The following is a 115343-nucleotide window of genomic DNA, read 5'->3' on the forward strand; positions in this document are numbered from 1 at the left end:
ATGGTAAATCCAGATTTTGTAGCCATTGCAAAAGGCTATCACATCGATGCTAAAAAAGTATCCGAAAGAAAAGATTTAAAAGCTGCTGTAAAAGAAATGATTGATTGTAAAGGCCCATATTTCTTAGAGGTTAGAGTAGAAAAGGAAGACAATGTTTTCCCTATGATTCCAACAGGTGCAAGTGTTTCAGATATAAGACTAGAGTAGTTATGGAAAACGAAAACAAACAATTTACCGTTTCAATTTATACCGAAAATAATATAGGATTGTTGAACAGGATTTCTGCAATATTCCAAAGAAGACACATGAATATTGAAAGTCTTAACACATCACCTTCTGAGATTGAAGGCGTATCAAGATTCACACTTGTGGTCAATATTACTGAGTCACAAATGAAAAAAGTCATAGGTCAGATTGAAAAGCAAGTCGAAGTAATTAAAGCATACTATCATACTGAAGACGAAATCATTTATCAAGAATCATGTTTATTTAAAATTAAGTCTGATTTGTTATTTGACGAACGTCAGATTCAGAATATAATCAAGGAAAGTAATGCCAGAATTGTAACAGTAAACAAAGCCTTTTTTGTTCTTGAAAAATCTGGTAGAAAAGAAGAAATCGATTTACTATATAGAGAACTAAACGTCTTTGGAATCATGCAGTTCACACGTTCAGGACGTGTAGCAGTTACCAAGGATGAAATGAAAATATCAACAATGCTCCAAGCATTTCAACATTAATACAAATTATAGACAAATATTTAGTTTAAAAAACAATTAGAAACAATGTCAAATTATTTTAACACATTACCATTAAGATTACAATTAGAGCAATTAGGAAAATGCCGCTTTATGGATGCTTCAGAATTTGAAGATGGTGTAAACGCATTAAAAGGAAAGAAAATCGTGATAGTAGGTTGTGGTGCGCAAGGGCTTAACCAAGGATTAAATATGCGCGATTCTGGACTAGATATTTCTTATACTTTAAGACAAGTCGCAATCGATCAGAAACGTGATTCTTATAAAAACGCAACGTCTAACGGATTTACTGTTGGTACTTATGAAGAGTTAATACCTACAGCAGATTTGGTGTTAAACTTAACACCAGATAAGCAACATACTAATGTGGTAAAAGCAGTTATGCCTTTAATGAAAAAAGGAGCAACTCTAAGTTATTCTCATGGTTTCAATATTGTTGAAGAAGGCACAAAGATCCGTGAAGATTTAACCGTAATTATGGTTGCACCAAAATGTCCAGGTACAGAAGTTAGAGAAGAATATAAACGAGGCTTTGGAGTACCAACATTAACTGCTGTACATCCAGAAAATGACCCTGAAGGTAAAGGTTGGGCACAAGCAAAAGCCTATGCTGCAGCAACTGGTGGGCATCGCGCTGGTGTCTTAGAATCGTCTTTTATTGCTGAAGTAAAATCTGATTTAATGGGAGAACAAACGATTCTTTGTGGCCTATTACAAACTGGAGCAATTTTATCTTTTGATAAAATGGTTGAAGAAGGTATAGAACCTGGTTATGCAGCTAAATTAATTCAGTTTGGCTGGGAGACTATTACCGAAGCACTTAAGCATGGCGGAATTACCAATATGATGGATCGTTTATCCAATCCTGCTAAAATTAAAGCTTACGAATTATCAGAAGAATTAAAAGGAATCATGCGCCCATTGTTTGAAAAACATATGGATGATATTATTTCTGGTCACTTCTCAAAAACCATGATGGAAGATTGGGCTAATGACGATATTAATTTATTAAAATGGAGAGCGGAAACTGGAGAAACTGCTTTTGAAAAAACTACTTTAACTTCAGATCATATTTCTGAACAAGAGTATTTTGACAACGGTGTTTTACTAGTTGCTTTTGTAAAATCTGGAGTCGAATTAGCTTTTGAAACTATGGTAGCAGCAGGAATAATAGAAGATTCTGCGTATTACGAATCGTTACACGAATTACCGTTAATTGCAAATACAATAGCAAGGAAGAAGCTGTTTGAAATGAATCGTGTGATTTCTGATACTGCTGAATACGGTTGTTATTTATTTGACCATGCTTGTAAACCATTATTAACTGATTTTATGAAAACTGTTGACACATCTATCATTGGAAAACCTTTTTCAAAATCAAGTGGTGTTGATAACATAGAATTAATTGCGGTGAATGATGCGATAAGAAATCATCCTATAGAAGCTGTTGGTCAACGTTTACGTGCTGCAATGACAGCAATGAAAGTTATAAAGTCTGATGTTCAAACTCAAGATTCTGTTTTAGCTTAAGTACAAAAAGTATTTATAGAAATGGAAGAAACCAAGACGACATATAGACCAACGCTAAAAGCCATTGAAGCTGCTGCTGATAAATTAAAAGGTATAGCCTCAGTGACACCTTTAACCAAAAACGCGCGTTATTCTAAATATTTTGGTGCCAATATTTACTTTAAAAGAGAAGATTTACAAGAAGTACGTTCGTATAAAATTAGAGGAGCTTACAATAAAATTTCATCTTTAAATGCCTCTCAAATTGAAAACGAAATTGTATGTGCAAGTGCAGGTAATCATGCACAAGGTGTAGCTATTTCATGTAAACTTTTAAAAATAAAAGGTACCATTTTCATGCCTTCACCAACACCTAATCAAAAAATTGAACAGGTAAAAATGTTTGGTGAAGACTACATAGACGTCGTATTAGTTGGTGACACTTTTGATGATGCATATCATGCAGCAAAACTACAAAGCGAAGAAATGAACAAGACTTTTGTTCATCCTTTCAATGACGAAAAAGTCATAGAAGGACAAGCAACTGTTGGTTTGGAAATTATAGATCAGGCAAAAACACATCCTATTCACTATGTTTTTGTACCAGTTGGAGGTGGTGGACTCGCAGCAGGATTATCATCAGTTTTTAAAATTTTATCACCTCAAACAAAAATTATTAGTGTAGAACCAAAAGGTGCTGCAGCAATGTTAACCTCTATTAGGGCAAACAAAAATACAGAGCTAAGATCCATAGATAATTTTGTTGATGGTGCTGCAGTAAAACGGGTTGGTGATTTAAATTTCGCGATTTGTAAGGAGACATTACATCGCGTTGTCGAAGTAGATGAAGGTAAAATTTGTCAAACTATATTAGACCTTTATAATAAAGATGCTATCGTCGCAGAACCTGCAGGAGTACTGAGTCTTTCAGCTTTAGAGCAATTTAAAGATGAAATCAAAGGTAAAAATGTTGTCTGTGTTATTAGCGGAAGCAACAATGACATTACGCGTACTGCAGAAATTAAAGAACGTGCACTACTCTATGCTAACTTAAAACATTATTTTATAATAAAATTTCCACAGAGAGCAGGTGCATTAAGAGAATTCGTTGCAGAGATTTTAGGACCTACAGATGATATTACACATTTTGAATATACAAAAAAGGCAAATCGAGAAAATGATGTTGCTGTAGTTGGCTTAGAGTTAAAACATCCAAACGACTTAGAACCTTTAATTACCAAAATGAAGCTTCATAATTTTTATGGAGATTATCTTAACGATAAACCTGATTTATTTCAATTCTTAGTCTAAACTAAAAAACTTTATGAATATCCCTCAACAATACCAAATCAAAGACACTATTAACCAAGACACCTATTTAGTAGAAGGAGCATTGATAACTTGGAGAGGTGAAACTTCGGAAATTTATTCTACAATTTCTTCTACAATAGATTATAGGCCTACACTTCTTGGAACCATACCGACTTTAGGAAAAAAAGAAGCCTTAAAGGCATTAGATTCTGCTGTTTCTGCATACAATAAAGGACAAGGTTTATGGCCTACGATGAAAGTTGTGGACAGAATCGCTTGTATGGAAAAGTTTGTAGAGCAAATGAAAACTAAACGTGAAGAAGTTGTAAAATTATTAATGTGGGAAATCGGTAAAAATCTACCAGATTCAGAAAAAGAGTTTGACAGAACTGTAGAATATATATATGATACCATTGAAGACTACAAACAAATGGATCGTAATAGTGCCAAGTTTGAAAAAAATTCGGGTGTCAATGCACATATCAGAAGAGGTCCATTAGGAGTTGTACTCTGTTTAGGGCCATATAATTATCCTTTAAATGAAACATTTGCACTCTTGATTCCAGCATTAATCATGGGAAATACAGCTATTTTCAAACCAGCAAAGCATGGTGTTTTATTGATTTCGCCATTACTAGAAGCTTTTAGAGATAGTTTTCCTAAAGGTGTTGTTAATATAATTTATGGTCGTGGAAGAACTGTTGCAGCACCAATTATGCAATCTGGCAAAGTTGATGTTTTAGCTTTGATAGGTAATAGTAAATCTGCAAACGCCTTACAAAATCAGCACCCAAAAAGTAATAGATTGCGTTTAGTTTTAGGTCTTGAAGCAAAAAACCCAGCAATTGTATTACCAGATGCGGATTTAGATTTAGCCATAAGTGAGTGTATTGCAGGCACAACTTCTTTTAATGGTCAACGATGTACTGCACTAAAAGTATTGTATGTTCATGAAGCCATAGTGGAAGAGTTCAATACCCGTTTTTCTGAAAAAGTAGATGCATTAAAATTTGCAAATCCTTGGGAAGATGGTGTAAAATTAACACCATTACCCGAACCCGATAAACCAGCTTATATTCAAGATTTAATTGATGATGCTATAGATAAAGGAGCAAAAATTATAAATAAAAAAGGTGGACACACTACTGAGAATTATATTTTTCCAGCAGTGTTATATCCTGTCTCAAAGAACATGCGTGTTTACGAAGAAGAGCAATTTGGTCCAGTTATACCAGTTATCCCTTTTTCAGATATTGAAGAACCTTTAGAGGATATGGCAGCTTCAAATTATGGACAACAAGTAAGTTTGTTTGGTAAAGATGTGAAAACACTAGCACCTTTAATTGATACTTTGGTGAATTTGGTATGTCGTGTGAATTTAAATAGCTCTTGTCAACGTGGACCAGACGTATATCCATTTACAGGTCGAAAAGATTCAGCTGTTGCAACATTAAGTGTACATGATGCCTTACGCTCATTTTCAATTAGAACCTTTGTAGCATCAAAAGATAATGATTATAACAACGCTATTTTAAAGGATTTAATGGATTCTAAAGCTTCGAATTTTGTGAGTACAGACTATATTCTTTAAACAAAAGAGGTTATGCATGAGATATTTATAATTTGAAAGTCATTTAATTCGAAATTCATAAATTTTGGACGAAACACAATCTTATCGTTTGATATTAGAAATTTAATATGTAGATTAGCATTATGATTACACTATCACATAAATATAGAACACCCAGACCATTTCGCCGTCGCTAATTCTTCAATCTAGCAACAAACTCTATATTCATTTTTATTTTTTTATCGTGTACATCTCAAATTTTAAATATCATTTTCAATCTTTAATTATCTCAACAGATAATCATAGAATTGTACGCCGCTTTTTTCCTCGTCGCCCTTAGGGTGTATTTCTATTTATTGAACTTAGGTGAGTCCGGTTCAGCTTTCAAAAAACAAAATCATATTATTTAATTAAAACTCAATTGCAATGAAAATTGTTATTGCTAACAAATCACATACAGTTTATGCAGACATCATCTGCAAAACCATAGAAGAAGCTGCACAAGTCAGAGGCACAGGTATCGCAAAGCGAAAACCAGAATACATCATTACCAAAATGGAAAATGGTAACGCTGTAATCGCTTTAGAAGGAGATGAATTCGCTGGCTTTTGTTACATCGAATCTTGGGGGCATGGAAAATTTGTTGCCAATTCTGGATTAATTGTACACCCAAATTTTAGAAATCAAGGTCTAGCAAAGAAAATCAAAAAAGTAATTTTTGAACACTCAAGAGCAAAATTTCCAAATTCAAAAGTCTTTAGTATAACGACTGGATTAGCGGTCATGAAAATGAATAGCGATTTAGGTTATAAACCTGTCACATTTTCAGAACTAACAGATGACCAATCCTTTTGGAAAGGCTGCCAAACCTGTAAAAACTTTGATGTTTTAACTAGAACCGAACAGAAAATGTGCTTGTGTACAGGCATGCTATTCGATCCTAATAAAATGGACACCGAAAAAGCAGAAGAGAAAAATATTGACAAAAAAGTATGGACAAGATTGAAAAACATTAAACAATCTATGTTCCTAAAGAAAGAAAAAAAATGAAAAAATTAGTTATAGCGTATAGCGGAGGATTAGACACTTCTTATTGTGCAGTAAGCTTAAGCAAAGCTGGTTATGATGTTCACGCAGTTAGTGTCAATACAGGTGGTTTTACTTCAACAGAAATTAAAACTATTGAGGATAACGCCTATAAAATGGGTGTTTCAACTTATAAAAATATTGATGCCATCGAATCGTATTACGATAAAGTGATTAAGTATTTAATATTTGGAAATGTACTAAAAAATAACACCTACCCTTTGTCTGTGAGTGCAGAACGAATTATTCAAGCAATTGAGATTGTTGAATATGCAAAAAGTATTGATGCAAAATATATCGCTCACGGAAGTACAGGTGCAGGAAACGACCAAGTACGTTTCGATATGATTTTTCAAACTTTAGCTCCAGAAATAGAAATAATCACACCTATTAGAGATGGTAAACTAACAAGACAGCAAGAAATAGATTACCTCGTAGAAAACGGAATTGATATATCTTGGAACAAAGCCAAATACTCAGTTAACAAAGGCCTTTGGGGAACAAGTGTTGGTGGAGAAGAAACATTGACTTCAGAAAAACCATTACCAGAATCAGCGTATCCTTCGCAATTAATAAAAGATGGAGAAGAAAAAATTACTTTGACTTTAAAAAAAGGTGAGCTTGTTGCTTTAAACGGAAAAACTGATTCTTCTGAGAAGAATATAGAACTGCTTAACGACTTAGCCTCAGCTTATGGAATAGGTAGAGATATTCATGTAGGAGACACTATTGTTGGCATAAAAGGCAGAGTTGGATTTGAAGCAGCAGCAGCTTTAATCATTATCAAAGCGCATCATTTATTAGAGAAACACACTTTAACCAAATGGCAATTGCAACATAAAGATTACTTGTCTAATTTTTACGGAATGCATTTACACGAAGGCCAATATTTAGATCCTGTCATGCGAGATATGGAGGCTTACTTTGAAAGTAGTCAGGATAAAGTTTCAGGTGATGTTTTTATAACTCTAAAACCATATCATTTCAATTTAGACGGTATTTCTTCTAAACACGATTTAATGAATGCCAAATTCGGGAGTTATGGAGAAGAAAACAAAGGCTGGACAGCAGATGAGGCTAAAGGCTTTATTAAAATTAATGGTAATCAAAATAAAATCTATCAACAAGTAAATTCAGGATTATGATTAAAGCAGGAATTATTGGAGGAGCTGGTTATACAGCTGGAGAGTTGATTAGATTATTAATCAATCATAAAGAGGTTACTATTTACTTTGTTTTCAGCACATCAAATGCTGGTAATAAGGTTTACAAAGTACATCAGGATTTAATTGGTTCTACCGAAATGGAATTCACAAGTGAAATTAATACTAATGTCGATGTGTTATTTCTGTGTTTGGGTCATGGAAATTCTAAAGCATTTTTAAAACAGAATACTTTTTCTGATCAAACAAAAATCATTGATTTAAGTAACGATTTCAGACTTAAAGCCGACAAACTATATAATAAAAAAGAGTTTGTTTATGGTTTACCAGAATTACAAAAAGAAGCTATTAAAGGTGCAAATTATATTGCCAATCCAGGTTGTTTTGCTACAGCAATTCAATTGGCATTGTTACCATTGGCAGATGCTAAATTAGTCAAAGATGATATTCATGTCAATGCCGTCACTGGTGCAACTGGAGCAGGTACATCATTGTCTAAGACCACTCATTTTACCTGGAGAGATAATAATTTTTCACATTACAAGGCATTTACACATCAGCATTTAGGTGAAATCAATCAAACTGTAAATCAGTTGCAAACTGACTTTAATACTGAGATACATTTCATGCCAAATCGTGGTAATTTTTCAAGAGGGATTTTTGCAACGGCTTACACAGAGTTTGAAGGTACACTAGAAGATGCTAAATCTCTCTATAAAAGGTATTACAAAGACGCTGCCTTCACCTTTATTTCAGATGAAGACATTCATTTAAAGCAAGTGGTTAACACTAATAAATGTATCATTCATTTACATAAACACAACAACAAATTATTAGTTACAAGCATTATTGATAACCTCTTGAAAGGTGCTTCAGGTCAAGCCATTCAAAATATGAATCTAGCATTTGGTTTTGAAGAAACTGAAGGGTTAAACTTAAAAGCTAACTTTTTTTAAAGAATCGTCATTGCGAGGAACGAAGCAATCTGTTTAATGAGATTACTTCAGTCATTCTTCCTTCGTAATGACACAAAAAGACATACATATGAAAATCGCAATCATAGGAACAGGAAACTTAGGAAAGTCAATCGCAAAAGGATTGATTACCAATAATGCTATAACCACACTGTATTTAACAAAGAGGAATCTAAATGATATTCAAGAGTTTAAAGGTTATAATAATGTGGTTCTGACTTCTGATAATATTGAAGCTGTTAAACAATCGGATATTTTAATTTTCGCTGTACAACCTTCGCATTTCGAACAGATTTTAAATGATATTAAACCATATTTGACTGAAAACCATGTGCTGATTTCAACAATAACAGGTTACTTAATTCCAAAAATTGAATCTCAAGTTGGTAGCGACCAGTTTATCATTAGGGCGATGCCAAATACTGCTATTGCCGTGGGTAAATCAATGACCTGTTTATGTAGTAATGAAAAAGGCAAAAAGCGCATTAAAATTGCCGAAGCTATTTTCAATAGATTAGGACACACTTTAGCAATTCCAGAATCTCAAATGCAAGCTGCAACGGTAGTTTGCGCAAGCGGAATTGCATTTTGGATGCGATTAATTAGGGCAACAACACAAGCCGCAATTCAATTAGGGTTTGACGCTAAAGAAGCACAAGAGTTAGCGATGCACACTTCAGAAGGTGCTGCAAATTTATTGATTACAAATGGAGACCATCCTGAAGAAGAAATAGACAGAGTAACGACACCTAAAGGTTGTACTATCACTGGTTTAAATCATATGGAACATAAAGGACTAAGCTCATCATTAATACAAGGTATGGTCGCTTCATTCAATAAAATTAATAACATTAAAGAAGAACAGATATGAGCTTATTCAATGTTTATCCTTTATATGACGTCACACCTGTAAGTGCAAAAGACATCTACGTTTACGATGATAAAGGCATAGAATATTTGGATCTATATGGAGGACATGCAGTGATTTCTATAGGACATTCACATCCAAAATATGTGTCAGCTATTACGAATCAAATTGAAAAACTCGGGTTTTATAGTAATGCGATAAAGAATCCGTTGCAAACGCAACTGGCTGATAAATTAGAAGATCTATCAGGTTGCAAAGCATATCAATTGTTTTTGTGCAACTCTGGAGCAGAAGCCAATGAAAATGCATTAAAGCTTGCTTCTTTTCATAATGGGAAACACAAAATATTGGCTTTTAAAAATTCGTTTCATGGACGAACTTCAGCTGCAGTCGCTGCAACCGATAACCCAAAAGTGGTTGCGCCATTAAACGCACAGCAAGAAGTCGATTTTGTTGAACTTGGCGATTTAGAATCTGTTAAGTCCATTTTAAAAGCAAACAAAACTTGTGCAGTAATTATAGAGTGTATTCAAGGCGTTGGTGGATTAGATCAAAGCACAACTGAGTTTTATCAAGGTTTAGAAAAACTATGTAAACAATACGATACGGTTTTAATAGCAGACGAAGTACAATCTGGCTTTGGAAGAACAGGTGACTTTTTTGCTTTTCAAAAACATAATATTACTCCAGATATTATCTCAATTGCTAAAGGTATGGGAAATGGGTTTCCGGTTGGAGGTATTTTAATTCATCCATCAATAAAAGCGTCTTTTGGTCTGTTAGGCACTACATTTGGAGGAAATCACTTGGCATGTGCGGCAACACTTTCTGTATTAGATGTTATTGAGGAAGAAAACCTAATGCAAAATGCCACTGCCATTTCTGAATACTTCGTTGAAAAAGCAAAAGAATTGCCAAATCTAAAAACTATTAAAGGAAGAGGATTAATGCTTGGGTTAGAGTTTAATTTTCCCATTTCGGAATTGAGAAAAGCACTCATATTTAAGCATCATATTTTTACAGGAGGTGCAAAAAACCCTAATTTAATTAGAATTCTTCCGCCTTTAACTATTAGGAAAAAACACATCGATAGCTTATTTGATGCGTTGCAAAAAGAATTGAACTAAGATGAAAAATTACTCAACAATAAAAGACATTTCCAACCTTTCTGAAACGATTAAGGAGGCCATTTTATTAAAAATGAATCCTTTTGAGTATTCAACACTGGGACAACACAAAACCTTAGTGATGTTATTTTTTAATTCGAGTTTACGCACACGTTTGAGCACTGAAAAAGCGGCAAAAAACTTAGGCATGGATGTGATGATTCTTAATGTAAATGATGCATGGAATTTAGAGTTTGAAGATGGTACGATAATGAACATCGACAAATCCGAACACATTAAGGAAGCTGCACAAGTGATTTCGCAATATGCAGACATAATTGCAGTTAGAGCCTTTCCAACACTGAAAGACAAAGCAAAAGATGAATCGGAATTAGTTTTAAATAGTTTTAAAACATACGCAACGGTTCCTATTGTAAATATGGAAAGTGCCACAGCTCATCCATTGCAAGCTTTGGCTGATGCGATTACAATATCTGAATTAACAGAAAAAAAGAAACCAAAGGTCGTATTATCTTGGGCACCTCATCCCAAAGCATTACCACAAGCCGTTGCCAATTCATTTGTTGAAATGATGCAGAATTTAGATGTAGATTTAACCATTACACATCCTGAAGGTTATGAATTGAACCCACAAATCACAAAAAACTCAACAATCAACTACAATCAAGAAGCGGCTTTAAAAGATGCTGACTTTGTCTATGTAAAAAATTGGAGTAGTTATTCTGATTATGGTCAAATTCTCAATGAAGATGAGAATTGGATGATGACTAAAGAGAAATTAGGCAAAGCAAAATTTATGCATTGTTTGCCAGTAAGACGAAATGTTGTTGTTGAAGATGCTGTTTTAGATAGTCATCAATCTATTGTGATTCAACAAGCTAATAATAGAATTTATGCTGCACAAGTTGTGTTGAAGCAAATTTTAGAAAACCTATAAAATGAAAACACTAAAAATCATAAAAATAGGCGGAAATATTATTGATGACAGTCAAGCTTTAGGGTCATTTCTAAGTGAGTTTTCTAAGCTTGAAGGCTCAAAAGTATTAGTTCATGGAGGTGGGAAATTGGCAACACAATTAGCTCACAAAATGAATGTTCCTGTAAAAATGAATGAAGGCAGACGCATTACAGATAGTGACACTTTAGATATTATTACGATGGTTTATGCAGGTAAAATCAATAAAAATATAGTAGCTCAACTGCAAGTAAATGATTGCAACGCTATTGGGTTTTCTGGAGCTGATGGAAATACTATAGTTTCAGAAAAAAGACCAACGCAACCAATTGATTATGGGTTTGTAGGTGATGTAAAACAAGTCAACACAAAAACATTAGAAGTGCTTTTAAATCATAATATCACACCAGTATTCTGTGCCATTACTCATGATGAAAATGGACAACTACTAAACACCAATGCAGATACCATTGCTTCAGAATTAGCCATTGGATTTGCAAAACATTATAAAACAGAGCTCTATTATTGTTTTGAGAAAAATGGTGTTTTAAAAGATATTAATGATGATGATTCAGTAGTTGAAAACATTAACACCAAAACCTATCAAAACTTAATTAATGAAGGAATCATTGCTGATGGTATGTTACCAAAACTGAATAATTGCTTTTATGCTATAAACAATGATGTAAACAAAGTTTGTATCGGAAAACCAAGCATGCTTTTTGAAACCAATTCACTTTATACAACCATTGAAAAATGATAGAAAAACTCACAACAGAAGCTATTGCTTTATTGAAACAGCTTATAGAAACACAGTCGTTTTCTTCTGAAGAAGATCAAACGGCTTTGCTTATTGAGAATTGGTTTACAACACATCAAATCCCTTTTAAGCGCAACAAAAACAACGTTTGGGCAGCCAATAAACATTATGATGAGAAGAAGCCTACACTATTATTAAACTCGCATCATGATACTGTAAAACCAAATAACGGTTACACCAAAGACCCATTTAAAGCCATTGTTGAAGACGGAAAATTATACGGTCTAGGAAGTAATGACGCTGGTGGTTGTTTAGTATCGTTGATAGCTACATTCATCTACTTCTATGAAAAGAAAGACCTCAACTATAATCTAGTAATTGTTGCTTCTGCTGAAGAAGAAAGTAGTGGTCCAAATGGATTAAACAGTATGTTAAGTATTATTCCAAAAATCGATGTTGCGATTGTTGGTGAACCGACTTTAATGAATTTAGCTATTGCCGAAAAAGGACTAGTTGTTTTTGATGCCAAAGTAAAAGGAACAGCTAGTCATGCAGCACATCCAAATACGGACAATGCCATTTACAATACTATTAATGTATTACAATGGTTTCAGGATTATAAGTTCGAAAAGAAATCACCAGTTCTTGGTGATGTAAAAATGACTGTGACACAGATTAACGCTGGTCAGCAGCATAATGCTGTACCTTCTGAAGTTGAATTAGTGATTGATGTTCGTGTGAACGATAAATACACAAATCAGGAAATAGCTGATATCTTAACTAAAAAATCACCATGTTCAACTATTGAAGCTCGTAGTTTACGATTAAATTCATCATCTATTCCTATGCATCACGATTTGGTTAAAGCTGGAATAGAATTGGGTAGAGAAACTTATGGTTCGCCGACCTTATCGGACCAAGCAGCACTAAGTTGTCCGTCTTTAAAATTGGGACCAGGTGATAGTACACGATCACATACAGCAGATGAATTTATTTATTTAGCTGAAATTGAAGAAGGAATAAAAATATATGTTGAATTGTTAGAAAAAGTATTATAGCATTACACCCCTAAAGTCCCCTCAAGGGGACACTAGTACTAAAGTTTATTTGAGGATTGTCCCCTTGAGGGGACTTTAGGGGTGTTTTAATAAAAAAAGAATAAAATTATTAACTAAAAAATGAAGGCAGAGATTCCTGCCTTCGCAGGAATGATTATGAAACTTTGGGACAAAGGCTTTTCAATAGATAAAAAAATAGAACACTTCACTGTTGGTAACGACAGAGAAATTGATATGCATATTGCTAAACACGATGTACAAGCATCATTAGCGCATGCCATAATGTTAGAGTCTATAGGAATTATAACTTCGGAAGAATTACAACAACTCAAAACGGGTTTAAAATCCTTATCAGAATCTATTGAAGATGGAAGTTTTGTAATAGAAGACACCTTTGAAGATGTGCATTCGAAAATTGAACATGAACTCACCAAAACTTTAGGCGAAGTTGGAAAAAAAATCCATACAGCACGCTCTAGAAACGATCAGGTTTTAGTCGCACTTCAATTGTATTATAAAGACAATTTAAGCCTGATTAATGATAAAACTAAAGTATTCTTTAATACACTACTAGATTTAGCCGAAACACATAAGAATAAATTACTACCAGGATATACGCATTTACAAGTCGCAATGCCTTCCTCTTTTGGATTATGGTTTTCAGCCTATGCCGAATTATTGATTGATGACGTTTATATTCTAAATGCTGTTTCAAAAATTGTTGACCAGAATCCATTGGGTTCTGCAGCTGGTTACGGAAGTTCATTTCCAATTGACAGAGACATCACGACTGCAGCATTAGGCTTTTCTACTTTAAAATATAATGTAGTTGCGGCACAATTAAGTAGAGGAAAAAGTGAGCGTTCTATCGCAAGTGCTTTAGGCGGTTTGTGTAATACGATGTCGCGATTTGCTATGGATATTTGTCTGTATATGAGTCAGAATTTTGGGTTTATCAGTTTTCCAGATGAATTAACTACAGGAAGTAGTATTATGCCACACAAAAAGAATCCTGATGTGTTTGAACTGATTAGAGGAAAGTGTAATAAAATTCAGGCCTTACATACTGAAATGTTATTAATCACTAATAATTTACCAAGTGGTTACCACAGAGATTTTCAGTTATTAAAAGAAAATATTATAAACGCTTTTGAAGATGTTAAAGACATTTTAGACATCTTTAATTATGCTATTCAGCAAATTATTGTGAAAGATGTAGATCTTAATGATGACAAATACAAATACCTGTTTACGGTTGATAGTATTAATAATTTAGTGGTTGAAGGCATGAGCTTTAGAGAAGCTTATCAGAAAATTGGAAGTCAGGTTCAAAACGATACATATCAGCCAGATTTAGGTAAGGAACATTCTCATATTGGGAGTATTCATAATTTGTGTTTGGAGGATATTCGGGCTAAGTTTCCTAACAAATAATGAAAATTTATTTATTACTTAAAAGAGTATATGTAAAGTATACTCTTTTTTGTTTGCCTTTGTTGAAGCAATTTTCTAACCGTCACAACAACATTGAAAGCTTAAAAATTTTTCGTAATTATTTATAATTCAGATGATTATAGTGACAATATGGCATATTTTATGAATTCATTAACAATGGTACAATGTTGGTGTGTAAAAGTTTATAACAACAATCTTAAAATATAAAGAATGAAATTGTTAGATTTTTTTAAAAAACCATTAGAAAGTGCTTCAGATGAAATAACTTCTAAGTTCAAAACTCCATTTTTCTCAACTTTTTTAATCGTTTGGGTGATAACGAATAATAAATTCATCTATGATTTATTCTTTAATTCAACTATTAAAGATAAAACAGATATTTTATCAACTCAATTCAATTTAGGTGAATTGAGTTTTTACGGTAGAAGTTTATTATTGATAGGAATTACATTGCTAATAATGCTTATTTATTATATTATCATTAATATATCTAGGACCATCACAATGATTTCAGAAGAGAGGATAAAGGTTAACCTATTGTCTTCATTAAAAAGTAAAACAATAGGCACTATGGATGATGTTGACTTTTGGAAGACAAGAGCTGACAGTTTTAAAGAGAAAACTCGTGAACTGGAAACTGAGCTTTCTTCCTTAAGATTGGATAGAGATAATTACAAAAACAAGTTGTTAAAGGCTGATGAAGAAATTGATAAAGTAATCAAAAGCGGTAAATCTCATGTAGAAAGGACTAGGTCAATTTTAAGCAGCAATCTTTACACTTTTATGGTGAACCCAAGTAAAAATCTAACTGAAAATAAAATTAAAGATTTAAAGAGTAAAATGGATAGTGAATTCAAACTTTATAATGATGAATTAAAGCCAAAAACTCCGTCTTTCTTGATTGCATAAAATTATTAAGAATCTAAAGTAAAACAAAAAAAAAGCATCTGTTTCCAGATGCTTTTAAATTCTACCCTAACAATAGACTTACCCTTAAAATGTTATAGCAGTAGGAAATTCCATTTTAGAGTCCTACCAAATCTCCATCAGCATTTTTAGTTGCTAAATCAGATTTACCCATTAAATAAATATCTACTTGACGTGCTGCTTCTCTACCTTCAGAAATTGCCCATACAATTAAAGATTGTCCACGTCTCATATCACCTGCAGCGAATATGTTTGGAATATTAGTTTGATACTTTCCGTAGCTTGCTTTATAGTTAGAACGGACATCTTTCTCTAATCCTAACTTATCAGCTAATGTTGATTCAGGACCAGTAAAACCAAGTGCTAATAAAGCTAAATCACAAGGCCATGTTTTTTCTGTACCAGCAATTTCTATTAATTTAGGTCGTTCACCAGGAACCATTTCCCATTCTACATTTACCGTTTTTAAAGCGGTTAGCTTTCCTTTTTTGTCAGTAATAAACTCTTTAGTGTTTATTAACCAATTACGTTCCACACCTTCCTTATGTGAAGAGGATGTCTTCAATTGTAATGGCCAATATGGCCAAGGTGTTGCAGGTGATCTGTGTCCAGGCGGTTTTGGCATAATTTCAAAATTCACCACCGATTTTGCTCCTTGACGGTTGGATGTTCCAATACAATCTGATCCTGTATCTCCACCTCCAATTACAATAACGTTCTTATCAGTTGCTAATACTTGATCTTTTATGTCTTGTCCAAAAACCACTTTAGTTTGTTGGGTTAGAAAATCCATAGCTTGCACGACTCCATCTGCATCAATGCCTGGTGTTGGCAGACTTCGTCTTTCTGTTGCTCCTCCACAGAGTACAACAGCATCAAAAGCTTTTAGGTCTTCAACATCGTAATTTACTCCAACATTTACGTTGGTTTTAAACACAATGCCTTCTGCTTCTAAAATAGCTAAGCGACGGTCTATAATCTCCTTTTCCATTTTAAAATTCGGAATGCCATAACGCAGTAACCCGCCAATAGCATCATCGCGTTCAAAAACAGTAACTGTATGTCCTGCTCTATTTAATTGTTGCGCTGCGGCCAAACCTGCTGGTCCAGAACCTACAATTGCAATCTCTTTACCTGTCCTTGTTTTTGGAGGTTGTGGTTTAATCCAACCTTCTTTAAAAGCACGTTCTACAATATTTTTTTCAATATTTTCTATAGAAACCGGATCTTCAATAAGACCTAACACACAAGCCTGTTCGCAAGGAGCAGGACATAATCTTCCTGTAAATTCAGGGAAATTGTTAGTTGAATGCAAAATCCAAGAGGCTTTTTGCCATTCACCTTGATGTACCATATGATTAAAATCTGGGATTAGATTCCCAAGCGGACAGCCACTATGACAAAATGGAATTCCGCAATCCATACAACGCGATCCTTGTTCTTTTAAATCCTTTTCCTTAAGCGGCACAGTAAATTCCTTGTAATGTTTTACACGATCTTTTACTGGCTTGTATTTTTCGTCTTTTCTTTCGAATTCTTTAAAACCTGTTACTTTTCCCATCTTCTATACTGTTTCTAATTCTTCAACCATTTGTTCTTCTGTCTCTAAACGTTTCAACGCACGTTTGTATTCCGTTGGCATCACTCTTACAAAATGACTTAAACTTGTTTCCCAATCTGCTAATAATTCAGAGCCTCTGTTACTTTTTGTGTATTTCACATGCTTCTCAATAAGCGCCTTTAATTCGTCAGCATCTTTCTTAAGAATCTTTTCAAATTCAATCGTTTCGGTATTACATAATCCGTTTACGAACTTATTTTCAGGATCATAAACATAAGCAATACCTCCACTCATTCCAGCTGCAAAATTTCGTCCTGTTTTACCAAGAACTACCACTTTTCCTCCAGTCATATATTCACAACAATGATCTCCTACACCTTCTACAACTGCTGTAGCCCCTGAGTTTCTAACCGCAAAACGTTCTCCTGCAATACCATTGATATAAGCCTGACCTTCAACTGCACCAAATAAACATACATTACCAATAATAATGTTGTCTTCTGCTACAAAATCTGCCTTAACAGGCTTCTTTACAATTAATTTAGCGCCAGATAATCCTTTTCCTAAATAGTCATTGGTATTTCCTTCAAGTTTAAAGGTTAATCCATGTGCACCAAAAGCTCCAAAACTTTGTCCTGCTGAACCTTCAAAATTGATATTCAAGGTATCTTCTGGTAAGCCTAAATGACCATATATTTTTGAAATTTCATTACTTACAATAGCACCAACTGTTCGGTTAGTATTCTTAATCGGATAAGCCAATGTCATCTGCTCTTTTCTGTATAAAGCGCGATGCGAATCTTTTAGAATTTTAAAATCTAATACATTATCTAAATTGTGCTCTTGCTTTTCGGTATTTTTAACCGTCATTTTACTGTATGCCTCTGGTCTATGCAAGATCGACGATAGATCTAAACCTTTAGCTTTGTAATGCTTAATCGCTTTATTGGCGTTTATTTTATGGGTTTGACCAACCATTTCAGCCATAGTCCTAAACCCTAATTCAGCCATAATCGCTCTCAATTCTTCAGCGATATAGTAGAAGAAATTAATAACATGTTCTGGTGTACCTTTAAAGTTTTTTCGCAATTCTTTATCTTGTGTAGCGATACCAACAGGACAGGTGTTTAAGTGACATTTACGCATCATTATACATCCTGAAGCTACTAATGGTGCCGTTGCAAATCCAAATTCTTCAGCACCCAAAAGTGCAGCAATAGCGACATCTCGACCCGTTTTTAATTGTCCATCACATTCTACAACAATACGACTTCTTAGGTTGTTTAGAACTAAAGTTTGTTGTGCCTCTGCTATACCAAGTTCCCAAGGTAAACCTGCGTGTTTTAATGAAGTAAGTGGAGATGCTCCTGTTCCACCATCATAGCCTGAAATTAAAACTACATCAGCCTTCGCTTTTGCAACTCCTGCTGCAATAGTACCAACACCAACTTCAGACACTAGTTTTACATTAATTCTCGCTTCCCGATTAGCGTTTTTTAAATCGTAAATCAGTTGCGCTAAATCTTCTATTGAATAAATATCGTGATGTGGTGGTGGTGAAATTAAACCTACAAATGGTGTTGAATTACGAGCTGCGGCAATCCATGGCAATACTTTTTCACCAGGCAATTGCCCTCCTTCACCAGGCTTAGCACCTTGAGCCATTTTAATCTGAATCTCTTTAGCATTTGTTAAATAGTGAGACGTTACTCCAAAACGACCAGAAGCCACTTGTTTTATGGCTGAGTTTCTGCTGTCTCCATTAACATCTGGTTGAAAACGTTTTCTGTCTTCCCCTCCTTCACCAGAATTAGATTTTCCTCCAATTCTATTCATGGCAATGGCTAAATTCTCATGTGCTTCTCTAGAAATCGACCCATATGACATTGCACCTGTTTTGAAGCGTTTTACGATTTCTGTCCATGGTTCTACTTCTTCAATCGGAATTGGATCTATATTGTTAAATTCAAATAAACCACGAATAGTCATTAAATTTTCGGACTGTTCGTTTATAGCCTTAGCATAAACATCATAACTCTTCTGATCACTCAATCTCACTGCTTGTTGCAGTTTCGCAACCGTTGTTGGATTGAATAAATGTTTTTCACCATTTCGTCTCCATCTGTAATCTCCACCTATGTTTAATCCTAAACGTTTATCTACAATATTTTCTGGATAAGCATGGTGGTATCTTTTATCAATTTCTTTTTCGATTTCATATAAACCAATGCCTTCTATTCTAGATGTAGTATATGGAAAGTACTTTTCAACGAATTGCGAATTGAAACCAACGATTTCAAATATTTGAGAACCTCTGTATGAACGCAACGTTGAGATTCCTATTTTATTCATTATTTTTAGAATGCCCTTGCCAATGGCCTTGTTGAAATTATCTACCGCTTTTTGCTCATCCATGTCAGTGATAAAACCATCCTTAACTTGCATTCTAATAATTTCGTTAACCATATAAGGATTTACAGCACTCGCTCCGTAACCAAATAAAGTTGCAAAATGATGTGGTTCACGTGGTTCTGCAGATTCTATTATGATATCGAAATACGAACGCTTACGTAATCGATTCATCTGATGGCTCACATAAGAACATGCTAATAATGGAGGAATTGGAGCTAACTCCTTACTAACTCCTCTATCTGAAAGTATAATAATGTTAGTTTTTCGTTCTAGTGCTTTTTCAATTTGAACAATGATGTTATCCAAGGCATCTTCTAGACCGTTTAAACCTTTAGCTTTTTGGTATAATATTTCTATGGTTTCGGCTTTATAGCTTTCAACTTTTATATTTCTAATTTTATCTAAATCGTCATTAGATATTACTGGGTTCTGAATTTTTAATTTTCTACATTGTCTTTCTGTAATGCTGAAAATATTTCGATCTTTTCCTAAGGCCAAACTAATATCTGTTACGATTTCTTCTCTAATACCATCTAAAGGTGGATTAGTAACCTGAGCAAACAACTGTTTAAAGTAATTTGAAATTAACTGAGGTTTATTAGATAAAACCGCCAAAGGCGTATCAATTCCCATAGAACCTAAAGCCTCTTTAGCCTTTTGTGCCATAGGAGTGATGACTTCTTGAATATCTTCAAACGTGTAATTGAATAAACGTTGTCTCGTTTTTATATCTAAGGTTTCAATTGGACAGGTTTCACCTGTGTAGGGAATGTCTTTTAAATGTAATCTTGTCTTATCTAACCATTCTTGATAAGGTCTTTCTTTAACAATCTTACTTTTTATTTCTTCGTCATTAATGATTCGACCTTGGTTCATGTCTACTAAAAACATTTTTCCAGGCTCTAAACGACCATGACTTTCAACATCTTCTGGTGCAATATCTACCACACCAATTTCTGAAGACATAATTAGTTTTCCACTTTTAGTGACCGTATATCTTGAAGGTCTCAGTCCATTTCGATCTAATAATGCTCCTATATAATTCCCATCTGTAAACGGTACTGAAGCAGGTCCATCCCAAGGTTCCATAATACAAGAGTTATAATCGTAAAACGCTTTTCGTTCTGGAGACATTGTGGCATGTTTTTCCCATGCTTCAGGAATCATCATCATCATCACTTCTGGAAGAGAACGTCCTGTATGAGTTAATAATTCCACAACCATATCCATAGACGCAGAATCTGATTTTCCTGGCAGAATAATTGGGAATAATTTTTCTATTTGCGGCCCAAAGACATCACTTTTCATGATTTCTTCACGAACTCGCATTCGACTTACATTGCCTCGAAGTGTGTTAATTTCACCATTCTGACACATGAATCGAAAAGGTTGTGCTAATTCCCAAGTCGGCATTGTATTAGTAGAAAAGCGTTGGTGTACCAATGCTAAACGTGTTACCAAATCATCTTCTTGTAAGTCTTTATAATAAGGACCAATATCCTCTGGCATAATTATACCTTTATATATAAGGGTATTCATAGATAAGCTAGAGACATAGAAATATGAACTTTGCGACATTTTAGATTTTCTAACAGTGTGCTCAGTTATTTTACGTGCTGCATATAATTTAGCTTTAAAATCAGCTTCAGAAACTTCGTTTGATTTACCAACAAAAAGCTGTTCTATATTAGGTTCTGATGCTAATGCTATTTCGCCTAATTGAGTCGAATCTACAGGCACTTCTCGCCATCCTATAACAGAAAGCCCCTGAGCAATAATTTCCTTTTCGAAAGTATCCTTACAGAATTTATATTGATTTCTGTTTTTGGGTAAGAATACCATTCCAACAGCATATTTTCCTTTTACGGGAACTTTAAAACCACAAACGCGTTTAAAATAAGCATGAGGTATATCTATCAATAAACCTGCTCCATCTCCAGTTTTACCATCAGCACTAACACCACCACGATGTTCTAGCTTTACCAAAATTTCTAAAGCATCATGTATAATTTGATTTGTCTTTTCTCCTTTAAGGTTACATATAAATCCTGCACCACAATTTTCGTGTTCAAATTCTGGTAAATAAAGTCCTTGTTTCTTCAGCATAATTCAAAAAAATTATAAAGGCGTTTTGTGCCTTATTATATCTCTAAGATATACTTCAAAATCCGATTAAAAAAAAAGTAGAAACACTTTTCTCATATCGATAATTAAGGGCTTTCTAAATGAAAAATTAGCAATAAAAACGCCATATAATGGTGAATAGATAATGGAAAATAGTCAATGAAAACGGCACTTTATCACGAAAACGTTTTCGAGAATTTACACTTATCAAATTATTAATAAAAGTGCTTTTTACCATTATGGATTTACCAAAAAAACATTAAAAAATAATTTAACCCTAAATTTTAGGGGGTATAAAATATAATATTCATAAAAATTATATTTTAACCCTAATTTTTAATGGGGTATAATTAAAAGTTATATAGATTTGACCCGAATCTAACTATTTTTAAATATTACATTATGAAAAAATTATTAACTCTAGCATTACTGTTAACCTCGATAGTTTTAACAGCTCAAGACTCAGAAGAAACAACCGAAAAGAAATTCTCTATTTCTGGTAGTGTAGATGCTTACTACCAAACACTTTTAACAGCATCTGATGATTCAGGACAATCTTTCGGAACTGCGTTTGCAGGACAAACAGGATTTGCTTTAGGTATGGGTAACCTTATCGCGAGCTATGAAAGCGGTAAAGTAGGTGCAGTCCTTGATTTAGTTACAGGACCAAGAGGTGAGGGCGCTACTTTTAGCAACGATATTGTTGATGGTATTGTAAACCAAGCTTATGTTTATTGGAATGTTTCAGAAGGTACAACTTTAACTTTCGGACGTTTTAATACATTCTTAGGGTACGAAGTTATTGCTCCTGCTGCAAACTTTAACTACAGTACGTCTTACTTATTTTCAAGCGGACCTTTTTCTCATATGGGTATAAAAGCAGATTTTGCTTTATCTGATGATTTTAGCTTAATGTTAGCCATAACAAATCCTTGGGATACTAATAACACTTCTACAACAGGTGAGTATGCTTTCGGAGCTCAATTAGGATATTCTGGTCAATACCTAAACTTATATTATGACAGTGGCGCGAATAATGGCCTAGGTTTTGAGATTGATTACACAGGAGGTTTCGACCTATCTGATGACTTCTTCTTAGGAATCAATGCTGCTTATCAGACAACATCTTATGTTTATGATGATGACGGTAGTGTACTAAGTGATGATTTCAAAAATGGCTTTTATGGAGCTGCATTATACCCTCAATTTGCTGCATCTGAAGATTTTAGTATTGGTTTAAGAGGTGAATACTTCGGATATCATGCTGAGGAAGGAGATGATTTACCAAGTGTATTCGCTGCAACTTTAACAGGAAGCTACACTGTAGAAAGCAACTTAATTATTAAGCCTGAAATCAGATTAGACTCTTGGAGCAATTGGGATGATAGATATTTCGATGCTGACGGAGAAGACATGAGTAGCCTAGCTGCGTTTACTCTAGCTGCTATATATACATTCTAACTAATATTAAATACAATGAAAAAAGTCGAAGCAATAATTAGAAAATCTAAATTTTCTACAGTAAAAAACGCACTACATGAAGTAGGTGTAAACTTCTTCTCTTACTGGGACGTAACAGGACTAGGGAATGAAAAAGAAGGACATGTTTATAGAGGTGTCTCTTATAGCACTAGCGATATCCAAAGACGATATTTATCTATAGTTGTCAATGACGATTTTGAAGATATAACAATAAAAACAATACTTGATTCTGCATCTACAGGAGATGTTGGTGATGGTAAAATCTTTGTCTCTCACATAGATGAAGTATACAGAATAAGAACTGGAGAAAAAGGAGGACAAACTTTAAAATAACTAACTAAAATGGAATTATTAACTACAAATAATGTATGGATGATGATCTGTACAGCTCTCGTTTTCTTTATGCACTTAGGTTTTGCATTTTTAGAAATCGGATTAACACGTCAAAAGAATACAATTAACATATTATTTAAAAATATATTTATTATCACCGTAGGTTTACTACTCTATTGCTTAGTTGGATTCAACTTAATGTATCCAGGAGACTTCAACGGATTTTTAGGATTCGCAGGCTTTGGTTTAGATGCACCAATGGTTGAAGGAGCCTTAGATTTAGCTTACAATGAAGGTTACACTTACTGGACAGATTTCTTATTCCAAGGTATGTTTGCCGCAACTGCAGCAACAATTGTATCTGGAGCTGTAGCAGAACGTATGAAAATTGGACCATTTATGGTTTTCACGGTAATTTACGTCGGATTAATCTACCCAATCGCGGGTTCTTGGAAATGGGGAGGTGGATTTTTACAAACTCTAGAAACACCATTTTACGATTTTGCAGGTTCTACATTAGTACACTCTGTAGGTGGCTGGGCAGCATTAGTAGCTGTTTGCCTATTAGGTTCTAGAATCGGTAAATTTAAAGATGGAAAACTACAAGCAATTCCAGGTCACAATATTCCATTAGCAACTGCTGGTGTTATTATATTATGGTTAGGTTGGTTTGGATTTAACGGTGGTTCAGTTTTATCTGCTGATCCTGCATTAACATCATTAACTTTAGTCACAACATGTTTAGCTGCAGCAGCAGGTGGTGTTGTCGCTGCCCTAGTATCTACATTACGCTATAAAAATTTAGATTTAACGATGTTCCTTAATGGTATATTAGGTGGTCTTGTTGGTATTACTGCTGGCGCAGACCAAATGAGTCCGACTGATGCTATTATTATTGGAGCTGTTGCAGGTGCAATCATCGTATTTGCCGTATCTCTAATTGACAAACTTAAATTAGATGATCCTGTTGGAGCTATTGCCGTTCACTTAGTATGTGGTATTTGGGGAACATTAGCTGTAGGTATATTTGGCGCATTAGCCAGTGGAGCACAGTTTGTAAGTCAACTTATCGGTGTAGCTTCTTATGCTGCCATCTGTATAGTATCTTCTTTCATAATCATTTTTATAATGAAGAAAACCGTTGGTATTAGAGTTTCTGAACGCGAAGAATTAGAAGGTTTAGATGCACATGAGCATGGCATGGATGCTTATCCAGACTTTAGATTAAACGAACACTAAGTGTTTTAAAATTGATTACTTAGTTTAATTAGTTGTTAGGAAAAAACCCTCTGAGTAAATTGCTTAGAGGGTTTTTATTATAACAAAGAAAAAGCCTGTTAAGTTTAAAACTTAACAGGCTTCCACATTTATAGCATTAAAATAATTTAAGCTGAGTTACGACTCGCATTAATATTACCAAATAATGAACGTGTCACCATACTTGCAAAAATCTTCATTTGCTCGTCATCTGCTTTTACTCCAGATTTTTCAAGCTCCTGAATTTTCTTCAATGCATACTGCTGAATTGTCAGTAACGGTAGCACAATAGATTCTCTAACAGCAATAGATGCTTTGCCAGCAGGCTCTTCTTGCATTAATTCTTTATAACCTGTTAACTTTAAAATGAGTCTTTTAGACGTTTCATATTCGTCATATATAATTGTCCAGAATTCGCCATATTCAGGATCTTCTGCCATATATCTAGTTAAATCAAAGAATGATTTAGACAAAGACATCATACTGTTTCCAATAAGTGTCTTGAAAAAATCTGATGTTTTAAATAAATGCTGTACTTTTTCAAATTCACCAATATCCTCATAATGCTTTAAAGCTGTACCAACTCCAAAAAAGCCAGGTACATTTTGCTTCAATTGACTCCAAGAACCTACAAAGGGTATCGCTCTCAAATCTTCAAAAACTAAACCTTTTGCTTTTCCACGTTTAGATGGTCGACTTCCAATGTTTGTTTTCGCATAATACTTCAGCGTACTCATGTGCTCCAAATAAGAAATAAATTTTGGATGTGCTTTAAAATCTGAATAGGCTTTGTAGCTGCGCTCAGATAAATCTGTCATCACTTCCCTATTTTCAGACGACATACTCAAATCCTTATCATTAATACTATTTCCAATGCCAGAACTAATTAACTGTTCCAAATTATATTGAGAGGATTCTAAAGTTCCGAAATTAGAACTAATAGTTTGACCTTGTATAGTTAATTGCACCTCTTTATCTTCAATTGTTGGTCCGAGTGACGCATAAAAATTATGTGTCTTACCACCACCACGTGCTGGAGGTCCACCACGACCATCAAAGAAAATCACCTTGATTCCGTATTTTCTAGACACTGCTGTCAAATTCTCTTTAGCTTTATAAATCGCCCAATTTGCCATTAGATATCCACCATCTTTAGTACCATCGCTAAAGCCAAGCATAATGGTTTGTTTATTTCCTCTTGCTTTTAAATGTGCTGCATATTCCGTATTGGTGTATAATTCTTCCATCACAGCAGGAGCATTCTCTAAATCCGTTATGGTTTCAAATAAGGGTCCAATATCAACAGTCAATTCATCTTGAAAAGCTACTAACTTTAGCATTGCAAATAATTGCATTACATTAAGTGTGGTCTGGTTATTACTAATTATGTAACGGTTTGCAGCCTTTTCTCCATTAGCTCCTTGAATAGTCTTAATGACTTTCATGGTTTTTAAAGCTTTCACTGTTTCTTCGTCTTTTATAATTGACAAATCAATTTCACCTTTTATTTTAGATAGAATATTTACTTGCTGTTTTTCACTTAAATTTTGATAGTTCTTTGGAAAAATATCACTTCCGTTTTCTATTAAAGCATCAACCATATTATTAAAAAACTGGGCATGCTTTCGACTATCCTGTCTTATATCTAAGTTCGCAAAATGAAATCCGAATAAGTGAATTTTATTCAATAAGCTATTCACTTCAGAGACATATAGTGATTGATGCTCTTTAACAATAACACTTTTAATCACCTCTAATTCTGCAGCAAAACTCTCTGCTGTTAAGTTTGAGTTCTTATTTGTAATGATTTTCCAAAGTTCGGTTTCTAAGACTACTATTCTCTCCTCAACACCTTCAAAAGTCAATTTTCGTCTTAAACGTCGCGCATCTCTATAATAATTCTTAATGACAGTTGCACGTAAGCGATTAGCAACATTTAATGTAATTTCTGGAGTTACAAACGGATTACCATCTCTATCTCCTCCTGGCCAAAAACCAATATTTATAATATCGTTATCTATTTGTTTACCATCAAAAATATTTTGCTGAATATAATCGTAAATAGTTCCAAAAGACTTATAAAACACGTTTTCTAAATACCAGATTAAACTCACTGCTTCATCATAAGGTGATGGTTTTTTGTCTTTAAAAAATGGTGTTTTTCCTAATTGCGCCAATAAATCATTGATCTTGAGTAAATCATTCTCTCGAATAGCTTCCGTTAAATCTGTTATTATTCCTAAAACAGAGCCTGGATAAAATTGTGTCGGATGTGCTGTTAGAACAATTCTTACCTTAAATTCTTCAAGATACTTTTGAAGGGTTTCTAGTTTGTTATCTGCAGTAACACTTTCTTTTAAACTTCTTAGTGTACCAATACCGTCCATATTATTTACAACAGGAAAAGCGGCATCTTCAATAGCATCAAATAAAACAACCTGGCGCTCTATATATTGAATAAATCGAAACAGCAAATTAATTTGACTCTGAGGCGATCGTCTTGCTTGATATTTCTTGAAAAATGTTTCTACAATCGTCGTAGGATCCTCTTTATTGGCAAACCCTTTTTCGCATGTTGCATGAAATAAAGGTAGTAATGTACCGGTCCTAGTTATGGTATCAAACGGTAAGGTGACAAAAATACTATTGTAGATTTGATACTTTGATAACACGTTCTGATTAAATCTTGTAAGCTTTGGTTGTGTAGGCATTTAATTTATATGATTGTAGATTGTCCTAAATGGATGTTCGTAAAGTTCATGTTAGTGTCATTTGGATTATTAATAAAGTCTTCAATAAACTCACCAACTTTACCTGTTGTTACGTTATCGTATTTTGAATTTATATCTGGAGTAGATATACTTAATTTCAGTGATTTATCAACAGCTTGCTTCACCATCTCTGCTTCTGTAAATAAACCGAAATGTTCTAACAACATAGTTGCAGATAAGATTGATGCAATTGGGTTGGCAATTCCTTTTCCCGTGGCTTGTGGAAATGACCCATGAATGGGTTCGAACATAGCATACTTATCACCAACTGAAGCAGAGGCTAATAAACCAATAGAACCTCCAATAACACTAGCTTCATCACTAATGATATCACCGAACATATTCTCAGTTAAGATTACATCGAACTGTTTAGGGTTTAGAATCATTTGCATTGCTGCATTATCTACAAATAAGAAGTCTAAAGTGACGTCTTTATATTGCTCTGCAATTTCAGTAACCACTTTTCTCCAAAGTCTTGAACTTTCTAGCACATTAGCTTTGTCTACTAAAGTAACTTTATTATTTCTGGATTGTGCAGCTTTAAAAGCTAAATGCGAAATACGTTCAATTTCTTCACGTGAATATTCACATAAATCTGACGCTTTATTACCATCTTCACTCAATTGCTTTTCTCCAAAATAAATACCGCCTGTTAACTCACGATAAATACTAATATCCGTACCTTGGATGACGTGTTTTTTTAAAGGGGATTTATTTAATAAAGTCTCATAAGCTTTCACTGGTCTAATATTTGCAAACAGTCCAAGTTCTTTTCTTAGTTTTAGAAGCCCTTGTTCTGGACGTACTTTTGCTGAAGGATCATTGTCATATTTTGGATGACCGATTGAACCAAACAAAATAGCATCTGAAGATTTACATAAATCTAAAGTTTCTTCTGGTAAAGGATCGTTATGTTTATCTATTGCAATAGCACCAACATCTGCGCTTTTAAATTTAAAATTATGATTGAATTCTGAAGCTATAGCTTTCAAAACTTTTACAGCCTGATTAGTAACTTCAGGACCAATGCCATCACCTGGCAATACTGCTATGGTTAATTTCATTTGTAGTTTTAGTATATTTTCTGAGCTTCAAAAGCTTCGATTTGTTCTTTATTATTTACAAGATAATCAATATCATCGTATCCATTAATCATACAAGTTTTTTTGTATGCATCTATTTCAAAATCTTCTGATAAATCTGAATTCTCAACAGAAATGGTTTGGTTTTCGAGATTTACTTCTAATTCCGTATATGGATTTGACTCTAATTGTTGAAATAAGTCACTCAAGAATTGCTTTGATACCTGAACTGGTAATAAGCCGTTGTTTAAAGCATTTCCTTTAAAAATATCTGCAAAGAAACTAGAAACTACTACCTTAAAACCATAATCTGTAATTGCCCAAGCCGCATGCTCTCTACTCGATCCACAACCAAAATTATCACCGGCAACCAAAATGCTTCCCGAATATTTTGAATTATTGAGTACAAAGTCTGAATTTGCCGTGCCATCTTTATGATATCTCCAATCTCTAAACACATTATCCCCAAATCCTTTTCTATCCGTAGCTTTTAGAAAACGCGCAGGTATAATTTGATCTGTATCTACATTCTCAATATGTAATGGAATCGCTCTAGATTGTAATGTTGTAAATTTTTCCATTAGTTTAAATGTTTTGAAATATCAATAATTTTACCTTCAACCGCTGTAGCTGCAGCCACTAAAGGACTAGCTAAGATAGTTCTTGAACCTTGACCTTGTCTACCTTCAAAATTTCTATTTGAGGTTGATACACAATATTCGCCTTGTGGAATTTTATCATCATTCATTGCTAAACATGCTGAGCATCCTGGTTGACGTAACTCAAACCCGGCTTCATCAAAAACAGTTTTTAAACCTTCTTCAATAATCTGTGCTTCAACCTGCTTACTTCCTGGCACCAACCAAGCCGTAACATTTTTTGCTTTCTTCTTACCTTTTATATATTCAGCTGCAACTCTAAAATCTTCAATTCTAGAATTAGTACAACTTCCGATGAACACAAAATTGATTGGTTTATTGATTAAACTCTCCCCAGCTTCAAAGTTCATATAGGCTAATGATTTTTTAAATGATGGATTTTCATCAACTGGAATATTTTCAGAAATCTTAATTCCCATTCCAGGATTAGTTCCATAAGTAATCATTGGTTCTATATCTTCTGCATCGAAGCTGTATTCTTTATCAAATTGAGCTCCTTCGTCTGTAGGTAATGTTTTCCAATACGCTACTTTCTTTTCAAATTCTCCCCCTTGTGGTGCAAATTTTCGTCCTTTCACATACTCAAAGGTTGTTTCATCTGGCGCAATCATTCCTCCTCTGGCTCCCATTTCAATGCTCATATTACAAACCGTCATACGGCCTTCCATGCTCATCTCTTCAAAGACATTCCCTGCATATTCACAGAAATAACCTGTACCAGAATTTGTACCTAATTTTGAAATAATATAAAGGATGACATCTTTTGGTAAGACGCCATTCTTTAGTTTGCCATTAACCGATACTCTTAAACTTTTCGGTTTTTTCAACAACAAGCATTGACTCGCAAATACTTGCGCGACTTGACTTGTTCCTATACCAAATGCAATGGCTCCGAAGGCACCATGCGTTGAAGTATGACTATCACCGCAGACCATGGTCAAGCCTGGTTGTGTCACTCCCAACTCTGGAGCCATTACATGCACAATTCCATTATACTTATGTCCTAACTCATATAATGTAATATTGTTTTTCTTACAGTTTTTTGAAAGCTGCTCTAATTGTTGTCTAGAGAGTTTATCTCTAACTGGTTGATCTTGATTTAATGTTGGAGTGTTATGATCTGCCGTGGCAACAATTTGATTAGGCCTAAAAACAGGAATTCCGCGATCTTCCAATTCATTGAAAGCTTGCGGACTTGTCACTTCGTGTATTAAATGTTTATCAATATATAGTATCTGTGGACCGTTTTCAATACTACTAACCACATGCGAATCCCAGACTTTATCGAATAATGTTTTCTTTGACATCTAAGCTGAAATTATTTGTTCATAAACCTTACTTGTTTCAATGATCTGATGGATATCATTATCATTAATTTCTTTCTTTCTGTCTGCAAAATTTAAAAAATTAGCATATACATCATCCAACTGAAGTTTAGTTAATTCGTAACCTACTTTTTTTGCTCTATAAGCTAAAGCAGCTCTACCGCTCCTTGCTGTAAGCACAATAGCAGAATCAGTTACACCTACATCTTTAGGGTCAATTATTTCGTAAGTTTCACGGTTTTTAATCACACCATCCTGATGGATTCCAGAACTATGTGCAAACGCGTTAGCACCAACAATTGCCTTATTTGGCTGAGTATATATTCCCATACTATCACTAACCAATTGGCTCATTCCGTATAACATCGATGTATTAATATTAGTATCTAATTTTAGATATGGATGTTGCTTTAAAACCATCACGACTTCTTCTAAAGCCGTATTGCCTGCACGCTCACCAATACCATTGATAGTACACTCAATTTGTCGCGCTCCATTAATTACTCCTTCGATAGAATTTGCTGTTGCTAAGCCTAAGTCATTGTGACAATGACAAGATAAAATGGCTTTTTCAATCCCTTTTACATTCTCTTTAAGGTACTTAATTTTTGCTCCATACTCACTAGGCAAACAATAACCTGTTGTATCTGGAATATTCAATACTGTTGCACCAGCTTTTATAGCAACTTCACAAACTTTAGCTAGATATTCATTATCTGTTCTACCGGCATCTTCAGCATAAAACTCAACATCCTCCACAAAAGATTTAGCATATTTCACTGCTGCAAATGCACGTTCTAAGATTTCTTCTTGAGTCGACTTAAACTTGTGAACGATATGTGACTCTGACGTGCCAATTCCTGTATGAATTCTAGGTTTTACAGCATACTTTAAAGCTTCTGCAGCAACCTTAATATCATTTTCAACTGAACGCGTTAAACCGCAAACCGTAGCATTTTTTACAATTTTTGAAATGGCTTCAACTGATTTAAAATCACCTGGGCTTGAGACGGGAAAACCTGCTTCTATAACATCTACACCAAGAGCATCTAACTGTTCTGCAATGACAACCTTTTGATCTGTGTTGAGTTTACAACCTGGAACTTGCTCTCCATCACGAAGTGTTGTATCGAAGATTTGAATATTGTTATTTGACATTTATCAAAATATAGTTTAGTATTGTCTAACGAAGTTAGGTTTTGAATTTGTCTAATGAGACAAACCATAAATTGATTTTACGATGTTCAAAATCAAATTTATATGTTATAAATCTGACAATCAACAATATAAGTCTATTTTCTATTGATAACTAAAGACCAAAAAGATAATTTATTTTCGCTCATCAAGTCATTGACAAAGTCTGAAAAACGACAATTTAAGCTTTATGTAGGGAGACTTGGTGTAAATACAGATTCGAAATTCTTAAAACTTTTTAATCTTTTAGATAAAGCTAAGTCTTATAATGAAGCTACAATTATAAAAAGTGGTATTGTAAAAAAGACACAACTTGCTAATGTAAAAGCGCATTTATACAAACAGATTTTAATTAGCTTAAAATTAAATCCATCGCATCAAAATATCCGTTCTCAAATTAGGGAGCAGCTTGATTTCGCATCTATTTTATATCACAAAGGTCTATATAAACAAAGTCTAAAAATTCTAGATAAAGCCAAAGAATTAGCAATAGTTAATGAGGAAAAAAATATGGCTTTTGAAATCGTAGAACTCGAAAAGATAATTGAGTCACAGTATATTACTCGAAGTATTAGTACACGAGCAGATGAATTGGCTATTCAAGCTAAAAATTTGAGTGCTCAAAATGTGATTGCTAGTAAGCTTTCTAATTTGTCCCTTCAACTTTACAGTACTATCCTCAAAACGGGTTATGTAAAAAATGAAAAGGAAAGTCAAAAAGTCACTAAATATTTTAATGACCGTCTACCTAAAGTCAATTTAGCTAAATTAGGATTTAGAGAAAAATTATGGCTCTATAAAGCTCATCTTTGGTATAGTTTCTTGATGCAAGATTTTTTGAATTGTTACAAATATGCTTCAAAATGGGTAGACTTATTTCATCAAAACCCAAGTATGATTAACCTCAACCCTGTATTTTACTTAAAAGGAAATAATTATCTATTAGAATCACTATTTTTTATTAGCAACAAATCAAAATTTATAAAGAAACTTGAGCATTTTAAAACTACAGTTAATAATCCAAAGTTTAACAAAGATGAAAACGTATCGACTTTAGTTTTTCTTTATACTAATTTTCATAGTATTAATCAGCATTTCATTGACGGTAGCTTTGAAAAGGGTTTAGTTTTGATTCCACAAATTGAAAAAGAACTTATTCAATTTGAAGATAGAATTGATCCACACCATAAAATGATTTTCTATTACAAGTTTGCTAGTTTACAATTTGGTGCTGGCAATAACAAAGCTTGTATTAAATACCTGGACAAAATAATCTCTAACAAATCACTATCTATGCGCGAAGATTTGTTATGTTTTTCTCGAGTATTAAATCTTGTAGCACATTATGAAGCCGGACTTGATTATCATTTAGAAACACTACTTAGAACTACCTATAAATTTTTAATAAAAATGAACGATTTGCACGAAGTGCAAAAAGAAATGATAAAATTTATTAGAGGTCTTCAAGATATTTATCCGCACGATCTTAAAAACGCGTTTAAAGATTTATTAGAACGACTTAAAGTTTATGAAGATCATCCTTTTGAGCGCAGAGCATTTCTGTACTTAGATATTATTTCTTGGCTCGAAAGTAAAATTGAAAACAAGCCTGTAGGTGAAATAATTCAAAATAAATATTTAGTAAAAAAAGCACCTTGATTTTCCGAAAATCATAAAAAAAGTATAAAAACTAAAAATAAATTTGGTTTTTAAATTTTTGTGTTGCAATATTTGTGCTCACAAAGTTCAAACACTTACTGAAATGTTATCAAGAAAGGCGGAGAGATAGACTCGATGAAGCCTTAGCAACCCTTAGATTCACTAAGAAGGTGCTAAATTCTACTTGAATACGCAAGTCATTTTTTGCAAATTCCGGATAGATAACTCAAGACTAATTACCCATCTGTAATTAGCATTTTCTTTATAACATTTTTCTATTAAGTACGCTTCTTATGAAGCTTATTTGGCTTTTGGTTTAATTTATTTTAACTCAAAAAACTTAGAAAAATGAGTACACAAAAATTTGCAACCCAAGCGTTGCATGCAGGGCACGACGTTAGTCAAACAGGAGGAACAAGAGCCGTTCCTATTTATCAATCTACTGCTTATGTTTTCGATGATTCGGATGATGCAGCAGGACGATTTAATTTATCAGTTCCAGGATTTATTTACACACGTTTAAACAATCCGACTAATGATATTTTAGAGCAACGTTTAGCAGCTTTAGAAGGAGGCATCGCTGCAGTAGCCACTGCGTCTGGAACAGCAGCCATCTCTACAACATTATTAACACTTTTAAGAGCCGGAGATCATATCGTTGCATCCAATAGCTTGTATGGCGGAACCTACAATTTATTAAGCGTTACATTACCTAGACATGGCATCACAACCACTTTTGTTGACCCATCTGATCCAGAAAACTTTCAAAAAGCAGCTCAAGAAAATACAAGAGCTATTTTTGTAGAGTCTTTAGGAAATCCAAAACTCGATATTTTAGATATTGAGGCTATTTCTGTTGCAGCAAAAGCACACAAAGTGCCTCTTATTGTAGACAATACAGTGGCAACACCATATTTACTAAATCCTATTGAGTATGGAGCAAATATCGTTATTCATTCTTTAACCAAATACATAAATGGTAACGGAACATCACTTGGAGGTGTTATTATTGACGCTGGTACTTTTGATTGGACCAATGGAAAATTTCCTGAGTTTACAGAACCGTCAGCTGGATATCATGGATTAGTGTATAGCGAAGTTATTGGAGCTGCTGCATTTATAGCAAAAATTAGAATTGAAGGCTTACGAGATTATGGTGGTGCATTGAGCCCATTTAATGCATTTCAAATTATTCAAGGTTTAGAAACCTTAGAGTTACGTATTCTTAAACACAGTGAAAATGCCCTCGAATTAGCAAAATGGTTACAAGAACAACCAGAAGTAAAATGGGTGAATTATCCAGGATTAGAAACGAGCAAATACAATAACCTTGCAAAAAAATACTTACCAAAAGGACAAAGCGGTATTGTAACCTTTGGAGCTGATGGCGGATATGATGCCGCAAAAACCATTGCAGATACTACAAAACTGTTCTCTCTATTGGCAAATATTGGAGACACAAAATCACTCATTATTCATCCTGCGAGTACAACACACCAACAATTAAGTGATGATGCTCAAGAAACTACAGGAGTAACCAAAGATCTTATTCGTTTGTCTGTTGGCATTGAAAATATCGAAGACTTAAAAGCCGATTTAAAAGAAGCTTTTGCTGTTGTAAAGCAGAAGAAAGCGCTTCAAAATTAATCTTTTACAAATAGGGTTGAATTCAAACAGATATCTCTTTTTAGAAGTATCTGTTTAATCGCTTAAAATTAAAATGGAAAAATTAAAGTATTTAAATATTTCTGATTTTCTTACAGATTCTGGCAAGACTTATTCCATAAACTTGTCTTACCAAACATTTGGAAAAGCACTGTATGATGCGCCTATTGTTTTAGTTAATCATGCACTTACAGCTAATTCTAATGTTATTGGCGAGCAAGGTTGGTGGAATGATTTAATTGGGACAAACAAATGTATAGACACTAATTTATATACCATTTTAGCATTCAATATACCAGGAAATGGCTACGATAATAAAACTGAAAACTTAATAGAAAACTATAAGGATTTTACCGCTAGAGATATAGCTAAATTGTTTGCTTTGGGATTAAAGAAATTAAAATTAGATCAACTTTTTGCAGTTATTGGAGGTTCTGTTGGTGGCGGAATTGCATGGGAATTGGCTGCACTAAAACCAAACTTAATAGAGCATTTAATCCCTGTAGCTACCGATTGGAAATCTACCGATTGGCTCATTGCTAATTGCCATATACAAGATGCTATTCTCAATCATTCAAGTGAACCTTTAGCAGATGCTAGAATGCATGCTATGACCTTATATCGCACTCCAGAGTCTTTAAAGCAAAAGTTTGAAAGAACTAAAAAAAATGATGCACTGTTTAATATTGAATCATGGTTAAATTATCATGGTGATACCTTAAACAATCGTTTCAGCCTTTCTGCTTATAAAATAATGAATCAAATTTTGCGAACAATTGATATTACCAAGGAAGGAGGTGCTTTTTTAGAGGTAGCTTCAAAAATTACATCCAATATTCATATCATTACTATCAACTCAGATTTGTTTTTTAAAGCTGAAGAAAACTGGACTACTTTCGTAGAACTTAAAAGTGTGAAAGAGAATGTAAATATCCATGAGATAAAGTCGATTCATGGACATGACGCTTTTCTGATTGAGTTTGATCAATTGGCCAAGTTCTTGAAACCTATATTTAAAGTTAAAGTGAACACATTAGAACATGCTTCTAAATCTGTAGCTTAAGTTAATGTGCTATTAACCAAAAACTCAAACTGAATGTTTGGGTTTTTATTTTTTCATCAATAAAATTAGAAAGACTAATGTTTAAATTCTAGCAAAAAACAAGTATCTTTTCATAGATATAATTAGCTAGTGATAAGTAATTCTTACATAGACCTTCATTGTCATCCGTCTTTAAAACCTTATGGAAAGAGTTTTAAATACCAACCACAAAAACAAAATCATCTCAATAGTGGTAGAAAAAATTCTATTTGGCATTACAGTCCTCCAAATTTCTTAGAAAGACAAGTAAATAGGTTACTTACACTTACAAAATTTACACAAACAGACCTTACCGCTTTAGCAAAAGCAAACTGTAACGTTGTTGTCATTTCTTTGTATCCTTTTGAAAAACATTTTTTAAAAAAGAAAATGTTGGGAGTAAAATTCATTCCTGATTTACTAGTTAATCTCGCTGCAGGAGTAAGTCAAAAACGTATTGATAATTTAAGGAATCATAATAGTTATTTTCAAGATTTAAAGGACGAATATAACTACTATATGCAATTGCATAATATGGCTCAAATTATCGATGGTGTTACATTTACATATCGATTGGTAAATAGCTATTCAGATATATTAAAGAATATCAATGATTCAACTTCAGACCGAAAAGTCATCAGTTTAGTTTCAACTATTGAAGGTGCTCATGCTTTTGAAACAGGGTTGCACAAAGATAAAGATACAGCGGATGAAGCTGCTGTTATAAACCATATCGAAATCGTTAAAAATTGGGATAACAAACCATTTTTTATCACTTTGGCGCATCATTTTTATAATGAGATTTGTGGTCATGCCAGAAGCATCGGTATTGGCTTGATTAAAAAACAACAAAATCGTGGGTTAAATGCTGAAATCACAGATTTGGGCTATAAAGTCATTGATAAACTTTTAGACAATTCTGATAATAAGCGTATTCTCATTGATGTTAAGCACATGAGTACTGCTTCTAGAAAGACATACTATCATTTACTAGACAGCAAATATGCTAGCGAAAATATCCCAATAATTGTAAGTCATGGTGCGGTAAACGGAAAACGTTCTATTGTTGAATGGAATACCTCAGATTCTAAGCTTAGCAAAGAATTTAATGATACGGATATTAACTTTTACGATTCAGAACTATTGCGAATTGCAAAATCTAAAGGTGTTTTTGGCTTACAGTTAGATGAGCGACGTATAGCAAGTAAAGGTGCAATTAGAAGTTCTAGAATTTATTGGCCAAACAAAAAAAGACGGTATAAGAATAAGTCTGAATTAATTTGGAATCAGATTCAACACATTGCAGAAATTCTAGATAAAAAAGGCTTGTTTTGTTGGGAAACTGTCGCTATAGGCTCAGATTTTGATGGTATTGTTAATCCAATAAAAGGACTTTGGACAGCTGAAAATATAGAAGACATAAAACCTTATCTTATTGAAAAAGCGCAAGACTATCTTAATAAAAACAGGACTAACTTGCAGATGCAAAATCAAATTTCAGCAGAAGAAATTATTGACCGTTTACTATTTATAAATGCGAACGAATTTTTAAAAAGAAATTTTTAAATAAAAAAGGGCCATCCGAAGATGACCCAATTTTCCCTTAAATTAAGCAAAAACTATTATTTTTCAGCAACTACAAGCAAGACGAAATTTATTGCTGGTAACCCGTTCACCTCTTTCGTAATAACCTATTTCTGATAAAATATTTAAAGCGGTAGATAGTTTATATGCATTAGTAAAGTTGAATGTTATCAACGATTCTTTAGGATATAATCTAACATTATTCACCTCATCAATTTCTTGCAATTCGTTTTTAATATAAGCTGAACAATTATTACAAAAACGCTGTTGGACTTCTATTCTAGCTATAGTGGCTTTCATTTTTTCTATCAACTCTAAAATACTCTAGACAAATTAAACCCAAAGAAAATATCTCCTTTACCCCAATCACCAGTTCCTTGTCCTAAAAATCCATTGGTATTCATAGGCTGTGCATTAGTGAAATGTAATTGAAATACGTGTCCACCTGTTTCTATATCCACACCAACAGAAAGTGGATTAACAAACGGTGAATTATCTGTTCTATTTAGATGTAATCCATAATCAAAATTAAGAGATAACCGCTTTGTTAATTTGTGTCTTCCTCCAAAACCAACAACGTATTGAGAGTTGTGTTGTTCGTCAATATCTACATAGTTATCGTGGAAAAATGTAGGCATCAATTGTAATGAAAAATTCTTATTAAACTTCTTAGAAATCAATAACTGTGTAGTATAACCTAGTCTATTTTTAAACTTTAATCCTGGTAATATAGCATCATCTAAAGATGTATTAATTAAAATATTGCTTGAGCTTACAATAGTAAAAGGAAAACCACCCTTTTTCTCTCTTACTAAACGCATTTTAAGTGACGATTCATAAATTTTTCTGAACGAACTTCTAGAAACGCCAATATTAATACCATCAGTAATACCATAAAGAAAATTTATTCTTGTAACAGCTTGGTCTAAACCAAAGAAATCTTTAAAACCTGTTTCTATTGAACCAAATCTATGAGATATTATAAGGTAAAGTTCATCTTCTGAAATCATTTTAGTAGACTCAAAATTTACGATTTTAAGGCCTTTAAAGGCTGCGCTTTTATAATCTTCCTCAACCTCAGCATCTATTTCAGAAAATAAGTCATCTTGTGAGAAAACTAATGTTGGTATTAAAAAAATTACTAAGTATATATATTTCATTATTATTTATTTATTACTGTTGCCTGATCTATTTTAACCATTTCTAGTAGTTCATCGTAACCTACACATCTCCCTTTAACGGTTATTGATTTGCCATCAACTAATTTGGGCATTTGGTTCGCATCAAACCCTACTTGTATTTGATCACTTAAAACTAATCCCGTATCTTCTACTGCAGTTATTTTTCCTTGTATTTCTATAACCTTATCTAAATATTTGGTTGTGGCCTGTGATTCATCATTTTCAAAGTCAGAATACAATTGCTTTGCTGATAAAGTTACAGTTGCTTCTTCATTTGCAATATCTCTATGTTTACTATTAAATACATAATTATAAACAACACCACCGACTATAATTGCAACAAGAATCGCAGATAGAACTAAAACTTTTTTCCTTTTCATTTTTGATTGAGCTTAAAGTCTAGAGATACATTTATTTCTTTGGCAATTTTGTTTTTTACAATACTTGGTATTTCAATATCAAAGTCAGCAGGAGTCACATTAAATGACCCCTGAATGACTATTGAGTCACCTGACTTTTTAATATTTAGGGTTGTACGAATTTCTTTTTCTTTTCCACGCAATTCTATTTTCCCATCTACGATTACTTCGGTATTTGTTTCTGTTATTTTTGAAAAATCCACATCTAATAAGTTACCCTTAAAAGTAGCTTTAGGATAGGTTTCTGATTCAATGTAGTTTTCATTAAAATGCTCTTCCATTAGAGAATTTTTAAATCTAAAACTCTTCATAAGTGCTAAAGAGGCAATCTCGTTAGTTTCAGTATTTAAAATAACAGTAACAGATTCATTAGTAGCTTTTACAGGCTCAAAAAGTTCCTCAGAAGCCTCAAAGGTGATCTTTCCTTTTTTGTCTATATATTTACCTTGAGCGTTTAATAAACTAGATGCGCTTAATAAAACAACTACGGAAAACAGTAATTGTATAATAATTTTGTTTGTAGCTTTCATATTATATGTTTTAATCTTATTGATATTAATTCTCTAGCTTCCCATCATTTATCCATTGCTGCACTTTATCTATAGTTGCTTGTGGTAATCTACCAGAGGGTGGCATTGCACCAGCTGACCCACTCTGTAAACTGATTCTACTAATAATGCCGTTAGCCCTTTGATTAACCTGACTAAAATTAACCAAAGCAAAAGGTGCACCATTTACTGGTGGACTTGCATGACAACCTATACAAGCATTCTGTATTATTGGTTGAACATCATCAGTATAATTAACTAAGACATCTGGATCTCCTGGATCATCAGAACCATCTAAAAAGTCATTTTCACTATCATAACTACAGCCAAATAAGCTCAGTGCGAATAATGATAAAAAAATTAATCTACTTACTTTCATTCTCGTTTTTTAGAAATTAGTTATTGTATAAGCTTAAAATAGAGCTTGGATACAAAGGCAAATATAAATTGAGTGGCGACTATAAGGCTGTAACTATTGCGCCAAAAGTTTGAAAGTTTCCGACAAAGCAAAGGGGTAAAACTATAACGCTATAACTATTCCGACATTAGAAGAAAAAATGGAATTATTATTGACTTTTTAAGTCAGAAGGATTTATGCTAAATTCTTTTTTAAAGCATTTAGAAAAGTAAGATGGATTTGAAAATCCTGTTTTAAAAGCAATTTCAGAAATAGTATCCTGAGTACTTAATATTAATTCTTTTGCCAGATTTAAACGAATGGATGAAATTAACTGGTTAGGCGACTTTTGAGTTATTGTTTTAAGCTTTCGTTGTAATTGTCGTTCACTAACTCCAACCTCTTTACAAAGCATTTCTACGCTAAAATATTCATTGCTTAAATTAATATCTATAGTCTGAATTACATTTTCTAAAAAAGAGTCGTTTTGAGAAATTCTATTTGGATCAATAACATTTAATCTTGCGTCATGCTTTTGTTCTTTCGTAACTGTAAATAGTAAAATAGACTCACCAGAGGATACATCAAAAATTGTTTTGTGTAATTTAAAGTTTAGACTCACACCTATCAATAAGTTCTTTACAGTTTGAGTTAATACGATTTGGTTTTGCTTAGCTTGCTTTAGAATGGATTTAGCTGTAGTCTCGGTTTCTTTACTAATACAATGATTTGCATAACACTCTCTAATATCGATACCTATATTTAGTTGTGCATTTAAATCTCTAACTGATTCTATTAAATCTATACTACAATTAACCGCTTTACTAGGTCCATTAAAGGTAACTGTAAAAGTTTCCTCATTATATTGTACAGCATTACCCTTGTGCGTTTTTACACAGTTATCAATTAATGATTTAAAGCGTTCAAAATCATTTATTGTTGAAGACACAAAACTTCCAAGAATTAGTGTATATAACTGCTTATCATAAACAGGTTTTGGTTTTACATTTAAAATAAAGGCTTTCATTTCTTCAAGAACCTCATAAGTATTTCCTGCCCAAAATAAATGATCGTTACCTTCAAATTCTACAAGTTTTGCTCCTTCTATTCGTTCAGCAATAAAACGCCCTTCTTCAATTTTTACGTCTATATCATTAGTCCTTTGCAGTATTAAGGTTGGAACTTTTATAGAAGTTAAAATATCAATAATATCGACTTGCGTATTCATTTTTGTGAGCATCAAAGCTGCATTAGGACTCGCTCCAGAACGAAAATAATTAGCCAACCAATTCATAAATGCTTTATCATTGGCTTTGGAAGGCGCTAATGACTCCAAATTCATATCACCACTACCCCAACTTTTTTCAATCATATCATAGACTTTTTGACGCTCTTCAGTCGTAGGTGCCCATGGATAATTGGGAGCATATATACGCTTTGCAAAAATTCCAAATGCAATTAGAGATAGTGTTCTATTAGGATAAGTAGCGGCAAAAAGTGCAGAAACAGATCCGCCTTCAGAATGTCCGAATAAGACCGCTTTCTCAGAATTTACTGCATCCATCACAGCCCTAATATCATCCATTCGCTCTTCTAATGTGGGAAAGTCTACAACACGATCAGATAAACCTGTACCGCGTTTATCAAATAGAATAATTCTGGCGATTTTTCCTAGTTCTTGTAAAAAATGGACTAACTCTGGGCAAGCCCACATTAGATCAATATTAGAAATCCATCCAGGAATATATACCAAATCAATAGCGCCAGAACCAAAAACTTGGTATGCAATATTTACTTCTCCGCTCTTGGTGTATTTGGTATCTGGTTTCATGAAAAGTTTAGCCTAAATGTTTTACTTAATTATTAAACAATTTAAGAGCAATATATCCTTAAAAATAATACTTTACAATCAAATATTTTGTCTTGTGGAAAAGGAATATTTATTTGCAGAAAAGTAATATTTCCTTAATTCGCTGTTTTTTATTAAAACTAAAATAGCATTATAAAACTCTATTTTAGCTAAATTGCAGTGACCACACGTAAATGATAAAAAACTGTATTTACTATGACAAATAAAGAACAATTCATGAAAGAAGCTGTGAACGCAGCTTTAAAAGGCATGAATAACAATGAAGGAGGGCCATTTGGATGCGTCGTGGTTAAAGACGGGAAAATCGTAGGTCGTGGTAACAACAAAGTCACCTCAACTAATGATCCAACAGCACATGCCGAAGTCACAGCCATTAGAGATGCTTGTAAAAACTTAGATTCGTTTCAATTAGATGGATGCATAATTTATACCTCTTGCGAACCTTGCCCAATGTGTTTAGGTGCTATTTATTGGGCACGACCAGATAAAGTCTATTACGGAAGTAATCAAGAAGATGCTGCAAATATTGGGTTTGATGATGAATTTATCTACAAAGAAATTCCTTTACCTAACGAGAAAAGAAGTATTCCTTTTGAGCAATTGGCTCGTGAGGTTGCTTTAGAGCCTTTTGAGGAATGGACTAAGAAAGAAGATAAGACTGAGTATTAAACTTTTTAAAATATGCTCAAATTGAATAAAAATTATTCAATGAACTCAATGAAAAAAATTAAATCATTATTTTTAGTTACTGCCATTATCTATTTTCAATCTTGCCTATTTGGCGCTGGCTTAGTTGAAAGAGAGGTAACAGAAAATTATTGGCTATTTGCAAATGGCTATCTGCATGAAATGAGTCTATGGTATCATCCAGATGATGACAACTCAACTATAGTAGTAGATGAAACTGTTTTTGCAGTTGGATATGATGATGACTTTATAATAGCAAAAAGCCATCCAAAGGATTCCATTAATTATATAAACAAGGAAATTACTTATTACCATATTATTCTAAGAGACAAATTACCCGAATACAATCATATAAAATTAACAAAAAGCGAATTCAAATCTATTGGAGAAACAATAGGTGTTCCTAAAAATATAGAATTTACAATAATTTATAGTGAATTAGAATAACCAAAACTCAGCAAAATAAAATAAGAACAATTGATAACCTTCATCCTAAATAACAAAATCATCACCACTTCAGAGCATTCTGGAATGACCTTATTGGATTTTGTGCGTTATGAACAACGGCTTACAGGAACCAAAATTGGTTGTCGCGAAGGTGATTGTGCAGCATGTACAGTTTTAGTTGGAGAATTAAAAAATGGCAGCATAGAATACCAAAGTATTACCTCTTGTATTTCCCCTTTAGGAAATGCACATGGTAAACATATCGTCACGGTTGAAGGTACAAATCTTAAAGATAAATTAACAACAGCTCAGGAAGCTATGAAAGCTAATTATGCAACACAATGTGGGTTTTGTACTCCTGGTTTTGTGGTTTCGCTAACTGGTTTTGCATTATTAAATTCTGAAAAAAATTATAGTAATGCGCTTGATGCCATTAGTGGAAATATTTGCAGATGTACAGGTTATAAAGCTATTGAAAAAGCCGCTCATCAAGTAGTAGAAAAATTAGACAACCAAAACAATATTGATTGGTTAATTCAGAATGAATTTATTCCAGAATACTTTAAAACCATTCCTAAACGTCTCGGTGATTTAGAAGCAAAAGATAGAAATCAGCCAAAAGGTAAATACGTCTCTGGCGGAACGGATTTATATGTGCAACAAGCCGATCATTTAGCTGATAACGAAGTGCATCTTATTGCAGAAAAAGACTATTTAAAAGGCATCTCTATAAAAAATGGTATTTGCACAATTGGTACTAATTCTACCGTTTCAGACTTATGGAATCATAGTGAATTAAGTATCCATTTTCCAAACTTAAAAAAGCACTTAAAGCTTGTGTCTTCAGAACAAATTAGAAACATGGCATCTCTAGGAGGTAATTTTGTAAATGCCTCACCTATTGGAGATATGACCATTTACTTTTTGGCATTGAACAGTGATATTACCATTACTAATGAAAATGGCTCAGAACGAAACCTCCCTTTAAAACAATTTTATCAAGGCTATAAAACCTATGATTTAAAAGATGGAGAATTATTAAAAGATATTCATTTTAAGTTACCTACACAGAGCACGTTTTTTAATTTCGAAAAAGTTTGCAAACGCACACATTTAGATATTGCGAGCGTCAACTCTGCTATACAAATTACAATGGATAACAATAATATTTTAGAAGCACATGTTGCCATAGGTGGTGTAGCAGCCATTCCAAAATATTTACATGAAACCTCAGCATTTTTAATAGAAAAACCACTGACTCCTGATACTATAATAGAAGCTAATGATATACTTCAAAATGAAATATCACCAATTAGTGATGTTCGTGGCTCAAGTGATTATAAACGTCTATTAGGACGACAATTATTCTTTGCGCATTTTACAGAATTATTTCCGGAAGCATTCACCTTAAATGATTTCGTTCAGCATGCATAAAAATAAATCAAATACAAGGTTAGATTCTAAATTAGATGCGGTTTCCATGTCTATAAAACAGAGTATTAAAAACATGGATTCTTATACGCATGTTCGCGGTGAATCTTTGTATGTAGATGATGTGAATGTGCGGCAAGGTACATTTCATGCTGTGGTTTTTGATTCGCCGAAAGCTCATGGAAAAATAAAATCGATTGATTATTCAAAAGCGGAAGCCTTAGACGGTGTTGAACGGATTTTTACCTATAAAGATGTGCCTGGTGAAAATGAAATTGGAGGTATTATTAAAGATGAACCTTTATTCGCAGAACACGAAGTTCACTTTTGGGGAATGCCAATTGCTTTAATCGTTGCTGAATCTGAATTTATTGCCCGAAAAGCGAGAAGTCTCATAGACATAGAGATTGAAGAATTTCCAGTCATCACAACAGCAAAACAAGCCAAAGCAAAAGGTAGTTTTATAAATGCGCCGAGATCTTTTAGTCTTGGTGATGCCGAAAACACATTTAAGGATTGTGATTACGTTTTTGAAGGCGAAACCTTCTCTAACGGACAAGAACATTTATATATCGAAGCACAAGGTGCTTATGCAGAACCTCTAGAAAATGGTAATATAAAAATCACCTCATCAACGCAAGGACCAACGGCTGTTCAAAAAACGGTCGCCAATGTGCTTGGTGTTGCGATGCACAAAATTGAAGTTGATGTGACACGTTTGGGTGGTGGATTTGGGGGCAAAGAAGACCAGGCCACACCTTGGGCTGTAATGGCAGCTTTAGCGACTTATCATTTAAATCAATCCGTAAAATTGATACTAAATCGGCATGATGATTTACGAATGACTGGCAAGCGACATCCTTATGAAAGCACCTATAAAATCGGATTGTCTAAAGACCTGAAAATACTAGCTTACGAAGCTGAATTTCTTCAAAATTCTGGAGCAGCAGCTGATTTGTCACCTGCCATTGCAGAGCGTACGTTGTTTCATGCAACGAATAGTTATTATGTACCAAATGTAAAAACAACTGTGATTAGTTGTAAAACCAACTTACCTCCAAATACAGCGTTCAGAGGCTTTGGTGGACCACAAGGTATGTTTGTTATTGAGTCTGCTATTGCAAAAGCAGCTTCTGAAATTGGTGTTTCACCAAGACAGATTCAGGAAGCGAACTTGTTAGATGAAGACGACACCTTTTCTTATGGACAAATTGCTAAAAAAGTAGAAGCTAAAAATACGTGGAATTCTGCCAAATCCTTATTTAATATTAAAGCACTAGAAAAAGAGGTTGGAGATTTTAATAAGAATAATACGAGTTTCAAAAAAGGTTTAGCTTTTATGCCTATTTGTTTCGGTATTTCGTTTACCAATACACCAATGAATCATGCACGAGCATTGGTTCATATTTATCTTGATGGCAGTGTTGGTGTAAGTACAGCTGCTGTTGAAATGGGACAAGGTGTGAATACGAAAATTATGCAAATTGTTGCACAAGCGTTTTCGATTCCGATTGAAAAAATTAAGATCGAAACTACCAATACAACTCGAGTTGCCAATACCTCGCCTTCTGCTGCAAGTTCTACTGCAGATTTAAACGGAAAAGCAACTTTAAAAGCTTGCAAATCACTTTTAGAGCGTTTGAAGAAAGTAGCTGCCGAAGATTTAAATGTTTCTGAAGAAAAGATAGAATTGAAAAACGAATTCATTTATGTTAACGATAAAAAATCAAACTTAAGTTGGAATGAGCTCATTAGTAGCACCATGCTAAAACGTGTCGCTTTAACTGAAAACGCGCATTACGCCACGCCAGAAATTCACTTTGATAAAACCAAAGAAAAAGGACATCCTTTTGCCTATCATGTATACGGAACAGCAATCATAACCACAACAGTAGATTGTACACGTGGTACTTACGAATTTGATTCGGTAAAGATTGTTCACGATTACGGAAAGAGCATGAGTGAAGGCATTGATTTAGGCCAAGTCGAAGGAGCACTGGCACAAGGTATTGGGTGGATGACAATGGAAGAGATTGCCTATAATGATGAAGGTCGTTTGTTATCTAATGCCTTATCCACCTACAAGATTCCTGATATATTTTCGGTTCCTAAAGACGTTGAAGTCATACCTGTAGAAACTCAAGGTCATGAATTAGCGATTTTAAAATCTAAAGCCGTTGGCGAACCACCTTTAATGTATGGTATTGGTGCTTATTTTGCGATTCAGAATGCCATGAAAGCATATAATCCAAACTATGATTTAAAATTCCATGCACCAATGACTCCTGAAAAAGTTTTAATGGGTCTTTACCAAAAATAATCGCCTTATCGCACTTCATTATAGAAAACAAAACATATTAAAAGGCGCATTAATTTATAGTGCTGGTGATACTGTTGCTGCTTTATTACTTGGAGAATTCTCTTGGTATCGTTTGCTGGGAATGGTATTAGTTGGTGCCACATTCTACGCTTTTGAAATTCCAAATTACTTTGATTGGATTGTAAAACAAACTAACAATTTAAAAGGCTTAAAAGCCACTTTAACTAAAACTGGATTAGCCATAGCCTATTTTAATCCCTTGTGGATTGCCAGACATTTACTATTCATCAAATTATTTTCTGGTCAGTTTGAAGCTATTAACTTTAGCCTTTTAGAGATTGCTTTTTGGTCGTTTTTGGTTAATATTCCTATTTCTTTTATTGCGAATTATATCATTCAAAACCGATTTAAACTCAAATGGCGCTTTTTGGGAAGTGCTATATTTTCTGCACTTATGGCCATTTATTATGCTTTGAGTGAGACTTTTTTTAGTTGATCAATTCCTAATGGGCAGGAATCTTATCAGTAATTGTTAGTAAATTTCACATCATAGCATCACTAAAATATTACCAGTGGTATTTTATCTGCATTAGTAGGTGCAAAATAACCTTCAAAAACTACTTCTTAAGGATGCCAAACAATAACATCTATATTAATTAGTGAATGAACAATTTAGATGAGTTTTAATATTACTAATAATTGATATGTAAAAACAATAAACACAATTAATTCCATTAATAGCTTGAATACCCTATATATACTTGTCCATTTAATTGTCTTAAATTTTTTCATAATAAATAGATTTAAATTAAATAATCAGTTCAACTTCTATTTGAAGTTATGAATTATTATGAAAAAAAAATGTTCGAAATAAATTCTGTTATTAGCTAATCTTTATCAGCAGCACAATAACAAAACATCCTAAGAGAATTTCGTTATCAGTAAAAGGTACATTTGCACCACAATAAATGACTATAAAATCAATTTATGACAATACATTAACATTACACAATTGTTTTTAAATCCTCTTTTACAAGTAATGTATATGCTTCTATTTGATAGTAATTTACAATCTCTTCCAGCAAAGATGTTCTAACCACAAGAATTAAATGCCTATTACCATTAAACACATAATCGAGAACTAATTTTTCAGCTGCATCGTGTAAACCTTTATTTTTTAATTCTAGTTTTCCTAATTCGTCAATAATAAGATATTGACTTTTGGTTTTCAAGCTTAATGCTATTAGAAATTTATTAGCCTCCTTAAATACAGATTTTAAAAAATGAAACGGTCCAATAGTAATCACCATTTCAGATTGGGATTCAACTTCAAGTTCAAGTTTCTCTTGAGATTTAATTTTTAAGAAATAGCGTTTACCATTTTCATCATCAGGACAAAGCAAACCATCAACATCATTACGGTCTTTAGTCCAATCTAATAAAGCCGACGTCTTCCCTGTTCTAATATCACCTGTTAGAATATATATCACTCTGAAGGCAGTTTAAAATGAATACAATTAGAAATACTATTCGCCATAAAATATTTGAAACGCGTATAACCTTTTAGATGTTTTGTCTCTTGCCATGTATATGACAAAATTCGTCTGAAGTATGGAAATAAGTCCATTGCATTGGTAATCTCTTCTTTGTACTGAGATTCTTTTTTATTTAGGTATTTCCGAATCAGCTTCAGTAAAAATGGTCCAATAACCAAATACCATAACATCAGAATTAAAAAGCTTCGAAGTAAAATATAAATGGCTTTTTGCCAACCAAACAAGTTGCCACCAAAAACTGAAAATGCTAAAACGATTACTGCGACTGTTATTAACCAAACCCAAATGACTTTGGTTTTAAAAGACACCTTCTTTTTTTGACCTTCAGATATACTAGTTTCATGTTCTAGATAAAAATCAGTTTCTTTTTTATTGGCAATTATTTTTATAATATTCTTGATGAAAATTCCTGCTAAAATTCCACAAATACCATACACTAAAAGATATAGTGTCACTAAAAAAGATGTTGTAGAGGTATCGAAAATAAAATTTAATTTCTTCTGAACCCAAACACCGTATAGATTAATGGCTTCCCATAATTCTGTCCCATAAACAATAGTGAGAATCAATAATTTTTGAAGTGCAGATTCTAAAAATGTCACCATTCCTAAAACAATGATAGTCGCTCCTTTCCATGAGAATTTAGAAAATAATAATGCTCCGAAAATCGCCTGAAAACTAACAGCAACATAAGCTCCAAATGGAGAATATGGACTCACTGCCATTTTAATAATTAATACAATAACCAAAGCTTTTAAAATGGCTTGCCATTTATTCTCGGCATAATAAGCTATTAAACTGATAAGTAAAATTGCGATTCCACCAACAATTAAACCTGTAAATGGTGTATTAAAAACATGTAGAAATCCACCTAAGCCAGATTCATTCAGTGCCCAAAGTGCTGTTAACTTATCTATAATGGATTTGTTGTTTTTCATTTATTCAGCAGTAGCTTGATAATGTACTTGAAGTAATTGTGCTACAACACTAATGGCAATCTCTTTTGGTGTATCACCACCAATAGGTAAACCTATAGGACAGACTACATTTTTCATTCCATCTTCAATTTTCATTTCCTTAATAAGCATATTATTAAAACGTGCTTTTTTCGTTTTACTACCTATTAAACCTAAATATTTGGTTTCATTTTGCAATGCCATAGCCACAATATCAAAATCAATAGCATGATTATGCGTTAGTACTAATATATAGCAATTATTTCCCCAAGTTACAGCATCTCTAAAGGTTTTAAAATCGTTTTCCTTCACCTGACATTGTTCAATACTTTCATCAATACTAAATTCAGAAAACCAATGAGGTCTAGAATCAATAAGCTTTACTTTGAAAGGTGTATTTACTAATAAATTGGCAATTTCAGTTCCAATATGTCCTGCTCCGAATAAAAATAACTCTGGTGATTGATTCATAGGTTCTATAATAAATTCTACTTTTCCACCGCAACATTGCGCAAAGTCTGGTCCTAAAGTATAAGACGATTCAATGATTCTATTTTCTTTTAAAGCTACGATGGCTTCGTCTATAGCTTTAAACTCTAACTTCCCACCTCCTATGGTTCCAAAAATTGTTTTGTCTTCAGTTACTATCATTCGCGAAGACACTACACAAGGTGCTGAACCCGAACATTTTGTAACTGTAATTAAAGCAACAGGCTGTCGTTTAGATTTAAATTCTGATAAAAGTTCTATCCAATTTTTCATACTGAGTAAAAAGAGCATTTAAAAGTAAGGTTTTTTAAGTGAAAATATTTTCAGTTTTTTCTGTAATCTTTAAGATTTAACTTCGACAAAAAGTGCTATATTGATTTTTCGTAGAATTAAATAAAAACTATATATGTCAAAGACGTATTACGATCCTGCAGATCTTAGAAAATTTGGAAAAATAACAGAATGGAGTGAAGAATTGGGGAATAAATTTTTTGAGTATTATGGTAAAGTATTTGAAGAAGGTGCTTTAACTGCACGCGAAAAATCACTTATTGCTTTAGCTGTATCACATACCGAACAATGCCCATATTGTATTGATGCCTATACCAAAGATGGTCTGCAACGTGGAGTGACAAAAGAAGAAATGATGGAAGCCATACATGTAGGCGCTGCTATAAAAAGTGGTGCGACTTTAGTACATGGAGTGCAAATGATGAATAAGGTTAATAAATTGGATGGCTAACCCTAAAACCATTCTTATTTTAATCTCGTAAGTAAAAAGACAAACAAATTAATGGCAACAAAGTCCCTAAAAAAAAGACATAGCGATCTCGCAAACAGCAATAGACAATTAGAAATTTTATCCAATGGTATTTTTCAGAATGGAGAACTACCTACGTTTAAGGCTAAAATTTCTGAAACGAGTCAATTTCCTCTAAAAGCAAAAAAACTTGAAATTCTACAAATCAATGTAGGTTACATGTGTAATCAGGTTTGTGACCATTGTCATGTAGATGCTGGTCCTGACCGAAAGGAAATTATGACCAGAGACACTATGAAAGAATGTCTTGAAGTCATAAAAAACACAGGAGCACATACTTTAGATTTAACTGGTGGAGCACCAGAAATGAATCCAGATTTTAGATGGTTTGTAGAAGAAGCTGCCAAAGCCGGTATTAAAGACTTTATTGTGCGTTCTAATTTGACGATTATTCGTGCTAACAAAAAGTATTATGATTTACCAGAATTCTTTAAAAAGCACAATGTACATGTAGTAAGTTCAATGCCGCATTGGACACGTGGAAAAACTGATAAGCAACGAGGTGATGGTGTTTTTGATAAATCTATAAAAGCATTACAAGAGCTGAATGCTGTTGGCTACGGTATGCCAGATAGTGATTTACGACTAGATTTAGTATACAATCCATCTGGTGCATTTTTACCTGGTGATCAAGCCTCTATGGAAAAGGATTTTAAGAAAGCCTTATTAGAAGATTTCAATATTCAGTTTCATAATTTGTTTGCGATTACCAATCTTCCTATCAGTCGATTTTTAGATTACTTAATAGCATCTGAGAATTACGAAGACTATATGTATTCACTTGTTGAGGCTTATAATCCTGCAGCTGTGGAAAATGTAATGTGTACCAATACACTTTCCGTAAGTTGGGATGGTTTTTTGTTTGATTGTGATTTCAACCAGATGCTAGAACTACCTGTAAATAGTAAGGTGAAACATATTTCAGAATATAACGAAGACCTTTTGGAGGGTCGAAATATTGTAATTTCCCAACACTGCTACGGCTGTACTGCTGGTGCAGGAAGTAGTTGTCAAGGATCAGTAGCTTAATATTATGAAAAAATCAATTTTACTTATCGTCCTATTTATTTCAAGCTTTGGGTTTGCTCAGAAAAGCATTTCAAAATTACTTAAGAAATATAATACCGAAAGTATTCCTTATATCTCAGTACAAGAATTAGCAATGCCAGATTCAGAAGCTATTATTCTAGACTCAAGGGAAATGAAAGAATATGAAGTCAGCCATATTAAAAATGCAATTCAGGTAGGTTACGATGATTTCGACATAGAAACTGTAGAGAAACACGTTTCTGATAAATCGAAAACCATAGTAGTTTACTGTTCTGTTGGTATTCGTTCAGAAGACATAGGAGAGCAACTTAAGAAAGCTGGTTACACCAATGTCTATAATTTGTTTGGTGGTATTTTTGAATGGAAAAACAATGACTACACAGTCTATAATAATGAAGATGAACCAACCGAAAATGTACATACATTTTCAAAAGAATGGAGCCGATGGCTTTTAAAAGGAATTAAAATTTATGACTGATGCACTTGTAATTGTGTTTGTAAAAAACATAAAACTAGGAACCGTAAAAACAAGACTCGCTAAAACCATTGGCGATTTTGGTGCTTTTGAGGTCTATTCTGAATTGGTGAAAATAACAGAAAAAGCCACTGAACGCTTAGATTTTGATAAACGTATTTATTTTTCAAATTCAGTTGTTGATACCAAATGGCAAAATGACTTTAAGACTGTTCAAAATGGTGTCGACTTAGGCGAACGTATGCTCAATGCTTTTAAAGATGGGTTTGAAGCTGGCTATAAAAAAATAGTACTTATCGGATCTGATTTACCAGATATAAATTCTAATCACATAACCAAAGGCATAGAAGCTTTAGATGAAAATGACGTCGTTTTTGGACCAGCTGAAGATGGAGGCTATTATCTTGTAGGTTTATCAAAAATGGAAGCTTCAATTTTCATAAACAAACCATGGAGTCAATCTAATCTACTTGACGAAACGTTACAAGAGTTACAGAAACGTCAGGTTTCCGTTAGTACCTTAGAGCCTCTTAATGATATTGACACTTATGAAGATTTAATAGCCTCAGGTTTTTATAAATCAAACTTAAAACTACAAGAAAAAATACAGCAAATTAATGATTAAATATATTTCAGAAAGCACAGAATATTTACAAAGTAAAGGCTTTGATAATCCCGAAGTTGGTATCATTTTAGGCACAGGCTTAGGTCAACTTATCAATGAAATTGAAGTCTTAGCAGAAGCTAGCTATAATCATATTCCAAACTTTCCAACGGCAACTGTAGAGTTTCATAAAGGGAAACTCATTTACGGAGTTTTAGAAGGTAAAAAAGTTGTGGTGATGCAAGGACGATTTCATGTTTACGAAGGTTACACATTACAAGATGTGACGTTCCCTGTTCGGATTATGGAGAAATTAGGTATAAAAACATTACTCGTCTCTAACGCTTCTGGAGCAATAAATTTAAACTTTAAAAAAGGCGAATTAATGCTTATTGACGATCACATTAACTTACAAGGTGGTTCGCCTTTAGCTTTTAAAGGAGTTTCTGAATTGGGAGAACGTTTTACAGATATGAGTGCTCCTTATAATGCTGAGATCAATTCAAAATTTGAAAGTATTGCCAAAGAAAACGACATAATACTACATAAAGGGGTTTATGCAAGTGTGGTTGGACCTCAATTAGAAACAAGAGCTGAATATCGCATGCTAAAAACAATAGGTGCAGATGCTGTTGGCATGAGTACCGTTCCTGAAATTATCGTTGCTAATCACTTAAATTTAAAAGCTGCCGCAGTTTCTGTTTTAACAGACGAATGCAATCCTGATAATTTAAAACCAGTTAACATCGCTGAAATTATTGCAATGGCTGGAAAAGCTGAACCGAATATGATTACATTATTTAAAGAATTAATAAAAACGCTATAGAAAATGAGCTATTTAGAAGCTACAAACACCTTATATAAAGAAGCAGCCTTAACACCAGATGTTGGTTTATGCTGTACAACAAATCCGATTTGGGAGTTACCTGGTTTAAAAATTCCAAGAATAATGCAAGAGATGAATTACGGTTGTGGTTCTACAGTGCATGCTCGAGATTTAACTAATAACCCAAAAATGCTTTATGTTGGTGTTGGTGGAGGCATGGAATTATTACAATTCTCTTACTTCAACAGACAAAAAGGTGGAGTTATTGGTGTGGATGTAGTGGATGAAATGTTAGAAGCTTCTCGTAAAAACTTTAAAGAAGCTGAAGCTCAAAATGATTGGTTTAAATCTGAATTTGTTGAGTTAAAAAAAGGGGATGCTATGAATCTTCCTGTTGAAGATAATAGTATTGACGTTGCTGCTCAGAATTGCTTATTCAACATTTTTAAAGCTGATGATTTAAAGAAAGCCATAGCAGAAATGTATCGCGTTTTAAAACCTCATGGTCGTTTGGTTATGAGTGATCCAACTTGTGAGCAACCCATGAATGACGAATTACGTAATGATGATCGCCTTAGAGCACTTTGTTTAAGTGGTAGTTTACCAATTGCTGAATATGTAAAAGCTTTGACTGATGCTGGATTTGGAACTATTGAAATTAGAGCAAGAAAGCCTTACAGAATTTTAGATCCTAAAAATTATCCAACTGATGAATTAATTTACATCGAATCCATTGAAGTTGCTGCGATTAAAGATCCAATGCCAGCTGATGGTCCATGTATCTTTACAGGTAAAGCTGCTATTTATTATGGAGATGAAGATTATTTTGATGATAAAGCAGGACACATTTTGTTAAAAAATCAACCATTAGCCATTTGCGATAAAACAGCAGGTGCATTACAAGCACTAGGTAGAGATGATATTTATTTCTCAGAATCTACCTTTCATTATGATGGCGGAGGTTGTTGTTAGATAGATCCTTTGGGCTATTATTTGAATAAAAAAAGAAACATGAAATATCTTCAACTTTTACTACTAAGCCTATTGGTGTTGGTCAGCTCATGTTGTGGGGCAAAAAAGACAATTAAAAGTCAATCTGAACCAACAAAGGAATTAGCTGTTGTTATAGAAGTTCCTGATGTGGTTGAAACTCCAAAAATTTCAGAACTGCCTCAACCACCTCAAGAAACTGAAATGGAAGAAACCACATTACCTCTTCCTCCAAAACCTCCAAAACAGATTGAAGAATCTACTTTCAACCACAGTAGATGGAACAAGCTATTACAACAATTTGTATCTGAGAATGGGAATGTTGACTATAAAAAAATAAGAGATGACCGGTTTCAATTAGATATTTATATAGATATTTTAACTCATAATATGCCAACTGAAGAATGGTCCAAAAATGAAAAACTAGCCTATTGGATTAACGCATATAATGCCTTGACTATAGATTTAATACGTCGTAATTACCCTCTAGAGAGTATAAAAGACATTAAAGACCCCTGGGATCAACGTTTATGGGAATTTGGAGATAAGTGGTTAAACCTCAATGATATTGAACATAAAATATTGCGTAAAATGGATGAGCCACGTATTCATTTCGCAATAGTTTGTGCATCAGAATCTTGTCCAAAACTTCAGAATGAAGCTTTTACTGTCGATAATTTAGAAGCTCAATTAACTAATGCTACTAAAGAATTTTTAGTTGACACATCTAAAAACGAGCTTTCACAAAATAACATAAAGCTTTCTAAAATATTTAAATGGTTTAAAAAAGATTTTGAGCAAGGTGGTAGCTTAATTGATTTTCTAAATCAATACTCAGAAGTTACTATATCTAGTAGTGCTAAAAAAAGCTTTAAAGATTATAATTGGGATTTAAATGAATAATCTTTCTCAACTTGTCATTCTGAACTTGTTTCAGAATCTCATTAAACCTATAGATGCTGAAATAAATTCAGCATGACAAAAAAATTATGACTAAAATTTCAATCATAATACCTGTACTAAATGAGTCAAAAACTATTAAAAGTTTACTTTTTCATTTAATTGATAATGCCTCATTAAATTCAATTTCTGAGATAATAGTTGTAGATGGTGGAAGTACAGATAACACCAAAGAAATAATACAATCCTTAGGCTTAGATATTATTCTTTTAACTTCAGAAAAAGGCAGAGCCAAACAAATGAATCTTGGCGCTAAAAATGCTAAAGGTGAAATCTTGTATTTTCTTCATGCAGATTCATTCCCACCAAACAGGTATGACAAACTTATTTTAGATGAAGTTAATAAAGGTAATAATGCTGGCTGTTTTAGATTAAAATTTGACAGTAAGCATTGGTGGTTACGTTTAGCAAGTTGGTTAACACAATTTCGTTGGCGCGCCTGTCGTGGTGGTGATCAGAGTCAATTTATAACAAAAGTCTTATTTGAAAGATTAGGAGGGTTTAATGAAAATTATCTCATCTATGAGGACAATGATTTAATAAGCAAATTATATGCTATAAATGAGTTTACTGTTATTCAACAAAAGATAACAACATCGGCAAGATGTTATCAAAAACATGGTGTTTGGAAACTACAATATCATTTTTGGACTATTCATTTAAAACACTTTTTTGGCGCATCTGCACAAGAGCTTCATAGTTACTATAAAAAGAATATTGCATCGTAATTCATCTTGTGTATCTTTAAATTGTGAAACCGCTAGAAATTTTTCTTTCAATTTTGTTATCTATTGGAGCCATTCAGGGAACTATTTATGGCTTTATTCTATGGAAAAACAAAAATGTAAACACCATAGCCAATAAATTTTTAGCAGTAATTCTATGGTTTTTTGCATACAGACTTCTTGTTGAAGTTTTAAAGTTGTTCGGTATTGGATATTATGACACTTGGTATCATATACTATTAGAATACAATTGGATTTATGGTGCTTTAATTTTCTTTTTTGTTAAAGCTTATGTGACGCCAAAATTTAAATTAAACCTCAAACAAGATTGGATTCATTTTCTTCCAGTAATTATTGAATTTATCTGGAGTAACTTTATAAAATCTCAAAATTTCTTTTGGGACGGCACACGTGAAAGCCTTTCATGGTTAGGATATTGGGGCTATGTTGTTTGGATGCAATACCCAACACAATATGTTGTTTGTACAGCTCTAATCGTTTTTTACATTTCGAAATCCGAAAAACTGCTATTGCAACCACAAGCGGAATCCTACGAAATAATAACAGAAAACACAAAATGGATTAGTCGTGTTTTAAAAATCATGAAACTCTATTCTATTCTTGTCATTTTGGTTGTTTTAATAGATTTCATCTTTTTTGATTATGCTTTTAATCGTATATACCACTACCCAATATTTATAGGAATGGCCATAATCACCTATTGGCTGGGCATTGAAGGGTTTAATAAAAGAACTACATCTGTTATTAAAATTAAAACGGTTCTAGATCCAAAAGAAAAGCTTCAGTTAGAAGAAATTGCATTAAAAATTAAAACTTTAATGTTAGAAGAAAAAAGCTTTAAGAATCCAGATATTACTTTATCTAGTTTATCAGAACAAATTGGTGTAAAATCTTATTTAACTACAAAGTGTATAAATACTATTTTCGGTAAAAAATTCAATGATTTTATTAATGAATATCGTATTGATGAGTTAAAAACACTTCTAGAAGATCCGAAAAATAAAAATTACACCTTATTAAGCCTTGCTTTTGATGCTGGTTTTAACTCTAAAGCCTCTTTTAATAGAGCTGTAAAGAAATTAACAGGTGAATCCCCAAGTGCCCTAAAATCAAGATAAACACAGTCTCAATTTCTTAATTGACTCTTTATTTTTTCTTCAAAAACGTCTCAAATCTTTAATCGAGACGACTCGCATAAGTTCTTATTGCATCTTTGTTTCATCAATTTAAAAATCCATTAATGATGAAAACAAAAGTTACATTCTTATTAGTATTCCTATTTCAATTCGCCTTTGCTCAAGTCGATTATGGAACACCTTCTAATGCGTCTTTACCAGAGAAACTTCAAAATCTGAAAGTTGAAATTGAAGTTATGCACTTTCCAAAAGAGAATGACCCGATTAAGATTAAGGATAAATACTATTGGAAACATGCTACGGCAATTTTATCAAAACTAAGCGATGTGAAGATAATAGAGTTTGGTGCTTATCTTTTTCACAATGACAAATGGAACTTACGTAAGTCCTATGACTTAAAAGATCTTGACAAAAACTTTGGAACCAAAAAACAGGTAATGTCTCAAGGAGAGCCTTATGTGTGGTCAAAAAATTGGCGTATAGACAATCGCCTTTTTGGAGGTTGGGCCATGTGGTACTTTATAGGCGTCAATGATAAAGGAGAAACCATTTGTGGTTATGAAACAATTAATACAACATCTAATCTTTTAAATAAATAATTATGAAAACGAAACATCTAAAAACTTTTATTTTAATTGGCTTAATATCCATAGCTGCATTTAGTCAAAATAAAACTGTAAATAAAAATGAAAGTACAATAAGCTGGACAGGCAAAGCCGCTTTTAATGCCTATTCATTAACAGGAACTCTAAAAGTAAAGAGTGGCAATGCTAGTATTGAAAATGATTCTATTAAATCATTGAATATTATAATTGATATGAAAAGTTTAGATCACGAAAATGGTGACTTAAAAAAACATCTAAGAGGTAAAGATTTCTTCGAAGTTAAAACCTATACCGAAGCAACTTTTACTGTATCTCAACCCTTTCAAATAAAAAATGGAAGTGCAGAAGTTACAGGTCAACTCAAAATTAAAGATGTTATAAGAACAGAGACTTTTATTGTAAATCTTAATGATGATTATTCTATGTTATCGTTTGATATTTCTGTTGATCGCACTAAATATGGTGTAAAATTTAACTCACCTAGTTTTTTCAAAAAAATGAAAGAAAATGCAATTGCAGACGAGTTTAAATTGAAAGGAAATCTAAAGTTAGACTAAAATTAAATCTAAGCATTATATCAATTTGTATAATGCTTAGACATATGGGATTTAACTTTTTGTTCTTATTCTAATTTCATTTAAAGACTCATTAAGTATTAATTTCCCATCACGAAACACCTCTTTTAACTCACCTTCTTGTTCTTCGTTCCAAGATACTTGATCCAATAACTTATATACTCCATTATGTTTTTCAATCTTAACTAATCCTTTTGCAGATTTCTTGGTACCATCATCGGTAATTGGGTCTTTATAGATTTCTCTACCTGCACCGTTAACTTCGCCATAAGTTGCCTTCATAGCAAAACCAAAAGTATCGCGTGTATTATATTGATATGTGAATGAACCGATTCCTAAAACCACATTTGTTGATGCGAAGCCTTTTTGTTTTAAACGTTCACAGATTTGTTTTGCTCTGTCTAAAGTGATACTGTCACCATAAATAGCACCTATGTGCGAATCGAGTTCTTTATAACCTTTAGTATTTGTTGTACCACCAAAAGTTTCCCAAAGTAGCTGTATAACTCCTTTTCTCTCTTCTTGAGTTTTGCCGTTAGGATTTCCACATACTATATCCACTGGGTCACCTGAATCTGGACGTATAACTACTTTTCCCTCTCTAGCTAATACCTCATTTTTGAGATTTGGTAAATACTCAGTTAGCACTTTCCATAGATCCCAAGTATCAGAAACTATAGATACAATTCCATTAGGATACACTTCAGTAATTAGACGTTTAAAAGTTTCCTGTTCGCCTAAATTTGTTCCCATACACATTACGGAATGTTCTGTTGCTGCTACAGAACCACCAACTAAATCTGTATCTGAATTTGCATTATAGTAAGTCTCCAAAAAGTCAATTGCTGGTATAGTATCAGTACCTGTAAAACTTAACAGATGACCAGCAGCAGACATTACTGCAGCTTCTAATCCTGCCATACCTCGCATTGAGAAATCATGGCCTTGCCAATCTACAAATTCTTGTATAGACGATGTTTCTTCAGCATAATTGTCTAATATTTTGCGATACTCTTTTGCAATCGTTGCTGAGTTACATGGCATCCAAAGTGTCGTTGATAATATGGTTTCGAAATAGTTGGTTAACCAGAAAAATTCTGGTTTGGTATTATACATAGTTACCATTGGTACCCTAATTGGCACTTGTGTTCCTTCTGGCAACGCTTTAATTACCATTGGCAAATAACCTAAATCGTGTAGGGCTTCAATGTGTTCTATACCAACTTGGTTTTGACCTAAATAATTATTAATTCGTCTTGTATAGCGTTTACAAATCTCTTCCTTCGGTTGATTGAAAAAATTAGTATTAAAATCTTCAATCATGTATTTTTTGATGAAATATTGTAGTCCAAAAAAGACAACGTCTTCTACTCCTTCTATTCTGCTTTTTCTTGGTGTCCAGTTAGAGTATACTAATGTTGTACCTTCTGGATATTGTCTTCTATGATCTACTTTGTAACCGTCTGTGTATAATAATGGGTTCATAATATTTAATTTGCGTAATTATTACACAAATATAAATTAGAAATAATTATAAACAAAATATTTTGCGTAATTTTTACGCAAAATATTAAATAAACTTCATTAAAAGATTATTAATTCTTATTTCTCCCCAGTTCGTTAGGATATAAATCCTTAACGATATCACTTTGAAAAACTTGTTTAGTATCAATATCCATAGCAGATAATCTACCCGTAAAAGCAGCACCCGTATCTACATTCCAAACATTAGCAGCATTCATTGGATGCATTTTGAAATAATTGATTGTTGGTGTATGTCCAATATAAATTTCCTTATAATGTTTGAGTCTGTTTGGGTATAATGCTGAGTTCTTTGCGATGCGTTTATCCATAGTCAAAGCCATTTCCCAAAGCGTTCTATCAAAATAGAAAATCTGAACATTAAACTCTTTTTCTACTCCATGCATTGAGGTAAAACCTGCGTGAACAAATAGCCGTTTTTGATCATCGATATGATACATGTCCATAGCTTCAAAGAAGCTCAGATGTGCTTTCTTTTCGTCTTCAGAAAAACCAGCATAACTTTCTATAGTTTCTTTTCCACCATGTTGATACCAAACTTCATTCACAAATCCAGATGCCAACCATTCTTCACACCAAGCATCGTGATTCCCTTTTATAAAAATACATGTATTGGATTTTGATAAGTCTATTAAATATGCAATCACTTGAGCAGATTCGCTCCAACCATCTACATAGTCTCCTACGAAAATGAGTTTATCGTCTTCTCTAATTTGAAATTCTTTAAGTAATTGTTTTAAGGCTTTTAATCCTCCATGTATGTCTCCTATGGCTAGTGTTCTTTTCATTCTTCTAATTTATACATTACATCTGTACGCAACACATATTTTACTCCAGAAATTATTTCTTTCCCTTCATGTCGATAAGGATGCTGAAATATAAGTGCTGTTCCTTTTTTAGGGACAACAGTTTCTAACTTCCTAAATTCAGTTTCACCTCCTTCAAAATCATCATTTAAATAAATAATAAATGAAAAGAAGCTACACTCTTTATCGTTTCTCTGGTAGCTTCCATCTCGATGCATTTTAAAACGCTGTCCTTCAGTATAACGATAAATTCTAAACATTTCGTTTAAATTTAAAGCCGTATATATTCCCTTTTTTTTCGGCATAAACGGCTGCACACGCTGCCAAAGGTCATCTGCTAAATCCTGGTTAAAAAACAACAGTCTATCATTATTTCGCACACCTTTGTTCATCACTTGTGAGCCATGAATACTAATTTTAGCCTCTTCAAACTCTTGCGAATTTCCGAAATTTATATAGTGATCACACTCTTCTGAGGTTAAAAAATCTTCAACTAAAAATAAGTCCTTATGTAATTCTATTTTTTTCATATCACTTAAATTCTATAAATTCTGAAGGCACATGTTCTGTTAACCACACATTATTTTCTGAACGATAAAACTTAAATCCCTTATCGTACATGTCTAAAGTTCTTATACTTAAAATTATTGGCACTCCTCGCCTACTTCCAACTTTGGTAGCCGTCTCTCTGTCTTCACTTAAATGCACGTGTTGCCTGCTGCGTTTTTGCAATCCCGAATGTTTAATAGAATCTATAAACTTCCCTACTGTGATGATATAAAAACGCTGGTGGTTGTATAGTTTCTAATTGTAAATCTATCGTTTTCACTGAATGACCTTGATTGGCTCTAATCATTGTTTGATCTTCATTAAATGCAAAACGTTGTTTATCATTAGTACTAACAATTTCGTTTAGCTCTTCCAAAGAAAAATTGACCTTCCTCGATTTTGCTTTTTCAATAAGCGCTTCGACATTGGCCCAACCATTTTCATTTAAGTCTAGATTTATATATTCTGGTCGATGTCTTAACACCAAACTCAGAAATTTACTTATTTGTTTTTTATCTTTTTCATTCATTTCAATAATTCTTTATATATCTGATAATTCTCATCATCAAAGCATACAAAAATTACATCTTCAATTGTGCTACTTTTATAACTTGAAACTATCTCTACAGCAATTTCTGCTGCTAAATCTTTTGGAAATCTATAGATTCCTGTGCTAATGTTTGGAAAAGCTATCGATTTTAAATTAAACTCTTCTGCTAGTTTTATACTATTCAAATAGCAATTTGACAAATCTTGTTTTTCCTTTTCTAATCGCTTTCCTCCATTATACACAGGGCCAACAGTATGAATCACTTTTTTAGCAGGCAACTTACCTGCTGTTGTAATAACCGCTTCACCTGTTTTGCATTTTCCTTGTCGGTTTCTTATGTCACGACATTCGTCTAAAATTTGAGAACCACCAGCTCTGTGGATGGCTCCATCAACTCCACCTCCTCCAAGTAAAGATGAATTTGCAGCATTAACAATAGAATCAACTTCTATTTTTGTGATATCTCCTTTTATCACTTGAATTTTCATATATTTTCTTTCAATCTTTCAATGCTCTCTTTCACTAATTGATGCAGTGAACTCTTAAACTTTTCTCCAACAAAGACTCTAGTGATTTTTATGTCTCCAACAATAGCTTGATTAAAAACTTCTAAATCTTCTGCTGGAACCCATAACTCATTATGGATTTTGCCACCTACATTTTCAATCTTGTATTTTATAAACTCCTCTTCTGTAACATCAAATTCAGTCACAAAACCAAGATAATTACCAAATTCATCGTTAGTATTCCACTTCGAAGCAATTTCAATAGCATATGCTTCATTTAGTACAGGATAAAATATGGGTTGTTGCTTTAAGCGTGGTGGGAATTTTTTAAATCCGCTTTCTGATATTAGAATTAACTCTTTCTCTCCTACAGGTCTATATAATTTTATTGTTCTCATTTCATTAATTCTTTAAGTTTTATCTGCACAATACCTTCGCCATCAACACTCTTAAAACTATCTGTTGTATAAATTTTAGTAAAATATTTATTCAATCCTTCAAAACCTTTACTAAAAATTCCATGACTAGCAGCCAAATACAATTTGCCAGCATTTTTCTTTTTTAATTCTTCTGCTAAACCGATAAAGGTTCCGCCTCCATCGCAAATATCATCAACTATTAAACAGTCTTTTCCTGCTAAATCATCTTCATAGACTTTAAAGCCTTCAAGTTTTCCGTTTTTTACATTTCGCATTTTAGAACATTCTACAACTGGCAAACCACCTAAAAACTCTGATACTTTATAAATCTTTTTTAGTGCACCACCATCTGGCGAGATAAGATTGACTTCAGAATTTATTTCATTTATAATAGACTTAATAAATGTATGATTTGAAATCACTTTGCAATTATTAAGTAAAGCTGGAGTGACTTCAGAATGTGGATCGAAAACAATAACAGATTCAAAATGTAATCCATTTATTAAATCTGCATAGACTTTAACTGTTAAGGATTCACCAGGAATCATCACACGATCTTGTCGCGCAGCAGGCATGTATGGCAAAAACAAGTGAATTGTTTTCGCATCCATTCTGCGTAATGCATCAACAGCAATTAACAGTAATCCCATATCATTAAATGATCGTATTCTTGTGGTCACAGTTACTTCATCAATAGCATTTAAATCTGAAAGAATCTTAATATGTGGCTCACCTCCTGAAAATCTAAAACTTTCAAACTTAATGTTATTTTCTTTACCTAAAGGCTGAAACGAAGGGTCTAAATTTAAAATCATTTGTGTTAATTTTACACAAATGTAAATTTAATAATTGTATTTACAAAATATTTTGTGTAATTATTACACAAACTTAATATCAAAGTGGAAACCATCATCCACTAAAACATCATACTTTTTCTTGTTAAACTTGAAGAGTTTTGCAGGTCTGCCACTTCCTTCCTGATGCATTTTTTTGGTTTCTTCTAAAAAACCGAAGCTCATAATTTTTTTTCGAAAATTCCGTCTATCGATATCTTGACCAAGAATTGTAGAATATAAATGTTCTAAATCTGAAAATGGAAACTCAGTGTTAAGCAAATCAAAACCTATAGGTTGGTATAACAATTTTCCTTTCAGTCGTTTTTCAGCAGTTTGAAAAATGGTTTTATGATCAAAAGCTAACTTAGGTAAGTCTTTTACCGGAAACCATTTGGCCTCTGCTGCATCTGTATCTGCTTTTATTTTAAAATGATTGGGACGGACTAATGCAAAATAACTAACAGACACTACTCTATTTCTCGGATCTCTTTTTGGTTTTCCGAAAGTGTACAATTGCTCTAAATAATCAATCTTAACTCCTGTTTCTTCTTTTAATTCACGCTTTACAGCAGCTTCTAATGATTCATTTTCTAGTACCAATCCGCCAGGTAAAGCCCAAGCGTTTTTATAAGGTTCTACACCTCTTTTAATTAATAAAACTAACAAATTGCCCTTAGATTCGTAGCCAAAAACCACAGCATCTACTGCAATTCTAATATTTTGATGTAATGTCATTTTGCTTTGTGTAGTATTAACACAAATATAAGAATAAAACTAGAAATACTGCCCAATACCGAAAACCAAACCTTGAGTAGAGTTTTGTGTTACTCCAATACCATAATCAATTCTAAAAATAGCATTGAAGATTTTTTTATGAATAAAACGTAACCCTAAACCAGGGTAAACTCGTAAATTTTGAGAATCTGCAAAATCACCAAAATCTCCTCCAGGATTTCTCCAGCTACCAGCATCAACAAAGGCATTTCCTTGTAAAGAAAACCAACCTTTTTCGTATAATGTGTGTCGATACTCCGTATTTATAACTATTGCTGCTGTGCCTCTATCAATAATATTACCAACACCTCTAATATTTAGGTTATTATCTACAGCAAATGGCGCAAATGGTGTATCATTATTTGTTGCCACACCTAAACGCAAACGATTAGCCCAATTTCCTCTTTTTCCAAAACGTTTAAAGTATTGAAAGTCATTCCAGCCAATTAAGAAATCAGGTAATTGTGCATTATCTCTAGAGTGAACATATTGAAAATTGAAAATACTACGAAAGCCTTCAATATATTGGTAATCGTAATTAAGATTATTGTATTCGTAAATCAATTTATACAACATCTTTTTCACTATTAATGCTTGCGGAACATTTGGATTTGTAGCACCCGATTTATATTCATAATCTTCAGTAAAAAAGTTAACACCTGCTTCTACACGATTTGTGAAGTTAATTTGATAAAGTCCTAACACCTCTAACGACTCATTATTATAACGATAGTCTGCTGTAGTATTATCAAAAAAAACAGGTTCTTGTGTAGTTAAATTTTGAAAGTTAACTGCTAGTCCCAATTGTCGGGAAAATAGATATGGTGCCCTTAAATTTATGGCATAAGAATCATATATATCTTTTTGATAAAAACCGCCAAATGTAATGTTCTGACCAAATAAATTAAACTCATACAAACCTAAACGATAAGCAAATTCATCATCATTAGTTGTATATACATTTGCTGAAGGAATAATTGTAAAATTCTCTTCGATGTTATAAAAGACATTAAACTTATTAGGTTCTTCGGCCGGAAAGACTTGATAGTAGGCATGTGCAATGGAAGGCAAGCGTTTAAGCAACCTAATATCTTCTTCTATCACAGTAGAATCTAAAACAACACCAGGTTTTATATTAGAAATCTTTTTAACAAATGTACTTTTTAGTTTTTTATTACCCTGTACCTTTAGGTCAGCTACTTTGTTTTGAGAAAAACCAACCGTACAAAAACTAAAGAAAAGTAGAATTAAAATTCGTGTCATTGTAGCGTAAATTGCGAAATAAATACTTCATTCACCCAATTATCTTCACTCACATCCATGATTGTAAATTTGTAATCTTGCCCGAGCATTAAATCAGGAGGTGTTCCTTCAGTAATATTCAAAACTACATTAGATGTATTATAATACTGAAACTGTGTTTCAAATGTATAAGTTCCTGACAATAAATAATCATCTACTGTAGATAAAACTTCAAAAAATATAGCATTATCAGCTTCAGAATTCACCTCCCAATTAAAAATTGGCATTAGTGGTTGGTCTTGATTTATAATTATTTGATCTGAAAAAAGTGTTGGCTGTATTATATTTTTTGTCCTTATAGGATTAGATAATTTAATCTCACCATCTAACTCATATGTTACGATTAACCATTGTTCGGTAGTAGACGATCTAGTAAATTTACGGAGATAACCATTAAAAAAAGGAGAATCACTGATAGTTACTAAGTTATAGTTTGAAAATAAATTTGGATCTACATCACCAGAACTTGTTTCAAATAATTTAAAATTTGTAGCATTTCCTTCAGGATAAAAATAAGTTTCTACAATCTCTGCGTTCCCATTATTATTGGCAGAACATGCAATTACGGCTCCAATTTCAATAGCTTTGCCTTCAATATATGTAGACAAAATATTCGTATCATTTGTTAACGTACTAAAATCCTCATCAGAACAAGACATTAAAACCAATACAATTAAGACGTACTTTAAATAATTCATTCCTTAATCTTATAATAGTCTTTTATAACGGATTCCACAGGCTTATTTTGAGGAGTAAACCTTGGATTATCTTCTCCACCAACCTCATCGTGTTTATGAAACCATTTCCATACAAAACCACCTGCAAACCAGTCTTCTTTCCAAAAGGTTTCAAAAAGCGCTTTTGTTGTATTGACCTGTGCTTCTAGATTTACATCAGTCATAGTGTGATCTGAAACCCAAGGTTTACGACCCGAAAAATCCACACTTCTATAACCATATTCTGTAAATAAAATAGGCCTCTCATACTCTTTTGCCATTTTAGCAATAATAGGCTTATGTGTTTTCCATCCTTCGATACAATCTTCAAAAGATGGTGTTTTTTCGTCACTTACAGGGAAATAAGCATCAACTCCAATATAGTCTAATTCATCCCAGAATGGTGTTCGGCGAAACTCATCCCAGTTGGCTGCGTATGTTAATTTACCAGAATAAATTGCTCTGATTTTTTTAATTAAATCAAACCAATATTCGGGTCTGTATTTCACAAATAATTCTAATTCTGTGCCAATGCAAAATATCTCAGCGTTAACCTCCTTTGCAAGATTCGTATATTCCAATATAAAACTTGTATATGACGCTTCTAACTCTTTCCAAGTGGCTTCTGACGTCATCATAATCTCACCTGTAAACTCACCTCTCCAAACCCAAATTTGAGGCTTAAGCATTATTTTAATATTCTTTTTTCTAAGCTCTTCTATATATTGTTGTGCTCCAGCCCTAGTTTCCCCAAACCATTGTCTATCTGTATTATGAATAATCTCTGGATGCTCTAAATTTTTAATAAAGCCAAAAGGCATTATTGCTGCGTAATTGGCATTGACTTTGACAACAGGGTTTACATGAGATTCATCAATTACATCTCTTGAAGCTACAAAACTGACACCATTAATTTTTTCTTGTTGTCCGTTACAAGCAAATAATGTCGTTAATAAAAAGGAAAATATAAAGCGCTTAAACATTTGCATTAAGATTGGTTTTAGCGTCTAATTTATACAAATCCTAAAACAATGCTCTTAAACCTATATTAAATGTTTGCCCTAAACCTGTATCACTTCCTCTCACAAAATTAGTGTAAAGCGTTTCTATGTTTAATTCCTTAGTCAATTGATACTTAAATCCACCACCTACTGCAGTAAAATCTTGAGAAAAATTATTACCTGCATCAATAAGTTGCGAATGCTGTATAAGTCCTAAAATTGTGAATTTAGAGTTTGGAAAATAACTCAAAAATAATCCAGGTGTCAGACGCAAACTATTATTTGCGAAACTATCTTCTTTTTTTCCAAAATTGTATTCTGTATTTAGCTCTGTAAACAACTGCCAATCTCCACTCGGAAAAGTATAATCATAGAAAAATCTATTTTGAAAAGTGAATCCCTTTTGATCTAAAAACACACCATCCTCTACTTCATTATCTACTAAAGGAATATGAAAGGCGGTCTGGATTGTAAAATTAGAAATACTTTTAAATGGATTAAACTTTACCGCTGGTGCAAAAGATGTAAATCCAGAACGTGCTGTACCAGTTTCACCATCAAAAGAAAATACATCAAGCGCTTTTCTGTCATTAATAACATTAGATCTAAACTCAAGAATTAGTCCCACATTAAAACTACTATTCTCAGAAACTCCAGTAAAAACATCTATAGTAGAAGTGAAAAATGTTTGTCTAGGAATATCCCTTTCATCACCATTTGGACCAAACAAGTCTCGTGTTTCTGTGTATAGGTTGTTAAACCATTTAATGTCCCATTGCCCTTTATTTAATAATTTTGAAGGTGTGTACTCTTGTATCACGCTTTTTTGTGAATCTTCATCTTCTTGTGTAAAACCTGTAAAAGATATCATTACCGTTGCTATAAATATGCTTAATTTTTTCATTGCTTTTTATTTGGTTGTTTGTTCTTATTTATTGTTTATTTAAACTCCAGTCATAAGTAAAATAACTCAGCTTAAAATTATCAGGTATTTTTTCTATTCTATACTTATTTATAAAGTCTATTTCCGTAATTCCATTCATTGTGAAATCTTCTTTGTACCATTTCATAATTTCAGAAGCTTGTACTCTTTTCTTTTTTGTATTTACTTTTAAGAAGCTACCGTTCAATGCCTTTTTTGTTTGAGTTTCTAACTGAGTATCTAATGTTTCTGGCATATATGCTTCACTAATTAGTGGAGGGCAGCCTATGGCACCACACACCAACACAAAATGAAAGCGCGCATCTTTAAATTTTGCTCTTAGCAATTTGTGTTCAATATCATTAAGTGTTATTTTTTTTCCACCCAGACTATATGTTGTCTTATCGAAAAAACCATTATTATCTAGAGGAGACTTTGTAGGATAATTGTCTATAATGCCTTTGATTACTGAAATGTTATATGCGTTAATCCAAAAGGCTTGGTAATTTTTGGCATCTGAAGCATCAACTGAAACACCTTGCGCTATTTCTAAAAGTTCATCTAACGCAGATTGGTCTTTATAGATGTCAGAATATGACACTTTTCCATTTGAAACATGCGCTTCTAAAAACGTATTTGTCTTAGAAAAAAACGTCTCTAAATCTTGAGCGCTTATGGTTAAAGAAAAAAGAAAAGTCATTAAAAATAGGTACGGTTTCATCGCTTTGAATTTTGATTAACGGCTATTATGTCGCACATAAAATCGCTGGCTTACAAGATTTGTAAAAGAATTTCAGCGTCTGACTTAAGGAGAAAACCTTACACGATTGTTTAATTTAAAAACGATATAAATAAGAGTTTTGGATTAAGTTCTTATCTTTAAAATCGACAGACCACTAACTAACAAACACAATTTTATGGAACACATCGTTATTATTGGAAACGGAATTTCTGGCGTTACTACAGCTAGACATATCCGAAAACTCTCCGATAAAAAAATTACTATTGTTTCTGCTGAAACAGATTACTTTTTCTCTAGAACTGCATTGATGTATATTTATATGGGACATATGAAGTTTGAACATACGCAGCCTTACGAAAATTGGTTTTGGAAAAAGAATAGAATAGAACTTAAGAAAGGTTATGTTAAAACTGTTGAAACAAAATCCAAAACACTTCACTTTGCTGAAGGCGATACATTGCAATACGATAAATTAGTTATTGCCACAGGAAGCAAACCCAATAAATTTGGCTGGCCAGGACAAGATTTAGAAGGAGTTATGGGCATGTATCATAAACAAGATTTAGATAACCTTGAAGTACATGCACCAAATAATAAAGTTTGTAAACGTGCAGTTATTGTCGGAGGTGGTTTAATAGGAATTGAACTGGCTGAGATGCTAAATTCTAGAAGTATTCCAGTCACCTTTTTAGTACGAGAGGATAGCTTTTGGAATGGTGTTTTACCAGAGGGTGAAAGTGCTATGATTAATAGACATATAAAAAATCATCATATCGATTTACGACTTTCTACAAATCTTAAAGAAATAAAAGCAGATGAAAATGGTAAGGTAAAATCTGTTATCATTGAAGAAACAGGTGAAGAACTACCATGTAATGTAGTCGGTTTAACAGCAGGTGTATCTCCTAATATTGATTTTATAAAAGATTCTGAAATTGAAGTTGGTCGTGGAGTAAAAGTCAATCGTTTTTTAGAAACAACCATAAAAGATGTCTATGCCATTGGTGATTGCGCAGAACAACATGAAGCGATTGGAAATCGGAGACCAATAGAAGCCGTTTGGTACACAGGTAGAATGATGGGAGAAACTTTAGCACAAACTATTTGTGGTAACCGCATTGAATATAAACCAGGTCACTGGTTTAATTCAGCCAAATTTATGGATATAGAATATCAAACCTATGGTTGGGTATTTGGAGATAAGGGGAGACCAGAATATGAGAAGCATTTCCATTGGAAACATTCAGATGACACAAAATGTATTACTGTAGCTTATCATAAAGATACTAATGAATTCCTAGGTATCAATACCTTCGGTATTAGAATGCGTCATGAAACTTTTGATAAATGGTTAACTGAAAAACGTGATGTTGACCATGTGATGAATCACCTATCTGAGGCAAATTTTGATCCTGAGTTTTATTCAAAATTTGAAAATGATATTCTTTCTGCTTATAATAACCAACTACAAACCGTATAAAAATGAGTAATAAATTAAATCATAGTATGTCTTTAGCAAAACCAGATGCTTTAGATATTACAACTAAACAAAAAATAGCTTTGGCAATTGGAGTCATTGGTCTATTTATATTAACTCTAGCACTTTTCAATACCAACTTTCCAAATAAAGGTTTATTCTTATTACTATCTCTAGGTTTCATAGCTATAGGAACAATTGTGTATTCTAGAGAAGCCTATTTAACAAAGCTAGAAGGCATAAAAAACGATGGTCAGTGGTTTAAATCTATTTCTTCTCGTGGAGTTTGGGGATGGATTGTTGGTGTTATTCTTACAGGATTTTATATCGTGCTTTACTTCTACCCTCAGTATTTAGGATTAGGTGCAGATGGTGCTGCAAATACACGGTTAATAAGTTTGTTTGATCCTTTGAGTCAATTATTAAGTGGAAGAAATGCAAGTCAGTGGTTTGTATATGGCACACTCTATACAGTTGCTATTTTGGCATTTGGTTACAAATTCATACTCAAATATAGACACAATCGCTATCAACAAATCCGCACAGTTTCGGTAATGTTCTTTCAATTAGGTTTTGCCTTTTTGATTCCAGAATTTATGTACGTTATGAATAACGATTTGCCATATTATGACCTTAAATCAATGTGGCCACTCAACTATTATATTTTTGATGAGTGGTCTGTAAACGGTTTTCTTTCTAATGGAAATATAGGCTTAGCTTTAATACTTTTTGGTATCATAACTATCTTTGTTATATCACCAATCTTAACCTATAAATTCGGTAAACGTTGGTATTGTTCTTGGGTTTGCGGTTGTGGTGGACTGGCTGAAACTGCTGGTGACTCCTTTAGACATTTATCCTCTAAAAAAATGTCGGCTTGGAAAATAGAACGTTGGTTAATTCACTTAGTCTTGGTCTTCTCAGTAGTAATGACCACAGCAATGGTTTACACTTATTTAGGATATGATAAAAATGATTTTTGGTTAACTAGAGGTGTTTTTATCTCATTAGTGATTGGTTTTTTAACACTCGTCTTCGCAGGAGTTATGTTTTTTAAAGGTAAAGAACTAGGTAAAGATGCTAAATACGGAGCTATTGGATTCTTTTCTGTTATTGCATTACTACTAATAATGCATTTTACAGGCACAACAGACAATATTTTCTATGTAAAAGCCGGAGCTTTAAGATCCGCTTATGGCATTTATATAGGTTCAATCTTTTCAGGTGTTATAGGCACAGGCTTCTACCCTATTTTAGGAAGTCGATCTTGGTGTCGTTTTGGTTGTCCGATGGCTGCAATTCTAGGATTCCAACAGCGCTTATTCTCTAAGTTTAGAATTACAACTAATGGTGGACAATGTATTTCTTGTGGAAACTGTTCTAACAGCTGTGAAATGGGAATTGATGTAAGACATTATGCTCAAAAAGGTGAAAACATAGTACGTTCTAGTTGTGTTGGTTGTGGAATTTGCTCTGCAGTTTGCCCAAGAGGAGTGTTAAAATTAGAGAATGATAGTATGAAAGGGAGAATTAATCCGACTGAGATTTTATTAGGTAACGATGTTGACTTAATGGAACTTGTAAATCAAAAGTAATGCGACTATTATTTATTTTCTGTCTTATTTGTAGTTTTGCGACTGCACAAAAGCATTATCAAAAAAACTATTTTGATAATGGGAATATTAAATCTGCTGGTTGGATTGAAAATGGTAAAAAAGTTAAGTATTGGAGAACCTATTACGAAAACGGCAACCTTAAATCTGAAGGGCATTTCAAAAATAATGTTCGCACTAAATTCTGGAAACTATACAGTTCTAATGGTGTAAAAGAAAGTGAAGGGCATTTTAAAAATGGTAAAAAAATAAAATGGTGGGTTTTCTATGATAGAAATGGTAAAGTAAATCATAAATGCCAATTGAGTAATAATAAAAAAAACGGTTACTGTTTAATGTATAAAGATGAAGAATTGACTTCTGCAGCAAAATATTCGCTCGGAAAAAAGATTAAGGAATGGACAGACTTAAAATCATTCAAGAAAGAAAATAAACTATCTGATCTCTATTAATGACCAAAATTAAAGTTATCATTCCTGCATTTAACGAGGAAGAATCTATTCCATTAGTTATAAAAGATATTCCTTCAACTGTAGATGAAGTTATAGTAGTAAGCAATAATTCAACTGACAACACAGAAGTTAATGCTAAAAAAGCAGGAGCTACAGTTTTAGTAGAGCAAAGAAAAGGTTATGGCTATGCCTGTTTAAAAGGAATGGATTACATAGCAGAACAAAATGAGAAGCCTGACATAGTTGTTTTTTTAGATGGAGATTATAGCGATTACCCAGAAGAATTAACAAAAATAGTTCAACCAATAATCGAAGACAATATTGATTTTGTAGTTGGTGCTCGTACAAAAACATTGCGTGAAGAAGGATCAATGACTAAGCCACAAATTTTTGGTAATTGGCTGGCCACAAGCTTAATGAAACTTTTTTTTCGTTCTACATTTACAGATTTAGGACCGTTTAGAGCTATTAAATATGAAAAACTTTTAAATCTTAAGATGGAAGACAAAACTTATGGTTGGACTGTTGAGATGCAACTCAAGGCATTAAAGCAAAAATTAAGTTATAGAGAAATCCCTGTTAATTATAGAAACAGAATAGGTGTCTCAAAAGTTTCAGGTACGATAAAAGGTGCTATCTTTGCAGGCGTAAAAATCTTGACATGGATTTTTAAATATAGTTTTAAGTGATATATCTTCAATATACCATAATTGTAATTTACACTATTGCCATAGTGCTTATTTTCATGTACTCTTTGGCGCAATTAAATCTGCTTTATAATTATTTATCTTCAAAAAAGAAAAGAGAAAAGTGTGACACTTTCGATTTGTCAAATCCTAAAGAAATACCTTATGTTACTATTCAACTTCCTGTTTTTAACGAGATGTACGTTATGGAGCGTTTGTTGGATAATATTGCTTTACTCGAATATCCCAAAAACAAGTTAGAAATTCAGGTTTTAGACGACTCTACGGATGAAACTGTTGCTACTACTAAAGCTCAGGTAGATAAACTAGCCGCTACAGGATTAGACATAACTCATATAACCAGAACCAATAGAACAGGTTTTAAAGCTGGTGCCCTAAAAGAAGGTTTAGAAATCGCAAAAGGTGAATTCATTGCTATTTTTGATGCTGATTTTTTACCACAACCAAATTGGCTAAAACGTACAATCCCTTATTTTAAAAATGAAAAGATTGGTGTAGTACAGACGCGTTGGGGACACATTAATAGAAATTACTCAATACTAACTAAAATACAAGCATTTGCATTAGATGCGCACTTTACACTAGAGCAAGTAGGTAGAAATAGTAAAGGGCATTTTATTAATTTTAATGGTACGGCTGGTATTTGGAGAAAAGACTGCATTATTGATGCAGGTAACTGGGAGGGAGATACACTTACTGAAGATTTAGATTTAAGTTATAGAGCACAACTGAAAAATTGGGAATTCAAATATTTAGAAGATGTTGAAACACCTGCAGAATTGCCAATAGTTATTAGTGCTGCACGTTCACAGCAATTCCGTTGGAACAAAGGTGGAGCAGAAAACTTTAGAAAGATGCTAAAACGTGTCGTGAAGTCAAATAACATTTCGACAAAAACCAAAATACATGGCCTGCTTCATCTATTGAATAGCACAATGTTTTTGAGCATATTTACAGTTGCTATTTTAAGTATTCCTATGCTTTACATAAAGAACGAATATGCGCATCTTAGAAATTACTTTTATGTGATGAGTTTCTTCGTAATGAGCACTATCATATTCTTTGTATGCTATTGGTTTATGTACAAGAACATTTATGGTAGTGGGTTTAAAAAATTCTTTAGTTATATAGGCATGTTCTTTACATTTTTCTCAATAGCTATGGGTTTTTCGTTACATAACTCAATTGCAGTTCTCGAAGGTCATGCTGGTAAACGCAGTGATTTTGTGCGTACACCAAAATTCAATCTGAGTAAGTATAAAGACAATTGGAAAAACAACAAATACTTACGAAAAAACTTATCGCCTAACGTTATCATAGAAGGGATTCTAATGCTCTATTTTGGCTTTGGTATGTACAGTGCCTTTGTTGTTGGTGACCAAGGAGGTGATTTTGGTTTATTCCCATTTCACTTGATGCTATTTATAGGCTTTGGATATGTATTTTTTAAGTCTTTAAGTTCTAAAGTCTAGCTTCTTTCCTCAAACGGAATAATAATTCCTTTCTCTAAATAATCTTTCAACCCTTTTAATAACATTGCCCAACAAAAAGACGAATGTTTAAAATGGTTATTACATTCTGGCCAATCTTTATGGAAAAAATTGAGACAGATGCCTTTGTCTTTCTGTTTTAAGTTAAAACCAAACGTTGTTGGGTTCCAATCGTCATCAGACTTGGTCATTTTATAATGAATATGATCCCATTGCTTGCAACTTTTTACTTCGGCATACCAATCGTATTCATCTGTAAAATTGAAATTGTACTCCTTACCCACTTGCGGAGTTCCTGAGCATTTTAGTGGCCACCAATTAACTAAATGTTCGGGTTCAGAAACCGCTTTGTAAACACTTTCTTTATCACTCTTAATTATAAAATTGAAGTATATTGAATGACTCATGATTTAACTTTCTTTAGATTAAAGTTATTAATCTTTTTTTTAAACGACTATATCACAGTTTTAAATAATTCTATCTTTGATTTTTATGCTCGGATTAGACAACTTATTTAAATATCATAAAATACCGCTACTCTTTATTGTATTGAGTACCATTTGTTATCTCTCATTTGCATATGATTTGGTGAGAACAGATATTTCAAAATTACTTCTACTCTATATTGCACTCTTTGTATTTGCTTATCAAATTATAAAAAAGACAGGTTTTTATTTTAGGCTTTTAGTTATTTCAGCTGTCTTGTTTCGATTATTGTTTTTATTTGCTATTCCTAATTTGTCTCAAGATTTCTATCGTTTTATTTGGGATGGACGCATGATGCTTGAAGGTTTTAATCCGTACCTATATACTCCAGATAACATTATACAAAATGGAGGAACCAAAATAGCTCAAGCGAAAGAATTATATAATGGAATGGGAGCGTTAAGCGCTTCGCATTTTACAAATTATCCACCTATAAATCAGCTTTGCTTTATTTTAGCTAACCTTTTTCCTGGAAAAAGTATTTTAAGTTCAGTTATTGGTTTAAGACTCATAATTATAGCTGCAGATATTGGAACACTCTACTTTGGTAAAAAGCTTTTAGAGCGTTTAAAACTACCTTCAAATAGAATCTTTTGGTATGTTTTAAATCCATTTATAATTATTGAACTCACAGGAAATCTTCATTTTGAAGGAGTAATGATCTTCTTTTTAATTTGGAGTTTATATTTATTGCATTCGGGTAAATGGAAATTGGCCGCAGTTGTTTTGGCATGCTCTATTTCTGTAAAATTGATTCCTTTAATGTTTTTGCCTTTGTTTTTCTGGTGGTTTATGAGCAATAAGAAAATTGAGACTTCTGTCTTCGCAGGAATGAAAAAACTAATTTCATTTTATGGTATTATAGGAATAGTCACAATACTTCTTTTCCTTCCATTCTTTTCCTTGGAATTCATTGACAACTATTCTAAAACGGTCGGACTTTGGTTTGGGAACTTTGAATTTAATGCAAGTATTTATTATCTGCTAAGAGAAATTGGTTATGCCATCACTGGTTATAATGAAATTGCAATTATTGGTAAAGTGCTTCCAATAGTTTCACTACTTACTATTTTAGGATTTTCATTCCTTAAACAGAATAATGCAACTTCGAAATTGATAACTTCAATTTTACTGGTTTTCACTATATACTTGTTTCTCAGTACAACTGTGCATCCATGGTACATAAGTACACTTGTCATCCTTTGTGTATTTACAAACTACAGATTTCCTTTAGTTTGGTCTTTCATAATTATACTAAGTTATTTAGCTTATTCTAATACTGAAAATACAGAGAATTTATGGATAATTGGTTTTGAATACCTTATTGTATTTATTGCTTTTATTTGGGAAGTACTATTAAAAAAAAGACTGCCATTGATCTAGCAGTCTTTTGCTCTATAAAAAATGTTTTAAACTAACTATATGTGTTTAGCTAAAATCTTCGTCCTCAGCACCAGGTTCTAACTGTGGATCTTGAACTGCATCTGGATCATCATCTTCAAAATCCTCATAATCATCTTCATCATAATTTTCCATAGTTACGGCTAACTTAGTACTTACTTTAACCAAATACTTGGTATCTTCGGTAGTAACCTCTACAGCTTCTATCAATTCATTTTTTGCATTTCTGAATGAAACGATTTGGTCATCATCATAACCATCTGGATATTTTTCGACTAATAGGGCTAAAATTTCTGGAGTCAATTTCCTGAAATCAACAATAACTCGTTTTAGATGTGCGTCTTTTGGTTTCATTTTTTTAATTTTTGGAGCTAATTTTTAATAAATATACTATTTATTTGTTTACGCTAATAGCATCATAAAATCTTTTTTCTTTCTTTCATTTTTTTCGAAAAAAAAAGAAATGTGATTGATTTTCTGATCTCCAAAACTGTTTTCGACAACTTTCCTAAAGTCCTTTACTCATTTAAAATAATACTACGCTCATTAGAAACTTGTGATTACTCAAAACAATTTTTAACTTGCAGGTATAGCTTATAGATTTGAAGCAAACAAAATATTTACAATTATGAAAACACAATTAACATTAACTCAGAAATCAGCCTTTAAAACTTTTGGTTTTATAGGTATTATGATGCTAACGCTCTTTGCTTTTAATCCTATCTATGGACAAACGAAAACTACAACCTCTGCAGAAGTCGCAACAAACGAAAGAACAATCAAAGGTTTGGTTAGCGATGAAGAAAAACCGCTTGAAGGTGTAAACGTTATCCAAAAAGGCACCAAAACTGGAACAGTTACTAATGAAAAAGGTGAATTTACGTTTCCAAAAAAACTAAAAACTGGTGATATTTTACTCTTTAGTTATTTAGGTTACGAAACTCAAGAAGTAAAAATTAAGGACAATACCACATTTATCACTCTGAAACTAACAGCAGATTTAGTAGAAATGATAGGTGCATTAGATACTGCAAAGCCTTATAAGTCTAAGCGTAAAAATTAAATTTTATTTATAAAATCTAGTCTCCTCGAGCGCAGTTGATTGGTCTTTTATAGGTCTCGACTGCGCTCGATTAGATAATAATCAAATTTTATTGAAATCACTCGTATTCATATTACTATTTATTGTATTCCAATCTCATGCTCAAATCTCTGACTTTAATCATATCGATTTTAAAAAGGCAGATAGTATCGCATTGGGATGCAAGGATGAAGGTTTAGATAATCTACCTCAACTTACTTATCAACTTACATCTAGCTTAGATACAGACGTTGAACGTTTTAGAGCGATTTATAGATGGGTTTGTAATAATGTAGCTAATGACTACAATTTGTACCTAAAGAATAAACGTAAACGCGAACGCTTTAAAGACGACAGTATTAAGTTTAAAACTTGGAGCAATAACTTTAGAAAAACACTTTTTAAAACCCTTCTAAAAGACCAGAGAACTATTTGCACAGGTTATGCTTATTTGGTAAAAGAATTGGCTAAACTAGCAAATCTAGATTGTGAAATAGTGCAAGGCTATGGCAGAGTAAGCACAACAGATATTGAAAACCTAGATTTACCAAATCATTCCTGGAATGCTATAAAATTAAAAAACAAATGGTATTTGTGCGATCCTACTTGGGCAAGTGGAATTCCAGATCCTGAAACCAATAGATTTACGTTTCAGTATAATGATGGTTTCTTTTTAGCTAATCCTGAGCTTTTTGCCGTTAATCATTTCCCAGAGGAAGCTAAATGGTGGCTTTTAGATAAAGAAATTCCAACATTTGAAACCTTTTTGGCTTCACCAATAATCTATGGTAAAGCTTATAAAAATCTTAGTCTTCATATTGCACCAAAGCAAATGCACCATACCATAAAAAAGCACGAAAACGTAGCCTTTGAGTATAAACTCATTAAAACCATTACACCAAAAGACATTAGCCTTATGATTGATAATGGTTTTAATAATTGGAAAACTAAACCGCAGTCAGTTTCTGTTGAAGACAAGTCGTTAATTCTAGAGCACCAATTTAAAACATCTGGTTTTTATGACGTCCATTTATATATTGGTGACGACTTAATTTCTACCTACACCTTTAGTGTAGAAAACTGATAGTCTTAGTTTATTTAGATACTATTAGTAGTCTTCTACAATTCCACTAAAATATTGTTGATGTCTATCTCTAACTCTTTATTGTCGCATTCAACAAGACTCAATGGTACTTTTTGTCCATAATCAACATTATTTGTTACAACAACAATTACATCGTTATCAGACAATTCAACCCATCCACTATCTGTAGTGCTAGATATATTCTGCGTATGTAATATGCTATAATCCTGACCGTAAACTATAAAATCGAAGCTACGTGTACCATTATTAGTTAATCTAACTTTTGGCAAATCATCAATACATGTTTGCAGCTCAGCGGTAGGATTAGTAATTGCTGAGTTTTCTTCAATTTCAGACAAGTCTGTTGTACAATTTACTATAAGTAAAAGCACAAAAATGTATCTTACATTTTTCATAAGTAGGTTATTTTATACAATTTGGGACAACAAACATATATAAAATAAACAAACCACCGACAAAACGTAGTACTTATTCGATGAACGGTAAACTCAAAAAAATGTGAAATTTGGTGTTAATCCCAGGAATTATAACATTTTCAAGGTATTTATCTCTTGTTCTGTTAAGTGTTTCCAGTGACCTCTAGGAATGTCTTTTTTTGTTAAATGACCTATTGCAACACAGTCTATTTTTACAATATCGTAGTTGAGATTATCAAAAATTGTACGTAAAATGGTGTTTCCAGTGTTCTTAATTTTAATTCCTATTTGATTTTTAGATTCACCTTTAATATAACTTATCTCTTCAACAGCAATTAATTTTCCTTCAACCTTAAAGCCTTCTTGAATCTTTTTTAAATCTTCAAACTTTAAATTTTTATCCAATTCTACTTGAAAAAGTCGCGCTACACCGTTTTTTGAATTCGTGAATTTTTGAACCACTTTATCGTCGTTAGTAAACAATAACAAACCCAACGAATTTCTTCCTAAACGACCAATAGGCTTAATGTTAGCATTAGTAGCATTCGCTATCAGATCCATAACGGTTCTCCCTTTACCTTCTGCTGTCGTTGTAGCAAATCCCTTTGGCTTGTTTAATAAAACATAGACTTTAGCTTCTGGAGTGATACGTTGACCATCAAAACGAACCTCATCAGTGCGTTTCACTTTATAACCCATTTCGGTAACCACTTTACCATTGACTGTAACTAAACCAATAGCTATATTTTCATCTGCTTCTCGACGAGAACACATACCAGAATTAGCTATATATTTATTTAAACGTATCTCATCTGGATTAGATGTGACATTAGATTTTGTTTTCTTCTTAAATGGAGCATTCCCTTTGGCAAAACCTTTAGTTTTACTATTAGCATGTCCTCTTCCTGAAGTTTTTCCTTTTCCTCTGCTATCTTGATTTCTGCTCATTGTATAATTTTTTGCAAAGGTATAACAATAGTTTACATGTACTAACCTCTGTTACAGTGATTTTTAAAAAGAAATTTTATTTTTACTTAACTCAATTTTTTGAACATATTCATAATCAAAAAATCCTGCTTTTATTTCTAAAACAACCATATCTCCTACATTGATTTGATTCCATAACTGTCGTTTTAGTTTAAACCTTTTTTTTGCATTGTCTATTTCAATAAAAATCCAATATGCCTTTGAACGTGCACCACCCGAAGATTTGTCATTTACTATAAAATCTGACCTAACGACATTCTTAGCTGCATATAAAGAATTTAAATAACTTGCACTCGAAGTTGAAATAAACATAAATCCTAAAACAAAACCAAAAATTATAGCATAGCGCCTTCCGCTTTCTTGAAAAACTGTAGGTCTAGATAGCTTCAATAAAAACAAACTTATTATACCAACTACAAAACCAACTAAAGTAAAGCTTTTCCAAAATCTGGGTTCTTCTATCATATTTTCAATAGTATCCATTTGAAATATTAAAAATATGAGTCCACCGCCAAATAAAGCAACAGATACATGCTGCCAAACCTGATCTTTAAAGCTTGGTTTTTTTTCTCTTTTATGTTTTGTAGGAAAGATATCATAAAGAATCTCTTCAGAATTTCTAACAAACCAAATTAGGTTATGTACAACTATTAGAAATCCAGCTAAAGCAATAAATCTCAACCATGAAGTTGCTTCATAAAACGGAATTATTAATAACAACCCACCCACTATTTGAGTACAATGTATGAGAAGTTTTTTTTTCTTTTGTCTATTCAAAATAAATTGTGAATTCGGACTTAATTACTTTATTTAATTTCAACAGTAGTTTGTCTCTCTCTATTTACAGTCAATTTAGTTACATCTGGTCTCGAATAATGACCAACAGGATCAAAGTTTTGTCGCTCTTCTAGCACACGATTAAATTCTATAGTTTGAACGATTAAACCTTCTTTATGTAATACAGGTTCAACAATCCATTCACCATCTGGTCCTGCAATACAACTACCTCCGTTAGCTAAAGTATCTGGTGCATTTTTGAGAATAGCATCCAAATGCGGAGTGTTTTTTGGAAAATCGGATTTTGACATTAAACTTGACACCGAAACGACATAAGAGCGAGATTCTCTAGCGATAAATCTCGTGATATCTTTTGTGTTATGATGACTACCAGGCCAAACTGCAACATGTAAGTTTTCACCTTGACCATATAATGCTGTACGCGGCAATGGCATCCAATTTTCCCAGCAATTTAGTCCGCCAACCGTGAATGCTTTTAAAGGATGTACTTGTAAACCGTTGCCATCACCTGGAGCCCAGGTTAAACGTTCATCATAAGTAGGCTGCAATTTTCTGTGTACTGATTTTATTTCCCCTTTTTCACTGATATAAACCAAAGATGCATAAATGCTATGACCTCCTCTATCAGTTGGTCGTTCCATAATGCCCAGGTATATCGCCATTTTATAGGCTTTGGCTAATTGACACACACCATTTAATTCACCTTTTTCAATGCAAATAGAATTGCTGACGTAATGTGCATGCAGCTCTTTGTTTACATCTTTATTCCATTCTGCACCACCAGTTAATGCTAACCAAAATGGATATCCAGGTAATAAGGCTTCTCCAAATACAATAAGCTCGCAATTTTGTTTTGCTGCGTCTTCAATAGAACTTTCAATTTTTTGTAAAGTGGCACTTTTATCTAACCAAACAGGTGCGATTTGTGCTATGGCTATTTTTAAGTTTGAACTCATTTAAATTCGGTTTAAAACGACAGATACGTCAATTAATAATATCGAAAATACTCCAGCAACTATTATAAATTTAAGGATGTTATGAAGTAAAAGATAATGGTTTTTATTGTTTGATTTCCAGAGTATGATTAGAAAAACTAAGAGTAGAATTATGCTGAGATAAAAGAAATAATACATATGCCCTATTTTAAAAAACAATATCAATACTACTGCTGCAACGATTGTTAATATTGCAACGATAGTAAGCATTAGCTTCGATATTTTTTCGCCATATACTACTGGAACAGTTCTGTAATCTAAAGCTAAATCTCCTTTTAGGTTTTCAAGATCTTTTGTCAATTCTCGCATAGAAACTAATAAAAAGAGAAAAATAGCATGTGCAAAAACCACCAATTCAAAATTCTTATAATAAATAAAAATGGCAAAAAATGGAGTTACTGTTAATATAGCAGAAACGATATTACCAGTCATTGGTTGTTTCTTTAAACGATGCGAATAAAACCAAATTGCGAAGATGTAGAGTGCAAAAAAGATTACAGCTTTAAAAGACACATAACTAGCAAAAACAACAGCTAAAAAATTCAATACAAAGTAAAATGAAAGCTTGGTATTTTGACTTACCAATCGATCTAACATTGTCTTTCTAGGTTTATTTATTAAATCTTTTTCAGAATCATAAAAATTATTAATTATGTAACCAGCAGCAATTGTAGCAGATGATGCTAAAACCAGCATGAGTAAATTAACATCAAATAGGACTGACTTTATCGTTTTATCAGGTGCAAAAATGTAAATAGAAGCTAAATATTGAGCAACAACTATAACAAGTACGTTGTAACCACGGACTACCGAAAACAGGCTGAAAAATTTAAGAAGAATATGTTTCTGCCGTCTTGATAACATACATTAAATTTTTATGGAATTCTGAAACAAATTCAGAATGACAGAGGATTAGAAGTTATAAACCACTTCTAACTTATGTGCTTTCAAAGCTTCTTTAGCTTTATCGATATTCTCAGTAAACCCAAGAATATAACCTCCACCACCAGAGCCACAAAGCTTTAAATAATAATCGTTGGTTTCAATACCTTTTTTCCAGAGTTCATGAAATTGTTTTGGTATCATCGGCTTGAAATTATTTAACACAACCTTAGATAGCTGCTTAGTATTCTTAAATAACGATTTAATATCACCTTTTAAGAAATCATCAACACAAGCGTCTGTATGTTTTATAAATTGGTCTTTGAGCATACTACGGAAGCCTTCATTTTTCATGTTTTCCATAAAAATACTAACCATTGGTGCAGTTTCACCAACAATACCACTATCTAATAAAAATACGGCGCCTTTTCCTTCAGTTTGTTGAGACGGTATTCCAGTGGCTTCGATATTATCTTTAGAGTTTATTAATATTGGAAGGCTTAAATAACTATTTAAAGGATCTAATCCTGAAGATTTACCATGAAAAAACGATTCCATTTCTGAGAAAATCGTTTTTAACTTTAAAAGCTTTTCACGTGTTAAATTCTCTAAGACAGTGATTTTATCTGAAGCATATTTATCATAAATCGCCGCAACTAATGCCCCACTACTACCAACACCATAACCTTGAGGAATAGAAGAATCGAAGTACATACCAGCATCGACATCATATTGTAAAGCATTAATATCGAAAGTCACTAAATTTTCGTCTAAGTTCTTTAAATACTTAACAAAACGTTTTAAACTATTATTAGATTCAATAGCGTCTTGTGTAGGGTTCTCGTCTACTTTTAAAGCTCCGTTGTAAAAATTATAAGGAATAGATAAACCTTTGGAATCTTTTATGATTCCATATTCTCCGAATAAAAGAATCTTAGAATAAAATAGTGGTCCTTTCATATATAATAGCAGTTTCCTTTAACAAATATACGTATTAAAATTATATTCGGTTTGCACCTAAACCAATTTCATCGCAAATATAGTGTCCGTTTTGGCAGTATTGCGTTAATTCTTTCTTAATGAAATTGAGTACAGTCTCTTTTTCATTTTCAGGATATAGTACGTGCACATTTGCTCCAGCATCTAATGTAAAACATACATTAGAATTATTTTGCTCCCTAAATTTCCAGATTTTATTAATAATTTCTAGAGTATTCGGCTTCATCAAAATAAAGTAAGGCATACTTGTCATCATCATTGCATGGAGCGTTAAAGCTTCACTCTCCACAACTTTAACGAATTCATTTAGGTCACCTGAAGCCAAAATAGTTTTCAGCTTAGCAAGATTTTCATGTGCCTGAGCAAATCGCTCTTTTGCAAATGGGTGACCAAACATCAATTTATGACCAACAGTACTACTTACTTGTTTTTCACCTTTATCAACTAATAAAATGGTGTCTTGGTAATTTTTGAAGTTTTTGTGTACTTCTCCTTCAAACTTTACTCCATAAAGGTCTGAACTTTCTGTGCTTTCATTTTTCCCCCAAACCACGAGTTCACCTTCAACACTTCTACATGCGCTACCAGAACCTAAACGCGCTAAAAATGATGCTTTTTGGTTAAAGTAGTCATCAGCATAATCAACACCTAAATCTTCCTCAACACTCATTAAACATAGCGCTAAAGCACTCATACCAGAAGCTGATGATGCAATGCCAGAACTGTGAGGGAATGTATTTGAGGTTTCGATTCTAAAATGATAATTCCTCAAAAATGGCATATACATTTCTATACGCTCAAAAAAGGTTTGAATTTTTGGTTTAAAGGCCTCATTTTTTTCTCCTTCAAAATACACATCGAAACTAAAATCTTTACTTTCTTTTTTAGTATATATAACCTCTGTAATCGTTTTACAATCTGAAAGTGTAAAGCTTATTGAAGGGTTTTCTGGAATCTGATGTTCTTTTTTTCCCCAATATTTAACCAATGCTATATTACTTGGTGAGGACCATTTCACTGAACCCTTTTCAATATTGTTATTATATGTATTGAGAATAAAATCTTGTTCTGTCATTGATTTCAAATATCTGACAAAGATAATAGTTTTACCATAGTTTTATAGTTTCTAGACGTAGCACTGACATTTAACTTTCGTTCAAAAAAATTAAGATTGAATTTTGCATTACCATAGCCATTAGCACAATAGAAATAGAGACAGTCATTTAAAATGACATATTCTTCGTTTTCATAGGTTTTCTTACAAGCTTCTTTAACTAAATCTTCGTTTGGAATTACTGATAATATGGCAAAATAACTGTTTACTTTCTTTTTTTTAGGAAATGGACAATTATTAAAAGCTGATTCTAAATCATCTCTAAATCGCACCATAACTGAAACCTCAAAACCGAAATGGTCTAGAATTGACTTTTTGATACTAACTTCTAATTTTTCTTTGTCTTCCTGTAAAGATTGAAAAATCACATTTCCACTTTGGATATAAGTTTTCACATTTTTAAAACCAGATTTAGTCAATAATTCCCTTAGATCAGCCATTGGGACTTTTTTGTGACCTCCTACATTAATTCCTCTTAGAAGTGCAATGAAAGTATTCATTTATTGATGTTTTTAGCAACGATATAAGCACCTGTCCAGGCATTCTGAAAATTAAAACCGCCTGTAACAGCATCTACATTAATAATCTCTCCTGCAAGATATAAATTTGGAATTCGCTTGCTTTCAAAGGTTTTAAAATTCACTTCCTTTAAATCTACTCCACCAGCAGTTACAAATTCTTCTTTGAAGGTACTCTTCCCTGTAACATTAAAGACAGCTTTTGTAAGTTGAGATGATAAATCCTCTAATTGCTGTTTATTGATATCTGCCCAACGTCCTGTTTCATTGATATTAGATGCTAAAACTAACTGCTTCCAAAGTCGCTTAGGCAAATCGAATTGTGCTGAGTTAACTATCGTCTTTTTTGCAAATCCAAGTTTAAAGTCTTTAAGTTGATCTAAACAAGATTCAAAATCTAATCGAATAAAATTTATCTCAATTTTAAAATTGTAATCTAATTTTGCTAATTCAATAGCACCAAAAGCGGAGAGTTTTAAAATTGCTGGAGCACTCATTCCTACATGTGTAATTAGCAAAGGTCCTTCTGAAACTAAATCAGTTCCTAAGACTTTAATTTCAACATCTCTTGCTACGACTCCTGGAATATCTTTGATGCGTTTATCTTTAATATCGAAAGTAAATAGTGATGGTACAGGCTGTACAATAGTGTGCCCTAAATCTTCGAGAAGTTTCCAGATTTTTGGATTACTTCCTGTGGCAACAACTACTTTATCACCGATAATTGTATCTTGAGAGGTTTCTATTTTGAAATCATTTTCTCTGGCATCAATTGATTTTACAGAATGGTTATAAAACACCTCAACCTTATGCTTTTTAGCTTCATTTAAAAAGCAATCAATTATCGTTTGGGATGAATTAGACACTGGAAACATTCTGCCATCATCTTCGATTTTCAACTCTACTCCGCGCTCTTCAAACCAAGCTATAGTATCACCTGTCATAAAGCTGTGAAAGGGTCCTAAAAGTTCTTTTTCACCTCTAGGATAATTTAACACCAATTCTGAAGGCGTAAATTCTGCATGCGTTACATTACAGCGTCCTCCTCCAGAAATTTTTACTTTTTGCAAGCCAGTTTTTCCACGTTCTAAAATAGCAATTGACAACTCAGGATGTTGCTCCGCAATATTGATGGCAGCAAAAAAACCTGCTGCACCACCACCTATAATTATAATGTCTTTTTTAGTAATCACTTTTTAGATTGAAATCATTTACTTCTCCCACAAACTGTCTGTAAAATAGTGCTTACAATCTAAAAAATTAGTGTTTACTTTAAAACTCGTCGTTTTTGCTAAACTTTGAATATCATCAATACTATATTTTTTAGAAAGTTCTGTCCAAATCAACTCATCATAGTCAAAATCAATTGATTTATTTAGTGCTTTTAACTCTACAGTTTGTTTTCTAAGGCTGACAATATAGCTTTTTACATTACCTGTCATTGGATTGTAATGGCAATAAAAATCGAAATCATCAATTTTAAAATCGGCTTCTAATTCTCTATTAATCCTTAGGAGTAAATTTAGGTTAAACCTTTTGGTTATACCATGTTTATCGTAATAGGCATTATGAATTAGTATTGGATTTTTCTTTAAATCGAAACCTATAAGAAGCTTATCTCCAAACTTCATTACATCATTAAATAAGTTTAACAAATCCTTAGCTTTGTTTTCATCATAATTTCCAATATTTCCACCCAAAAATAATAACAAACTTGGATAGTCACTCTGCTTATTAACTTTTAGAATTTCAAAATAATCTCCAACCTTAGGTTTAATGTTCAAATTGGGAAGTCGCTCTTTTAATCGTTTGGTAAGCACATCTATGGCTTCTTGAGAAATGTCAATAGGCACATAATTGAATTTAATATTACTATTAACCAAATATTCTAAAAGCTTAAAGGTTTTTAGCCCATCTCCAGCTCCTAATTCTACAATATTAAATGGTGTAGAAAACTGTAACGCTTCAATGATTTGTTGGGATTGCATTGATAATATTTCAAACTCAGCATTGGTGAGATAATACTCTGGCATATTCATTATTTCCTGAAATATGCGACTACCTTTGTCATCATAAAAGTACTTGGAAGATAAATATTTATTCTCAGCTGTTAAGCCAGCTAGCACATCTTGTGCAAAAGTGTCTATCATTTATTTTACTAGTCTTATTCCTGAAAATTGCCAACGCATTTCAGGTTGAAAAAAATTTCTATAGGTTGGTCTGCTATGATTTTTTGAAGTAGCAATTGATGCACCTCTAAGGACCATTTGATTAATCATAAATTTGCCATTGTATTCACCAAGAGCACCTTCTACTTTAGTGTAATTTGGATAAGGCAAATAGGCACTATTCGTCCATTCCCATAATTGTCCATAATTAAACTGGGCAGAGGCAATTTCCCATTCAAACTCAGTTGGTAAACGCATTCCTTTCCATTGTGCGAAAGCAAATGCTTCGTAAAACGTTATGTGACTTACAGGTAAATCACCTTCTACTGTTTTAAAACCCTGAAGCGTGTAGTACATCCATTTTCCATTGACCTTATGCCAATACATAGGTGCTTTTATATTCTTATTTTGAACAAATTCCCAACCATCTGCATGCCATAAATTAAAATCTTCGTATCCACCTGCTTCAATAAACTCTTTATATTCTGAATTGGTTACCAATCGGTTTGAAATCTCATAATCTTGAAGATAAACCTTATGTCTTCCTAACTCGTTATCCCAACAAAAGTTGTCACTCTTATGACCTATTTCATAAATCCCTTCCGAAATCTGAATGAATTCTTGATAGCTTTGTTCTTTCTGTAGCTGAATCTTATAGTCTAATTTTGGAAATGAGGGTTGATTACCAAAGATATATTTGATATCGTAAATCAGTAATTCTTGGTGCTGTTGCTCGTGTTGCAAGCCTATTTCAATAATACTGCTGATTTCTTCTGAAATTCCATTTGACATAAAATCAGCTAATTGCTCGTTAACATATGTTCTAAATGCAAAAACCTCGTCTAATGTTGGTCGTGTCATTAAACCACGATTTGAACGAATTACGCGTTCACCAACATTGTTGTAGTAACTATTAAAATAGAAGGCAAAATCTTTATTAAAGACCTTATAATCAGGCTTAAATTCTGTTAGTACAAACTGTTCAAAAAACCAAGTGGTATGCGCTAAGTGCCATTTTGGAGGTGAGACATACTCAACTGGTTGTACCGAAGTATCTTCAGGATTTAATGATTTACATATAGCTTCTGTCTGTTTTCTTACTTCTAAAAAGTGAGCTTTTGTAATGATATTGGTTGTTATTGTTTGCAATGGTTAATCTTGAATTATTTGTGTTTCAAAAATCACCTCATTTGCAATGGTTTTATGCACTGGACAACGTGACGCAATTTCTTTTAATCTTTCTTGTTGAGCGTGATCTAAATTACCAACAAATTTCAATTTTTTACTGATATGATCTAAATATTTAGGCTTTTCAAATTCAACTTGTAAATCATCGCTATGCTTTCTAGAATGTGATATATAAACAAATACTTCTTGCAAATCCCACTGCTTACGTTCAGCATACATCTTTAAAGTCATTACTGTACAAGCAGCCAAAGCTGCATTTAAATACTCATAAGGCGATGGACCAAAATCACTTCCACCAACAGAAGCTGGTTCATCAGCTATAATTGTATGATTTTTAGTTTGAATAGATGTTGTAAAATTATCCTCTTTAATGTTTAAATGACCAACCAGTTGTTCGCCTTCAGTACTCAACATTATATTTTCTGTCTGCGGAAAATAACGTTTTGCCCATGTACCAATAACCTCTCCTACATACTGACTGTCCTTTTCTTGTGTTAATAGGTGGTCCGCATCATCTAAGGTTACAAAACTTTTAGGATGATGAGCACTTAAATATAACTGTTGTGCATTTTCTATTCCTACAATCTTATCAAAAGGTGAATGTAAAATTAATAAGGGTTTTCTTAATTCCTTAACGATTTTAGGTAAATCTGTAACATTAAAATCATTAATAAAATCTTGATTTACCACAAATGGTCTTCCTCCAATATTTACTTCAATATTACCTTTATCTTCGATAGCTTCTATCTGGTGAGAAAATAAATGCTTAACATGCGAGACTGTAGCAGGTGCACCAACAGTTGCAACTGCTTTTACAGCTTCAATTTTTGAAGCTGCTACCAAAACTGCAGCACCACCCAAAGAATGACCAACCAATAAACTCGGTGCTTGGTAATGCTTGGCCATATAAGCGTGTACATCCAATAAATCTTCTACATTAGCTGAGAAATGACTATCTGCAAATTCTCCTTCGCTACGTCCTAAGCCCGTAAAATCAAAACGTACAACTGCAAAACCATCTTGTGTAAGCGCTCTACTTATATGTCTGACTGCGCTTAAGCTACTACTACAGGTAAAACAGTGTGCAAAAATGGCATAATAGTTTGGCTTTTGATTTGCAGGTAACTCAAGCTGAGCATTAAGAACTAATCCTTTTCTGTTTTCTATTTTGAGTTTTGTACTTTTCATTTTATGCTGAATTAATCTCAGTATCTAATTAATCTTCAATTTGAACACCTCTCCAAAAGGCTACCTTATTTTTAATCCCTTTGGCCAATTCTGAAACTTCTGGATAAAACCAAGCTGCATCTTTATTTTCTTTTCCATCAACTTCTAAAGAATAGTATGACGCCGTCCCTTTCCATGGGCAAACCGTGTTTGTTTGACTAGGTTTAAAGTATTCTTCTTTTATACTTTCGTGTGGAAAATAATGATTGTTTTCTATAATGACCGTATCATTACTTTCTGCTATGACTTGATTATTCCAAATGGCTTTCATATTATACTACTTTATTGTTTAAATACTATCTATATTCAGGGTTTTCAAAAGACCATTTAGTTCCATCATCCCATGCTTCTCTCGAATTCCCATAATTACTATACCCTTTATTATCCTTTAATAATTTTGCTAAATGCAATAAGTTGTACGTCATAAATGTTGTATTTCTATTGGTAAATTCAGAATCGAATCCAACTGGTGGATTTATTACCTCATCCTTCCACTCTGAATCACCATAGCTTGGTCCTGGACCTACTTCTCCAATCCAACCGCAATCAGCTTGAGGAGGAATAGAATACCCAATATGTTGTAAAGCATAGAGAATACCCATAGCACAATGCTTTACCCCATCTTCATTACCTGTGACTACACATCCACCCACTTTACCATAATAAACGTATTGTCCTTTATCATTTGTTTTTCCGCTCATTGCGTAAAGACGTTCAATTAATTTTTGAGCTTCTGAAGATTTTTCACCCAGCCAAATCGGAGTCCCAATTATTAAGACATCGGCTTCCATAACTTTCTCATAAATTTGAGGCCATTCGTCTTTATCCCATCCATGCTCTGTCATGTCTGGATAAATACCTGTTGCCACATCAGTATCGATAAGTCTAATAACTTTAAACGAAACCTTTTCTTTTTTTAAAATGTTTTGAGACACCTTCATTAATGTTTCTGTATGACTTTTATTAGGTGATTTCTTTAACGTACAATTGATGTACAAAACTTTTATATCTGAAAAATTCATAGTCATATATATTTATTAGTTAGGAACTACAAGACAACATAGAGCAACCTACTTTATGTCTTGCCCAATCTGGTCGTTTTGCAAACCATTTGTCGTTTTCTGGCTGTTCTGCGTATGGTTGCTTTAATAATTCAAATAATTCATCTATTAAATTATAGTCGTTTTTATTCGCATCATCTATGGCCAACTGTGCCATATAATTTCTTAGTACGTATTTGGGATTGACTTTATTCATATGTGCTTTTCTTTCATCATCTCTCAATGTCTCTTTATGTAACCTTTTGTCGTATGCCTTAAACCAACCTTGCCATTGTTCTAAAACTTTGCCTTTTATCTCTTCAGGTTTATAAAATGCTTCTTGGATCTGTTCTATTGCAACTTCAAACTCATTTTTCTTAAAATCACTTAGTAATCTGAAGAATATCGTCATATCAGTTTCTGATAACAGCAAACAATCCTCTAAATCTGTAATTAATTTTGAGTCCTCTTCATCTGCATGTTTTAATCCTAATTTTGAACGCATCATCTGTAACGATTGAGTTTCAAAATCTTTTTGGTAGTGATTCAAAATAGTTTCAAAGGGTTCTGCTTCTTCTACTAATGGATACAATGCATTAGCAAGTTGCAATAAATTCCAAAGTCCAATGTTGGGTTGATTACCAAAGCGGTACCTCTTATTCTGTTTGTCTGTTGTATTTGGTGTCCATCCAAAATCGAAATCTTCGAGCCATCCATAAGGTCCATAATCTATAGTTGAACCTAGAATAGACATATTATCAGTATTCATTACACCATGCACAAAACCGACACGTTGCCAATGAATGATCATCTCTAAAGTTCGTTTAGAGACTTCCTTGAAAAATTTTATATAAGTTTCTTTTGATTGTTGACCTAATTCAGGATAAAAGTACTTAATGGTATAATCTGTTAGTTTTTTTAGATTTTTATAATCTTTTCTCGCAGCGAACAATTCAAAATTACCAAATCTAATAAAGGTGGGTGCAACTCTCGCTACAATGGCGCCTTTTTCATATTCTCTATTACCGTCATAAAGCATATCTCTAAGCACATCGTCTCCTGATAGCATTAAACTTAGCACTCTTGTTGTTGGTACACCTAGATAATGCATAGCCTCGCTACACAAATACTCTCTGATGGATGACCTTAATACCGCTAGACCATCTCCTTGCCTTGAATATGGTGTCTCACCAGCTCCTTTTAACTGAACTGCCCAACGTTTATTATCATGCTCTACTTCAAAAAGATTAATGGCTCTTCCATCCCCTAATTGTCCTGCCCAATTCCCAAACTGATGACCAGCATAAGCCATGGCATAAGGTTTAGTTTTTGGATAAATTTTTATGCCTGAAAATATTTCTAAAAATTCTTTAGAACTTATATCTTTCTCTTCTAAACCTATCGCTTCAACCATTTGATGTGAAGCATGAATCAGTTCAGGTTCAGATGGCACCTTAGGATTTACATAAGAATGCGTAGCTTCAAAAACTTGACGTCTTGTATTTTTATTATTTGAATCAGTTGGTAATTCTTTATTAAATGTATCGCTTAAGTTTAACCGCATACTTGCAAACTTTCTATTAGAATTCTTTAAACGATTAGTCGTTAAAGTAGTTGATCACTTTGCAATAGCTATCAACATGAGCTAAGTTACTACTTTAGTAAGTGTAAAGACTATAAATAATTCTTAAATAAATTGAGCTGTGACTTTAACTTTTCTGGAATATGAATAATACATAACATGAACTCAGTAAATTAAATAAAGAACAATTATTAATTGTGAATCGATATAAAATAATGAGTAGTTAACTATGCTTTTATCTCTTTCATTAAATCATCATAAGTGTAAAAGGCTTTATCATCTTTGTCCTTGTGATACAATACACTAACTCTAATTGCTTTTAAGCCAGTAACAGCTTGTAAATCTTGAAGCTCTACAATCTCAACATCATCATCTAAATACTTTTTAGACTGTAAGAATTTAATATATCTTAAGTATTCTCTTTCGTCTTCCTTTTGAGAATAAACGATACTGATTTTTCCTTTTTGGGTTACACGCTCTGTGCTATCCTTTATAAAAGCCTTATCAACTCGCTTTTTTACGATTTCGTAGCGAGCATTATAAGTACCATCTACATCAAATTGCTTTTCGTCCATTCTAAAACTTATAGATAATGGTTGATTGAAAACCAAAATCATAGAAGCCACATCTAAGGCTATTGGAAAATCTGATTGCATTTGATAATAAGAATTTTCCATTTCTACCATCACTTGCAATTGCCATAATCTAAGATTATATAAATATATAGGGTTAAAACTATCTTCTTTAGTAATAGATTCACCTATATACATATTGTGTTCTACACCATCAGTTTTAAAGCGTTCAAAATAATGCGGATACATTGCCTGTGCTTCGGCCTGTTTATGATCCAAAAGTGATGCCATTTCTTTATTGATTAACGCAATGGTATCGTCATAATTCTTTCTATGATGATATAATGCATTAACACTCTCATCTATTTGATTGAAATAATTATCAATTTCAACTCTTAATTCATCTGTAGAATAAAGATGTTTTAAAATGGGTTCTATATCGTCATTGACAAACTCTGAGATTTGCTGCTCACTGTCGACTTGAAAATTAGTTTGCAAGCCTTTTAGAAAATCATCTATTTGAAACATGTATTGATCGTAGATAGGTAGACTCTCTATTTTTGCAGCAGCTTTTAAGATTGCTTTAACTGCGCTTAACTGTAATTTTAAATCTTCCTGAGTCGCCCAATTTCTGGCTTCTGATGACCCTTTAATGTCTATTTGTCCGTAGAGTGGATATATGTTTTCAAAAGCTATTTTATTAAAGCTTGGCTCAATACCACTCATCTGATCTTTAATAAAAAGTTTTGCTTCTTTTTCAAATCTCCAATGTACACTTGGATGAATAGATGTACATTCTTTTTGAATGATAGCTTCGATTAAATTCTCTTCTTCGTTCTTAGAACGCTCAACTGCTGAAATGATAAAAGGCATAACATCTATCAATTTATTAGCATTGATACTATTAAGAGCTTTTGCCTCTTTTGAAACAATCTCTAATATACCCATTAAGCCATCATCATTTGCTATTGGTGCAAAAATAGCACTTTTAAAACCTTGCTCATGAAGCACTTTGACATGTGGCGCATTGCCTTTAGATAATTTAAATAAACGATCTACATCCGAAATTGAAAAGAATGAGTTTTCATTTATTAATCTATTGTATGACCAATCACAAAGCGCATCTGAACATGGTTTGCTTTCTAAATCATTAAGTAAAAAACTATTCATTCCAACACCATAAACACGCTCAAATGTGTTTTCTTCTTCGATATATATCGAAAAACCTACTTCCAAGTTTTTTAATCCAAATAGAGAACGAAAGATATCATAAAAGCTTTTCATAAAGCTTTTATCTTTACGCTTATCTTCACCAATTAAAGATGACTTTATATTGGATATAGATTGATCGTCTGTAACATCAAAAATATTTGAAATCACAAAACCATTAAATTCATAACTGTTTGGCGGAAATTTCTCTTTCCATAAGTCAATATTTTCAAAATTATCTAGTAACTCATCGTAATCTTTTTGAGTAATTTTAGGTGCATTTTCCTTTGGAATGATTTCAGTAAAATCTGCATTATAAAGAATCTTATAATAGCGCATTATACCATTGGTATCAGGTATTTCGTAAAAAAAAGGGCGTTTAAAATTTAGACTATAACCATAGCAAAAATTTAAAATAATGGTACATGCAATAATATAAGTCTGATCTACAGGCATATTTTTTATCTGTAATTCAAACTCATCACCAGCAGTTTTCAAGATCGATTTAAAACGTTCTGAGGAATTAAAAATTACATTATGAAAAGGTACCGAAGCCGTTTTAATTTCATTTTTAGTCAAAATAGGACTAAATGCATCTTGCAGAATACCTTCTATTTCTTTTTCGTGATTTTTAAGTATTGATAAGTCACTGAAGCCTTCTCTAAGAATTGGATTATTCTCAGCAATTTCTAAAACACGACGTGCATTTGCAGCAATAAAATCGTTATCAGCACGAATTAAATCTTCATACTGATTGAGATATTTATTGAAGCTTACCTTAAGTATTAAAGGTGATTCAATATTGTCGTTTATATCCATTATTTTTGATTGTGCTAGTAACAAAGTTACAAATATTTAGATTTAGTCGTTTTATACAAGACTAACTAACATGTCTTTTTGTTACATCAATTTGTGTTAAATAAGATGACAAATTTCTTTTACAAGGAATAAAGTTTAGTTCTTATGTCTTCTTTAAACTAATCGCAAATCCTCCACCTTCGGCAAGTTTAACTGTAAGCTTAGAATCCTTTTTAATATCAATTTTTTCAATTTTAATATCTAGAGGATTATCATTCCAATGTGCATTTTTGCCATCCTTATAAATGATAGCTTCATAAGTTTGATTATCATCTAAAAAACTAAACTCTAATTCTAGTACTCTTGAGTTTTCGTCTGATATACCACCAACAAACCAATTACCAGTTTCTCTTTCCTTTCTGGCAATAGTTACATAATCGCCAACTTCTCCGTTCAAAACTTTAGTCCGCTCCCAATCCACTCCTACATCTTTAATGAATTGTAAAGGTTCTGGATTTGCTTCGTAATGTTCTACTAAATCTGCCGCCATTTGCACAGGACTGTAGATTACGACATATAATGCCAGCTGTTGTGCTAATGTTGTATTGACTTGATTATCTTTTTTGTACTCATCAAATTTTATATTGAAAATTCCTGGTGTAAAATCTATAGGACCAGACAACATTCTGGTAAAAGCTACAATAGGTAAATGCTCTGGTGGATTACCACCATCACTTGCCCAAGCGTTAAATTCTTGACCTCGTAAGCCTTCTCGAGAAATTATATTTGGATAGGTTCTACGCAAACCCGTGGCTTTTATAGGCTCATGAGCGTTTACAGCAACCTCATATTCTGCTGCTTTTATCGCTGCTTTATTATACTGATTCACCATATATTGTCCATGATGGTATTCTCCTTTTGGTAAAATTTTACCAACATAGCCAGATTTTACAGCGTGCATCCCATATTTCTTCATCAAAGCATAAGCCGTATCTAATTGCTTCTCATAAGTTTCGGTTGCAGCTGATGTCTCGTGGTGCATAATAATATCAACCCCTTTTTCTTTTCCATAACGCACTACTTCATCGATATCATAATCTGGATAGGTCGTCACAAAATCGAACACACCTTCTCTATCTTCAAAACCAATCCAACGTTCCCAGCCTGTATTCCAACCTTCCACTAAAACACCACCAATATTGTTCTTAGCAGAAAAGTCAATAAACTCTTTTACATTTTCGGTTGTTGCACCATGTTTGCCATGAGCTTTTCCAGTATCTACCCATTCATCATCAATCATTTCCATTCCATAATCCCAAGACGATTTTCCTAAATGCATTTCCCACCAAACACCAGTATATTTCATCGGTTTAAACCATGATACATCTCCTAATTTGTTTGGTTCATTTAAATTAACAATTAGGTTAGATTCAACTAAATCTGGTGCGTTATCGGTAATCTGAATAGTTCTCCAAGGCGTATTGAACGGAACTGTACGCTTTACTTTATAATCGACGTTTTCTGAACCAACGAGATTGCTCTTTAAGTTTAAATTTTTAGTGTCAACCTTTAAGGTCATACCAGAATAATCAATTAAAGCCGCTTCATGAAAACTTAGATGCACACCATCACTACCAACCATAGTCACTGGTGTATTTACCGCATTTTCTGGAATGTATGTTTGTGCTAAATCGTTATGATTTGCGAATTGTAAAGCATCTATTTCAGAAAGATTCGTGGTGTTATATAAATGCTCATAGATATCCCAATCACCAGGAATCCAAAAGGTTTTATAATCTTCTTTTAGGTTAAATTCTGTATGCTCTTCTGTAATAAACACATCGCCTCTTAATCTTGATTGTTCTGGGAATTCATATCTAAAACCTACACCATCATCATAGACTTTAAAAACGATATTCAAGAAACGCTCTGGAGACGTTTCCTCTTGAAGCTCTATTTTTAACTCGGTGTAATTATCAGCAACATCTAACTGTTCGCCCCAAGGCATTCGCCATGTTTCGTTAAATATGCTAGTACTTGTATTTTTAATTATAAAGTTTTCATTTAAAGCTGGTACATCTTTGAATTCAAAGCCTAAATACGAGGTATCTACAACTATATTATTATTGAATTTTACTTTATAAAAAGGTTTTCCTTCATTATCGATATTAAAATTAACCGCAATTTTGGAATCTGGAGATTTTACTTCTAAAACGTTTTTATCAGCATCAGAACAAGAGAAAAACCCAATTGTTATAAAAAGTATGATGAATTTAATCTTCATGATTATATTTTTCAATTAGCACAATATTGAAATCTGAATCTATAGTTATTTTTCCTTTTTCTACAGTTGCTGTTTTGCCAGAATAAGTGTCACGTAACATTACTCTTTCTTCAAAAACTTTAGACACATCTATAATTTTCTCACCTTTTTCAAGATCTAATCCAACAACTACTTTGTCTTTAAAATTGCCATTCTGATAGCTTCTATAAAAATAATAAGGTTCCGCTGACATCATATGATGTGTACCTGCACCAACCGCAGGATGATTTGCTCTAAACTTCCCTAATTTCTGCCAATGTGTAAGTACTTCTTTTGTTCGTTTTCGTTTTGCAATAGAATCCCAATTCATCATTGAACGTAAAGTTGCATCACCTTCTGTACCTGGAACAACTAATGAGCGTGATGACTCATCACCATAGTACACTTGTGAAGTTCCTGGCGACAACAATAATTTATTTGCAGTTTCGTAAGGTTTTTTTCGTTGTGCATCAAACGGGCTACCATCATCGTGTGAACTCAAATAATTTAATGTTCCGAAATCTTTTAATTCACCATTTAAAACACCTGAATATTTATTAAATAAATCTTCGTAACTCAATTCTTTTGAGTTCCACTTAAATTCAAAATTGATTAAACTATGAAAACTTGCAGGATCAAAATAGTTCACTTTTTTATCTCCAAAATCAAAAAGTTGACCACTACTGATATTATAATTATAGACTTCACCAACAAGATAAAAATCGTTATTATCTAAAACTTTTTCAGGATTGTTTTTTTTATACTCTGCAAAAGCATAATCACATTCAGCTTTAAATTCTTGCCAAACGTAGGCTTCTGTGTGCTTTACTGTATCGGCTCTATAACCATCTACACCAAATTCAGTAATATAATCAGTTAACCATTTTATGATATAGAAACGTGGTGCTCTAGGATATCCTGTTCTCTGAAAAAACGCATCAAGTTCTTTTACCTCCTGCTCGTAACGTCCTTCTGCTTTCCATTTCTCTACCAATTGCGGTGGTAACTCAACATTGTCATTGCTTTCGGTTTTAATATCTGGGAGGTTAGCTACTAATGTGCAAGTCACTGTATTCTCATAATTATCGTATTTACATTGTGGCCCAGTTCTCACCCAATCATCTGGCCAAACAGGATCTTTTTCTGTTACAGGACCTGTATGATTAATTACTGCGTCTAAAACTATTCGAATACCTCTAGCATGTGCTTCTTTTACCAATTCGTGTAGATCTTCTTTAGTCCCAAAATTTGGATCAATTTTTGTCCAATCTTTGGCCCAATACCCATGAAATCCATAAGAGACACCTGTTCCTTCATCGGTTGCATCATGAATTTGCTCTACAATTGGTGTCATCCAAATGGCATTAATCCCTAAATCTGTAAAATAACCTTCTTTCACTTTTTGAGTAATTCCCTTTATATCTCCACCATTAAATCCTCTTAACTTTCCTGGTTCTCTTGTTCTATCAAAGTTAACATCGTTGTTTATATCACCATTATTAAAACGATCTGTGAGTAAAAAATAAAGATTTGCACCTTCCCATATAAATGGCGTTTCAGTATTTGTTGGTTGGTCAACTTTAGCTACAGTTTCTTTTGAATTCTTGTTTTCACAATTGATTAGCATAATACTCAATATGAATAATGGAATAATTTGTCTCATTGTATTATTTGATTTTTAAAATAAATGACTCTAATGGCTTAATGTCTATTCTAACTTGTGCCTCTCCGTTTTCAACATTTAAAGTTGAAGAATAAGCATTATATAATTGATCTTTAATTTCATACTCACCATCTTGAAGTTTTAATTTAGCAACTAAATCTTCTGGCAATTGCAACTCAAAACCATAAGTGTTATTTGCATTGAAGTTCGAAATAATGATTAATTGCTCGTCATCACTCCAGCGCACAAAGGACAATACTTTATCATTATACCATTCTGTGTTTTGCTGATTATAAGCATGAATATCTTGATAGTTACCAGCTAATGCTGAACTATTAATTGTGAAATTCAATAGACGTTTGTAAAAATCTCGAAGCTGCTTTTCTTTGGTAGTAGATTGTCCGCCATCGAAGGTTTTATTATTTACCCAACGCACTAAACTTGGTACTGAACCATAATCGAAAATTGAAGTCCGCGTTGGATCACCAAAACCTAAATCCTCTTCTCCAGGCTCACCAAATTCTTGTCCGAAATAAATCATAGTTGGTGCTGTAGTTGATGTTGCAGAAACGACCATTGCCGGCTTTCCTTTCTCAGCACTACCAGCAAAATCAGGACTAGCTATACGTTGCTCATCATGATTTTCTAAGAAGTGAAGCATATGGTGTTCAATATCACTTAAATCATCTAAAATTGGAGGAATATTATCTGTTTTTCCATGACCTTGCATGACGTGTTTTAATGTATCATACAACTGCACTTTATCATAGAGATAGTCCATTTTTCCTTTTTTAATGTAATCTCTATACAGACTAGGATTGTAAACCTCAGCTAATAAAAAAGCATTAGAATTTTTCATTTTGATATGAGAATTCATATAACTCCAGAATTCTACTGGCACCATTTCTGCCATATCAAATCTAAAACCATCTACACCTTTTGCTGTCCAGTACAAAGCAATATCTTTAAACTTTATCCAAGAGCTTGGCACTGTTTTCTCTTGCCAAAACTCAAAGTGTTTTTTGTAATCTTCAGTATCGAAACCTTCAGGTAATTCGTCAAAATCTTTTTTACCATCTGGACTTACTCCGTAATTCACTTTAACAGTTTCGTACCAATCATTTACATCTGGTTGTGAAGCCCGTGAGCCGTTACCAGTCCATTTGGCTGGCACTTCCTCAAATTTACCATCTGCCATAGGATGATTTTCGCCACCTAAAGGTTGATAACCATTTTTCCAATCAGGAATTTTAAAAGCTTCGCCAGGATTGTAATAGAAGTTATTATTAACGTGGTAGGTTTTTGTTTTATCATCTTCTGCACCAAAATCTGAAGTTCCCTCTGGATTAGTTAAGCTTTGATAATTTCTCGCTACGTGATTAGGAACAATGTCGATTATAACTTTGAGTCCTGCTTTATGAGAACGCTCTATTAAAGCATCAAACTCTTCTAATCGATTGTCTACATTTTCTGCTAAATCAGGATTCACATTATAATAGTCCTTAACAGCGTAAGGAGAACCTGCTCGTCCCTTCACAATATCAGGATCGTCGCTAGAAATACCATATTTGGTGTAATCTGTAATCACATTGTGATGTGGTACGCCAGTGTACCAAATGTGCGTTACCCCTAAATCTTTAATTTCGGATAAGGCTTTATCAGTAAAATCATTGAACTTCCCTACTCCATTTTCTTTGAGTGTTCCCCAAGGTTTATTATTAGTGTTAGTGTTACCAAATAAACGTGTAAATACTTGATATACGACTTCTTTTTTCTTCATCTCTGATTTTATAGTTTCAGGTTTAACTATTTCTTTTGATTCGTTTTTACAACCTAAGAATATGGTAATAACAATGAAACTTAATACTTTAATCCTTTTGTTCATTGATTATCTTTTTAGTTTGATTTTAATTTCTTTTTCAGTTGATGCTTTCCATATGACAGGAATACTCAAAGTTCTATTTTTTGAATTATAATTCACTTTAGTTTTTTTACCATCTACCTTAATGTATTTTGGCTCTTTTTCAATATTGTGAATTATATAGTCGATTGATTTAACTGGTATTGTAAATCTAGATCTCTTGACTGTATTAAATTCGAGTTTGAGATTTGATCCTTTATAATTAGATTCGAATTCTAATAACTCAAAGTCTCCATTTTCAATACTATTTGTACTCATACCGTCATCATTATAAAATTTGAGTTTATTTTCTGGAAAACTCTTGTCAAAGTAATAATGAAGTTCTATACTATTGCTATCATATTCCGACGTCGATTGAATAGATTTACTCAGTGGAATAAAAGCTCCAGCTCTTACATAAGTTGGAATAAAGGCTTCGTTCAACTTAACTGTTTTTGTTTGTCCTCCTTTTATTAATTCGTCGTTTTCAATATCAAACCAATTACTAGTTTTTGGAAAGTAAATCTCTTGTTCTGTTTTACCAGCTTCTAAAACAGGTGATACTAAAATATCATTTCCCCATAAATACGCTTTTGAATAATTAAATAATTCTGGGTTATCTGATTCTTCAAAAAATAATGGTCGCATTAAAGGTTTACCATCTATATGATTTTCAAACATTAAGTTATAATTATATGGTAGCATTCTATAGCGCATTTGTATTGCGAATTTTGCCAGTCGCTTTGCTTTTTCACTTCTAAAAATAGGCTCACTTGCCACATCTTCGTGTGCATGAGGTCTAAATATGGGATTAAAAACCCCATATTGTAACCAACGTACATAGAGCTCATCATCTAAGTTAGCTCCTGCAAATCCCCCTAAATCTGAATGCATATACGCTAAGCCTTGCATACCCATTTGTAATGCAATCGCAGGCTGTGGTTGCAAACCTTCCCAACTTCTACTTACATCCCCAGACCATGGTACTAATCCATAACGTTGCGAACCTGAATAGCCTGCTCGCATCAAAATGAAAGGTCTCCTGTTTGGATTCGCTTCTAAACTGGCTTCATAAACTAGCTTTGCCCAATCATGCCCGTAAATATTATGAACTTCATCTGCTTTTGCATTTTCAAAATTTACCCAAGATGGCAGTGCTTCTGGTTCTCCTAAATCTCCCCAAAACCCATTAACACCATATTCTGATATGTCTTTATAAATATCTTTGAACCACTTTTTGCCTTTCGGATTATAGATGTCTATTATACCACCATTACCAAAATAAAACTCAAATTCAGCAGAATTTCCTAAACTGTCTTTTGCTAAGATTCCTTTTTCTACCGCTTCGTCCCATCGGTTAGAAGTTTTTAAAACATAAGGCTCAGTGATGAGGATAGTTTCAACATTTTGAGACTTTAGGGTTTTAATCATTTTCTCTGGTTCAGGAAATGAATCTTTATAAAATTCAAAATTCCCCAACGTTCCTTGAATCTCCTTACCGAACCAATATAAATCTAGTATTACAGCATCAACTGGGACTTGATCTGTTTTAAATTTATCGATGGTTTCTAGAGTTTCTTTTTGTGAATGATAACCAAATCGGCTTGAAAAATTACCTAACGTCCAACGCGGTAACATAGGTTGTTTTCCTGTTAAATCTGTATAATTGTCTATAATATCATACCATGTTTCACCAACAATAACTTGATAGGTTTTACGCCCAGAAATAGTTTCGTAGGTTAGTGTATTTTCAGCTTTACTATCTAAATCTAGATATCCCACAGGTGCATTATCGAAATGAATCATGTACTTATTTGACGATAATACTATTGGCATCGTATAATTCATCAGTTCACTTCTAGTACCATAACCATAATGCGCACGATTATATAAAGGTAAACGATTGCCTCTTCTGTTCATTCCAAGAGCTCTTGAGCCAGCTCCATAAAGGACTTCATCTTTAGTGAGGTTGAATTCTATTTTTTCTGTGGAATCAGCAACAATATTATCTTTCGCCAAATCCATTGACTCGTGAACACTTTTGAAGTAGCCTCGTTTTTCAGATGTAATTAGTTTGTCGTTGTAGTAGTATGAAATTTGAAATGGGCTTTTGGTAATAATAATTTCAATTCCCTTAGTTTTTAGGAGGACATCTTTATCTCTTTCGATAACTTCAAAACTTGAGAAGTCAGGCTTTTTTATAACCGCATGAGAGTTCTCCAAGTTAAATTTTTCATTATCAGGTAAGAATATAGTTTCAACAATCTCTGGAGAATATGATAAAAAAATATAAATACCATCGTTTACTTTAATACTAGGTAATCCTTCAGCCCAATTAAAAGTTTCAAAAAATCGCTCAGTGTTTTGAGCTGTTATTGAGTACGTGAAAAGTAAAACTGATATATATAAAATTATTTTCTTCATTTAATGTCTTTTTCGAGATTCTGAAAATAAGTTCAGAATGACAATCTATTTACCTAGCAAAAAAGTAAGTGGTTGGTCTAATCTTTTATTCCATGAGTTTTCTGAATGATCAGTACCTTCAAAAAATAAATTCATAGCTTCTTGTTCTGTATATCCTTTTGTTTTTAGGATTTTATCTATTCTAGGTGCATATTGTGGGTAATGTTGATCTAGAGTTTTATTACCATAATCAAAATACAATTTATGATTTCCAGATTTTGGTAAATTGGCTTCCATATAATTGAAAATAGCTTCTGGATATGGGTTGTTTGGGCTTGGCATGGCACCAACCCAGTGAGTCGATACACAACCTGCACCTCCAAAAACTTCTGGATATTCAGAAATAGCATACATAGACATTAAACCACCCATACTTGAGCCCATAACGAATGTGCTTTCTTTATCAGTATGCACAGAATACTGATTATCAATTACTGGTTTTAATTCTTCAACTAAAAATTTAAGATACTCATCACCTTTTAAATTAGTATTTAAATTATTCTGTTTTGCCATCTCCATTAAATTAGCTTTAACGTCCTTATCGATAAAATCCATGGCTTTTTCAGGAAATAAATCGAGCCAACGTATTTGCGGAATATTATGAATACCTACAACTATAAAGTCTTTCACTTTTCCTTCTCTATTGAGTTTTGTTGCCCAATCATCTACTTTCCATTCTTGCTTATTCCATGTTGTTGTGGAGTCAAATAAATTCTGTCCATCATGCATATAGAGTACACTATATTTTTTGTCTTTTGAATAGCTTTCTGGTAACCAAACATCTACTGATCTTGGTGTAATATACTTTGATGGAAAACTATCTACTCTGTATAAACTCCCACTAGCTAAAACTGCTTTTTCTAATTTTAGAAATTCAATTTTAGTACTAAATCCTAAATTTTTAAACTGATTTTTTTTACTAGAAAGTATAAACAAAAAAGCGAATACAATTATTATTAGATTTTTCATAGTTATAGTTTAGTGGTTAAAATTGTAACCCCCTTGGTTTTTAATTCTATAACATCTCCCCAAAGTTTGGTTTGTTCAGTAATGATGTTCTTTAGTGTTTTTCCTTTTAGACCCATTTCCTCTTGGTAATTCAGATCAATAGTTATGATGTCTTCATTCTTATTTAAGATTAAAACAACAGTTTCATCTTCAAAAGTTCTGTACATGAAATATGTACCAACAAAGGGTGCAAAATGTGTTGTTTTACCTTCGTGAATGGCTTTACTATTCTTTCTATAATTAAAGAGTTTTTTTATGAAAGATTGCATCTCTTTTTGATCTTCAGTTAAGCCATCACCAGTAAACGCATTAACTGCATCACCTTCCCAACCTCCAGGAAAATCTGTACGAATTAATCCGTGGTCACCTGGTTTAGCAAAGTCATTCATTAAAATTTCGGTTCCGTAATACATTTGCATAATTCTAGGCATCATAGCATAAGTTGCCATTGCCATTTTTGTGTTGGTGATATCACCTTCCATTTGTGTAAAAATTCGACTCATATCATGGTTTCCTTCAAAAACCATAATATCTTTTGGACTCGCATAATGAAAATCGTTAGCAAGCCCTTCATAAATTTTCACCAAACCTTTATCCCAAGATTCTTTTTCTTTTATTCCATCTACTACTTTTTGTTGCATGGCAAAATCCATAGCAGATTTTAAATTAGAATCATAGCCATCTCTATTATTAGCTCCTTCTTGCCAATAACCAATAAGCAATGGGTTGTAACTCCATTCTTCACCAACTATACTAAAATTAGGATATTCGTTCATAATTGCACCAGCCCAATCACTCATAAAATCTTTATCTGGATAAGGATAGGTGTCTTGTCTAATACCGCCTAACTGTGCCGTTTCTATCCACCATATACTATTTTGAATAATATACTGAGCCATAAACGGGTTACGTTGGTTTAAGTCTGGCATAGCTGCTACAAACCAACCTTCATTATTTCCTTTTCTATCAGCTTCGGAAGCATAGATATCTTGATTTGTTGTACGTCTATGATTAGAGTTTATGGTATATGAGTTATTCCAATTGTCTTTATTCCTTTCGAAATTCTCTTGAAGATTTACCCAGTCTTTAAACGGTAAATCTTTCATCCACCAATGCTCTAAGCCACAATGATTAGCTACTTGATCCATAACTAATTTCATGCCTTTTTCCTTAAGTTTAGCTGAAAGTGTTTTATAGTCTTGTAAGGTTCCGAAACGAGGATCAATTTCATACAAATCCGTAATTGCATAACCATGATACGATCCTTGAGGCATGTCATTTGTCAACAATGGTTGAGGCCAAACTACTGTGAATCCTAAATCATGGATATAATCTATATGATTTGTTACTCCTATTATATCTCCACCATGCCTGGCATAATCATTATTTCGATCTGTGGTTTGCTCTAGCATTTTTGGTTGCCCTTCAATACCTAATGGTGTATCATTAGTTGTAACTCCATTTACAAAACGATCTGGTGTAATTAAATAAATAGCATCAGAACTGTCGAAACCGACATAGTCTTCAGAAGATCTAACACGCTCTTTTAGCTCGTATGTTTGAACTAATTCTGAATCATCTTTGAACTTAAAACTTATATTAAATTTACCGGCTTTTACATTTTCAGAAACTTCTAAATCTAAGAATAAATAATTAGGACTATCTGCTTTGTGAACTTTAACTAAACTTACTCCAGCATATGAAATTTTTGGTGTTGCGCTACCGACATTTGGATGTTTCACTAAAAGTTGAAGGTTCTGATTTTTAAAACCTATCCACCAATATGGTGGTTCTACTTTATCAATATCATTAGACTCTACAACGGGTTGATCAGAAACTGAATCTATTTCACTACTTGCCGTATCCTTGCAAGATGACACTAAAATTAATAGGCATATTGAAAGACTTCTTATTATGTTTTTCATACTTCTAATTTTTATGTTCTTGACTTAGGGCTACAATATTTGTTATACTCTCACCAAACTATCTGGTGAAATTGTTACGGATTCTCCATTTACTAAAATTTGTAATTCAGTATCTCCTTCTAATTCAAACTGAGTTTCATTTTGATTCACACTAACTTTTAAAATCTGATTTCTAAAGTTGACTTTGAATGAATAGGCTTCCCATTGTTGAGGAATTTTAGGCTCAAAAGTTAAGGTGTCATTTTTAACACGCATACCACCAAAACCTTCAACAATACTCATCCAAGTACCTGCCATTGAAGTAATATGTAAACCTTCATGCACTTCGTGGTTATAATCATCCAAATCTAATCTAGATGTTCTTAAATAGAAGGTATAAGCTTGTTCCATTCTATCTAGCTTTGCTGCTTGAATACTATGTACACAAGGAGATAATGAGCTTTCATGCACTGTAAATGGCTCATAAAAGTCGAAATGACGCTCTAATTCTTCAGTTGTAAATTGGTCTTCAAAGAAGTACATGCCTTGAAGTGTGTCAGCTTGCTTAATATAAGGTGAACGCAATATTCTATCCCAACTCCATTTTTGGTTGATTGGTCTTTGAGATTTATCTAAATCTGCAACGGTTATTAACTCTTTATCTAAGAAACCATCTTGTTGCAAATAGACATTGTACTTTTCTGAATAAGGAAAATACATGTTATCTGCCACTTTTTTCCAATGTGCTAATTCTTCGTGAGAGATCTTTGTTTTGCCAGATATTCTTCTATAATCTTCTTCAAAACCCTCTTTTACTTTTTCTATATTTTCTAATGCATAGTTAATACACCATTGTGCAATGTAGTTTGTATACCAATTGTTATTAATGTTATTTTCATACTCATTCGGTCCCGTAACACCAAGAATTACATATTTATTCTTATCTGTTGAAAATGTTGCTCTCTGGTGCCAAAAACGTGCAATACCAATTAGTACTTCTAAACCCATTTCTGGTATATAACTATAATCACCAGTGTATCTGTAATAATTAAAAATAGCAAAAGCAATAGCTCCATTTCTATGAATTTCTTCAAAGGTTATTTCCCATTCGTTATGGCATTCTTCACCATTCATGGTTACCATAGGGTATAATGCAGCACCATTCTTAAACCCAAGTTTTTGGGCATTTTCAATGGCTTTTTCTAAATGCCTATATCTGTAAGTTAGAAGTGTTCTTGCCACACTTTGGTCTTTTGTAGCCATATAAAATGGAATACAATAGGCTTCAGTATCCCAGTAGGTACTTCCTCCATATTTTTCACCTGTAAATCCTTTTGGCCCTATATTTAAAGTGGCATCTGTACCTAAATAAGTTTGGTTTAAATGAAAAATATTAAAACGAATACCTTGTTGTGCTTTTACATCTCCATCTATAGTGATGTCTGACATATCCCAGATTTTTGCCCAAGCATTTTTCTGATTTTCTAGCAATTTAGAAAAGCTAAGTTTTGTCGCTTTTTCTAATACTGACTTCGCTTCATTGACAAAATTATTTTTATCGTGGTTTCTATCAGCCAAATAACCACCAAACTTATGTATCGTATAAACTTCATTTTGTTTTACATTGTGACGATAACTAAACGACGCATAATTTGCATCTGCTTTTATGTTTGGTTCAATGATAACAGATTTTCCATCTATAAATACTTGAGACTCCATGAAGGTGCACGTATAGAAATCTGTCTTCATCGTTTTAGCCTGAATAAATGCTTGGTTGTTTTCGTGGCTTACACTCAATGTATCCCAAAACTTATCATCCCAATTGGTATCTTCATTAGTTATACCGGAATCTAAATAGGGTTGAAATGTAATCTCAGCATCAGTATTTAATGGCTTAATATTAAAATCAATTGCCCCTACTTCATCAATATCTAAACTTAAAAAACGCTTGGTACTTATCTCAACTTCAACATCATTTTGAAGTGTTGCTATAAAACTACGAGACAACCAACCTTCTTTCATGTTTAGCTCTCTACGAAAGTTTTTTACACTTTTAGAGTTGAATAAATCGAGTTGCTCGTTATTAACTAGCACATTTATTCCTATCCAATTTGGTGCATTTAAAACTTTGGCAAAATATTCTGGATAGCCATTTTTCCACCAACCAACTCTGGTCTTGTCTGGATAATAAACACCTGCTATATAGCTTCCTTGAAATGTAGGTCCAGAATATGCTTCTTCAAAATTGGCACGTTGTCCCATTGCACCATTACCAATACTAAATAAACTCTCAGATGCTTTAACTTGATCTGGATTAAATCCTTCCTCAATTATTGACCAAGGATTTGATATGATATAATCTAAGTTCATATTTTATATTTAATTAATGCCTTTTCTATGGTAGGCATCACATTTTTAATTATTAATTAATTCTTTTATAAATTCTTCTGAGATTTCTGTAAAATCTTTGAATACATATTTTGCATGTCCTAAAACGGATTTACTGCCAATACCAATAGATATCATATTAGCAACATTTGCAGCTTCTACACCAGCTACAGAATCTTCAAAAACGATGCACTGTTCTGGCTTCATGCCTAACAATTTTGCTGCTATTAAAAACACTTCAGGATCTGGTTTTGCTTTACTCACATCATTACCATCTACTATGGCATCAAAATATTTTTTTAGATTTACACGCTCCAAAATTACCCTTGCGTTTTTACTTGCAGAACCTAGTGATATAGGTTGTTGTTTTTTGATTAATGAATTTAATACTCTTGGAACATCTGGTAATATTTCGTTACTATCCATTTCTGCGATATAACTTAAATACTCTTCGTTCTTTTTACCCATGAGCTCGATAAACTTTTCTTGCGAAATGGTCTTATTTCCCCAAGACAATATTTTTTCTAACGACTTTACTCGGCTTACACCTTTTAATTGTTCGTTTTCTTCTTCTGTAAAATCTATATCTAAACTTTTAGCTAGTCTTTGCCATGCTAAAAAATGATATTTAGCTGTGTCAACAATAACACCATCTAGATCGAATATGAATCCTTTTTTATTCATTATTTTTAATTTGAAACTTTATCATGAACCCTCAAAGTTAACAGTCCTGCAAATATCATTGACACACCTCCAACAAATAATGCATAAACAGGTTCATTATTGAAAAATTTTGAAACCATAAAACCTAGTATTGAAGCTGCAACTAATTGAGGAATTACTATAAAAAAATTGAATACTCCCATATAATAACCCATTTTACTAGCAGGTAAAACTCCTGATAACATAGCGTAAGGAATTGATAAAATAGAAGCCCATGCTATACCAACACCAATCATTGGCAGCCATTCTAAATTTAATGCTGTTGGATTACTGATGAAATAGATTGACATTAGTCCTAATCCACCTAAAACTAAAGCTAAAAAGTGTGTGAATTTTCTACTGGTTTTTTTTGCTAAAAGTGGTAGCAAAAACGCCACTGCTGCGGCTATAATATTATAGTTGGCAAACATATTATTAACTCGGTTTGCACCGTTATTATAAGCTACAGAAGTCGTATCAACCGAATTGTATATATGCTCTGTTACGGCTGGTGTCATGTAAATCCACATTGAAAATAGTGCAAACCATGAAAAAAACTGGACCCATGCAAGCTGTTTCATTACACTAGGCATATTTTGGAAATCATTCATTATGGTTACAAATCCATTATTATTGTTTCCACCTTTTTGCATGAAGCCAGAAATAATTAAAGCCAAACCGCCAAGACCTAATAGCCCTAATGTTAAAACGTATAAATCTTTTTTGAGATCAAATCTATAAACTAGATAAGTACAAATCACACCTATCAATAAAACAATAAAACCATTTCTTACATGTATTTTGCCATTAGAAGTGAACCAGCTTTGTGGTTTATCTTCTAACTCAAAATCATTTGATTCATTACTTTCAAATGCTTCCATTTCTTCAGGACTATACTCTTTAGACTTTAATACAGTCCATAGAACAGCAATTAAAAAAACTGCGCCACCTATATAAAATGAATATTTTACAGAATCTGGAATAATGCCTTCTGGTGCTGTATTTGAAACTCCGTAATAGGTTAAAATATTTGGAAGTTTCGAAGCCACATATGCTCCAATCCCTATAAAAAAACTTTGCATTGCAAACCCTTTTGTAGCTTGATGATCTGGCAAATTATCTCCAACAAAAGCCCTAAACGGCTCCATTGAGACATTAATAGATGCATCCATTATCCACAACATGCCTGCTGCAAACCACAGTACAGGTGAATTTGGCATTATAAATAAAGCTAATGACGCCAGAATAGCTCCAACTAAAAAGTAGGGCCTTCGACGTCCTAATTTTGAGTGCCAAGTTCTATCGCTAAAATAACCTATAATTGGTTGAACTATCAAACCTGTTAGCGGCGCAGCTACCCATAGAATTGGAATATCTTCAATTTCTGCTCCAAGAGTTTGAAAAATTCGACTGACATTAGCATTCTGTAGGGCAAAACCCATTTGAATTCCCAAGAAACCGAAACTCATGTTCCAAATTTCCCAAAATCCTAGTGTACGCTTTTTCATGAAATAGTATGTTATGATTAATACTATTCTAATAAGCAATGCTTATCAAAACTTATTTGTAGAAGTGAAAATATAAGTTTCGAATAAGTGTCAAAGATATATAAAGATTTTAATGTGGCAATGATAAATTTTTATTTAGTAGATTCTCGTTCAACTAAATCTGTTGGAATAACAACTGTCTGAAACTGTTCTTCTTCAGTATCAAATTCAGTTTCAATTTTATCAATTAAGAGATCTGCTGCCTTTTCTCCCATTTGCTGAGCATGCTGACTCACAGTAGTCAGACTAGGTGTTGCATGTTTAGAAAGTACTCCATCAGTAAATCCAATTACCTGTATATCATTTGGGACACTCAATCCTAATTTCCTTGCTACTTTCATTGCCGATAGCGCATACAATTCATTAACTGCAAATACACCATCTATTTTTTTATTAGACTTAAAAAGTTGCTCAATTTCAGCCTCAAGAGTTTCTAAATGAACCTCATAATCCAATGTATCATCCATCTTAAGTATTAAATCCGCCTCAGGTGTTATTCTATTTTCATGTAAAGCTTCCAAATAGCCTTGTGTTCGCAGCTTACCAACACTGACATAATCCTTAGTGGTGATTAGCGCAATGGATTTGCACTTGTTAGCTATTAATTTTTCTACTGCATTTTTGGCTCCTTTAAAGTCATCAACAATAACTTTATCGCACTTTATATCAGACACGACTCTATCAAACATTACAATAGGCATTCCTTGACTCATTGTTTCATTAAAGTGATGATAATCTTGCTGCTGCAATGTTTCTTTAGACATGGAAAGAATAAAGCCATCTATACTGCCATTAGCTAGCATTTCCATATTTATAACCTCCTTAGAAAAAGATTCATTTGACAAACCAATAATAACATTATAACCTCTTTTATTTGCCACTAATTCAACACCTCTAATTACTTTAGAAAAAAAGTGATGTACTATTTCGGGAATAATAATACCAATAGTGTTTGTTTTTCGATTTTTTAAACTAAGAGCAATATTATTTGGACGATAGTTATAAAGCTTAGCAAAAGCCTGAACTTTCTGAATGGTATCAGCACTTATCTCTTTGCTATTCTTAAGAGCTTTTGATACTGTAGAAATAGAAACATCTAATTCTCTAGCGATTTGCTTTAAGGTTATTTTCCGTTTCATTTTTGCGCTATTTTTAGGCGAATATAGTTCAAAAAAAAGTTTATCTAAATTATTGAATTCTCAATTTTAACATCCTATCGGTATCAAACTCCTATTTTTTTTATTATTTTCCTAATAAAACCCTGTTTTTGAGAAAGTTTTTAACACGCAAACGTTTTCGTGACTTATGTCATATTTTTTAACACTCATATAACGCTAATTTTACATAGATTTATCGCAAGAAGTGAAAATATAAATCAATTAACTAAGCAATTAACTTAAAAACATTGTATGAAAACATTCTTAAATGCTTTACTATTCTGTCTCATTATGATACCTGCAACATTGATGGCTCAATCGACCGTTACTGGTACAGTTACAGACAAAGCAGATGCCACGCCTTTACCAGGTGTAAATGTCTTAATTAAAGGTACTGCCAGAGGAACTGCTACAGATTTTGATGGTAAATATACATTAGAAGTCAATGAAGGTGAAACAATCGTGATATCCTATGTTGGATATACGACACAAGAAATTGTCTTTACAGGACAAACTACTGTTGATGTAGAACTTCAAGAAGATTCGGCTCAGTTAGACGAGGTGGTTCTTATTGGTTATGGTACTACAACAAAGAAAGATGCTACAGGGTCGATAGAATCTGTTACAGCTAAAGATTTTACAAAAGGTAACATAGTAACACCAGAAAACTTATTGCAAGGTCGAGTTGCTGGTGTAACTGTAACAACAAGTGGTGCTCCGGGATCTGGCTCTGAAATTAAAATTAGAGGTGGGTCTTCAATTAATGCATCTAACAATCCCTTGATTGTTATTGATGGCTTGCCAATATCTAATGATGGTGTATCTGGCTCTAGAGGGGTTTTAGCTAATATTAACCCTAATGATATAGAATCATTTACGGTTTTAAAGGATGCTTCTGCAACCGCTATTTACGGTTCTCGTGCATCAAACGGTGTTATTATAATCGTCACTAAAAAAGGTAGATCTGCATTAAGTGTTGATTATGATGTACAATATACCTTAGGTAAAAACGCAGACGAAATTGATGTGTTTTCTGCTGATGAGTTTAGATCACTTGTGAATTCTCAACCAATAAATGGTACCACTTTAGATACTAGTTTATTAGGTAGCTCAAACACAAATTGGCAAGATGAAATATTTAGAGAAACTGTTTCTGCTCAACACAACGTAACAGTTAGAGGTTCTCTATTTGATGCTTTACCGACACGTTTATCATTTGGTGTAAGTAGAATAGAAGGTACACTCTTAACATCGCTTTTCGATAGACGTAACTTATCTGTGGCCTTAAACCCTACATTATTTGATAATCATTTAAAGATAAGCGTAAATGCTAATCTAGCTTTTGAAGATAGTCGTTTTGCTAATAATGGAGCAATTGGATCGGCTTTACGATATGACCCAACACAACCTGTTTACGATCCTAATTCTCCTTTTGGAGGGTTTTATCAGCATAGAAATGGAAATGTTCTTTCTCAAGGAACTACCAATCCAGTAGCAACTTTATTACAAGCTAATAATCGTGGTGACGCCAATAGATTTTTTGGTAATGTGAATTTTGATTACAAATTCCATTTCTTACCAGAATTAAAAGCGGTACTTAATTTAGGTTACGATAAAACTGAAGGTAAGCCTATTAGTCAATCAGTATTTGCTACAAATGACGATGTGACTAGTAATCTTTCTTTCACTAAGCAAACGAGAACAAATGAATCTCTTGATGGTTTTTTAAACTATAAAAAAGAATTTGGGAATATAGGAACTGACTTTACGGCAGGTTACTCTTACCAAAGATTTACAAATGAGGGTTCATTTACAGGAAACCTTAATGATCCATTGAGTGTAGGTGATACATTTGCTGATCCAGATGTTGTATTAATTGGTTTCTTTGGAAGAGCTAATTTGAGCTTTTTTGATAAATACTTAGCAACATTTACATACAGACGTGATGGTACATCTCGTTTTGGTCCAGATAACCAATGGGGCGATTTTTATGCTGGTGCTCTAGCATGGCAAATTAGTGATGAAGATTTCCTTAAAGATTCTAAAACAATCTCTAATTTAAAGTTAAGAGGTAGTTACGGTATAACAGGACAACAAGAAATTGGTGCTGCTGATATATTTTTAAGCCGTTACAGAGCAGGTAATGAAAATTCACAATTTCAGTTTGGTAATGAGGTAATCAGATCCCTAATCCCATCTGTAATCAACCCAGATATAAAATGGGAGGAAACAAGGACTATAGAAGTTGGTCTTGACTACGGTTTATTTGACAATAGAATAAGCGGTAGTATTAATGTTTTCCAAAAAGATTCTGAAGATTTATTATTTCAAGCACCAGTGCCAGATGGAAGTAATTTTTCTAACAGCGTGATACAAAATATTGGTAACTTAAGGATTCAAGGTCTAGAATTTTCTATTAATGCAGATGTCATTAGAAAAGAGGATTTCAATTTAGGTTTCAACTTTAATGCTTCATTATTTGATAGAGAAATAACTGAATTAGCTTTTGGACAAGATGTAACTGCTGGTGGTATTTCTGGT

103 protein-coding genes, 1 pseudogene and 1 riboswitch (2 of these 105 only partly in view) are annotated in these 115343 nt (G+C 33.0%); of the genes and pseudogenes, 47 read left to right on the forward strand and 57 right to left on the reverse strand.

Annotated elements, in window-relative coordinates; all coding sequences use genetic code 11:
• The 15 genes from ilvB to Q0822_RS03155 all read left to right on the forward strand — a co-directional run.
• Nucleotides 1-207 carry the 3' end of a biosynthetic-type acetolactate synthase large subunit gene (ilvB, locus tag Q0822_RS03085; protein WP_299120008.1) on the forward strand. Its footprint begins 1530 nt before the window's first position, so the window shows 207 of its 1737 coding nt (coding positions 1531-1737); its start codon lies off the left edge, out of view; the stop codon is at nucleotides 205-207.
• Between the two features lie 2 nt (nucleotides 208-209).
• Nucleotides 210-740 carry an acetolactate synthase small subunit gene (gene ilvN / locus Q0822_RS03090; protein ID WP_299120010.1) on the forward strand — a complete coding sequence of 177 codons (531 nt, stop codon included), beginning with the start codon at nucleotides 210-212 and terminating at the stop codon, nucleotides 738-740.
• 45 nt (nucleotides 741-785) lie between these two features.
• Nucleotides 786-2288 carry a ketol-acid reductoisomerase gene (ilvC, locus tag Q0822_RS03095; protein WP_299120013.1) on the forward strand — a complete coding sequence of 501 codons (1503 nt, stop codon included), beginning with the start codon at nucleotides 786-788 and terminating at the stop codon, nucleotides 2286-2288.
• 21 nt (nucleotides 2289-2309) lie between these two features.
• Nucleotides 2310-3578, forward strand: a complete 1269-nt coding sequence (gene ilvA / locus Q0822_RS03100) for a threonine ammonia-lyase IlvA (RefSeq protein WP_299120015.1) — start codon at nucleotides 2310-2312, stop codon at nucleotides 3576-3578.
• A 13-nt stretch (nucleotides 3579-3591) separates the two neighbouring features.
• Complete coding sequence (locus Q0822_RS03105; RefSeq protein ID WP_299120018.1) at nucleotides 3592-5169, forward strand: NADP-dependent glyceraldehyde-3-phosphate dehydrogenase; 1578 nt, start codon at nucleotides 3592-3594, stop codon at nucleotides 5167-5169.
• Between the two features lie 405 nt (nucleotides 5170-5574).
• Entirely contained in the window at nucleotides 5575-6198 is a 624-nt protein-coding gene (locus tag Q0822_RS03110; protein ID WP_299120021.1) for a GNAT family N-acetyltransferase, read from the forward strand.
• A complete protein-coding gene (locus Q0822_RS03115) occupies nucleotides 6195-7379 on the forward strand; it encodes an argininosuccinate synthase domain-containing protein (RefSeq protein WP_299120024.1) in 1185 nt (394 codons plus the stop codon). Before Q0822_RS03110 ends, Q0822_RS03115 begins: the two co-directional genes overlap by 4 nt.
• Nucleotides 7376-8353 carry an N-acetyl-gamma-glutamyl-phosphate reductase gene (gene argC / locus Q0822_RS03120; RefSeq protein WP_299120026.1) on the forward strand — a complete coding sequence of 326 codons (978 nt, stop codon included), beginning with the start codon at nucleotides 7376-7378 and terminating at the stop codon, nucleotides 8351-8353. Before Q0822_RS03115 ends, argC begins: the two co-directional genes overlap by 4 nt.
• Before the next feature lie 88 nt (nucleotides 8354-8441).
• Nucleotides 8442-9242, forward strand: coding sequence for a pyrroline-5-carboxylate reductase (gene proC, locus Q0822_RS03125; protein WP_299120028.1), 801 nt, complete (start codon nucleotides 8442-8444; stop codon nucleotides 9240-9242).
• Nucleotides 9239-10366 carry an aminotransferase class III-fold pyridoxal phosphate-dependent enzyme gene (locus Q0822_RS03130; RefSeq protein WP_299120030.1) on the forward strand — a complete coding sequence of 376 codons (1128 nt, stop codon included), beginning with the start codon at nucleotides 9239-9241 and terminating at the stop codon, nucleotides 10364-10366. Before proC ends, Q0822_RS03130 begins: the two co-directional genes overlap by 4 nt.
• Nucleotide 10367: 1 nt before the next feature.
• Nucleotides 10368-11303, forward strand: coding sequence for an acetylornithine carbamoyltransferase (locus Q0822_RS03135; RefSeq protein ID WP_299120033.1), 936 nt, complete (start codon nucleotides 10368-10370; stop codon nucleotides 11301-11303).
• Between the two features lies 1 nt (nucleotide 11304).
• On the forward strand, nucleotides 11305-12081 hold the full coding sequence (gene argB / locus Q0822_RS03140; RefSeq protein ID WP_299120036.1) for an acetylglutamate kinase: 777 nt from the start codon (nucleotides 11305-11307) through the stop codon (nucleotides 12079-12081).
• The gene (locus tag Q0822_RS03145; RefSeq protein WP_299120039.1) at nucleotides 12078-13139 is read left to right on the forward strand and encodes a M20 family metallo-hydrolase; all 1062 of its coding nucleotides are present in this window, start codon (nucleotides 12078-12080) and stop codon (nucleotides 13137-13139) included. The genes argB and Q0822_RS03145 overlap by 4 nt, the downstream gene beginning before the upstream one ends.
• Nucleotides 13140-13295: 156 nt before the next feature.
• Nucleotides 13296-14573, forward strand: coding sequence for an argininosuccinate lyase (argH, locus tag Q0822_RS03150; RefSeq protein ID WP_299122245.1), 1278 nt, complete (start codon nucleotides 13296-13298; stop codon nucleotides 14571-14573).
• 231 nt (nucleotides 14574-14804) lie between these two features.
• Complete coding sequence (locus Q0822_RS03155) at nucleotides 14805-15503, forward strand: hypothetical protein (protein WP_299120041.1); 699 nt, start codon at nucleotides 14805-14807, stop codon at nucleotides 15501-15503.
• Between the two features lie 115 nt (nucleotides 15504-15618).
• Here the strand turns inward: Q0822_RS03155 and Q0822_RS03160 are convergent, their stop codons facing one another.
• Together Q0822_RS03160 and gltB are read right to left on the reverse strand one after the other, a co-directional pair.
• On the reverse strand, nucleotides 15619-17082 hold the full coding sequence (locus Q0822_RS03160) for a glutamate synthase subunit beta (RefSeq protein WP_299120044.1): 1464 nt from the start codon (nucleotides 17080-17082) through the stop codon (nucleotides 15619-15621).
• A 3-nt stretch (nucleotides 17083-17085) separates the two neighbouring features.
• A complete protein-coding gene (gene gltB / locus Q0822_RS03165; protein WP_299120047.1) occupies nucleotides 17086-21600 on the reverse strand; it encodes a glutamate synthase large subunit in 4515 nt (1504 codons plus the stop codon).
• Nucleotides 21601-22020: 420 nt separating this feature from the next.
• On the opposite strand from gltB, the gene Q0822_RS03170 reads away from it, so the two are divergent.
• The 3 genes from Q0822_RS03170 to amt are packed head-to-tail and all read left to right on the forward strand — an operon-like array spanning nucleotide 22021 to nucleotide 24672.
• On the forward strand, nucleotides 22021-23079 hold the full coding sequence (locus Q0822_RS03170) for an outer membrane beta-barrel protein (RefSeq protein WP_299120049.1): 1059 nt from the start codon (nucleotides 22021-22023) through the stop codon (nucleotides 23077-23079).
• Between the two features lie 15 nt (nucleotides 23080-23094).
• Nucleotides 23095-23433, forward strand: coding sequence for a P-II family nitrogen regulator (locus tag Q0822_RS03175; protein WP_299120050.1), 339 nt, complete (start codon nucleotides 23095-23097; stop codon nucleotides 23431-23433).
• 9 nt (nucleotides 23434-23442) lie between these two features.
• On the forward strand, nucleotides 23443-24672 hold the full coding sequence (amt, locus tag Q0822_RS03180) for an ammonium transporter (protein ID WP_299120052.1): 1230 nt from the start codon (nucleotides 23443-23445) through the stop codon (nucleotides 24670-24672).
• 146 nt (nucleotides 24673-24818) lie between these two features.
• Here the strand turns inward: amt and Q0822_RS03185 are convergent, their stop codons facing one another.
• From Q0822_RS03185 to Q0822_RS03205, 5 genes are read right to left on the reverse strand one after another with little or no spacing between them, the layout of a single operon-like run.
• The gene (locus tag Q0822_RS03185; protein WP_299120053.1) at nucleotides 24819-27401 is read right to left on the reverse strand and encodes a phosphoenolpyruvate carboxylase; all 2583 of its coding nucleotides are present in this window, start codon (nucleotides 27399-27401) and stop codon (nucleotides 24819-24821) included.
• A 5-nt stretch (nucleotides 27402-27406) separates the two neighbouring features.
• Nucleotides 27407-28525, reverse strand: a complete 1119-nt coding sequence (gene leuB / locus Q0822_RS03190) for a 3-isopropylmalate dehydrogenase (RefSeq protein WP_299120054.1) — start codon at nucleotides 28523-28525, stop codon at nucleotides 27407-27409.
• A gap of 8 nt (nucleotides 28526-28533) precedes the next feature.
• Nucleotides 28534-29124, reverse strand: a complete 591-nt coding sequence (leuD, locus tag Q0822_RS03195; RefSeq protein WP_299120056.1) for a 3-isopropylmalate dehydratase small subunit — start codon at nucleotides 29122-29124, stop codon at nucleotides 28534-28536.
• On the reverse strand, nucleotides 29124-30509 hold the full coding sequence (gene leuC / locus Q0822_RS03200) for a 3-isopropylmalate dehydratase large subunit (protein WP_299120059.1): 1386 nt from the start codon (nucleotides 30507-30509) through the stop codon (nucleotides 29124-29126). The genes leuD and leuC overlap by 1 nt, the downstream gene beginning before the upstream one ends.
• Nucleotides 30510-31685 (reverse strand): 2-isopropylmalate synthase, encoded by a 1176-nt coding sequence (locus Q0822_RS03205; RefSeq protein ID WP_299120062.1) that lies wholly within the window; start codon nucleotides 31683-31685, stop codon nucleotides 30510-30512.
• A 147-nt stretch (nucleotides 31686-31832) separates the two neighbouring features.
• Between Q0822_RS03205 and Q0822_RS03210 the strand changes: the two genes are divergently transcribed.
• The 4 genes from Q0822_RS03210 to Q0822_RS03225 all read left to right on the forward strand — a co-directional run bounded on the left by Q0822_RS03210 (nucleotide 31833) and on the right by Q0822_RS03225 (nucleotide 37692).
• The gene (locus Q0822_RS03210; protein WP_299122248.1) at nucleotides 31833-33380 is read left to right on the forward strand and encodes a hypothetical protein; all 1548 of its coding nucleotides are present in this window, start codon (nucleotides 31833-31835) and stop codon (nucleotides 33378-33380) included.
• Nucleotides 33381-33483: 103 nt separating this feature from the next.
• A riboswitch (SAM riboswitch) is annotated at nucleotides 33484-33608 on the forward strand.
• Between the two features lie 120 nt (nucleotides 33609-33728).
• Complete coding sequence (locus Q0822_RS03215; RefSeq protein ID WP_299120065.1) at nucleotides 33729-35027, forward strand: O-acetylhomoserine aminocarboxypropyltransferase/cysteine synthase; 1299 nt, start codon at nucleotides 33729-33731, stop codon at nucleotides 35025-35027.
• A gap of 73 nt (nucleotides 35028-35100) precedes the next feature.
• Nucleotides 35101-36108 (forward strand): alpha/beta fold hydrolase, encoded by a 1008-nt coding sequence (locus Q0822_RS03220; RefSeq protein WP_299120068.1) that lies wholly within the window; start codon nucleotides 35101-35103, stop codon nucleotides 36106-36108.
• A gap of 129 nt (nucleotides 36109-36237) precedes the next feature.
• Complete coding sequence (locus Q0822_RS03225; protein ID WP_299120071.1) at nucleotides 36238-37692, forward strand: membrane dipeptidase; 1455 nt, start codon at nucleotides 36238-36240, stop codon at nucleotides 37690-37692.
• A 63-nt stretch (nucleotides 37693-37755) separates the two neighbouring features.
• Here the strand turns inward: Q0822_RS03225 and Q0822_RS03230 are convergent, their stop codons facing one another.
• The 6 genes from Q0822_RS03230 to Q0822_RS03255 form a co-directional block, all read right to left on the reverse strand.
• Nucleotides 37756-38010, reverse strand: a complete 255-nt coding sequence (locus Q0822_RS03230) for a hypothetical protein (RefSeq protein ID WP_299120074.1) — start codon at nucleotides 38008-38010, stop codon at nucleotides 37756-37758.
• A gap of 14 nt (nucleotides 38011-38024) precedes the next feature.
• Nucleotides 38025-38870 carry a DUF5777 family beta-barrel protein gene (locus Q0822_RS03235; protein WP_299120077.1) on the reverse strand — a complete coding sequence of 282 codons (846 nt, stop codon included), beginning with the start codon at nucleotides 38868-38870 and terminating at the stop codon, nucleotides 38025-38027.
• Nucleotides 38871-38872: 2 nt separating this feature from the next.
• Nucleotides 38873-39271 carry a hypothetical protein gene (locus Q0822_RS03240; RefSeq protein WP_299120078.1) on the reverse strand — a complete coding sequence of 133 codons (399 nt, stop codon included), beginning with the start codon at nucleotides 39269-39271 and terminating at the stop codon, nucleotides 38873-38875.
• A complete protein-coding gene (locus Q0822_RS03245) occupies nucleotides 39268-39840 on the reverse strand; it encodes a YceI family protein (protein WP_299120081.1) in 573 nt (190 codons plus the stop codon). The genes Q0822_RS03240 and Q0822_RS03245 overlap by 4 nt, the downstream gene beginning before the upstream one ends.
• Nucleotides 39841-39865: 25 nt before the next feature.
• On the reverse strand, nucleotides 39866-40237 hold the full coding sequence (locus Q0822_RS03250) for a hypothetical protein (protein ID WP_299120084.1): 372 nt from the start codon (nucleotides 40235-40237) through the stop codon (nucleotides 39866-39868).
• A 187-nt stretch (nucleotides 40238-40424) separates the two neighbouring features.
• Nucleotides 40425-42086: an alpha/beta fold hydrolase gene (locus tag Q0822_RS03255; RefSeq protein WP_299120086.1), complete on the reverse strand. Its 1662-nt coding sequence runs from the start codon at nucleotides 42084-42086 to the stop codon at nucleotides 40425-40427.
• A gap of 234 nt (nucleotides 42087-42320) precedes the next feature.
• On the opposite strand from Q0822_RS03255, the gene Q0822_RS03260 reads away from it, so the two are divergent.
• The 5 genes from Q0822_RS03260 to Q0822_RS03280 all read left to right on the forward strand — a co-directional run bounded on the left by Q0822_RS03260 (nucleotide 42321) and on the right by Q0822_RS03280 (nucleotide 47506).
• A complete protein-coding gene (locus Q0822_RS03260) occupies nucleotides 42321-42794 on the forward strand; it encodes a nucleoside deaminase (RefSeq protein ID WP_299120090.1) in 474 nt (157 codons plus the stop codon).
• Between the two features lie 48 nt (nucleotides 42795-42842).
• Complete coding sequence (locus Q0822_RS03265) at nucleotides 42843-43259, forward strand: hypothetical protein (protein ID WP_299120093.1); 417 nt, start codon at nucleotides 42843-42845, stop codon at nucleotides 43257-43259.
• A gap of 30 nt (nucleotides 43260-43289) precedes the next feature.
• Nucleotides 43290-44693: an FAD binding domain-containing protein gene (locus Q0822_RS03270; protein ID WP_299120095.1), complete on the forward strand. Its 1404-nt coding sequence runs from the start codon at nucleotides 43290-43292 to the stop codon at nucleotides 44691-44693.
• Nucleotides 44686-47010: a molybdopterin cofactor-binding domain-containing protein gene (locus Q0822_RS03275; RefSeq protein ID WP_299120098.1), complete on the forward strand. Its 2325-nt coding sequence runs from the start codon at nucleotides 44686-44688 to the stop codon at nucleotides 47008-47010. Before Q0822_RS03270 ends, Q0822_RS03275 begins: the two co-directional genes overlap by 8 nt.
• Nucleotides 47011-47131: 121 nt before the next feature.
• Nucleotides 47132-47506 (forward strand): hypothetical protein, encoded by a 375-nt coding sequence (locus tag Q0822_RS03280; RefSeq protein WP_299120101.1) that lies wholly within the window; start codon nucleotides 47132-47134, stop codon nucleotides 47504-47506.
• A 508-nt stretch (nucleotides 47507-48014) separates the two neighbouring features.
• Here the strand turns inward: Q0822_RS03280 and Q0822_RS03285 are convergent.
• Genes Q0822_RS03285 through xdhC form a run of 3 tightly spaced genes read right to left on the reverse strand, consistent with a single transcriptional unit; the run spans nucleotide 48015 to nucleotide 50302 of the window.
• The gene (locus Q0822_RS03285; protein WP_299120103.1) at nucleotides 48015-48500 is read right to left on the reverse strand and encodes a nucleoside-triphosphatase; all 486 of its coding nucleotides are present in this window, start codon (nucleotides 48498-48500) and stop codon (nucleotides 48015-48017) included.
• Complete coding sequence (locus Q0822_RS03290; RefSeq protein WP_299120105.1) at nucleotides 48497-49504, reverse strand: hypothetical protein; 1008 nt, start codon at nucleotides 49502-49504, stop codon at nucleotides 48497-48499. Before Q0822_RS03290 ends, Q0822_RS03285 begins: the two co-directional genes overlap by 4 nt.
• Nucleotides 49505-50302, reverse strand: a complete 798-nt coding sequence (gene xdhC, locus Q0822_RS03295; protein ID WP_299120107.1) for a xanthine dehydrogenase accessory protein XdhC — start codon at nucleotides 50300-50302, stop codon at nucleotides 49505-49507.
• Between the two features lie 115 nt (nucleotides 50303-50417).
• On the opposite strand from xdhC, the gene Q0822_RS03300 reads away from it, so the two are divergent.
• The 11 genes from Q0822_RS03300 (at nucleotide 50418) to Q0822_RS03350 (ending at nucleotide 58780) form a co-directional block, all read left to right on the forward strand.
• On the forward strand, nucleotides 50418-50753 hold the full coding sequence (locus Q0822_RS03300; RefSeq protein ID WP_299120109.1) for an arsenosugar biosynthesis-associated peroxidase-like protein: 336 nt from the start codon (nucleotides 50418-50420) through the stop codon (nucleotides 50751-50753).
• A gap of 51 nt (nucleotides 50754-50804) precedes the next feature.
• Entirely contained in the window at nucleotides 50805-51860 is a 1056-nt protein-coding gene (gene arsS / locus Q0822_RS03305) for an arsenosugar biosynthesis radical SAM (seleno)protein ArsS (protein ID WP_299120111.1), read from the forward strand.
• A 4-nt stretch (nucleotides 51861-51864) separates the two neighbouring features.
• Nucleotides 51865-52359 (forward strand): rhodanese-like domain-containing protein, encoded by a 495-nt coding sequence (locus tag Q0822_RS03310; protein WP_299120113.1) that lies wholly within the window; start codon nucleotides 51865-51867, stop codon nucleotides 52357-52359.
• On the forward strand, nucleotides 52352-52981 hold the full coding sequence (locus Q0822_RS03315; protein ID WP_299120115.1) for a TIGR04282 family arsenosugar biosynthesis glycosyltransferase: 630 nt from the start codon (nucleotides 52352-52354) through the stop codon (nucleotides 52979-52981). The genes Q0822_RS03310 and Q0822_RS03315 overlap by 8 nt, the downstream gene beginning before the upstream one ends.
• The gene (locus tag Q0822_RS03320; RefSeq protein ID WP_299120117.1) at nucleotides 52974-53786 is read left to right on the forward strand and encodes a purine-nucleoside phosphorylase; all 813 of its coding nucleotides are present in this window, start codon (nucleotides 52974-52976) and stop codon (nucleotides 53784-53786) included. The genes Q0822_RS03315 and Q0822_RS03320 overlap by 8 nt, the downstream gene beginning before the upstream one ends.
• 3 nt (nucleotides 53787-53789) lie before the next feature.
• Nucleotides 53790-54758, forward strand: coding sequence for an arsenosugar biosynthesis arsenite methyltransferase ArsM (gene arsM / locus Q0822_RS03325; protein WP_299120120.1), 969 nt, complete (start codon nucleotides 53790-53792; stop codon nucleotides 54756-54758).
• 39 nt (nucleotides 54759-54797) lie between these two features.
• The gene (locus Q0822_RS03330; protein ID WP_299120122.1) at nucleotides 54798-55679 is read left to right on the forward strand and encodes a DUF547 domain-containing protein; all 882 of its coding nucleotides are present in this window, start codon (nucleotides 54798-54800) and stop codon (nucleotides 55677-55679) included.
• Between the two features lie 86 nt (nucleotides 55680-55765).
• Entirely contained in the window at nucleotides 55766-56464 is a 699-nt protein-coding gene (locus Q0822_RS03335) for a TIGR04283 family arsenosugar biosynthesis glycosyltransferase (RefSeq protein ID WP_299120124.1), read from the forward strand.
• A gap of 23 nt (nucleotides 56465-56487) precedes the next feature.
• Nucleotides 56488-57600, forward strand: coding sequence for a helix-turn-helix domain-containing protein (locus tag Q0822_RS03340; RefSeq protein ID WP_299120126.1), 1113 nt, complete (start codon nucleotides 56488-56490; stop codon nucleotides 57598-57600).
• Nucleotides 57601-57722: 122 nt separating this feature from the next.
• Complete coding sequence (locus Q0822_RS03345; RefSeq protein ID WP_299120128.1) at nucleotides 57723-58217, forward strand: hypothetical protein; 495 nt, start codon at nucleotides 57723-57725, stop codon at nucleotides 58215-58217.
• A gap of 2 nt (nucleotides 58218-58219) precedes the next feature.
• The gene (locus Q0822_RS03350; RefSeq protein ID WP_299120129.1) at nucleotides 58220-58780 is read left to right on the forward strand and encodes a YceI family protein; all 561 of its coding nucleotides are present in this window, start codon (nucleotides 58220-58222) and stop codon (nucleotides 58778-58780) included.
• A 51-nt stretch (nucleotides 58781-58831) separates the two neighbouring features.
• Here the strand turns inward: Q0822_RS03350 and Q0822_RS03355 are convergent, their stop codons facing one another.
• From Q0822_RS03355 to Q0822_RS03415, 13 genes and pseudogenes are all read right to left on the reverse strand, one after another.
• On the reverse strand, nucleotides 58832-60283 hold the full coding sequence (locus Q0822_RS03355; RefSeq protein ID WP_299120132.1) for a nicotinate phosphoribosyltransferase: 1452 nt from the start codon (nucleotides 60281-60283) through the stop codon (nucleotides 58832-58834).
• A 110-nt stretch (nucleotides 60284-60393) separates the two neighbouring features.
• Complete coding sequence (locus tag Q0822_RS03360; RefSeq protein WP_299120135.1) at nucleotides 60394-61128, reverse strand: metallophosphoesterase family protein; 735 nt, start codon at nucleotides 61126-61128, stop codon at nucleotides 60394-60396.
• Nucleotides 61125-61676, reverse strand: coding sequence for a 2OG-Fe(II) oxygenase (locus Q0822_RS03365; RefSeq protein WP_299120137.1), 552 nt, complete (start codon nucleotides 61674-61676; stop codon nucleotides 61125-61127). Before Q0822_RS03365 ends, Q0822_RS03360 begins: the two co-directional genes overlap by 4 nt.
• A gap of 1 nt (nucleotide 61677) precedes the next feature.
• A pseudogene (locus tag Q0822_RS03370) lies at nucleotides 61678-62224 on the reverse strand (RNA 2'-phosphotransferase).
• On the reverse strand, nucleotides 62221-62733 hold the full coding sequence (locus tag Q0822_RS03375; RefSeq protein ID WP_299120139.1) for an O-acetyl-ADP-ribose deacetylase: 513 nt from the start codon (nucleotides 62731-62733) through the stop codon (nucleotides 62221-62223). Before Q0822_RS03375 ends, Q0822_RS03370 begins: the two are co-directional and overlap by 4 nt.
• Complete coding sequence (locus tag Q0822_RS03380) at nucleotides 62730-63149, reverse strand: ADP-ribosylation/crystallin J1 (RefSeq protein ID WP_299120141.1); 420 nt, start codon at nucleotides 63147-63149, stop codon at nucleotides 62730-62732. Before Q0822_RS03380 ends, Q0822_RS03375 begins: the two co-directional genes overlap by 4 nt.
• Nucleotides 63146-63985: a ribose-phosphate diphosphokinase gene (gene prs, locus Q0822_RS03385; RefSeq protein WP_299120142.1), complete on the reverse strand. Its 840-nt coding sequence runs from the start codon at nucleotides 63983-63985 to the stop codon at nucleotides 63146-63148. Before prs ends, Q0822_RS03380 begins: the two co-directional genes overlap by 4 nt.
• 63 nt (nucleotides 63986-64048) lie before the next feature.
• The gene (locus tag Q0822_RS03390; RefSeq protein WP_299120143.1) at nucleotides 64049-64741 is read right to left on the reverse strand and encodes an NUDIX domain-containing protein; all 693 of its coding nucleotides are present in this window, start codon (nucleotides 64739-64741) and stop codon (nucleotides 64049-64051) included.
• A gap of 39 nt (nucleotides 64742-64780) precedes the next feature.
• Nucleotides 64781-66043: a POTRA domain-containing protein gene (locus Q0822_RS03395; RefSeq protein WP_299120146.1), complete on the reverse strand. Its 1263-nt coding sequence runs from the start codon at nucleotides 66041-66043 to the stop codon at nucleotides 64781-64783.
• On the reverse strand, nucleotides 66040-66780 hold the full coding sequence (locus Q0822_RS03400) for a hypothetical protein (protein WP_299120150.1): 741 nt from the start codon (nucleotides 66778-66780) through the stop codon (nucleotides 66040-66042). The genes Q0822_RS03395 and Q0822_RS03400 overlap by 4 nt, the downstream gene beginning before the upstream one ends.
• A complete protein-coding gene (locus tag Q0822_RS03405; protein ID WP_299120155.1) occupies nucleotides 66777-67781 on the reverse strand; it encodes a glycoside hydrolase in 1005 nt (334 codons plus the stop codon). Before Q0822_RS03405 ends, Q0822_RS03400 begins: the two co-directional genes overlap by 4 nt.
• A gap of 40 nt (nucleotides 67782-67821) precedes the next feature.
• Nucleotides 67822-68703 (reverse strand): hypothetical protein, encoded by an 882-nt coding sequence (locus Q0822_RS03410; RefSeq protein ID WP_299120158.1) that lies wholly within the window; start codon nucleotides 68701-68703, stop codon nucleotides 67822-67824.
• Between the two features lie 28 nt (nucleotides 68704-68731).
• Complete coding sequence (locus tag Q0822_RS03415; RefSeq protein WP_299120160.1) at nucleotides 68732-69442, reverse strand: DUF547 domain-containing protein; 711 nt, start codon at nucleotides 69440-69442, stop codon at nucleotides 68732-68734.
• A 196-nt stretch (nucleotides 69443-69638) separates the two neighbouring features.
• Here Q0822_RS03415 and Q0822_RS03420 point away from each other — a divergent pair, with 196 nt between their 5' ends.
• Genes Q0822_RS03420 through Q0822_RS03440 form a run of 5 tightly spaced genes read left to right on the forward strand, consistent with a single transcriptional unit; the run spans nucleotide 69639 to nucleotide 75184 of the window.
• Nucleotides 69639-70943 (forward strand): FAD/NAD(P)-binding oxidoreductase, encoded by a 1305-nt coding sequence (locus tag Q0822_RS03420; RefSeq protein WP_299120163.1) that lies wholly within the window; start codon nucleotides 69639-69641, stop codon nucleotides 70941-70943.
• Between the two features lie 2 nt (nucleotides 70944-70945).
• Nucleotides 70946-72535 carry a 4Fe-4S dicluster domain-containing protein gene (locus Q0822_RS03425; RefSeq protein ID WP_299120165.1) on the forward strand — a complete coding sequence of 530 codons (1590 nt, stop codon included), beginning with the start codon at nucleotides 70946-70948 and terminating at the stop codon, nucleotides 72533-72535.
• Nucleotides 72535-73005: a hypothetical protein gene (locus Q0822_RS03430; protein WP_299120168.1), complete on the forward strand. Its 471-nt coding sequence runs from the start codon at nucleotides 72535-72537 to the stop codon at nucleotides 73003-73005. Before Q0822_RS03425 ends, Q0822_RS03430 begins: the two co-directional genes overlap by 1 nt.
• Nucleotides 73005-73694, forward strand: coding sequence for a glycosyltransferase family 2 protein (locus tag Q0822_RS03435; RefSeq protein WP_299120171.1), 690 nt, complete (start codon nucleotides 73005-73007; stop codon nucleotides 73692-73694). The genes Q0822_RS03430 and Q0822_RS03435 overlap by 1 nt, the downstream gene beginning before the upstream one ends.
• A complete protein-coding gene (locus tag Q0822_RS03440) occupies nucleotides 73694-75184 on the forward strand; it encodes a cellulose synthase family protein (protein ID WP_299122250.1) in 1491 nt (496 codons plus the stop codon). Before Q0822_RS03435 ends, Q0822_RS03440 begins: the two co-directional genes overlap by 1 nt.
• Here Q0822_RS03440 and Q0822_RS03445 read toward each other — a convergent pair.
• Nucleotides 75181-75609 carry an SRPBCC domain-containing protein gene (locus tag Q0822_RS03445; RefSeq protein WP_299120174.1) on the reverse strand — a complete coding sequence of 143 codons (429 nt, stop codon included), beginning with the start codon at nucleotides 75607-75609 and terminating at the stop codon, nucleotides 75181-75183. The two genes, Q0822_RS03440 and Q0822_RS03445, sit on opposite strands and share 4 nt — an antisense overlap.
• Nucleotides 75610-75694: 85 nt before the next feature.
• Between Q0822_RS03445 and Q0822_RS03450 the strand changes: the two genes are divergently transcribed.
• Nucleotides 75695-77071, forward strand: coding sequence for a mannosyltransferase (locus Q0822_RS03450; protein ID WP_299120177.1), 1377 nt, complete (start codon nucleotides 75695-75697; stop codon nucleotides 77069-77071).
• 45 nt (nucleotides 77072-77116) lie between these two features.
• On the opposite strand, the gene Q0822_RS03455 is transcribed toward Q0822_RS03450, so the two are convergent.
• Nucleotides 77117-77443, reverse strand: coding sequence for a hypothetical protein (locus Q0822_RS03455; RefSeq protein ID WP_299120180.1), 327 nt, complete (start codon nucleotides 77441-77443; stop codon nucleotides 77117-77119).
• A gap of 274 nt (nucleotides 77444-77717) precedes the next feature.
• Between Q0822_RS03455 and Q0822_RS03460 the strand changes: the two genes are divergently transcribed.
• Nucleotides 77718-78152: a carboxypeptidase-like regulatory domain-containing protein gene (locus tag Q0822_RS03460; protein WP_299120183.1), complete on the forward strand. Its 435-nt coding sequence runs from the start codon at nucleotides 77718-77720 to the stop codon at nucleotides 78150-78152.
• Between the two features lie 91 nt (nucleotides 78153-78243).
• The gene (locus tag Q0822_RS03465; protein ID WP_299120184.1) at nucleotides 78244-79254 is read left to right on the forward strand and encodes a transglutaminase domain-containing protein; all 1011 of its coding nucleotides are present in this window, start codon (nucleotides 78244-78246) and stop codon (nucleotides 79252-79254) included.
• Between the two features lie 35 nt (nucleotides 79255-79289).
• Here the strand turns inward: Q0822_RS03465 and Q0822_RS03470 are convergent, their stop codons facing one another.
• From Q0822_RS03470 to Q0822_RS03595, 26 genes are all read right to left on the reverse strand, one after another.
• On the reverse strand, nucleotides 79290-79670 hold the full coding sequence (locus Q0822_RS03470; protein ID WP_299120187.1) for a hypothetical protein: 381 nt from the start codon (nucleotides 79668-79670) through the stop codon (nucleotides 79290-79292).
• A gap of 129 nt (nucleotides 79671-79799) precedes the next feature.
• Nucleotides 79800-80639, reverse strand: coding sequence for a pseudouridine synthase (locus tag Q0822_RS03475; protein WP_299120190.1), 840 nt, complete (start codon nucleotides 80637-80639; stop codon nucleotides 79800-79802).
• 63 nt (nucleotides 80640-80702) lie between these two features.
• Nucleotides 80703-81407: a hypothetical protein gene (locus tag Q0822_RS03480; protein WP_299120193.1), complete on the reverse strand. Its 705-nt coding sequence runs from the start codon at nucleotides 81405-81407 to the stop codon at nucleotides 80703-80705.
• A gap of 77 nt (nucleotides 81408-81484) precedes the next feature.
• The gene (locus Q0822_RS03485) at nucleotides 81485-82432 is read right to left on the reverse strand and encodes a carbon-nitrogen hydrolase family protein (RefSeq protein WP_299120195.1); all 948 of its coding nucleotides are present in this window, start codon (nucleotides 82430-82432) and stop codon (nucleotides 81485-81487) included.
• A complete protein-coding gene (locus Q0822_RS03490; protein WP_299120197.1) occupies nucleotides 82433-83335 on the reverse strand; it encodes a geranylgeranylglycerol-phosphate geranylgeranyltransferase in 903 nt (300 codons plus the stop codon).
• Between the two features lie 48 nt (nucleotides 83336-83383).
• Complete coding sequence (locus Q0822_RS03495) at nucleotides 83384-84313, reverse strand: mevalonate kinase (protein ID WP_299120200.1); 930 nt, start codon at nucleotides 84311-84313, stop codon at nucleotides 83384-83386.
• A 40-nt stretch (nucleotides 84314-84353) separates the two neighbouring features.
• Nucleotides 84354-85427, reverse strand: coding sequence for a diphosphomevalonate decarboxylase (mvaD, locus tag Q0822_RS03500; protein ID WP_299120203.1), 1074 nt, complete (start codon nucleotides 85425-85427; stop codon nucleotides 84354-84356).
• A gap of 5 nt (nucleotides 85428-85432) precedes the next feature.
• Nucleotides 85433-85966, reverse strand: coding sequence for a DUF1697 domain-containing protein (locus Q0822_RS03505; RefSeq protein ID WP_299120206.1), 534 nt, complete (start codon nucleotides 85964-85966; stop codon nucleotides 85433-85435).
• Nucleotides 85963-87174: an NAD(P)/FAD-dependent oxidoreductase gene (locus tag Q0822_RS03510; RefSeq protein WP_299122251.1), complete on the reverse strand. Its 1212-nt coding sequence runs from the start codon at nucleotides 87172-87174 to the stop codon at nucleotides 85963-85965. Before Q0822_RS03510 ends, Q0822_RS03505 begins: the two co-directional genes overlap by 4 nt.
• A 21-nt stretch (nucleotides 87175-87195) precedes the next feature.
• Nucleotides 87196-88134 (reverse strand): L-histidine N(alpha)-methyltransferase, encoded by a 939-nt coding sequence (locus Q0822_RS03515; protein WP_299120208.1) that lies wholly within the window; start codon nucleotides 88132-88134, stop codon nucleotides 87196-87198.
• Nucleotides 88135-89292 (reverse strand): ergothioneine biosynthesis protein EgtB, encoded by a 1158-nt coding sequence (egtB, locus tag Q0822_RS03520; RefSeq protein WP_299122253.1) that lies wholly within the window; start codon nucleotides 89290-89292, stop codon nucleotides 88135-88137. It lies immediately after the preceding gene.
• Nucleotides 89293-89304: 12 nt separating this feature from the next.
• Complete coding sequence (locus Q0822_RS03525; RefSeq protein WP_299120211.1) at nucleotides 89305-90528, reverse strand: bifunctional alpha/beta hydrolase/OsmC family protein; 1224 nt, start codon at nucleotides 90526-90528, stop codon at nucleotides 89305-89307.
• A 28-nt stretch (nucleotides 90529-90556) separates the two neighbouring features.
• Nucleotides 90557-90838, reverse strand: a complete 282-nt coding sequence (locus Q0822_RS03530) for a DUF427 domain-containing protein (RefSeq protein ID WP_299120223.1) — start codon at nucleotides 90836-90838, stop codon at nucleotides 90557-90559.
• A gap of 25 nt (nucleotides 90839-90863) precedes the next feature.
• A complete protein-coding gene (locus tag Q0822_RS03535) occupies nucleotides 90864-91589 on the reverse strand; it encodes an NAD(P)H-dependent oxidoreductase (protein ID WP_299120226.1) in 726 nt (241 codons plus the stop codon).
• Between the two features lie 19 nt (nucleotides 91590-91608).
• On the reverse strand, nucleotides 91609-93171 hold the full coding sequence (locus Q0822_RS03540) for a protein adenylyltransferase SelO (RefSeq protein ID WP_299120229.1): 1563 nt from the start codon (nucleotides 93169-93171) through the stop codon (nucleotides 91609-91611).
• Between the two features lie 245 nt (nucleotides 93172-93416).
• On the reverse strand, nucleotides 93417-95789 hold the full coding sequence (locus tag Q0822_RS03545) for a GAF domain-containing protein (RefSeq protein WP_299120231.1): 2373 nt from the start codon (nucleotides 95787-95789) through the stop codon (nucleotides 93417-93419).
• 142 nt (nucleotides 95790-95931) lie between these two features.
• Nucleotides 95932-98052, reverse strand: a complete 2121-nt coding sequence (locus tag Q0822_RS03550) for a glycoside hydrolase family 97 protein (protein ID WP_299120233.1) — start codon at nucleotides 98050-98052, stop codon at nucleotides 95932-95934.
• Nucleotides 98042-99733, reverse strand: a complete 1692-nt coding sequence (locus Q0822_RS03555) for an alpha-amylase family glycosyl hydrolase (RefSeq protein ID WP_299120235.1) — start codon at nucleotides 99731-99733, stop codon at nucleotides 98042-98044. The genes Q0822_RS03550 and Q0822_RS03555 overlap by 11 nt, the downstream gene beginning before the upstream one ends.
• 4 nt (nucleotides 99734-99737) lie before the next feature.
• The gene (locus Q0822_RS03560; RefSeq protein WP_299120237.1) at nucleotides 99738-101618 is read right to left on the reverse strand and encodes an alpha-amylase family glycosyl hydrolase; all 1881 of its coding nucleotides are present in this window, start codon (nucleotides 101616-101618) and stop codon (nucleotides 99738-99740) included.
• A gap of 3 nt (nucleotides 101619-101621) precedes the next feature.
• Nucleotides 101622-104057 carry a TIM-barrel domain-containing protein gene (locus Q0822_RS03565; RefSeq protein WP_299120239.1) on the reverse strand — a complete coding sequence of 812 codons (2436 nt, stop codon included), beginning with the start codon at nucleotides 104055-104057 and terminating at the stop codon, nucleotides 101622-101624.
• 45 nt (nucleotides 104058-104102) lie between these two features.
• The gene (locus Q0822_RS03570) at nucleotides 104103-105065 is read right to left on the reverse strand and encodes an alpha/beta hydrolase-fold protein (protein ID WP_299120241.1); all 963 of its coding nucleotides are present in this window, start codon (nucleotides 105063-105065) and stop codon (nucleotides 104103-104105) included.
• Nucleotides 105066-105067: 2 nt separating this feature from the next.
• Nucleotides 105068-107029 carry a glycoside hydrolase family 13 protein gene (locus Q0822_RS03575; protein WP_299120242.1) on the reverse strand — a complete coding sequence of 654 codons (1962 nt, stop codon included), beginning with the start codon at nucleotides 107027-107029 and terminating at the stop codon, nucleotides 105068-105070.
• A gap of 42 nt (nucleotides 107030-107071) precedes the next feature.
• Entirely contained in the window at nucleotides 107072-109378 is a 2307-nt protein-coding gene (locus Q0822_RS03580) for a glycoside hydrolase family 65 protein (RefSeq protein ID WP_299120243.1), read from the reverse strand.
• 45 nt (nucleotides 109379-109423) lie between these two features.
• A complete protein-coding gene (gene pgmB, locus Q0822_RS03585) occupies nucleotides 109424-110080 on the reverse strand; it encodes a beta-phosphoglucomutase (protein ID WP_299120244.1) in 657 nt (218 codons plus the stop codon).
• 5 nt (nucleotides 110081-110085) lie between these two features.
• The gene (locus tag Q0822_RS03590; RefSeq protein WP_299120245.1) at nucleotides 110086-111606 is read right to left on the reverse strand and encodes an MFS transporter; all 1521 of its coding nucleotides are present in this window, start codon (nucleotides 111604-111606) and stop codon (nucleotides 110086-110088) included.
• 131 nt (nucleotides 111607-111737) lie between these two features.
• On the reverse strand, nucleotides 111738-112784 hold the full coding sequence (locus Q0822_RS03595) for a LacI family DNA-binding transcriptional regulator (RefSeq protein ID WP_299120248.1): 1047 nt from the start codon (nucleotides 112782-112784) through the stop codon (nucleotides 111738-111740).
• A gap of 270 nt (nucleotides 112785-113054) precedes the next feature.
• Here Q0822_RS03595 and Q0822_RS03600 point away from each other — a divergent pair, with 270 nt between their 5' ends.
• Nucleotides 113055-115343, forward strand: partial view of a TonB-dependent receptor gene (locus tag Q0822_RS03600; protein WP_299120250.1) — the 5' portion only. It continues 615 nt past the right edge of the window; only the first 2289 of its 2904 coding nucleotides appear in the window; its start codon is at nucleotides 113055-113057; the stop codon falls past the right edge of the window.

Source organism: uncultured Winogradskyella sp., from assembly GCF_947496485.1.
Lineage (GTDB): Bacteria > Bacteroidota > Bacteroidia > Flavobacteriales > Flavobacteriaceae > Winogradskyella.

Coding starts and splice junctions, on each gene's coding strand:
- ilvN (WP_299120010.1), top strand. CDS start 210: ATGGAAAACGAAAACAAACAATTTACCGTTTCAATTTATACCGAAAAT.
- ilvC (WP_299120013.1), top strand. CDS start 786: ATGTCAAATTATTTTAACACATTACCATTAAGATTACAATTAGAGCAA.
- ilvA (WP_299120015.1), top strand. CDS start 2,310: ATGGAAGAAACCAAGACGACATATAGACCAACGCTAAAAGCCATTGAA.
- Q0822_RS03105 (WP_299120018.1), top strand. CDS start 3,592: ATGAATATCCCTCAACAATACCAAATCAAAGACACTATTAACCAAGAC.
- Q0822_RS03110 (WP_299120021.1), top strand. CDS start 5,575: ATGAAAATTGTTATTGCTAACAAATCACATACAGTTTATGCAGACATC.
- Q0822_RS03115 (WP_299120024.1), top strand. CDS start 6,195: ATGAAAAAATTAGTTATAGCGTATAGCGGAGGATTAGACACTTCTTAT.
- argC (WP_299120026.1), top strand. CDS start 7,376: ATGATTAAAGCAGGAATTATTGGAGGAGCTGGTTATACAGCTGGAGAG.
- proC (WP_299120028.1), top strand. CDS start 8,442: ATGAAAATCGCAATCATAGGAACAGGAAACTTAGGAAAGTCAATCGCA.
- Q0822_RS03130 (WP_299120030.1), top strand. CDS start 9,239: ATGAGCTTATTCAATGTTTATCCTTTATATGACGTCACACCTGTAAGT.
- Q0822_RS03135 (WP_299120033.1), top strand. CDS start 10,368: ATGAAAAATTACTCAACAATAAAAGACATTTCCAACCTTTCTGAAACG.
- argB (WP_299120036.1), top strand. CDS start 11,305: ATGAAAACACTAAAAATCATAAAAATAGGCGGAAATATTATTGATGAC.
- Q0822_RS03145 (WP_299120039.1), top strand. CDS start 12,078: ATGATAGAAAAACTCACAACAGAAGCTATTGCTTTATTGAAACAGCTT.
- argH (WP_299122245.1), top strand. CDS start 13,296: ATGAAACTTTGGGACAAAGGCTTTTCAATAGATAAAAAAATAGAACAC.
- Q0822_RS03155 (WP_299120041.1), top strand. CDS start 14,805: ATGAAATTGTTAGATTTTTTTAAAAAACCATTAGAAAGTGCTTCAGAT.
- Q0822_RS03160 (WP_299120044.1), bottom strand. CDS start 17,082: ATGGGAAAAGTAACAGGTTTTAAAGAATTCGAAAGAAAAGACGAAAAA.
- gltB (WP_299120047.1), bottom strand. CDS start 21,600: ATGCTGAAGAAACAAGGACTTTATTTACCAGAATTTGAACACGAAAAT.
- Q0822_RS03170 (WP_299120049.1), top strand. CDS start 22,021: ATGAAAAAATTATTAACTCTAGCATTACTGTTAACCTCGATAGTTTTA.
- Q0822_RS03175 (WP_299120050.1), top strand. CDS start 23,095: ATGAAAAAAGTCGAAGCAATAATTAGAAAATCTAAATTTTCTACAGTA.
- amt (WP_299120052.1), top strand. CDS start 23,443: ATGGAATTATTAACTACAAATAATGTATGGATGATGATCTGTACAGCT.
- Q0822_RS03185 (WP_299120053.1), bottom strand. CDS start 27,401: ATGCCTACACAACCAAAGCTTACAAGATTTAATCAGAACGTGTTATCA.
- leuB (WP_299120054.1), bottom strand. CDS start 28,525: ATGAAATTAACCATAGCAGTATTGCCAGGTGATGGCATTGGTCCTGAA.
- leuD (WP_299120056.1), bottom strand. CDS start 29,124: ATGGAAAAATTTACAACATTACAATCTAGAGCGATTCCATTACATATT.
- leuC (WP_299120059.1), bottom strand. CDS start 30,509: ATGTCAAAGAAAACATTATTCGATAAAGTCTGGGATTCGCATGTGGTT.
- Q0822_RS03205 (WP_299120062.1), bottom strand. CDS start 31,685: ATGTCAAATAACAATATTCAAATCTTCGATACAACACTTCGTGATGGA.
- Q0822_RS03215 (WP_299120065.1), top strand. CDS start 33,729: ATGAGTACACAAAAATTTGCAACCCAAGCGTTGCATGCAGGGCACGAC.
- Q0822_RS03220 (WP_299120068.1), top strand. CDS start 35,101: ATGGAAAAATTAAAGTATTTAAATATTTCTGATTTTCTTACAGATTCT.
- Q0822_RS03230 (WP_299120074.1), bottom strand. CDS start 38,010: ATGAAAGCCACTATAGCTAGAATAGAAGTCCAACAGCGTTTTTGTAAT.
- Q0822_RS03235 (WP_299120077.1), bottom strand. CDS start 38,870: ATGAAATATATATACTTAGTAATTTTTTTAATACCAACATTAGTTTTC.
- Q0822_RS03240 (WP_299120078.1), bottom strand. CDS start 39,271: ATGAAAAGGAAAAAAGTTTTAGTTCTATCTGCGATTCTTGTTGCAATT.
- Q0822_RS03245 (WP_299120081.1), bottom strand. CDS start 39,840: ATGAAAGCTACAAACAAAATTATTATACAATTACTGTTTTCCGTAGTT.
- Q0822_RS03250 (WP_299120084.1), bottom strand. CDS start 40,237: ATGAAAGTAAGTAGATTAATTTTTTTATCATTATTCGCACTGAGCTTA.
- Q0822_RS03255 (WP_299120086.1), bottom strand. CDS start 42,086: ATGAAACCAGATACCAAATACACCAAGAGCGGAGAAGTAAATATTGCA.
- Q0822_RS03260 (WP_299120090.1), top strand. CDS start 42,321: ATGACAAATAAAGAACAATTCATGAAAGAAGCTGTGAACGCAGCTTTA.
- Q0822_RS03265 (WP_299120093.1), top strand. CDS start 42,843: ATGAAAAAAATTAAATCATTATTTTTAGTTACTGCCATTATCTATTTT.
- Q0822_RS03275 (WP_299120098.1), top strand. CDS start 44,686: ATGCATAAAAATAAATCAAATACAAGGTTAGATTCTAAATTAGATGCG.
- Q0822_RS03280 (WP_299120101.1), top strand. CDS start 47,132: ATGGTATTAGTTGGTGCCACATTCTACGCTTTTGAAATTCCAAATTAC.
- Q0822_RS03290 (WP_299120105.1), bottom strand. CDS start 49,504: ATGAAAAACAACAAATCCATTATAGATAAGTTAACAGCACTTTGGGCA.
- xdhC (WP_299120107.1), bottom strand. CDS start 50,302: ATGCTCTTTTTACTCAGTATGAAAAATTGGATAGAACTTTTATCAGAA.
- Q0822_RS03300 (WP_299120109.1), top strand. CDS start 50,418: ATGTCAAAGACGTATTACGATCCTGCAGATCTTAGAAAATTTGGAAAA.
- arsS (WP_299120111.1), top strand. CDS start 50,805: ATGGCAACAAAGTCCCTAAAAAAAAGACATAGCGATCTCGCAAACAGC.
- Q0822_RS03310 (WP_299120113.1), top strand. CDS start 51,865: ATGAAAAAATCAATTTTACTTATCGTCCTATTTATTTCAAGCTTTGGG.
- Q0822_RS03315 (WP_299120115.1), top strand. CDS start 52,352: ATGACTGATGCACTTGTAATTGTGTTTGTAAAAAACATAAAACTAGGA.
- Q0822_RS03320 (WP_299120117.1), top strand. CDS start 52,974: ATGATTAAATATATTTCAGAAAGCACAGAATATTTACAAAGTAAAGGC.
- arsM (WP_299120120.1), top strand. CDS start 53,790: ATGAGCTATTTAGAAGCTACAAACACCTTATATAAAGAAGCAGCCTTA.
- Q0822_RS03330 (WP_299120122.1), top strand. CDS start 54,798: ATGAAATATCTTCAACTTTTACTACTAAGCCTATTGGTGTTGGTCAGC.
- Q0822_RS03335 (WP_299120124.1), top strand. CDS start 55,766: ATGACTAAAATTTCAATCATAATACCTGTACTAAATGAGTCAAAAACT.
- Q0822_RS03345 (WP_299120128.1), top strand. CDS start 57,723: ATGATGAAAACAAAAGTTACATTCTTATTAGTATTCCTATTTCAATTC.
- Q0822_RS03350 (WP_299120129.1), top strand. CDS start 58,220: ATGAAAACGAAACATCTAAAAACTTTTATTTTAATTGGCTTAATATCC.
- Q0822_RS03355 (WP_299120132.1), bottom strand. CDS start 60,283: ATGAACCCATTATTATACACAGACGGTTACAAAGTAGATCATAGAAGA.
- Q0822_RS03360 (WP_299120135.1), bottom strand. CDS start 61,128: ATGAAAAGAACACTAGCCATAGGAGACATACATGGAGGATTAAAAGCC.
- Q0822_RS03365 (WP_299120137.1), bottom strand. CDS start 61,676: ATGAAAAAAATAGAATTACATAAGGACTTATTTTTAGTTGAAGATTTT.
- Q0822_RS03375 (WP_299120139.1), bottom strand. CDS start 62,733: ATGAAAATTCAAGTGATAAAAGGAGATATCACAAAAATAGAAGTTGAT.
- Q0822_RS03380 (WP_299120141.1), bottom strand. CDS start 63,149: ATGAGAACAATAAAATTATATAGACCTGTAGGAGAGAAAGAGTTAATT.
- prs (WP_299120142.1), bottom strand. CDS start 63,985: ATGATTTTAAATTTAGACCCTTCGTTTCAGCCTTTAGGTAAAGAAAAT.
- Q0822_RS03390 (WP_299120143.1), bottom strand. CDS start 64,741: ATGACATTACATCAAAATATTAGAATTGCAGTAGATGCTGTGGTTTTT.
- Q0822_RS03395 (WP_299120146.1), bottom strand. CDS start 66,043: ATGACACGAATTTTAATTCTACTTTTCTTTAGTTTTTGTACGGTTGGT.
- Q0822_RS03400 (WP_299120150.1), bottom strand. CDS start 66,780: ATGAATTATTTAAAGTACGTCTTAATTGTATTGGTTTTAATGTCTTGT.
- Q0822_RS03405 (WP_299120155.1), bottom strand. CDS start 67,781: ATGTTTAAGCGCTTTATATTTTCCTTTTTATTAACGACATTATTTGCT.
- Q0822_RS03410 (WP_299120158.1), bottom strand. CDS start 68,703: ATGAAAAAATTAAGCATATTTATAGCAACGGTAATGATATCTTTTACA.
- Q0822_RS03415 (WP_299120160.1), bottom strand. CDS start 69,442: ATGAAACCGTACCTATTTTTAATGACTTTTCTTTTTTCTTTAACCATA.
- Q0822_RS03420 (WP_299120163.1), top strand. CDS start 69,639: ATGGAACACATCGTTATTATTGGAAACGGAATTTCTGGCGTTACTACA.
- Q0822_RS03425 (WP_299120165.1), top strand. CDS start 70,946: ATGAGTAATAAATTAAATCATAGTATGTCTTTAGCAAAACCAGATGCT.
- Q0822_RS03430 (WP_299120168.1), top strand. CDS start 72,535: ATGCGACTATTATTTATTTTCTGTCTTATTTGTAGTTTTGCGACTGCA.
- Q0822_RS03435 (WP_299120171.1), top strand. CDS start 73,005: ATGACCAAAATTAAAGTTATCATTCCTGCATTTAACGAGGAAGAATCT.
- Q0822_RS03445 (WP_299120174.1), bottom strand. CDS start 75,609: ATGAGTCATTCAATATACTTCAATTTTATAATTAAGAGTGATAAAGAA.
- Q0822_RS03450 (WP_299120177.1), top strand. CDS start 75,695: ATGCTCGGATTAGACAACTTATTTAAATATCATAAAATACCGCTACTC.
- Q0822_RS03455 (WP_299120180.1), bottom strand. CDS start 77,443: ATGAAACCAAAAGACGCACATCTAAAACGAGTTATTGTTGATTTCAGG.
- Q0822_RS03460 (WP_299120183.1), top strand. CDS start 77,718: ATGAAAACACAATTAACATTAACTCAGAAATCAGCCTTTAAAACTTTT.
- Q0822_RS03470 (WP_299120187.1), bottom strand. CDS start 79,670: ATGAAAAATGTAAGATACATTTTTGTGCTTTTACTTATAGTAAATTGT.
- Q0822_RS03475 (WP_299120190.1), bottom strand. CDS start 80,639: ATGAGCAGAAATCAAGATAGCAGAGGAAAAGGAAAAACTTCAGGAAGA.
- Q0822_RS03485 (WP_299120195.1), bottom strand. CDS start 82,432: ATGAGTTCAAACTTAAAAATAGCCATAGCACAAATCGCACCTGTTTGG.
- Q0822_RS03490 (WP_299120197.1), bottom strand. CDS start 83,335: ATGTTATCAAGACGGCAGAAACATATTCTTCTTAAATTTTTCAGCCTG.
- Q0822_RS03495 (WP_299120200.1), bottom strand. CDS start 84,313: ATGAAAGGACCACTATTTTATTCTAAGATTCTTTTATTCGGAGAATAT.
- mvaD (WP_299120203.1), bottom strand. CDS start 85,427: ATGACAGAACAAGATTTTATTCTCAATACATATAATAACAATATTGAA.
- Q0822_RS03505 (WP_299120206.1), bottom strand. CDS start 85,966: ATGAATACTTTCATTGCACTTCTAAGAGGAATTAATGTAGGAGGTCAC.
- Q0822_RS03515 (WP_299120208.1), bottom strand. CDS start 88,134: ATGATAGACACTTTTGCACAAGATGTGCTAGCTGGCTTAACAGCTGAG.
- Q0822_RS03525 (WP_299120211.1), bottom strand. CDS start 90,528: ATGAAAAGTACAAAACTCAAAATAGAAAACAGAAAAGGATTAGTTCTT.
- Q0822_RS03530 (WP_299120223.1), bottom strand. CDS start 90,838: ATGAAAGCCATTTGGAATAATCAAGTCATAGCAGAAAGTAATGATACG.
- Q0822_RS03535 (WP_299120226.1), bottom strand. CDS start 91,589: ATGAATTTTTCAGATATAAAAGTTTTGTACATCAATTGTACGTTAAAG.
- Q0822_RS03540 (WP_299120229.1), bottom strand. CDS start 93,171: ATGCGGTTAAACTTAAGCGATACATTTAATAAAGAATTACCAACTGAT.
- Q0822_RS03545 (WP_299120231.1), bottom strand. CDS start 95,789: ATGGATATAAACGACAATATTGAATCACCTTTAATACTTAAGGTAAGC.
- Q0822_RS03550 (WP_299120233.1), bottom strand. CDS start 98,052: ATGAAGATTAAATTCATCATACTTTTTATAACAATTGGGTTTTTCTCT.
- Q0822_RS03555 (WP_299120235.1), bottom strand. CDS start 99,733: ATGAGACAAATTATTCCATTATTCATATTGAGTATTATGCTAATCAAT.
- Q0822_RS03560 (WP_299120237.1), bottom strand. CDS start 101,618: ATGAACAAAAGGATTAAAGTATTAAGTTTCATTGTTATTACCATATTC.
- Q0822_RS03565 (WP_299120239.1), bottom strand. CDS start 104,057: ATGAAGAAAATAATTTTATATATATCAGTTTTACTTTTCACGTACTCA.
- Q0822_RS03570 (WP_299120241.1), bottom strand. CDS start 105,065: ATGAAAAATCTAATAATAATTGTATTCGCTTTTTTGTTTATACTTTCT.
- Q0822_RS03575 (WP_299120242.1), bottom strand. CDS start 107,029: ATGAAAAACATAATAAGAAGTCTTTCAATATGCCTATTAATTTTAGTG.
- Q0822_RS03580 (WP_299120243.1), bottom strand. CDS start 109,378: ATGAACTTAGATTATATCATATCAAATCCTTGGTCAATAATTGAGGAA.
- pgmB (WP_299120244.1), bottom strand. CDS start 110,080: ATGAATAAAAAAGGATTCATATTCGATCTAGATGGTGTTATTGTTGAC.
- Q0822_RS03590 (WP_299120245.1), bottom strand. CDS start 111,606: ATGAAAAAGCGTACACTAGGATTTTGGGAAATTTGGAACATGAGTTTC.
- Q0822_RS03595 (WP_299120248.1), bottom strand. CDS start 112,784: ATGAAACGGAAAATAACCTTAAAGCAAATCGCTAGAGAATTAGATGTT.